The sequence below is a fragment of the Salmonella sp. 741265116_PST genome (assembly GCF_046567715.1).
Lineage (GTDB): Bacteria > Pseudomonadota > Gammaproteobacteria > Enterobacterales > Enterobacteriaceae > Salmonella > Salmonella enterica.
The window spans coordinates 1-95027 of the sequence record NZ_JBKFPH010000019.1 but is presented as its reverse complement, the minus strand read 5'-3'; the positions used below and the strand labels follow the sequence as shown (position 1 = coordinate 95027).

The 95027-nt window shown below is 53.4% G+C and carries 89 protein-coding genes, 5 tRNA genes and 1 pseudogene; 20 read left to right on the top strand and 75 right to left on the bottom strand.

Annotated elements, in window-relative coordinates; all coding sequences use genetic code 11:
- Positions 1-92 precede the first annotated feature (92 nt).
- From hemG to pepQ, 4 genes are read right to left on the bottom strand one after another with little or no spacing between them, the layout of a single operon-like run.
- Positions 93-638 (bottom strand): menaquinone-dependent protoporphyrinogen IX dehydrogenase, encoded by a 546-nt coding sequence (gene hemG / locus ACLD11_RS14730; RefSeq protein ID WP_000853982.1) that lies wholly within the window; start codon positions 636-638, stop codon positions 93-95.
- Between the two features lie 11 nt (positions 639-649).
- The gene (gene trkH, locus ACLD11_RS14725; protein ID WP_000545688.1) at positions 650-2101 is read right to left on the bottom strand and encodes a Trk system potassium transporter TrkH; all 1452 of its coding nucleotides are present in this window, start codon (positions 2099-2101) and stop codon (positions 650-652) included.
- A 38-nt stretch (positions 2102-2139) separates the two neighbouring features.
- On the bottom strand, positions 2140-2754 hold the full coding sequence (locus tag ACLD11_RS14720; protein ID WP_411015054.1) for an IMPACT family protein: 615 nt from the start codon (positions 2752-2754) through the stop codon (positions 2140-2142).
- Positions 2754-4085 carry a Xaa-Pro dipeptidase gene (gene pepQ, locus ACLD11_RS14715; RefSeq protein ID WP_411015053.1) on the bottom strand — a complete coding sequence of 444 codons (1332 nt, stop codon included), beginning with the start codon at positions 4083-4085 and terminating at the stop codon, positions 2754-2756. The genes ACLD11_RS14720 and pepQ overlap by 1 nt, the downstream gene beginning before the upstream one ends.
- Before the next feature lie 189 nt (positions 4086-4274).
- Here pepQ and fadB point away from each other — a divergent pair, with 189 nt between their 5' ends.
- The gene (fadB, locus tag ACLD11_RS14710; RefSeq protein WP_411015052.1) at positions 4275-6464 is read left to right on the top strand and encodes a fatty acid oxidation complex subunit alpha FadB; all 2190 of its coding nucleotides are present in this window, start codon (positions 4275-4277) and stop codon (positions 6462-6464) included.
- 9 nt (positions 6465-6473) lie between these two features.
- Positions 6474-7637 (top strand): acetyl-CoA C-acyltransferase FadA, encoded by a 1164-nt coding sequence (gene fadA / locus ACLD11_RS14705; RefSeq protein ID WP_411012034.1) that lies wholly within the window; start codon positions 6474-6476, stop codon positions 7635-7637.
- A gap of 196 nt (positions 7638-7833) precedes the next feature.
- Here fadA and ACLD11_RS14700 read toward each other — a convergent pair whose 3' ends face one another.
- The 3 genes from ACLD11_RS14700 to ubiD form a co-directional block, all read right to left on the bottom strand.
- A complete protein-coding gene (locus ACLD11_RS14700; RefSeq protein WP_411015051.1) occupies positions 7834-9657 on the bottom strand; it encodes an aryl-sulfate sulfotransferase in 1824 nt (607 codons plus the stop codon).
- A 253-nt stretch (positions 9658-9910) separates the two neighbouring features.
- On the bottom strand, positions 9911-10612 hold the full coding sequence (gene fre / locus ACLD11_RS14695; RefSeq protein ID WP_183058909.1) for an NAD(P)H-flavin reductase: 702 nt from the start codon (positions 10610-10612) through the stop codon (positions 9911-9913).
- Between the two features lie 85 nt (positions 10613-10697).
- Positions 10698-12176, bottom strand: a complete 1479-nt coding sequence (ubiD, locus tag ACLD11_RS14690; protein ID WP_000339760.1) for a 4-hydroxy-3-polyprenylbenzoate decarboxylase — start codon at positions 12174-12176, stop codon at positions 10698-10700.
- A gap of 185 nt (positions 12177-12361) precedes the next feature.
- Between ubiD and rfaH the strand changes: the two genes are divergently transcribed.
- Positions 12362-12850: a transcription/translation regulatory transformer protein RfaH gene (gene rfaH, locus ACLD11_RS14685; protein WP_001192410.1), complete on the top strand. Its 489-nt coding sequence runs from the start codon at positions 12362-12364 to the stop codon at positions 12848-12850.
- 7 nt (positions 12851-12857) lie between these two features.
- Here the strand turns inward: rfaH and tatD are convergent, their stop codons facing one another.
- From tatD to udp, 9 genes are all read right to left on the bottom strand, one after another.
- Positions 12858-13640: a 3'-5' ssDNA/RNA exonuclease TatD gene (tatD, locus tag ACLD11_RS14680; protein ID WP_411015050.1), complete on the bottom strand. Its 783-nt coding sequence runs from the start codon at positions 13638-13640 to the stop codon at positions 12858-12860.
- A gap of 41 nt (positions 13641-13681) precedes the next feature.
- The gene (gene tatC / locus ACLD11_RS14675; RefSeq protein WP_000257554.1) at positions 13682-14461 is read right to left on the bottom strand and encodes a Sec-independent protein translocase subunit TatC; all 780 of its coding nucleotides are present in this window, start codon (positions 14459-14461) and stop codon (positions 13682-13684) included.
- A 2-nt stretch (positions 14462-14463) separates the two neighbouring features.
- Positions 14464-15012: a Sec-independent protein translocase protein TatB gene (tatB, locus tag ACLD11_RS14670; RefSeq protein WP_000459612.1), complete on the bottom strand. Its 549-nt coding sequence runs from the start codon at positions 15010-15012 to the stop codon at positions 14464-14466.
- A gap of 3 nt (positions 15013-15015) precedes the next feature.
- Positions 15016-15270 (bottom strand): Sec-independent protein translocase subunit TatA, encoded by a 255-nt coding sequence (gene tatA, locus ACLD11_RS14665; RefSeq protein WP_000508972.1) that lies wholly within the window; start codon positions 15268-15270, stop codon positions 15016-15018.
- Between the two features lie 206 nt (positions 15271-15476).
- Positions 15477-17117: a ubiquinone biosynthesis regulatory protein kinase UbiB gene (gene ubiB, locus ACLD11_RS14660; RefSeq protein WP_000187559.1), complete on the bottom strand. Its 1641-nt coding sequence runs from the start codon at positions 17115-17117 to the stop codon at positions 15477-15479.
- Positions 17114-17719: a ubiquinone biosynthesis protein UbiJ gene (ubiJ, locus tag ACLD11_RS14655; RefSeq protein ID WP_108638984.1), complete on the bottom strand. Its 606-nt coding sequence runs from the start codon at positions 17717-17719 to the stop codon at positions 17114-17116. The genes ubiB and ubiJ overlap by 4 nt, the downstream gene beginning before the upstream one ends.
- 9 nt (positions 17720-17728) lie before the next feature.
- Complete coding sequence (gene ubiE, locus ACLD11_RS14650; protein ID WP_000229009.1) at positions 17729-18484, bottom strand: bifunctional demethylmenaquinone methyltransferase/2-methoxy-6-polyprenyl-1,4-benzoquinol methylase UbiE; 756 nt, start codon at positions 18482-18484, stop codon at positions 17729-17731.
- 95 nt (positions 18485-18579) lie between these two features.
- Positions 18580-20010, bottom strand: a complete 1431-nt coding sequence (rmuC, locus tag ACLD11_RS14645; protein WP_000355562.1) for a DNA recombination protein RmuC — start codon at positions 20008-20010, stop codon at positions 18580-18582.
- A 139-nt stretch (positions 20011-20149) separates the two neighbouring features.
- Entirely contained in the window at positions 20150-20911 is a 762-nt protein-coding gene (udp, locus tag ACLD11_RS14640) for a uridine phosphorylase (protein ID WP_000045169.1), read from the bottom strand.
- 258 nt (positions 20912-21169) lie between these two features.
- On the opposite strand from udp, the gene ACLD11_RS14635 reads away from it, so the two are divergent.
- Positions 21170-21982: a dienelactone hydrolase family protein gene (locus tag ACLD11_RS14635; protein WP_156010354.1), complete on the top strand. Its 813-nt coding sequence runs from the start codon at positions 21170-21172 to the stop codon at positions 21980-21982.
- A gap of 79 nt (positions 21983-22061) precedes the next feature.
- Here the strand turns inward: ACLD11_RS14635 and ACLD11_RS14630 are convergent, their stop codons facing one another.
- The 7 genes from ACLD11_RS14630 to metE all read right to left on the bottom strand — a co-directional run bounded on the left by ACLD11_RS14630 (position 22062) and on the right by metE (position 30404).
- Positions 22062-23357 (bottom strand): anaerobic sulfatase maturase, encoded by a 1296-nt coding sequence (locus ACLD11_RS14630; protein ID WP_411015049.1) that lies wholly within the window; start codon positions 23355-23357, stop codon positions 22062-22064.
- Position 23358: 1 nt separating this feature from the next.
- A complete protein-coding gene (locus ACLD11_RS14625) occupies positions 23359-23706 on the bottom strand; it encodes a DUF202 domain-containing protein (protein WP_411015048.1) in 348 nt (115 codons plus the stop codon).
- On the bottom strand, positions 23703-24047 hold the full coding sequence (locus ACLD11_RS14620) for a YidH family protein (protein WP_079981873.1): 345 nt from the start codon (positions 24045-24047) through the stop codon (positions 23703-23705). Before ACLD11_RS14620 ends, ACLD11_RS14625 begins: the two co-directional genes overlap by 4 nt.
- Positions 24044-24769 (bottom strand): GntR family transcriptional regulator, encoded by a 726-nt coding sequence (locus ACLD11_RS14615; RefSeq protein ID WP_079790794.1) that lies wholly within the window; start codon positions 24767-24769, stop codon positions 24044-24046. Before ACLD11_RS14615 ends, ACLD11_RS14620 begins: the two co-directional genes overlap by 4 nt.
- Before the next feature lie 43 nt (positions 24770-24812).
- Positions 24813-26558, bottom strand: coding sequence for a sulfatase (locus ACLD11_RS14610; protein WP_183058913.1), 1746 nt, complete (start codon positions 26556-26558; stop codon positions 24813-24815).
- 16 nt (positions 26559-26574) lie between these two features.
- Positions 26575-27990, bottom strand: a complete 1416-nt coding sequence (locus ACLD11_RS14605) for a PTS transporter subunit EIIC (protein WP_080108865.1) — start codon at positions 27988-27990, stop codon at positions 26575-26577.
- 152 nt (positions 27991-28142) lie between these two features.
- The gene (gene metE, locus ACLD11_RS14600) at positions 28143-30404 is read right to left on the bottom strand and encodes a 5-methyltetrahydropteroyltriglutamate--homocysteine S-methyltransferase (protein WP_411015047.1); all 2262 of its coding nucleotides are present in this window, start codon (positions 30402-30404) and stop codon (positions 28143-28145) included.
- A 235-nt stretch (positions 30405-30639) separates the two neighbouring features.
- On the opposite strand from metE, the gene metR reads away from it, so the two are divergent.
- Entirely contained in the window at positions 30640-31593 is a 954-nt protein-coding gene (gene metR / locus ACLD11_RS14595) for an HTH-type transcriptional regulator MetR (protein WP_060554328.1), read from the top strand.
- Here the strand turns inward: metR and ACLD11_RS14590 are convergent.
- The 3 genes from ACLD11_RS14590 to pldB all read right to left on the bottom strand — a co-directional run bounded on the left by ACLD11_RS14590 (position 31481) and on the right by pldB (position 34293).
- Entirely contained in the window at positions 31481-32380 is a 900-nt protein-coding gene (locus ACLD11_RS14590) for a carboxylate/amino acid/amine transporter (protein WP_001196257.1), read from the bottom strand. The two genes, metR and ACLD11_RS14590, sit on opposite strands and share 113 nt — an antisense overlap.
- An 80-nt stretch (positions 32381-32460) precedes the next feature.
- On the bottom strand, positions 32461-33261 hold the full coding sequence (yigL, locus tag ACLD11_RS14585; RefSeq protein WP_000285336.1) for a sugar/pyridoxal phosphate phosphatase YigL: 801 nt from the start codon (positions 33259-33261) through the stop codon (positions 32461-32463).
- 15 nt (positions 33262-33276) lie between these two features.
- A complete protein-coding gene (gene pldB, locus ACLD11_RS14580; protein WP_000487685.1) occupies positions 33277-34293 on the bottom strand; it encodes a lysophospholipase L2 in 1017 nt (338 codons plus the stop codon).
- A 110-nt stretch (positions 34294-34403) separates the two neighbouring features.
- On the opposite strand from pldB, the gene rhtB reads away from it, so the two are divergent.
- Positions 34404-35024, top strand: a complete 621-nt coding sequence (rhtB, locus tag ACLD11_RS14575; RefSeq protein WP_000142527.1) for a homoserine/homoserine lactone efflux protein — start codon at positions 34404-34406, stop codon at positions 35022-35024.
- 39 nt (positions 35025-35063) lie between these two features.
- Here the strand turns inward: rhtB and rhtC are convergent, their stop codons facing one another.
- The 3 genes from rhtC to pldA all read right to left on the bottom strand — a co-directional run bounded on the left by rhtC (position 35064) and on the right by pldA (position 38530).
- Positions 35064-35684: a threonine export protein RhtC gene (rhtC, locus tag ACLD11_RS14570; RefSeq protein WP_000928814.1), complete on the bottom strand. Its 621-nt coding sequence runs from the start codon at positions 35682-35684 to the stop codon at positions 35064-35066.
- Between the two features lie 63 nt (positions 35685-35747).
- Positions 35748-37577, bottom strand: coding sequence for an ATP-dependent DNA helicase RecQ (gene recQ, locus ACLD11_RS14565; RefSeq protein ID WP_001664819.1), 1830 nt, complete (start codon positions 37575-37577; stop codon positions 35748-35750).
- Between the two features lie 83 nt (positions 37578-37660).
- Complete coding sequence (pldA, locus tag ACLD11_RS14560) at positions 37661-38530, bottom strand: phospholipase A (RefSeq protein ID WP_001201692.1); 870 nt, start codon at positions 38528-38530, stop codon at positions 37661-37663.
- Between the two features lie 164 nt (positions 38531-38694).
- Here pldA and yigI point away from each other — a divergent pair, with 164 nt between their 5' ends.
- The gene (gene yigI / locus ACLD11_RS14555; protein WP_001277136.1) at positions 38695-39162 is read left to right on the top strand and encodes an acyl-CoA thioesterase YigI; all 468 of its coding nucleotides are present in this window, start codon (positions 38695-38697) and stop codon (positions 39160-39162) included.
- A gap of 43 nt (positions 39163-39205) precedes the next feature.
- Positions 39206-40093, top strand: a complete 888-nt coding sequence (gene rarD, locus ACLD11_RS14550) for an EamA family transporter RarD (RefSeq protein WP_001631499.1) — start codon at positions 39206-39208, stop codon at positions 40091-40093.
- A 39-nt stretch (positions 40094-40132) separates the two neighbouring features.
- Here the strand turns inward: rarD and ACLD11_RS14545 are convergent, their stop codons facing one another.
- On the bottom strand, positions 40133-40429 hold the full coding sequence (locus tag ACLD11_RS14545) for a hypothetical protein (protein WP_001156607.1): 297 nt from the start codon (positions 40427-40429) through the stop codon (positions 40133-40135).
- 174 nt (positions 40430-40603) lie between these two features.
- On the opposite strand from ACLD11_RS14545, the gene ACLD11_RS14540 reads away from it, so the two are divergent.
- Entirely contained in the window at positions 40604-40984 is a 381-nt protein-coding gene (locus ACLD11_RS14540; protein WP_023139942.1) for a hypothetical protein, read from the top strand.
- Positions 40985-41031: 47 nt separating this feature from the next.
- On the opposite strand, the gene corA is transcribed toward ACLD11_RS14540, so the two are convergent.
- From corA to lptM, 8 genes are all read right to left on the bottom strand, one after another.
- On the bottom strand, positions 41032-41982 hold the full coding sequence (gene corA, locus ACLD11_RS14535; protein WP_000947139.1) for a magnesium/cobalt transporter CorA: 951 nt from the start codon (positions 41980-41982) through the stop codon (positions 41032-41034).
- Positions 41983-42137: 155 nt separating this feature from the next.
- Positions 42138-42194 (bottom strand): YsgD/CorL family protein, encoded by a 57-nt coding sequence (gene ysgD / locus ACLD11_RS14530; RefSeq protein WP_213083418.1) that lies wholly within the window; start codon positions 42192-42194, stop codon positions 42138-42140.
- 259 nt (positions 42195-42453) lie between these two features.
- Entirely contained in the window at positions 42454-44616 is a 2163-nt protein-coding gene (uvrD, locus tag ACLD11_RS14525; protein ID WP_411015046.1) for a DNA helicase II, read from the bottom strand.
- A gap of 135 nt (positions 44617-44751) precedes the next feature.
- Positions 44752-45468, bottom strand: coding sequence for a 5-amino-6-(5-phospho-D-ribitylamino)uracil phosphatase YigB (yigB, locus tag ACLD11_RS14520; protein WP_001213560.1), 717 nt, complete (start codon positions 45466-45468; stop codon positions 44752-44754).
- Complete coding sequence (xerC, locus tag ACLD11_RS14515; RefSeq protein ID WP_411015045.1) at positions 45468-46370, bottom strand: tyrosine recombinase XerC; 903 nt, start codon at positions 46368-46370, stop codon at positions 45468-45470. The genes yigB and xerC overlap by 1 nt, the downstream gene beginning before the upstream one ends.
- The gene (locus ACLD11_RS14510; RefSeq protein ID WP_000812763.1) at positions 46367-47074 is read right to left on the bottom strand and encodes a DUF484 domain-containing protein; all 708 of its coding nucleotides are present in this window, start codon (positions 47072-47074) and stop codon (positions 46367-46369) included. The genes xerC and ACLD11_RS14510 overlap by 4 nt, the downstream gene beginning before the upstream one ends.
- Positions 47071-47895, bottom strand: coding sequence for a diaminopimelate epimerase (dapF, locus tag ACLD11_RS14505; RefSeq protein WP_001160671.1), 825 nt, complete (start codon positions 47893-47895; stop codon positions 47071-47073). Before dapF ends, ACLD11_RS14510 begins: the two co-directional genes overlap by 4 nt.
- A gap of 36 nt (positions 47896-47931) precedes the next feature.
- Complete coding sequence (gene lptM / locus ACLD11_RS14500) at positions 47932-48135, bottom strand: LPS translocon maturation chaperone LptM (protein ID WP_000799903.1); 204 nt, start codon at positions 48133-48135, stop codon at positions 47932-47934.
- Positions 48136-48273: 138 nt separating this feature from the next.
- Here lptM and cyaY point away from each other — a divergent pair, with 138 nt between their 5' ends.
- A complete protein-coding gene (gene cyaY / locus ACLD11_RS14495; protein ID WP_076727615.1) occupies positions 48274-48594 on the top strand; it encodes an iron donor protein CyaY in 321 nt (106 codons plus the stop codon).
- A 77-nt stretch (positions 48595-48671) separates the two neighbouring features.
- On the opposite strand, the gene cyaA is transcribed toward cyaY, so the two are convergent.
- Positions 48672-51218: a class I adenylate cyclase gene (cyaA, locus tag ACLD11_RS14490; RefSeq protein ID WP_000281718.1), complete on the bottom strand. Its 2547-nt coding sequence runs from the start codon at positions 51216-51218 to the stop codon at positions 48672-48674.
- Positions 51219-51594: 376 nt separating this feature from the next.
- On the opposite strand from cyaA, the gene hemC reads away from it, so the two are divergent.
- The 4 genes from hemC to hemY are packed head-to-tail and all read left to right on the top strand — an operon-like array spanning position 51595 to position 55663.
- The gene (hemC, locus tag ACLD11_RS14485) at positions 51595-52536 is read left to right on the top strand and encodes a hydroxymethylbilane synthase (RefSeq protein WP_411012040.1); all 942 of its coding nucleotides are present in this window, start codon (positions 51595-51597) and stop codon (positions 52534-52536) included.
- On the top strand, positions 52533-53273 hold the full coding sequence (gene hemD, locus ACLD11_RS14480) for a uroporphyrinogen-III synthase (RefSeq protein WP_411015044.1): 741 nt from the start codon (positions 52533-52535) through the stop codon (positions 53271-53273). The genes hemC and hemD overlap by 4 nt, the downstream gene beginning before the upstream one ends.
- 21 nt (positions 53274-53294) lie before the next feature.
- Complete coding sequence (gene hemX / locus ACLD11_RS14475; protein ID WP_411015043.1) at positions 53295-54464, top strand: uroporphyrinogen-III C-methyltransferase; 1170 nt, start codon at positions 53295-53297, stop codon at positions 54462-54464.
- Positions 54465-54466: 2 nt separating this feature from the next.
- On the top strand, positions 54467-55663 hold the full coding sequence (gene hemY, locus ACLD11_RS14470; protein ID WP_001546072.1) for a protoheme IX biogenesis protein HemY: 1197 nt from the start codon (positions 54467-54469) through the stop codon (positions 55661-55663).
- A gap of 581 nt (positions 55664-56244) precedes the next feature.
- Here the strand turns inward: hemY and ACLD11_RS14465 are convergent.
- From ACLD11_RS14465 to trxA, 20 genes are all read right to left on the bottom strand, one after another.
- Positions 56245-56321, bottom strand: a tRNA-Pro gene (locus ACLD11_RS14465).
- A gap of 42 nt (positions 56322-56363) precedes the next feature.
- Positions 56364-56450 (bottom strand) — tRNA-Leu (locus ACLD11_RS14460).
- A gap of 20 nt (positions 56451-56470) precedes the next feature.
- Positions 56471-56546 (bottom strand) — tRNA-His (locus tag ACLD11_RS14455).
- Between the two features lie 54 nt (positions 56547-56600).
- A tRNA-Arg gene (locus ACLD11_RS14450) sits at positions 56601-56677 on the bottom strand.
- Between the two features lie 102 nt (positions 56678-56779).
- Complete coding sequence (gene thrP / locus ACLD11_RS14445; protein ID WP_411015042.1) at positions 56780-58165, bottom strand: bifunctional threonine/serine APC transporter ThrP; 1386 nt, start codon at positions 58163-58165, stop codon at positions 56780-56782.
- Between the two features lie 206 nt (positions 58166-58371).
- On the bottom strand, positions 58372-59112 hold the full coding sequence (wecG, locus tag ACLD11_RS14440; RefSeq protein WP_000183617.1) for a lipopolysaccharide N-acetylmannosaminouronosyltransferase: 741 nt from the start codon (positions 59110-59112) through the stop codon (positions 58372-58374).
- A complete protein-coding gene (wzyE, locus tag ACLD11_RS14435; RefSeq protein ID WP_000055605.1) occupies positions 59109-60467 on the bottom strand; it encodes an ECA oligosaccharide polymerase in 1359 nt (452 codons plus the stop codon). Before wzyE ends, wecG begins: the two co-directional genes overlap by 4 nt.
- Entirely contained in the window at positions 60464-61543 is a 1080-nt protein-coding gene (locus ACLD11_RS14430) for a TDP-N-acetylfucosamine:lipid II N-acetylfucosaminyltransferase (protein WP_183058921.1), read from the bottom strand. The genes wzyE and ACLD11_RS14430 overlap by 4 nt, the downstream gene beginning before the upstream one ends.
- Positions 61540-62790 (bottom strand): lipid III flippase WzxE, encoded by a 1251-nt coding sequence (wzxE, locus tag ACLD11_RS14425; RefSeq protein ID WP_183058922.1) that lies wholly within the window; start codon positions 62788-62790, stop codon positions 61540-61542. The genes ACLD11_RS14430 and wzxE overlap by 4 nt, the downstream gene beginning before the upstream one ends.
- A 1-nt stretch (position 62791) precedes the next feature.
- Positions 62792-63922, bottom strand: a complete 1131-nt coding sequence (gene rffA, locus ACLD11_RS14420; RefSeq protein ID WP_023219572.1) for a dTDP-4-amino-4,6-dideoxygalactose transaminase — start codon at positions 63920-63922, stop codon at positions 62792-62794.
- A 4-nt stretch (positions 63923-63926) separates the two neighbouring features.
- A complete protein-coding gene (gene rffC / locus ACLD11_RS14415; RefSeq protein WP_411015041.1) occupies positions 63927-64604 on the bottom strand; it encodes a dTDP-4-amino-4,6-dideoxy-D-galactose acyltransferase in 678 nt (225 codons plus the stop codon).
- Positions 64582-65463 carry a glucose-1-phosphate thymidylyltransferase RfbA gene (gene rfbA / locus ACLD11_RS14410; RefSeq protein ID WP_183058923.1) on the bottom strand — a complete coding sequence of 294 codons (882 nt, stop codon included), beginning with the start codon at positions 65461-65463 and terminating at the stop codon, positions 64582-64584. Before rfbA ends, rffC begins: the two co-directional genes overlap by 23 nt.
- Positions 65464-65495: 32 nt before the next feature.
- Positions 65496-66563, bottom strand: a complete 1068-nt coding sequence (gene rffG / locus ACLD11_RS14405) for a dTDP-glucose 4,6-dehydratase (protein ID WP_411015040.1) — start codon at positions 66561-66563, stop codon at positions 65496-65498.
- A complete protein-coding gene (wecC, locus tag ACLD11_RS14400) occupies positions 66563-67825 on the bottom strand; it encodes a UDP-N-acetyl-D-mannosamine dehydrogenase (RefSeq protein ID WP_411012050.1) in 1263 nt (420 codons plus the stop codon). Before wecC ends, rffG begins: the two co-directional genes overlap by 1 nt.
- Positions 67822-68952, bottom strand: coding sequence for a UDP-N-acetyl glucosamine 2-epimerase (gene wecB, locus ACLD11_RS14395; protein WP_411012051.1), 1131 nt, complete (start codon positions 68950-68952; stop codon positions 67822-67824). Before wecB ends, wecC begins: the two co-directional genes overlap by 4 nt.
- 55 nt (positions 68953-69007) lie before the next feature.
- A complete protein-coding gene (gene wzzE, locus ACLD11_RS14390) occupies positions 69008-70054 on the bottom strand; it encodes an ECA polysaccharide chain length modulation protein (RefSeq protein ID WP_000193413.1) in 1047 nt (348 codons plus the stop codon).
- Between the two features lie 11 nt (positions 70055-70065).
- Positions 70066-71169: a UDP-N-acetylglucosamine--undecaprenyl-phosphate N-acetylglucosaminephosphotransferase gene (gene wecA / locus ACLD11_RS14385; protein ID WP_411012052.1), complete on the bottom strand. Its 1104-nt coding sequence runs from the start codon at positions 71167-71169 to the stop codon at positions 70066-70068.
- A 239-nt stretch (positions 71170-71408) separates the two neighbouring features.
- A complete protein-coding gene (gene rho / locus ACLD11_RS14380) occupies positions 71409-72668 on the bottom strand; it encodes a transcription termination factor Rho (protein ID WP_001054532.1) in 1260 nt (419 codons plus the stop codon).
- Positions 72669-72755: 87 nt separating this feature from the next.
- Complete coding sequence (locus ACLD11_RS14375) at positions 72756-72839, bottom strand: rho operon leader peptide (protein WP_134820045.1); 84 nt, start codon at positions 72837-72839, stop codon at positions 72756-72758.
- 372 nt (positions 72840-73211) lie between these two features.
- Complete coding sequence (gene trxA / locus ACLD11_RS14370) at positions 73212-73541, bottom strand: thioredoxin TrxA (protein WP_001280776.1); 330 nt, start codon at positions 73539-73541, stop codon at positions 73212-73214.
- A gap of 143 nt (positions 73542-73684) precedes the next feature.
- Here trxA and rhlB point away from each other — a divergent pair, with 143 nt between their 5' ends.
- Together rhlB and gppA are read left to right on the top strand one after the other, a co-directional pair.
- A complete protein-coding gene (rhlB, locus tag ACLD11_RS14365; RefSeq protein WP_183058926.1) occupies positions 73685-74950 on the top strand; it encodes an ATP-dependent RNA helicase RhlB in 1266 nt (421 codons plus the stop codon).
- Between the two features lie 118 nt (positions 74951-75068).
- Positions 75069-76550: a guanosine-5'-triphosphate,3'-diphosphate diphosphatase gene (gene gppA / locus ACLD11_RS14360; RefSeq protein WP_001089447.1), complete on the top strand. Its 1482-nt coding sequence runs from the start codon at positions 75069-75071 to the stop codon at positions 76548-76550.
- Between the two features lie 39 nt (positions 76551-76589).
- Here the strand turns inward: gppA and rep are convergent, their stop codons facing one another.
- The 4 genes and pseudogenes from rep to ACLD11_RS14340 form a co-directional block, all read right to left on the bottom strand.
- The gene (gene rep / locus ACLD11_RS14355; RefSeq protein WP_001238842.1) at positions 76590-78614 is read right to left on the bottom strand and encodes a DNA helicase Rep; all 2025 of its coding nucleotides are present in this window, start codon (positions 78612-78614) and stop codon (positions 76590-76592) included.
- A gap of 99 nt (positions 78615-78713) precedes the next feature.
- Positions 78714-79442, bottom strand: a complete 729-nt coding sequence (gene pnuC / locus ACLD11_RS14350) for a nicotinamide riboside transporter PnuC (protein ID WP_411012417.1) — start codon at positions 79440-79442, stop codon at positions 78714-78716.
- Positions 79442-80185 (bottom strand): annotated as a pseudogene (locus tag ACLD11_RS14345) (nucleoside phosphorylase). The gene pnuC and the pseudogene ACLD11_RS14345 overlap by 1 nt, the downstream one beginning before the upstream one ends.
- Before the next feature lie 28 nt (positions 80186-80213).
- Positions 80214-80915, bottom strand: coding sequence for a Crp/Fnr family transcriptional regulator (locus ACLD11_RS14340; protein ID WP_183058928.1), 702 nt, complete (start codon positions 80913-80915; stop codon positions 80214-80216).
- A 193-nt stretch (positions 80916-81108) separates the two neighbouring features.
- Between ACLD11_RS14340 and ppiC the strand changes: the two genes are divergently transcribed.
- Positions 81109-81390: a peptidylprolyl isomerase PpiC gene (gene ppiC / locus ACLD11_RS14335; RefSeq protein WP_001631442.1), complete on the top strand. Its 282-nt coding sequence runs from the start codon at positions 81109-81111 to the stop codon at positions 81388-81390.
- A 91-nt stretch (positions 81391-81481) separates the two neighbouring features.
- Here the strand turns inward: ppiC and ilvC are convergent, their stop codons facing one another.
- On the bottom strand, positions 81482-82957 hold the full coding sequence (gene ilvC, locus ACLD11_RS14330; RefSeq protein ID WP_411015039.1) for a ketol-acid reductoisomerase: 1476 nt from the start codon (positions 82955-82957) through the stop codon (positions 81482-81484).
- 163 nt (positions 82958-83120) lie between these two features.
- Between ilvC and ilvY the strand changes: the two genes are divergently transcribed.
- Positions 83121-84008: an HTH-type transcriptional activator IlvY gene (ilvY, locus tag ACLD11_RS14325; RefSeq protein ID WP_411015038.1), complete on the top strand. Its 888-nt coding sequence runs from the start codon at positions 83121-83123 to the stop codon at positions 84006-84008.
- A 2-nt stretch (positions 84009-84010) separates the two neighbouring features.
- Here ilvY and ACLD11_RS14320 read toward each other — a convergent pair whose 3' ends face one another.
- From ACLD11_RS14320 to ilvL, 9 genes are all read right to left on the bottom strand, one after another.
- The gene (locus ACLD11_RS14320; RefSeq protein ID WP_000560822.1) at positions 84011-84352 is read right to left on the bottom strand and encodes a helix-turn-helix domain-containing protein; all 342 of its coding nucleotides are present in this window, start codon (positions 84350-84352) and stop codon (positions 84011-84013) included.
- Positions 84349-84666: a type II toxin-antitoxin system RelE/ParE family toxin gene (locus tag ACLD11_RS14315; RefSeq protein ID WP_000535852.1), complete on the bottom strand. Its 318-nt coding sequence runs from the start codon at positions 84664-84666 to the stop codon at positions 84349-84351. The genes ACLD11_RS14320 and ACLD11_RS14315 overlap by 4 nt, the downstream gene beginning before the upstream one ends.
- A gap of 282 nt (positions 84667-84948) precedes the next feature.
- Positions 84949-86493 (bottom strand): threonine ammonia-lyase, biosynthetic, encoded by a 1545-nt coding sequence (gene ilvA / locus ACLD11_RS14310; RefSeq protein ID WP_411015055.1) that lies wholly within the window; start codon positions 86491-86493, stop codon positions 84949-84951.
- Positions 86494-86495: 2 nt separating this feature from the next.
- On the bottom strand, positions 86496-88346 hold the full coding sequence (ilvD, locus tag ACLD11_RS14305; protein ID WP_411015037.1) for a dihydroxy-acid dehydratase: 1851 nt from the start codon (positions 88344-88346) through the stop codon (positions 86496-86498).
- Positions 88347-88498: 152 nt separating this feature from the next.
- Entirely contained in the window at positions 88499-89428 is a 930-nt protein-coding gene (ilvE, locus tag ACLD11_RS14300; RefSeq protein WP_000208528.1) for a branched-chain-amino-acid transaminase, read from the bottom strand.
- A 17-nt stretch (positions 89429-89445) separates the two neighbouring features.
- The gene (gene ilvM / locus ACLD11_RS14295) at positions 89446-89709 is read right to left on the bottom strand and encodes an acetolactate synthase 2 small subunit (RefSeq protein ID WP_000983260.1); all 264 of its coding nucleotides are present in this window, start codon (positions 89707-89709) and stop codon (positions 89446-89448) included.
- The gene (gene ilvG / locus ACLD11_RS14290; protein ID WP_001012554.1) at positions 89706-91352 is read right to left on the bottom strand and encodes an acetolactate synthase 2 catalytic subunit; all 1647 of its coding nucleotides are present in this window, start codon (positions 91350-91352) and stop codon (positions 89706-89708) included. The genes ilvM and ilvG overlap by 4 nt, the downstream gene beginning before the upstream one ends.
- Before the next feature lie 2 nt (positions 91353-91354).
- A complete protein-coding gene (ilvX, locus tag ACLD11_RS14285; RefSeq protein ID WP_192930503.1) occupies positions 91355-91405 on the bottom strand; it encodes a peptide IlvX in 51 nt (16 codons plus the stop codon).
- An 86-nt stretch (positions 91406-91491) separates the two neighbouring features.
- Entirely contained in the window at positions 91492-91590 is a 99-nt protein-coding gene (ilvL, locus tag ACLD11_RS14280) for an ilv operon leader peptide (RefSeq protein WP_001311244.1), read from the bottom strand.
- Between the two features lie 351 nt (positions 91591-91941).
- On the opposite strand from ilvL, the gene ACLD11_RS14275 reads away from it, so the two are divergent.
- The gene (locus ACLD11_RS14275; RefSeq protein ID WP_411015036.1) at positions 91942-93462 is read left to right on the top strand and encodes a YifB family Mg chelatase-like AAA ATPase; all 1521 of its coding nucleotides are present in this window, start codon (positions 91942-91944) and stop codon (positions 93460-93462) included.
- Between the two features lie 24 nt (positions 93463-93486).
- Here the strand turns inward: ACLD11_RS14275 and maoP are convergent, their stop codons facing one another.
- Complete coding sequence (gene maoP / locus ACLD11_RS14270; RefSeq protein WP_000840996.1) at positions 93487-93825, bottom strand: macrodomain Ori organization protein MaoP; 339 nt, start codon at positions 93823-93825, stop codon at positions 93487-93489.
- A gap of 106 nt (positions 93826-93931) precedes the next feature.
- Between maoP and hdfR the strand changes: the two genes are divergently transcribed.
- Positions 93932-94780, top strand: a complete 849-nt coding sequence (gene hdfR / locus ACLD11_RS14265; protein ID WP_183059607.1) for an HTH-type transcriptional regulator HdfR — start codon at positions 93932-93934, stop codon at positions 94778-94780.
- A 101-nt stretch (positions 94781-94881) separates the two neighbouring features.
- On the opposite strand, the gene ACLD11_RS14260 is transcribed toward hdfR, so the two are convergent.
- Positions 94882-94957, bottom strand: a tRNA-Trp gene (locus ACLD11_RS14260).
- Positions 94958-95027: the final 70 nt, after the last annotated feature.

Sequence of the window (95027 nt, the reverse complement as noted above, 5' to 3'; positions counted from 1 at the left end):
TGTCAGTGGTGGCGCATTATAGGGAGTTATTTCTGCCTGACAAGAGGAAATTTAAAATAATTTTCTGAGTGCGCACTTTTTATTCTTTGCGTTTATTTTGCCGACGATTTGTTGGTTAAATGGGCTATTTCACGGGCAAAGTGCGCAACTTGCTCCCAGTCGGTGTACACCACTTCTTTACTGGTATCCGTTTCGCCGCCCGACATCTTCATAATAAGCTTGATCATCAGACGGTCATACCAGCGATAGCGGGGATAGCGAAGCGCGCCTGCAATGACGGCACAGTAGTCAGGTCGCCACGGAGAACTCATTAAAAACTTACGCGCGTAGCTGTTAGTCTGCGGCGTCCGTTTTTCAGCTTTACGCGCCACCAGGTTAACGGAATAAAAGGCGCTCGGCATTCCGTTCAACCGCGTGGCATATTTCTTAACAAACTCCTGAAAGGCGCTGTGGTAATGACCATAACGAATAGACGCGCCAATCACTACGCGATCATAGCTATCCCAGTCAGGCTCTTCTGCGCGATGCAGATTAACGACATCGGCCCAGATCCCCATCTCTTTGAGTTCAGAAGCCAGATAAGAGGCAATTTCGCGCGTTTGTCCGTCCCGGGTAGAGAAAAGAATCAATGTTTTCACGTGTTACTCCATTATTCACGCCAGAAAGTCGGGGTAAAAAGTACCAGCAAAGTGAATACTTCCAGACGACCAAATAGCATGTTGGCGATGAGTATCCATTTCGCAACCGGATTCATACTGGCGAAGTTATCAGCAACCACCCCCAGCCCCGGTCCCAGGTTATTAAGCGTAGCCACTACCGAGGCGAAAGCCGAGAAATCATCTACGCCTGTAGCGATAATGGCCAGCATACTGACGATAAATACCAGCGCGTAGGCAGAAAAGAATCCCCAGACGGCTTCCAGAATACGTTCTGGCAGCGCCCGGTTCCCCAGCTTAATACTGTAAACGGCATTCGGATGCACCAGACGTTTGAGTTCGCGGTTCCCCTGTTTAAATAACAACAGAATACGGATGACCTTTAACCCCCCGCCCGTTGACCCGGCGCAACCGCCAATAAACGCGGAACATAGCAGCAAGACAGGCAAAAACAGCGGCCAGCGCGCAATGCTGTCCGTGGTAAACCCTGCCGTTGTCGCCATCGACACAACCTGGAAGAATGCCTGATTTAGCGTTGTCAGCGCCGAGTCGTAGATATTATGGAACCACAGTACCAACGTGCAGATCACCACCAGCGTCAACTGTACGCCGATGAACATGCGGAATTCCGGATCGCGCCAGTATACTTTCAGGCTACGCCCGCTTAGTAAAGAGAAATGCAGGCCATAGTTACAACCGGAGATCAGCAGGAAAATAGCGATGATGGTATTAATAGTGGGACTATCAAAATAGCCTACGCTGGCGTCATGCGTTGAGAAGCCGCCGATAGCGATAGTGGAGAAGCTGTGTCCGATAGCGTCAAACGCGGGCATCCCTGCAAACCATAGCGCCAGCGCGCAGGCTACCGTTAGCAAGACATAGATAAGCCACAGCGTTTTCGCCGTCTCGGCAATACGCGGGCGCATTTTGTTATCTTTGAGCGGCCCCGGCATTTCTGCCCGATAGAGCTGCATCCCCCCGACGCCGAGGATAGGGAGAATCGCCACCGCCAGCACAATGATCCCCATACCGCCAAACCATTGCAGCATCTGACGATAAAAGAGAATGGCGTGCGGTAATGAATCCAGCCCCACCAGCGTAGTGGCGCCCGTGGTGGTTAACCCGGAGAACGATTCAAAAAAAGCATCTGTAATGGTGAGGTTTGGGCTTTCCGAGAAAATAAACGGTAGCGCACCCACGCTGCCCAGCACGGTCCAGAACAGCACCACGATAAGAAATCCTTCGCGGGATTTCAGCTCGCCCTTTTCCCTACGATTTGGCCACCACAGTATGGAACCGATCGCCAGCGCGACAAAAAAGGTCTGCGTGAACGCTCTTCCTGCGCCATCACGATATATTAGCGCTACCAGTCCCGGGAGAATCATTGTCCCCGAAAATAAGATAACCAGTAGTCCAACGATTCGGGTAATGGCGCGAAAATGCATCTCTGCCGCTTCCTTTATTCTTAAAAATGAGGTGGGGATTATTCTTCAATCGCTAACAATTGCAATGAACCACGGCTAAAATCCGCCAGTTTTGTGGAAAATGCATTCACATGAGCAAAAGGAAGCGCCACCCTGAGCCGAACAGACGCTTGATAATCGCTGGAAACGATCTTCCCGGCAAACTGTCCTAATAATGCTTCGATTCCGGCCAACTGACCGTACTCACACTGCAAAGTATATTCGGTTAATGGCGTCTTGCGTTGTGTGGCAAGCTGACGTAATGCCTGATTCACACCGCCGCCATAGGCTTTTACCAGCCCGCCCATACCCAGCAGAATACCACCATAGTAGCGCACGACGACGGCAGTAATCTCACCGACGCCGCTGCCCATCAATTGCGCAAGCATCGGCTTGCCTGCCGTTCCCGCCGGTTCGCCGTCGTCTGAAAAGCCCAGTTGCTGTGAGTCGTCCGGCGCACCCGCCACCCACGCCACACAATGGTGGCGCGCATCAGGGTGCTCAGCTCTGACTGACTCAACAAACGCTTTCGCCGCGTCTACGCCATCGGTATGCGCCAATAGCGTAATAAAGCGGCTTTTTTTGATCTCTTCAACAACGGTGACCGGCGCTGCAGGGATTAACCAACTGTCCATTACGCCAGTTTTAAATCCCGCGTCATGTTTTCCACGCCGTTTTCGTGGATGACCACGTTATCTTCAATGCGAATACCGCCGAAAGGCTTGAGCGCTTCAATTTTCTGCCAGTTGAAGTGCTTGCTGAACGGCCCTTCGCGCCACGGCGCTAACAGCGATTCGATGAAGTAAATCCCCGGTTCGATGGTCAACACCATTCGCGGCTGTAACACACGCGTGCAGCGCAGATACGGGTATTTGGACGGCGCGGCGAGATGCGTACCGGAATCATCCTGCATAAACCCGGCCACATCGTGTACCTGCAGACCCAACGGATGACCAATACCGTGCGGCATAAACGGCCCGGTGAGATCATTTTCCACCATCGTCTCTTCACTCATGTCGGTAATGATTTGATGTTTACGCAGCAGCTTCGCGATGCGCTGATGGAACTGAATATGATAATCCACATAGCTGACGCCCGCCTTCATGGTAACGATCAGCGCCAACTGTTCGTCGTTAACATCTTTCACCAGGTGGGCGTAGTCGTTATCACTTTTCGCCGACCAGGTTCGCGTCAGATCCGCCGCGTAGCCGTTGTATTCCGCGCCCGCATCCAGCAGGAAACTGCGCATTTCAGACGGTGCCTGATGATCCAGTTTCGTGTAATGCAGCACGGCGGCATGTTCGTTCAGCGCCACAATGTTGCTGTATGGAACATCGGTATCGCGATGTCCCGTGGCGGTCAGGTACGCCAGGTTGATGTCGAACTCGCTCATGCCGGAACGGAAGGCCTCTTCCGCCGCACGATGACCGCTCACCGCCATTTTCTGCGCTTCGCGCATACAGGCCAGTTCATAATCCGTTTTATAGGCGCGGTAGTAATGCAGATAGTCGATAACACCTTTCGGGTTGATGTTGCTGGCGGCGATATCCAATTGTAGCGCGCGCTCAGGAACCGGGCCGATATAGCCGATATTGCCACGCGCGGCAGGCAGTTGGCTGCCGATGCCATCCGCTTTCGGTAAGGCGACGACCTCGACTTCTTCTGTCCAGAAGGACGTTGGCAGCGGTTCAACGTTATGCCAGTAATCGACCGGCAGATAAAACCACAATTTGGGTTTGTTGACGCCATCGACCAACAGCCAGCAATTTGGAACCTGAGTTACCGGCACCCAGGCTTTAAACTGCGGATTGACCTTAAACGGATAAGGGTGATCGTCGAGAAAGACGTTGAAAAGCTCGCCGGAATGAATAAGTAACGCATCCAGCTTAAAGCGCGCCAGAACATCGCGCGTCCGTTCTTGTAAGGTAACAATATGATTTTTATAGAGCGCGGCCAGTGATTCCATTTTTTACCCTTCTGTTTTTTTGACCTCAAGTTTCCGCATCTTAGCACATCGCCCCACGAGAGCGTGATCTCTGCCGAGCGTGATCACATCGGCATTTCTTTAATCATTTATTTGCATTTTTTTAACACAAAATACACACTTCGCTTCATCTGGTACGACCAGATCACCTTGTGGATTCAGGAGACTGACATGCTTTATAAAGGCGACACCCTGTACCTCGACTGGCTGGAAGATGGCATCGCCGAACTGGTGTTCGATGCTCCAGGCTCGGTCAATAAACTCGACACCGCAACCGTCGCCAGCCTTGGCCAGGCGCTTGAGGTGTTGGAAAAGCAACACGATTTAAAAGGGCTGCTGCTGCGCTCTAATAAAGCGGCCTTTATTGTCGGCGCGGACATCACCGAATTTCTTTCACTGTTCCTCGTCCCCGAAGAGCAGTTAAGCCAATGGCTGCATTTCGCTAACAGCGTCTTTAACCGTCTGGAAGATTTACCCGTACCGACCCTTGCCGCCGTAAACGGCTATGCGCTGGGCGGCGGGTGCGAATGCGTGCTGGCCACCGATTACCGTCTGGCGACGCCAGACCTCCGTATCGGCCTGCCGGAAACTAAACTGGGCATCATGCCGGGTTTCGGCGGCTCCGTTCGTCTGCCGCGTATGCTGGGCGCAGACAGCGCGCTGGAGATTATCGCGGCAGGTAAGGATGTCGGTGCTGAACACGCGCTGAAAATCGGCCTTGTGGACGGCGTGGTCAAACAAGAGAAGCTAATTGAAGGCGCGATAGCGGTATTACGTCAGGCGATTAACGGCGACCTCGACTGGAAGGCCAAACGTCAGCCGAAGCTGGAGCCGTTGAAACTCAGCAAAATTGAAGCAGCGATGAGCTTTACCATCGCTAAAGGCATGGTCGCACAAACGGCCGGTAAACATTATCCGGCGCCGATGACCGCAGTGAAAACCATTGAAGCCGCCGCGCGTTTTGGTCGTGAAGAAGCGCTGAATCTGGAAAATAAAAGCTTTGTTCCGCTGGCGCATACCAATGAGGCTCGTGCGCTGGTCGGTATCTTCCTCAACGATCAATATGTAAAAGGTAAAGCCAAAAAGCTGACCAAAGATATTGAGACGCCGAAACAGGCAGCCGTACTGGGCGCGGGCATTATGGGCGGCGGTATCGCTTACCAGTCGGCCTGGAAAGGCGTACCGGTCATCATGAAAGATATCAACGATAAATCGTTGAACCTCGGCATGACCGAAGCGGCCAAGCTACTGAACAAACAGCTGGAGCGCGGCAAGATCGACGGTCTGAAGCTGGCGAGCGTCATTTCGACCATCCACCCGACTCTCGATTATGCCGGTTTCGATCGCGTAGATGTTGTTGTCGAAGCGGTAGTCGAAAATCCGAAAGTCAAAAAAGCGGTACTGGCGGAAACCGAGCAGAAAGTGCGCCCGGAAACCGTGCTGGCCTCAAATACCTCCACCATCCCGATTGGCGAACTGGCAAGCGCCCTGGAACGTCCGGAAAACTTTTGCGGTATGCACTTCTTTAACCCGGTACACCGGATGCCGCTGGTTGAAATCATTCGCGGCGAGAAGAGTTCAGACGAAACTATTGCCAAAGTCGTCGCCTGGGCAAGCAAAATGGGCAAGACGCCGATTGTAGTCAACGACTGCCCCGGCTTCTTTGTTAACCGCGTGCTGTTCCCCTATTTCGCCGGTTTCAGTCAACTGCTGCGCGACGGCGCGGATTTCCGCAAAGTCGATAAAGTGATGGAAAAACAGTTCGGCTGGCCGATGGGCCCGGCCTATTTGCTGGATGTTGTCGGCATTGATACCGCGCATCACGCGCAGGCGGTAATGGCGGCAGGCTTCCCGCAACGGATGCAGAAAGAGTATCGCGACGCGATCGACGCATTGTTTGACGCCAGCCGTTTTGGGCAAAAAAACGGTCTGGGCTTCTGGCGCTATAAAGAAGACAGCAAGGGTAAGCCGAAGAAAGAAGAAGATGCCGCGGTGGATGACCTGCTGGCAAGCGTCAGCCAGCCGAAACGAGACTTTAGCGACGACGAGATAATCGCCCGTATGATGATCCCGATGATTAACGAAGTGGTTCGCTGTCTGGAAGAAGGCATTATCGCCAGCCCGGCGGAAGCCGATATGGCGCTGGTCTACGGCCTGGGCTTCCCTCCGTTCCACGGCGGCGCATTCCGCTGGCTGGATACACAGGGCAGCGCGAAGTATCTCGATATGGCCCAGCAGTATCAGCACCTCGGCCCGCTGTATGAGGTGCCGGAAGGGCTGCGTAATAAAGCGCGCCATAACGAACCGTATTATCCCCCGGTTGAACCAGCCCGTCCGGTTGGTTCTCTGAAAACGGCTTAAGGAGTCACAATGGAACAGGTTGTCATTGTCGATGCTATTCGCACCCCGATGGGCCGTTCGAAGGGCGGCGCGTTTCGCAACGTGCGGGCAGAAGATCTCTCCGCCCACTTAATGCGTAGCCTGCTGGCGCGTAATCCGTCGCTTACAGCGGCGGCCCTCGATGATATTTACTGGGGCTGCGTACAACAAACGCTGGAGCAAGGCTTCAATATTGCCCGTAACGCCGCGCTGCTGGCAGAAATTCCCCATTCGGTACCGGCGGTCACCGTCAACCGTCTGTGTGGTTCCTCGATGCAGGCGTTACACGATGCAGCGCGAATGATCATGACCGGCGATGCGCAGGTTTGTCTGGTGGGCGGCGTGGAGCATATGGGGCACGTGCCGATGAGCCACGGCGTCGATTTTCACCCGGGCCTGAGCCGCAACGTCGCCAAAGCGGCAGGGATGATGGGGCTAACGGCGGAAATGCTCTCCCGCCTGCACGGTATTAGCCGGGAAATGCAGGACCAGTTCGCCGCGCGTTCTCACGCCCGCGCCTGGGCCGCCACGCAGTCTGGCGCATTCAAAACGGAGATTATCCCGACCGGTGGTCATGATGCAGACGGCGTGTTGAAGCAGTTTAACTACGATGAAGTGATCCGCCCGGAAACCACGGTCGAAGCGCTATCAACGCTGCGCCCGGCATTTGATCCGGTTAGTGGCACGGTCACGGCGGGCACCTCATCCGCGCTTTCCGATGGCGCAGCCGCCATGCTGGTAATGAGCGAAAGTCGTGCCCGTGAGCTGGGCCTGAAACCTCGCGCCCGTATTCGCTCAATGGCAGTGGTGGGTTGTGATCCGTCAATTATGGGTTACGGGCCGGTTCCGGCGTCAAAACTGGCGTTGAAAAAAGCGGGACTGTCGGCCAGCGATATTGATGTGTTTGAGATGAACGAAGCGTTTGCCGCACAGATCCTGCCATGCATTAAGGATCTGGGATTGATGGAGCAGATAGACGAGAAGATCAACCTCAACGGCGGCGCGATCGCGCTTGGTCATCCGCTCGGCTGCTCCGGAGCACGTATCAGCACCACGCTTATCAACCTGATGGAGCGCAAAGACGCGCAGTTTGGTCTGGCGACGATGTGTATTGGTCTGGGTCAGGGCATCGCCACGGTGTTTGAGCGGGTTTAATCAAAGATAATATCCCCTAAATAATTCGCGTTGCAGCGCGGCAGCAACTGAGCGAATCCCCGGGAGCATAGATAACTATGTGCCCGGGGTGAGCAAAGGCAACCAGCAAAGAGGCTGCGCGAATTATGACGGAAAACAGTTTAGTTGCCGTTTTTCCCGCCCGTCAGGGGCGGGTTTTTTCACCGTATGGCCCGCTCTACTCAGTAAGCGCTTTGGTCAGGCTAAATGGCATAGCCTGATATCCACGCGCACCATGTATTTGCATTTCGACCGCAGGCTCTTTTTCTCCCCATCTGAACTCTTCCAGATACGGGTTAGGCAAGCTGGTAAATGCGCCTACCGACAAATCAAACTCACCACCTGCTGTTGCGGAATACACGAACACAGAATTCTTGTCAGTCTGGTACTCGGTGATAGAGGTTACCGGGCTAAACCACTCGTTCCCGCGCTCTTTACCGTATTGCCAGATCTGTTGGACTGTCTTGTTTTTCTGGTCGATTTTGTAAATCACGGAGCGGCTGTATTTCATACTCTGCATAGCAGGCTGTTCTAAGCCGCGGCCATCGCCATTGTCGAAAGCGGAAAGGTATAAGATATCGCCTTTACTCTTACTATCAATTTTAAAGGCCGTATGTTGCGTCCATGTCCAGTCGAAGTCACCCTCGCAGCCACTGTCCTGGCAAGCAATTTTTTGGCCTTTGCTATCCACTGGCGTCAGAATTGCGGCATTAAATGGCGCTTTCCAGCCAGCAGGCGTACCCAGTATCCACTTCACTTTCTTATCGCGGCCGATTTTGATAATCGCACTCTGGTGGCGGGAGCTGATGATAATGGAATCATCTTCACTGTCATAGTCGACGCTGTTGACATGCGCCCAGTTGCGGCCAGCCCCACTACCCACGATATCCCCGAATTTGTCGGAGGAGTCCAGCGCCGCCAGATCTTCTTCGCTCAACGTATGGCCGGACTGGCTGGCGTCGATATTCAGGCACACAGCGCCCTGATCGAGGGTTTTCATTATCACATCACGATAAGGATCGAGGATATCAAACAGACGCCATTCATCCACTACCACGCCGTTCTGATCCACTTCGGCAATCACATCACGCACGGTACGAACATTTTTCCCATCAGGACGTTTATAGTTAGAGCTGGCTACACGCAGGAAGTAGTGACCGTTGGCCGCGTTATCCATTGAGTGTGAGAAATCGTTATAATTATCCGGCAGGCGGCGGTTAAAGATTTCACGCCCCATGATATCGTATTTCACATAACGCTGACCGTAGCCCCACGATAGTGCGCCATCCTGGTTTTGTTTAAAGCCCATCATAACGCCAGCACGATAAATTGACTTTAAATCATAAATTGAACTTGGATTCATAAACCAACGAATATCACCAGAGGTGTCGATAATAGCGTTAGCTGTAGTGAAGTTCCATTCTAATGCACCCCCAGTAGGGTTGTTCCAGACAGTACGCGTTCCATTCCCAGACTTATCTTTCGTATTATTCAAAAGATACAAGCGATCTTTAAATTCTGGGGAAACCTTTTTAACATCGATAGTAAAGAGTGCTGATTGTTCTTCTTTTGTACCCGCTGATTCAATATAGGCAGGCGGTGCATACATTTTATAGCTTTCTTTTATATTTTCGGTTTTACTACCCTGGATTCTTGTATATTCAACTTCAACGGTATTGACATAATCCGGGTAAAGACCAAAGACGGGAATACCGCCATACGTTAAAAGGTATTTATTATTAACTTTATACGCGATCTCCTGGCCATTTTCTTTGGGTACAATCCGTACATGCACGTCACGTAACTGGTAACCGCCATTACGAATAACGGCGGTTAGCGGCGCGATATCATAGGGGTTCATAACAACTTCGCCAATTTTTCCCTGGACCTGATAGTCCACTTTAGCGCCGCTGGCGCCGCCGATGGCGAAAGCTGTAGAAGGTACTGATGACAAAATTGCAACAGATAATGCGAGAGAAGTTAAAGCATATTTAAATTTCATAACACTCTCCATCTTATAAATAAATAACTAACTTTCCATTTTATGTTTCTTTTATAAGAATAAACGAAGCATATATAATTAACTGTTTTTATTGATAGCCTCAGGACATAATATTACTTAATTTATTACACGCAATAAAAAGCCTGTAGATATTCAATATCATAACGTTTTATAGTTGACGATTAATTAATATTTAAGAAGGCTTTTAGGTAGGCTAACGTAAAAAGGGACGCTACTGCGCCCCATAAAATAGTTAAATAAATGCGAATGCATCGCCAAACAGACGATCTTCCCGCGCGTTACGCTCATGACAGAACAGATCGCGGGCGATTTTCGCCATCTCAAATCGTCCGGCAATATAAATATCGTGCCCCGCCAGCGTACCATAATCCTGCAATACCGCCGTAAGTACCGTTCCTGTACGTCCACGCCAGCCTTCTTCCGGCTGCTCGACAACAGGTTCAATACGCAAATTCGGATGGTTAACAGAGAGTGCTTCCAGCTCAGAAAGATCATAGAGGTGCTTTTCTTCGCGACCGCCCCAGTAAATGGTAACATCGCGGTTCGGGTTGCGCGCTAACGCCGTCAACAGGATGGAGTGCACATAAGAAAAGCCCGTACCGCCCGCGATCAGAATCAACGGACGCTCTTCATCATCACGTAGCCAGGCGTCGCCATGCGGAATATCGACGACGATTTCCCGGTCTTTCAGAATCCGATCCATGACCGCCATCGCATACAGATTGAGCTCGGAAGCGCCAATGTGTAATTCAATAAACCCTTTCTCGTCCGGCGTTGAGGCCATCGAAAACGGGCGTTTGTCACGCTCGTCCATGACGACCATCAAATACTGACCAGCGCGGAATGTAAACGCCGCGTCCGGCACTAAACGAACCCGATATACGGTATCGGTGATAGCTTCTACCGAGGTCACTTTACAGCTTAAGGTTGTCATGCGCTCCCTCTGTCGGGTGTCGGGTCAATACCGACATTTTTCAAGCCGAGTCGCCGCAGCCTGAAATGTCGATGTCCGCTTTCAGTTATTTAAAGATAGCCAGCTCATCCCAAATCGCATCAATGCGCGCGGTAACTTCAGGATCTTTAACAATAGGACGACCCCACTCGCGTTGGGTTTCGCCCGGCCATTTGTTTGTGGCATCCAGCCCCATTTTTGAACCCAGCCCGGAGACCGGCGAGGCAAAATCCAGGTAATCAATCGGCGTATTTTCAACCAGCACCGTATCCCGCGCAGGGTCCATACGGGTGGTAATCGCCCAGATCACATCATTCCAGTCGCGTGCGTTAACGTCATCATCGCAAACGATAACAAATTTCGTATACATAAACTGGCGCAAAAACGACCAAACGCCCATCATGACGCGTTTCGCATGACCAGCGTACTGCTTTTTCATCGTCACTACCGCCAGGCGATAAGAACACCCTTCCGGCGGCAGATAAAAGTCGACAATTTCCGGAAACTGTTTTTGCAGAATAGGCACGAAGACTTCATTGAGCGCCACCCCTAATACCGCAGGCTCATCGGGCGGACGCCCGGTATAGGTGGAGTGATAGATGGCATCCTCACGCTGCGTAATATGCGTGACGGTAAAGACCGGAAAGTTATCCACTTCATTATAATAGCCCGTATGATCGCCATACGGCCCTTCCGGTGCCATCTCTCCCGGCTCAATGTAACCTTCAAGGATAATCTCAGCGCTGGCAGGCACTTCCAGATCGTTAGAAAGGCATTTAACCACTTCAGTTTTCGTGCCGCGCAGCAAGCCCGCAAAGGCATACTCCGACAGAGTATCGGGAACAGGAGTCACGGCGCCAAGTATCGTCGCCGGATCGGCACCCAATGCGACGGAGACCGGGAAACGTTCACCCGGACGCGCGGCTAACCACTCCTGAAAATCCAGCGCGCCGCCGCGGTGAGACAGCCAGCGCATAATCAGCTTATTTTTACCTATCAACTGCTGACGATAAATGCCCAGGTTTTGCCGTTCTTTGTGCGGGCCACGCGTTACCGTCAGTCCCCAGGTAATCAGCGGCGCGGCGTCATCCGGCCAACAGGTCATGACAGGAAGACGCGTTAAATCGACATCATCGCCAGACGCGATTTTCTGCTGGCAAGGCGCGCCGCGTAACCGTTTCGTCGGCATATTCAGCACTTGCTTAAACTGCGGCAGCTTGTCAAACAGATCGCGAAAGCCTTTCGGCGGCTCAGGTTCTTTCAGAAACGCTAATAATTTACCCACTTCCCGTAATGCGGAAACATCATCCTGCCCCATGCCCATCGCCACGCGTTTTGGCGTGCCAAAAAGGTTGCACAGCACCGGCATGGCGTAACCTTTAGGATTTTCAAACAGCAACGCCGGTCCACCGGCACGCAGCGTGCGGTCAGCGATTTCCGTGATTTCCAGATGAGGATCCACAGGTAGCGTGATGCGTTTTAGTTCCCCCTGCTGCTCAAGTAGCGTCAGGAAGTCGCGTAAATCGTGATATTTCATGGCGTCCATTGTAGCCTCTTGGTAAGCGCATCATTATACGGCGTTCATCATCGGGATGCTGTATTTTTGTTAAATTAGCGTGAACTCTGGCAACCAACGCTAATCCAGATACGGCTTAAAGGATGAAGTGTATAATTAACTTCGCGCATGGCTTTTGCTATGCTTGCGCCCCGAACAAGCGGATAAGAGTCATTATGCAATCCTGGTATTTACTGTACTGCAAACGCGGGCAACTTCAGCGTGCTCAAGAACACCTCGAAAGACAAGCGGTAAGTTGCCTGACACCGATGATCACCCTGGAAAAAATGGTACGCGGAAAACGTACCTCCGTCAGCGAACCGCTCTTTCCTAATTATCTGTTCGTTGAATTTGATCCGGAAGTGATACATACCACTACAATCAACGCCACGCGCGGCGTCAGCCATTTTGTGCGCTTTGGCGCGCATCCTGCGATCGTGCCTTCCAGCGTTATTCATCAGCTTTCTATCTACAAGCCCGAAGGCGTTGTCGATCCTGAAACCCCCTATCCCGGCGATAGCGTCATCATCACGGAAGGCGCATTTGAAGGGCTGAAAGCGATTTTTACCGAACCGGATGGCGAAACGCGTTCGATGTTACTGCTTAATTTACTCAATAAAGAAGTGAAGCAGAGCGTAAAAAACACCGGTTTTCGCAAGATTTAGCGATCATTCAGAATACGACCTCAAATAAGGTTCTGGCGTTGGCATCTGTCATCGCCGCTAACCATTGCGGATCTTCACCACGCCATAGCGCAATGCGCTCCAGGATGTGAGGCAGATACGCGGGCTCGTTGCGTCGTGACGTTGATTTCGGCGTAAGATCGCGAGGCAACAGATACGGCGCGTCGGTTTCTATCAGTAGCTTTTCCGCTGGAATAAATGGTAAGAGTTCACGTAGCTCAAGTCCGCGTCGTTCGTCGCAAACCCACCCGGTAATACCGATATAGAGCCCTCTGTCCACACAGGCCTGCATTTGCTGGCGTGAACCGGTAAAGCAGTGCAGTATTGCACCAGGAAGACTATCCAGCCAGGGATCAAGCAATGCCAGAAATCGCTCATGCGCGTCCCGGCAGTGCATAAAGATTGGCATCTGCAATTCGGCGGCAATTTGTAGCTGCGCCTGAAAGGCACGCTCCTGCTCCTGCGGCGTGGAAAAATTGCGATTGAAATCCAGCCCGCACTCACCGATAGCGACGACTTCCGGCTGGTTCGCCAGCGCAATAATGGCGTCTTCAGACGCGGATGACCACTGACTGCTGTCATGGGGATGGACGCCAGCCGTCGACCAACAATGGGGGTAGCGCCGCGCCAGTTTTAACGCCTGCTGACTTTCATGGATGTTCGTTCCGGTCAGTAGCATACCTTTTACTCCCGCCGCAAACGCACGGGCGACCACATCATCACGATCTTTTGCAAACTGGCTACTGGTTAAATTAACGCCAATATCAAACATGCTTGCCCCCATATGACAACCGCCCTGACGGGCGGTTGTGTTTAGTCTTCAGTGTGCTCGGCCTTTTCGGTTTCGGCCTCGTTATCTTCGTCGCGCGTCCGTCGCTTACCGACATAAAAGCGTGAGCAGAAAACGCCAATTTCAAACAGGCAGTACATCGGTATCGCCAGCAACGTTTGCGAGAAAACATCTGGCGGCGTAAGCAGCATTCCCACAATGAATGCCCCGACCAGGATATAAGGCCGTTTTTTACGCAAATCTTCTGGCGTGGTGATGCCCATCCAGCACAGCAACACAATCGCCACCGGCACTTCAAAGGCTACGCCAAAGGCCATAAAAAGCGCCATGACAAAGCTAAGATAGCTGGCGATATCTGTCGAAACCTGTACCCCTTCCGGTGCCGTATGCGTCAGGAAACCAAAGGCCAAAGGGAATACGACAAAATAGGCGAAGGCCATACCAATGTAGAAAAGCAGCGAGCTGGATACCAGCAGCGGTACGACCAGACGACGCTCATGCTTATACAGCGCCGGGGCGATAAAGGCCCAAACCTGGTACAAAATGACAGGCGCGGATAAGATCAAAGACACCATGAAGGTGAGTTTGATAGGCGTAAAAAACGGCGACGCCACATCCGTCGCAATCATTGTCGCCCCTTGCGGCATCTGTTTAATCAGCGGTGCGGCGACTAAATGATAAATATCATTGGCGAAATAAATTAACGCCAAAAAAATCAGAAGTACTGCGACGATGCAGTTTAGCAGGCGCTTACGCAACTCGATCAGATGCGTGATAAGCGGTTGAGTATCTTCTACAGCCATGTTTACGGTTTATCACTCGACGAGGGGGAAGATTCGACAACAGGCGCAGCGGATTTCTTCTCGGCGTCTATCGTGGCTACGGAAGCGGTTTCCGTCGACTCAGGCACGTTAGCTTTAACGGGCTCCGGCTTTTGTTCCGGCGCGCTCGCCTGTGTTTCAGCGGCGGCAGGGGTGACGCCCTCATGCTGCGTTTCGTTCCCTTTTACCACCGGATTATGGATGGTATGCGCTTCATCGCTCGCTTGTTCGGGATCGTTAGCGCTGTAGGTGCGTTTCATCGACTCCGCGGCCTGACGCAGTTCATCCATAGATGCTTTCAGTTCGGGAGTCAGATTTTCCAGGCTCGCCTTTTCGACTTTTTTCAGACTGTCCTGGAACTCCTGAAGTTTCAGTTCCTGAGTCAGTTCATTCTGAACCGTTGTCGCAAGGGACCGCAACGCGCGAATCCAGCCCGCTACCGTTTTTACCGCTACTGGCAATCGTTGCGGCCCCAACACAATGAGGCCGATAACGAACACTAACAGCAGTTCGCTAAAACCGATATCAAACACGGATTATACCTGCTCTTTATCTTGGCTTTTAGCGTCTTCCTTTTTCGCTTCGCCTTGCTTATCCGCGATAGATTTAGCGGTAAAATCAGCGTCCTGACTGGTTTTATCCTGTTTGGCATCATCATCGCTCATGGCCTTTTTAAAGCCTTTGATAGACGCGCCAAGATCGGAACCGATGGAACCGAGTTTTTTGGTGCCGAACAGCAGTACGACGATGACGGCAACAATCAACAACTGCCAAATACTGATACCACCCATACATGTTCCTCTGTGATAGATGATGAATTATTAGGGCCGCATTATACACATTATCCTTCGCGCTGCCTCTTTGTTAGCCGCTTTCGCCCGCCCTATTCACATACTTTTACATACGACCGGGACGACATTGACTTGCGGCCTGAGTACTGCCTCGAGTGATAATATGTACCTGCGTGACACAACCGATGTTGAGCGATAAAAAAATCTCAACGAGTTTTACGCCAGCCAACCAGCCAAACAACTACGCCGCCGACCATGAGCCAGCCAGGCATCAATCCCCATTCAGGGCGGTTGACGAGTAAGAATGACCCGCTCAGTAACAGCGTTGCGCCAATTCCCAATAAATAACGAGACTGACTTTGGCGCACATGGTTTACCTGTAACTCGCGCGCAATCTTATCAACACTGTGCTGTAAATATTTGCCCTGGCGCAAACTGTCGTACACCAGTTCAGGTATTTCTGGCATTTTTTCGACCCAGAACGGCGCTTTTTCTTTAAGAGCCCGCGTGAGAGCCGGAATACCCACCTGATCTTTGATCCAGGACTCAAGAAACGGCTTCGCCGTTTTCCACAAATCAAGCTGAGGATAAAGTTGCCGCCCAACACCTTCAACATACAATAATGTTTTCTGCAACAACACCAGTTGCGGCTGGACTTCCATGTTAAATCGACGCGCTGTATTGAAAAGGTTTAACAACACATGACCAAACGAGATTTCCGCGAGCGGCTTTTCAAAGATAGGTTCACAGACGGTGCGGATGGCAAACTCAAAATCTTCAACGTTGGTATCTGGCGGAACCCAGCCTGAATCGACATGCAGCTCCGCCACCTTTCGGTAATCGCGGTTAAAAAACGCGATAAAGTTTTCTGCCAGATAGCGCTTATCTTCTTTGTTTAGCGACCCGACGATACCGCAGTCAATGCCGATATATTGCGGGTTTTCAGGGTGTTCATGGCTGACAAAAATATTTCCCGGATGCATGTCCGCATGGAAAAAGCTGTCGCGGAAAACCTGGGTGAAGAAAACTTTAACCCCGCGTTCCGCCAGCAGTTTCATGTTGGTGCCGTTCTTTTCCAGCGCCGCCACATCCGAAACCGGAATGCCGTATATCCGCTCCATCACCATCATGTTCTGGCTACAGTAATCGGAGTACACCTCCGGGATATACAGCATGGGACTATTTTCAAAATTGCGGCGTAACTGAATCGCGTTGGCTGATTCCCGCAGCAGATTCAGCTCATCGATCAGCGTTTTCTCATACTCACGCACCACTTCCGTCGGGCGCAGACGACGCCCATCCGGCAACAGGCGTGGTACCCAGCGAGCAAGGCGATAAATCAGTTTCAGGTCTGCCTGAATTACCGGCAAAATATCCGGGCGAATGACCTTAATAACCACTTCTTTACCGTTTGATTTCAATCGCGCGGTATGTACCTGGGCGATTGACGCCGACGCTAAAGGCTGGATATCAAAGTCGTCAAACCAGGCTTCGACAGGTAGCCCCCCCATCGCCTCTTCAATCTGGGCTTTCGCCAGCCGACCATCGAATGGCGCGACTTTATCCTGGAGCAAAGCGAGCTGATCGGCGATTTGCGGCGGGAACAGGTCACGGCGCGTGGAGAGCATCTGACCAAATTTGATCCAGACCGGTCCCAGCTCTTGCAACGCCAGTCTTAATCGTTCACCCAGCAATTTATCTTTATGCCGGTTTGGCATCCAGAACAGCGAATAGCGCCATAATCGGAGTGGCAGTGTAAGACGCATTCGGGGGATGAGTTCATCAAGGCCGTAGCTTAAAAACGTGCGGATGATGAAATATAGGCGCCGTACTTCACCTGGCGTCATTTGGCCTCCAGTTTTTCCAGCCGTGTGGTCAGAGAATCTACGGCGCGCTCAACAGCCGCGGTTTCTTCGGCAAACCATGCGACTTCCAGCGGGCCAGGCGCCATACGCCACTCTTCAGTGATCGCTTCAGCGGCATAACGCTGCTGGCGTTGAAACCCGTGGCGCAGGAATTTAGCCCCGCCACGCACGACCTTACCGATACTTTCCGCCGCAATATCACCCGTGTATGGAGCCAACAGCTCCGCAGGATCGAATTCGGCGAGATCGGCGAGCGCCACAAAATTTTGCACGACCTGAATATCGCCCTGCACTTCCAGTTCGCCGCTGCGAATAAGCGCGGCCAACTGCTGACGATCGCGTAGTTTTGGCAAAACGCTAGCTTGAGTGATTACCGTACAGTCCGCTTCGCCTTCCCATGCCCCCAGCACATCAATCTGGCGTTCACTGAATACCAGGACTAATGGCGTCGAAAATCCCTTTAGTTTCACACACAGTACTTTTCCCTGTAAGCGCGTTCTGGCTGATTTCAGCGCTGGCGAACGATACAGAAACGTATTGAGGAGACCTTCAATTCCTGCGGTCACTAAGGGTTTAAAAGGCATTCCACCCTCCTAAAATTTATAACCACGGTGCAATGCCACAACGCCCGCCGTCAGATTGTAATAATCCACGCTCTCAAATCCGGCGTCCTGCATCATGGCTTTTAAGGTATCCTGATCGGGATGCATACGGATGGATTCCGCGAGATACCGATAGCTATCCGCATCGTTCGCGACCATCGAGCCAATACGCGGTAAAATATGGAAAGAATAGGCGTCATACGCTTTACTCAGCGGCTCAATAATAGGCTTGGAAAATTCAAGCACCAGTAAACGTCCGCCGGGTTTCAACACACGGAACATTGACCGCAGCGCTTTTTCTTTCTCCGTTACATTGCGCAAACCAAACGAAATGGTAATGCAATCAAACGTGTTATCAGGGAAAGGCAGAGCTTCGGCATTCGCCTGCACATACTCTACGTTGCCGATCACGCCGATATTACGCAGCTTCTCACGCCCCATTTTGAGCATAGAATCATTAATATCCGCCAGGATAACTTTGCCAGTTTCCCCGACCATACGTGAAAATTTCGCGGTAAGATCGCCCGTACCGCCCGCTAAATCGAGAACGGTTTGTCCACGACGCACGCCACTGCAATCAATGGTGAAGCGCTTCCACAAACGATGAATGCCAAATGACATTAAGTCATTCATCACATCGTACTTTGACGCCACAGAATGAAAAACGTGGGCCACCATGTCAGCTTTCTGCTCTTTAGCGACGGTCTGAAAGCCAAAGTGCGTCGTTTCTTGTGAATCTTCCACCATCTCAGTGCCTGCTTATCGATAAAAATGTTCAAGAAGTGTAACAGATTGGGCCAATTTGCCCTACTCTGCGCCAGGACTAAACTACTCCGTATGGGTTAACTTAACTGCTGCTTCACCCGTTCATCATTGGGATAATGTTCATCCTGCCGCCCTTCAGGGATCGATCGTAAACGATATTCTTCATCTTGCGTAACGGCCTGTTCCGCTAAATCCGGATTAATCTCGCGTTTGATTTCCACGCCTAGCCCCCGGAAGGCCTCCGCCTGCGCCAAAACGTTGCCACGCCCCGACGCAAGTTTTTTCATCGCCTGGCGGTAGTTATCCTGCGCTTTATCCAGACTCTGACCGATCGCTGACATATCATCAACGAACAGCCGCATTTTATCGTAGAGCTTACTGGCTCTGTCCGCGATGTGCTGCGCATTGCGGCTCTGGTGTTCATAGCGCCACAGGTTGGCGATCGTCCGTAATGCCACCAGCAGCGTCGTGGGGCTTACCAGCATAATGTTATTTTTCAGCGCCTCGGTTATCAGTTCGGGCTGTTTATCTAACGCCAGCAGGAAAGCGGGTTCTACGGGGATAAACATCAGAACATAGTCCAGCGAGCGGAGGCCGGGAAGCTGCTGGTAGTCTTTACGCCCCAGTAAGCGAATATGATTGCGCACCGAGGCGATGTGCTCTTGTAAAGCGGCCTCGCGCGTGTAGTCATCTTCAGCGTTAAAGTAACGCTCGTAGGCGACCAACGTCATTTTAGCGTCGATGACCACATCTTTGCCCTGCGGCAAGCGGACGATGACATCCGGCTGCATCCGCGAGCGCGCATCGTTCTCAATACTAACCTGGGTTTCGTATTCGTAGCCTTCACGCAGTCCGGATGCCTCCAGCACCCGCGCCAGCACAACTTCGCCCCAGTTTCCTTGCGCCTTATTGTCCCCTTTCAGGGCGCGCGTCAGGTTGATCGCTTCCTGCGCCATTTGCGCGTTAAGCTGCTGCAAATTACGAATTTCGTGCGCCAGCGTATGCCGCTCCTGCGCTTCTTTGCCAAAACTCTCCTGAACCTGGCGGCGAAAACCGTCCAGTTGCTCACGCAGCGGCGTCAGCAGGCTATTCAGGCTTTGTCGGTTTTGTTCGTCTACGCGACGATTACTGTGTTCAAAGATACGGTTCGCCAGATTTTCAAACTGCTCGCTTAAACGCTGTTCGCTGTTGATCATCTGACGGATTTTGTCTTCCGCGTGTTGTTGAGTCGCTTCCAGACGGGTCGTGACTTCACGCAGATCGGCTTCCAGAGAGGTATTGATACTGTGTAGGCTACGCAGTTCGTTATTAAGTAACTCGCATTCACTGCGCCAGTGCGCTTCTTGCGCTAATTGCTGCCGGGCCGCGCTAAGTTCGATATCCAGCTCACGCCGTTCTTCGATAAGATCGGCGCGGATTTGATCGGCATGCGCTTTCGTCGCCAGCCAGCCAATCACCGCCCCAGCCGCCAGCGCCACGACGGCGCTTATCATAAGAGTAATATCCACAACACCTCTCCTGGAACCACACTGTCCTGCACAAAATAGAATTGTGCTGTATAAACGTCCAGTTTAAAAGGGATTTCCTGCGAGGCGCCACGCAAAAAGAAAAGGCCGAACGCGTCGGCCTTTGCAAAAGAGAGGAGAATTACAGCAGACGACGGGCCGCTTCCACGACGATTTTCACCGCGTGGCTTTCAGTTTGTTTCATCGTTTCCGCATTCGGAATCTCTTGTTGGGTACGGTTGACGATAACGCCCGCCACCATACCTGCGCGTAACCCCTGGCTTGCGCACATGGTTAACAGCGTAGCGGATTCCATTTCGTAGTTCATCACGCCCATCGCCTGCCACTCTTCCATAGAACCTTTGAAGCGACGAACAACGCGGCCAGAATAGGTGTCGTAACGTTCCTGACCCGGATAGAAAGTGTCGGAAGAGGCGGTTACGCCAACGTGAGTCGTGGCGCCAATCGATTTCGCGGCTTCAACCAGCGCAGTGGTGCAGGCAAAGTCGGCAACCGCCGGGAATTCCATCGGCGCAAAATGCAGGCTCGCCCCATCCAGACGTACGGATGCGGTCGTGACCAGAACGTCGCCGACGTTGATGTGCGGCTGAATAGCCCCCGTGGTGCCGATACGCAAGAAGGTACGAATACCCAGTTGCGCCAGTTCTTCCACGGCAATAGAGGTAGACGGGCCGCCGATACCGGTAGAGCAAACGATAACTGCTTTGCCATCCAGCTCAGCGCGCCAGGAGGTGAATTCGCGGTGAGATGCCAGCTTAACCGGCTTATCCATCAGCGCGGCGATCTTTTCCACACGCTCAGGATCGCCAGGGACGATGGCGAGCTGGGCCCCTTGTAAATCGTTTTTGGTGAGGCCGAGATGAAAAACATCAGACTTGGACATATAAAACTCCTCTGTGAATCGGGTTTGTCAGAAGAAGCAAAAAGACACTTTACCTAAGGCATAAAGATATTTTCGTGACAGCCATCACTATGGTGTAAAACAATTGCACTCGTTTACCATTAAAAAGTGATGTGCGTCACAATAAATAATCAATATCGCCAGGCATTGCACAAAAGATAGCCGCTTTAAGGCAATGTGGTTTGTTACACACTGTCTATAGTTAAGATTGCGCTATTTTTTAAGGGTACGGAGAATACCATGACAACGACACATCCATCCGGCTTTGCACCTGCAGCCTCCCCGCTTGCCCCTACGATGATTCATACGCCTGATGGGGCCATTAGCGCGGGGATAACGTCGATTCCCTCTCAGGGCGACGATATGCCAGCCTATTACGCCAGACCAAAAGCGAGCGACGGCGCGCTGCCTGTGGTCATTGTGGTACAGGAAATTTTTGGCGTACATGAACACATTCGCGATATTTGCCGACGACTGGCGCTGGAAGGCTATCTCGCTATCGCGCCGGAGCTCTATTTCCGCGAAGGCGACCCCAATAATTTCGCCGATATACCCACATTATTGAGCGGGCTGGTGGCTAAAGTACCGGATTCGCAAGTCCTTGCCGACCTGGATCACGTCGCCAGTTGGGCTTCGCGCAACGGCGGGGATGCGCATCGGCTGATGATCACCGGTTTTTGTTGGGGAGGCCGGATTACCTGGCTATACGCCGCGCACAACCCACAGTTAAAAGCGGCGGTAGCCTGGTACGGCAAGCTGGTGGGCGACACGTCACTCAATTCGCCGAAGCATCCCGTTGACATCACCACCGATCTTAACGCGCCGGTACTGGGTTTATACGGCGGGCAGGATACCAGTATTCCACAGGAGAGCGTGGAAACCATGCGTCAGGCGCTACGCGCCGCTAATGCGAAGGCGGAAATCGTGGTCTATCCCGATGCCGGGCACGCGTTTAATGCCGATTATCGTCCGGGCTACCACGAAGCCTCGGCGAAAGACGGCTGGCAAAGAATGCTGGAATGGTTCGCGCAGTACGGTGGCAAAAAAGGTTAACCACAGCGCATTACGATATTTGTTGGGCCTACGAGACCGGAGTCGGTGTAGGCTCAACAAATCGTCATCGCCACGTTAGCTATGCTTTACCACAGCATTTTTTATATTTTTTGCCGCTGCCGCAGGGACAGGGATGGTTACGACTGACGGCTCCTGTGTCTTTACGCGCGTCCTGCGCCAGCCAGCGCATGATCGATGCCATCGGATAGCCTTGCGCCAGCAGCTCCCGCCAGACATTCATATATGGCGTAACGTGCTGGAAAAAATGTTTATAGCCCGCACACAAGTAATTATGCGCAGGATGACCGGACGGCGAGACGGCAAAGCGATGCTTCGGACAGCCGCCATGACACGCAAAGCGGTAGTCACAGCGACGACAATCGGCGGTCAGGGTCTCCCGCTTGGCCTCGCCAAAGGCAATAGCCCGCTCGCTATTATTTAAGGCTTTGATGCTGTGCTGGTGGATATTTCCCAGCAGATGCTCCGGGTAGACAAAGTGGTCGCAGTTGTAGAGATCGCCGTTCGACTCCAGCGCGAAGGCATGTCCACAAGTCTCGGAATGTACACACAGTACCGGCTGCTGCGCCGTCCAGGCGGCTAACGCCACGTCAAACATCTGCACATAGACGCGGTCTACGTCGCGACGAACCCAGATATCAAAGATCTGGTTGAGAAATTCGCCATATTGCCACGACGGTACCGTCCATGGCGCCAGCTTTGCCGCGCTTTCGCCGGGCATCACCAGATTAAGTACCGATGAGTTATCGGTGCTCATTCGCTCTACCAGCGGGATAAACTGCATGTATCGCGAGCCTGCCGCCAGCAGAAAATCATACACTTCGCGGGCATGCCCAACGTTGTGCTTGCCCACCACGGTAAGCGTGTTGAACTCGACGTGGTAGGCCTTCAGCAGTGCAATCGCCGCCATCACTTTCTCGTGCGTACCTTTACCAGCGCGATTAACGCGATACTGGTTATGCAGATGGGCCGGGCCGTCAATCGAGACGCCAATCAGAAAGCGGTGCTCGGCAAAAAAGCGCGCCCATTCTTCATCGATCAGGATGCCATTGGTTTGCAGAGCATGTTTTATCTTTTTCCCATGGCCGTATTGTGCGCACAGTTCCACCACTCGGCGGAAAAAGGCAACCCCCATCATCGTGGGTTCACCGCCTTGCCAGGCAAAGGTGACGGCATCCCCGGACTGTGCTTCAATGTGCTGGCGAATATAGCTTTCGAGCGTCTCATCCGACATGCGCCAGTTTTTATTACGCTCCGGGTACAGCGCCTCTTTTTCCAGGTAGAAACAGTAGGAACAATCAATATTGCACACCGAACCCGTGGGTTTCGCCATGACGTGACAGCTGGCTAATGCCATCTCAACATACTCCTTCGGGTAAAAGACTTAGCGCGGCTGGCAGTACCAGCGAGACGGCCTCCAGCCCGAGAATAATGCTCAGCAACCGCTTAGTCAGGACGGAGGCCGGGGTGGTTAATTCACCGTCAGCAATGACCTGCTGCTGACGATAATGGGTAACAATCATCAGCACGATCGCCAGCCCAACAGCAAGGCTACCCACCCAGCCGGAGGCTAAAGAGCCACGGGCAAAACCAACGCGCGCAGTGACCAGCGCCAGGACGAATACGGAGAACGTCGTGCGGAGCCAGGCCAGCGCGGTACGCTGAGGCTGCAGGCCGGGATCACAAGGGCGGAGATCAACGATCATCGCAGTAGTAAAACGGCTAACGTTGTGATGATGACGACCATCAGACCTGCGCTGAGCCAGATCAGAAGCTGGGGATAAGTCAACGCAGCATCGTGGCGCATCGCGCGTTCATTACCGGACCAGCGTCGATAAGCGTACCAAGCGAGAGCGGCCGCGGTGATCCCCAGCACGCATACCAGCAACGCGCGCACGCCGGAGGACGCCAGATTTTCCGCCAGTTGATCAATTCCGATTGCGGCGGCCATAAAGGCCAGCGCCGTACGAATCCAAGCCAGGTAAGTTCGTTCATTGGCCAGCGAAAAACGGTAGTCGGGAGCCTTTCCCTGAGTCAGCCAGCTCATCGACTATTCTCAACAATATACTGATAACAGCTGGCGATGTGTTTGGCAATGCTGAATTCCACCAGCTCCCCGCGGTCATTATAGCCTTTACGCGTTTTCACCAGCAGCGGTTCCAACGAGGGAATTTGCAAAATGTGGCAGTCTTCTTCTGTCGGCAACTCGGCGGTAATCACGTCCTGGAAGCTATCGATATTTTCGTCATTCTCCTCCAGCATTCTGTACAGGCCGCCGCTCAGCGTATCAAGAGTGAGCTGATGTAGACGCGGCGTCAGCCAGATATAGTTCACCTGGGCGGGCTGCTCGTTTTGCCGGTAAATGGTGCGGGTTAATAGCGACAGCGCCGTTTTGCCATCAACCTCAAACGCCTGGGCCACGGCTTCAGGGGGTTGCAGTTGCTCAAGCTTCAGATTATTACGTTCAATCGGATGTTGCTGCTGCCCATCCACCAGCCGCACGCGGGCTTTGACTTCCTGTTTCTCGGAAGTGCTGATCACCATCGTGCCAATCCCCGCCTGGCGTTTTACCAGCCCTTTCGCGGCCAGTTCCGCCAGCGCGCGGCGGGCCGTAATGCGGCTGACGCCGAAGATCTCTTCAAACTCCGCTTCGGTAGGCAGTACGTCATTCTTTTTGTATTCGCCGGTTTTCAACTTCTCCAGCAGAATGTCGTGTAGCTGGGCATATAATGGTTTAGCGCCGCGTGAATAGTCCAGTTCTTCTTTCATTAACTCCGTACTCCTTTTCCCCGGCCAAAGCCGGGGAGACTACTTAATCAAGTCGCATTTCTAACGCCATCTTATAATACACGCTCTGATGCTGCTCCTCGGGAACCTCATTCTGTACGAATGCCCACAAATTTTCTTTCGTCCAGTCTGCCCGGCAGGCGGACTGAAGCCGAGTAGCCAACTCAACCTGCCCGCTTCCTTCGAGGTGCTGCAGCAGTGCAAAGAGGCCATAGCGAACCTGTGGCGTGAAGGCCGCCAGCTCCGGCAGAAGGTGCGGGTCCAGCCCCAGTAACGGCGCGTGGGCATCGTTTAGCGCATAGCGCGGATAGAGCTCGGCAGGCGCGTCGCTTTGCACCATCATCGCCTTCATGCGCTCGCACAGCTTCCGCGCGACGTTTTCATCGTGACACTGCGTTTGCTGCGTCGGGTCGTCGGTCAGATCGTATAAGCGGTGACCAAAACGGTCGGCATCACGTGTCATCACCGACTCGGCGGGCACCTGCAACACCTGGCAGCCTTTGGTAAAACTGAACGGCGGATGCAGCATCATGCCCTGAAGCTCCTGCGGCGTGAAGCGGCGGTTAATGCGCGTCGGCATTAGCGTATATTCATACAGGCCGTCAACGCCCTGCTCAACCGGCGCGCGCATATAAACATAGCGGCCATCGGTAATGTTGATATGGCAGCCATGATAGCCAAACAGCACATGGTCGCGTACTGGCGTATCGTCACGCAGCACCGGCAGCAGCGAAACGCCCTGCATATCTTGCGGCTTGTCCAGACCAAAGCTGTCGAGCAGCGTTGCCGGGATATCGATCGTCTGCGCCAGCGCCTGGCGCGATTCGCCCGCACAGCCATACTGCGGATGCCAGATAAAGCAGGGGGTATTCGCCACTTCGTTATACAGCGGCATGATATTTTTGCCCCACCATTCGTGCTCGCCAAGCAGAAAACCGTGATCCGTATTGACAATAAGCATCGTGTCGCGCCACAGATCGTAGCGATCCATGTAATCAAGCACCTTGCCCACGTAGGCATCCACCATGGTCAGCAGCGCCATGTAGTACTTCTGGATCACGCTCTTGCGCTCCGCGCTTTCAGTCACGAAGTAGTACGGCGGCCAGCCATCAAACTGCGACGGGTCGTCGATACCGTACATTTTCAGGTACTTTTCCGGCACAAAAAACGGTTCATGCGGATCAAAGCACTCCAGTTGTAGGAACCAGTTATCGCTGGCGTAGTTAATATCAATAAATTCCAGACCTTTGTTGATCGTCCGCGCCAGATGGTGATCGTCCTCATTTTGCATAAACTGCACGTTGATCTGGTGCTGCACCCGACTGGCGATCCGCCGCTGTTTGATCTCCTCCGGTTCGCCGGATTCATAGCGATATTCCGGCTTATCGACCACGCCTTTCCACGCGTCACCTTCCTGCCCACGAATAAACTCATAAGTGCTATAACGCGAGTGGTAGGTCGCGCCACCGTCACGCCAATAGTGTTTATGGTCAGTCACCAGATGCGTATGAATTCCGTTTTTCTTGAGGATTTCCGGCACGGAGTCATCGAACGGCTCCAGCGGCGACCAGCCGCGATGGAGAAAGTTATAGCGTCCGGTATGCAACTCACGGCGGGCGGGCATGCAGGGCATACTGCCGACATAAAAATTATCGAACCGTACGGTGCGCTCCTTTAAGCGCTGGAAATTCGGCGTAATGGCGCGATCGCTCCCGTAAGCTGACAACAGACGTTTGTTGAGAGAATCAAACATCAACATAATTGCTTTCATGTGCTATTCCTTTTATTCACGCCATTTCTTTATCGTAACCACGGACCTTGCCGACCACATACGTCAGCGCAAAGGCCGCCGCACAGCCCACCAGCCATGCCAGGATGTATTGCAGATATTTGCCGTCGGCAATCAGCGGTAGCGCCGAAAGCCCCGCCGCGCCGACGCCGTTGGTGGAGACTCCCAGCAGTACCACCATCACGCCGCCAAACCCCGCGCCGATCGACCCCGTGATGAAGGCAAACCCCGCCGGAATATTGACGCCGAAAATCGTCGGTTCCCCCACCGCCAGAATCGACGTTGGGATCGCACCCTTGGCGATTTTTTTCATCACCGGGTCGCGGGTCAGCAGCAGTACCGCCGTCGCCGCTCCTACCATGCCAGCGTTAGACATAATCTGGATAGCAAATAGCGGCGCGTGACCGGTGGCGTTGATCATCTCAAGGTGAATCGGGAACAGACCGTGATGCAGGCCCAGCGAAATCAGGAACGGGAATAGCGCCGAAAGCACAAAACCTGCCGCAATGCCGCCGTGTTCCAGTAAGCCGTTAAGTGCGTGCAGAATACCGTTGGAGACCACACCCGCCGCGGGCATGATGATAAACAGCTGCGCAGCAGCCATCACCAGCAGCACGACCGTTGGCGTCACCACCACGTCGACGATATCCGGCACGAATCGGCGCACCTGTTTTTCCAGCAGACACATCAACCAGACGGCAAAAATCACGCCGATCAGCCCGCCCTGCCCGGGGATCAGCCCCAGCGTCGTCACCTGCGGCATAATGGTAATCGCGCCGAGCAGACCGCCCAGAATCAGATTACCTTCAAATTCACGCGCCGAGGTGATGCCCGCATAAATAGCCAGAAAGCCAAACAGCGCTTTCGAGACGATGTCCAGGAACTGGCTGACGCCGAGCAGATGCCGCTGGTCGAGCACCACCTGGGTGGGCGAAAGGTCGCCGACGGCGGCAATATGATGGCTCATTGCCCATGAAGCCGCCGAGTTGACCACCACGTTGTTCAGCCCCATCAGAATCCCGGCCGCAATGAGCGCTGGCAGAATGGGGACAAAGATGTTCGCAATATGTTTGAGAATAGCTTTGGTACGCGTCTGCTTCTTCGCTTTTTCGCGCGCCAGTTTCGCCTTTTGCTCGACACCGCTCAATGTGGTATCCACAGCAGGCGCGCCTTTTAGCCGTTCGTTGATCACCGTCGCCACCTTCGATGATTTTCCCGGCCCGACTATCACCTGCAGCGTGTCATCTTCCACCACGCCCAGTACGCCTTCGATACCTTTGAGCGCGGGCATGTCGACCAACGACGGATCGGCAATGGTCATCCGCACGCGGGTCATACAGTTGGTCACATGAATAAAATTCTCCAGCCCGCCACAATGCTTAACGATGGCGTCACCCACCATGTTGTAGTTCATACAGAGGTCCTTTTTTTGTTTTCATCCCCATTTGTTATAACAATATAATGTTATTATGTTTGTGATGGTCATCATAAAGATCGCTTTTCAACCACCAGGCGCGAGCGCAAAAAAAAGAGGAGGCCGAAGCCTCCTCTGGTGCCTATGTTTTCTTACGCCTGACGCAGATTGTGCGCCGCTTTGACCATGTTCGCTAACGCCGCGCGGGTTTCCGGCCAACCGCGAGTTTTCAGGCCGCAGTCCGGATTCACCCACAGGCGTTGTGCCGGAATACGCTGTGCCGCCTTCTTCAGCAGGGCTTCAATCCACTCGACGCTCGGCACGTTCGGCGAGTGAATATCGTACACGCCCGGCCCGATTTCGTTCGGGTAGTCGAACGCTTCGAACGACTCCAGCAACTCCATATCCGAGCGGGAGGTCTCAATGGTGATCACATCCGCATCCAGCGCGGCGATCGAATCCATAATGTCGTTGAACTCGCAGTAACACATGTGGGTGTGGATCTGGGTTTCATCCTTCGCCACCGCCGCGTTGATGCGGAAGGCTTCCACACCCCATTCCAGATAGGCGTCCCAGTCGCTGCGACGCAGCGGTAGACCTTCGCGCAGCGCCGGTTCATCAATCTGAATAATCCCGATCCCCGCCGCCTCCAGATCCGCGACTTCATCACGCAGCGCCAGCGCAATCTGTTTCGCAATCGTTTCGCGGGTCACGTCTTCGCGGGGGAATGACCAGCAAAGAATAGTCACCGGGCCGGTCAACATCCCTTTTACCGGTTTGTCGGTCAGCGACTGGGCATATTTCGCCCACTCCACGGTAATCGGTGCCGGACGGCTGATATCGCCAATCACTACCGGCGGTTTCACACAGCGGGAGCCATAGCTTTGCACCCAACCATTCTGGGTAAAGACGAAGCCGTCCAGATGCTCGCCGAAGTATTCCACCATGTCGTTTCGCTCGGCTTCGCCGTGTACCAGCACATCCAGCCCTAAACGCTCCTGCTCGATGATAGCCTGCCTGATGTGTTCGGCGATGCCGGTGCGGTAGTTATTCGCGTCGAGATTGCCCTTTTTGAAGTCCAGACGCAGGCCGCGAATTTCCGTGGTTTGCGGAAACGAACCGATAGTCGTCGTCGGCCAGGCGGGAAGTTTAAAGCGGGCGCGTTGCGCTTCAGCACGCACCTCATACGGGTTCTCACGCTGGCTGTCCTGCGCGGTGATCGCCGCCAGGCGTTTTTCTACCGCGGCATTATGTACGCGGCGGGAGTGACGACGAGCCTGAATCGGTGCGCTCCATTCCTCAAGCGCCGCCGTTTCGCCGCTGTTCAGCGCATCGCGCAGCAACGCCAGTTCACCGCATTTTTGCAGCGCAAAGGCAAACCAGCTTTTTACTTCCGTATCCAGACGCGTTTCGACGCTGAGATCGATCGGGCTGTGCAGCAAAGAGCAGGAGGATGCTACCCACAGCGCGCGTTTGCCCACAATGGCATTAATCTGCGCATATTTTTCGGTCAAATCGGCGCGCCAGACATTACGCCCGTTAATCAAGCCTGCAGAAAGCAGCCAGTCGACCGGCAGACGTTGATGCAGTTCCGCTACATCATCTTTGCCATGAATGAGGTCAACATGTAGCCCCTGTACCGGTAGCGCGATAATAGTGTCCAGGTTTGGCGTCACGCCTTCAAAATAGGTCGTCAGCAACAGCTTCACCTGGCCGGCGAGCGCGTCGTAAGCCGGTTTGAAGGCATCCAGCCACGCCTGCGGCAGTTCCAGCACCAGCGCTGGCTCATCAATTTGGACCCACTCAATACCACGTTTTGCCAGTTCAGCCAGCACGTGCTGATACACCGGCAAAATGTCTTTCAGCAACGTCAGGCGGTCAAACGGCTCGCCTTTCACTTTACCCAGCCACAGATACGTGACAGGCCCCAGCAGTACGGGTTTGATCTTATGCCCCAGAGCCAACGCTTCGTCCACTTCCTCCAGCAACTGTGTCCAGGTGAGTCTGAACTGCTGGCCTTTGCTGAACTCCGGTACTATGTAGTGATAGTTGGTATTAAACCATTTGGTCATTTCCGCTGCCGCCGCCGGTTCGCCGGTTGGCGCGCGGCCGCGGCCAATGCGGAACAGAGTGTCGATGTCCACGGAACCGTCGTTGTTCTGATGACGAGCCGGCACATTGCCTAACAGCAGGCTGGTGGTCAGAACATGGTCGTACCAGGCAAAGTCGCCTACCGGTAACAGGTCAATACCCGCTTGTTTCTGCTGCTCCCAGTGACGCGCGCGCAGTTCGCGCCCCACCGCCAGTAACGCTTCACGCGTTGAGTTCCCCGCCCAGTAGCTCTCTTGCGCTTTTTTCAACTCGCGACGCAGGCCAACGCGAGGAAAACCGAGGGTATGAGTCAATATTGTCATTTTACTTCCTCTAATTATATGTAAATCCTAAGTATTTTAAATTCAGGGAAGGCGGCAAATTTGCTCATCCCCGGGAGCTTACATCAGTAAGTGACCGGGGTGAGGAAACGCAGCCAACGCACCATCAATTTAAAAGACGACGGATTTTAGACGTCTGGATGTTTACACATCCATAATGTAAAGGTACTGTATATTCCTCAAGCGCAATTTGTTCATGGCGAAGTGAAGGACTTTCATGATCGAAATTAAACATCTGAAAACACTCCAGGCATTGCGGAATAGTGGATCGCTGGCTGCTGCTGCTGCGGTGCTGCACCAGACCCAATCCGCTCTGTCTCATCAGTTCAGCGATCTGGAACAACGCCTTGGTTTCCGCCTGTTCGTGCGTAAAAGCCAGCCGCTGCGCTTTACGCCGCAGGGGGAAGTTCTACTGCAACTGGCAAACCAGGTGCTGCCGCAAATCAGCCGTGCGCTGCAGGCGTGCAACGAACCGCAGCAAACTCGTCTGCGCATCGCTATTGAATGTCATAGCTGTATTCAGTGGCTGACCCCGGCGCTGGAAAACTTCCGTGCAAACTGGCCGCAGGTAGAAATGGATTTCACATCCGGCGTCACTTTTGATCCGCAACCGGCCTTGCAACAAGGCGAGCTGGATTTGGTGATGACGTCGGATATTTTGCCGCGCAGCGGGCTGCATTATTCGCCGATGTTTGATTTTGAAGTCCGACTGGTGCTGGCGCCCGACCATCCGCTAGCCAGCAAAACGCAGATTACGCCGGAAGATTTAGCCAGCGAAACGCTGTTGATTTACCCGGTGCAGCGCAGCCGACTGGATGTCTGGCGACATTTCCTGCAACCGGCGGGTATCAGTCCGCTGCTGAAAAGCGTGGATAATACGCTACTGCTGATTCAGATGGTGGCGGCCAGAATGGGTATTGCCGCCCTGCCGCACTGGGTGGTGGAAAGTGTTGAGCGCCAGGGTCTGGTGGTGACCAAAACCCTGGGCGATGGTCTGTGGAGCCGCCTGTATGCCGCCGTGCGCGACGGCGACCAGCGTCAGGCGGTGACCGAGGCGTTTATTCGCTCGACGCGGGATCACGCCTGCGATCATCTGCCGTTTGTGCGGAGCGCGGAGCGACCCATTTTCGATGCACCCACAGCGAAGCCAGGATCACAGCCGCGCCTGTAATAAAGCTTGGCCAGTGGGGCTGCTGATGCCAGATGGCAAGATTAACCAGCAGTCCTGCGGGAACATGCATATTATTCATGATACCCAGCGTCCCGGCGTCTACCTGGGTAGCGCCATAGTTCCACATAAAGTAGCCAATGCCGGACGCCACCACGCCGAGAAACACCAGAATGCTCCATTGCAGCGTGGTTTCCGGCAGCTTTTGCGCGTTCCCCAACAGCGACCACGCCACCGCCGCCACCAAAAACGCCCCCAGATAGAACCACGCAAAGGCGTTGTGCTGCGGCATGGGACGGGTCTCCATCAGACGTTTATACCCCACCATTCCGATAGCGAAACTGATATTAGAAAGCTGCACCAGGAGCAAACCTACCCAAAAATGGTCGGTCACGCGATCGTAGCGAATAATCCCGGCGCCAATCACCGCCAGCAACGCGCTAAATGCATAGCCCCAGCGCAAACGACGCTGACTCATCACATCGTAAATCAGCGTAATATAGAGCGGCGTCAGAACGGTAAACAGCAGCAGTTCGGATACGGTCAGGTAGAGGTAAGCATGGAAGCTCAACATATACATGATGCCAAGCTGCATCGCCCCCACCAGCATATACAGGCTGATGGTTTTTAGGTTGTGCCCGCGAGTACGCAAAAACGGCAGAAAAACGAGCGCCGCCAGCCCAACGCGTATCAGCACCGCGAAATAGCTATCGACATGCCCGGCAAGATACTCGCCAAATAGACTAAAGGAGAAAGCCCACAGGATAGTGGTAATGATGAGTAGCGCCACAATGGATGTCTCTTAAAACAGGGAGCACCCATTGTAGCGGAGAGTGAAGTTGACAACTGGTCAACTAACAAACAATCACATCAGCGTAAGAAAAGATCGCGCAGGTAATGCGGCACGGCGTTATCCGCGTTGATGCCGATCACCTCAAGTTCGGGATACAGGTCTTTCAGACGCTGGTGCGCATTGCCCATGATGCAGCCTTTGCCCGCCATCGTGAGCATTTCAGCGTCGTTCATTCCGTCGCCAAAGGCGATACACTCTTTCAGGCTGTACCCCATCGCATGAGCGACCGCTTCCAGCGCATGACCTTTCGACACTCCGCCCGCCATCACTTCCAGACAGGTTAGCGTAGAGAAGCTCACGTTTACCCGATCGCCCCAGCGCGCGTTAATCGCCTGCTCCAGCGGCAACAACTTTTCATGAGTGTCGCTGGTGAAAAACACTTTGCTGACGCCCTCCGGCTCCAGCAGCGCAGGCTCAAACAACGAGTAGTTAAATACCGCCTCTTTGAAAAAACGCATTTCATCGGGGCGATGACGATTCATAAACCATTCGTCGTCGCGATAAACGTTAGTCACGATGTCCGGATTCGCATTCACCACCCCGAACAGGTCGCTGGCAATGTCGCTGTCCAGATTATGCGTAAAAACCAAATTCCCGTCGGTATCGTGCACTCGCGCGCCGTTGGAGGTGATCATGTAAGACTTGATTTCAAGATTATCGCGGATTTGCCCTACATCGACATGATGACGACCAGTGGCAAAGACAAAATGGATGCCGCGTGCGGTCAACAGCTTCAGAGTCTCTTTGGCATAAGGGGACAACGTATGGTCGGGGGAGAGCAGCGTGCCATCTAAATCAGACGCAACAACCTGATACATAATAAAATTTAACCTCTAAGCAAAGCGATTTCCGCTGGATAAATTAGGCTTGTTGAAAAATTCAACAATGGCGTTAAGCGCGACTGAGCGCATGGCGTCCTTTTCAAAAAGGATCTCATGGTACGCGCCTTTGATAACCAGCGGTTTTCCCCCTTCACAAGGGTATCCCGCCGCGGCGCGAATTTCACAAAAACGATCGTGGGTGCGGTTATCCACTACCCGCTCTTCTTCCGCCTGAATCAGTAGCGTAGGCGTCGTGTCATCGCTCGCCCCAGCCAGAACCTGCTCACCCGCCAGAATACCTTCGCGTACCCAATGCCAGGTGGGGCCGCCAACGCGCAGCTGCGGCTCGTCGGCATAAAATCGTAAGTTGCGCTGATAACGCTGGCGGCTGTGGGTCAGCGCATTCATCCCAAACGGCAACGCCCGCCACTGACCGGTACCAATAGCGTAATCTTCACGGATACGCTGGTGCCCTTCGGCCCAGTCGAGAATATGGCGCACCATAAAGGAAGGCAAGCGTATCACAATACCAAACATCGGCGCGGTGAGCGCAATAGCGTCGCACCGCACACGATGGCGTTGCAGGAACAGGGTGGCTATCGCGCCCCCCATTGAGTGCGCCAGGATATAACGCTTACGCCACGGCCCCGGCTCAATTTCCTGCTGCCAGAACGCCGCTAAGTCCTCAACATAATCGTTAAAATGATCAACGTGGCCCCGATGCGGGTCCGATAACATCCGCCCGGAGCGCCCTTGACCACGGTGGTCGATGATGAAGATATCAAAACCGAGATGAAAAAGGTCATACGCCAGTTCAGCGTATTTTACATAACTCTCAATGCGGCCAGGACAAATGACGATCGTCCGATCGTTGGAATCATTTCGAAAACGGACAAAGCGCACCGGAATGTTACCCACGCCGATAAACTCTGCCTCTTCCCGCTGACGCCAGAAATCGGTCAGCGGCCCCATAGCAAAAGCGGCAAACGCATTTTCTCTTGTTTCCCAGTCATTTTGCTGCTGAAACATCGGGTTTTCGGCCTCGTTTACCAGGTAAAATCGTTTTTTGCGTCGTGCCTGACACAACACGGCGGCAGTAGCGTATTGTGGCACAAAAACAGACAACCAGGGAGTTTCGCATGACCTTTGAATGGTGGTTCGCCTATCTACTGACCTCAACTCTGCTGAGTCTTTCTCCGGGCTCAGGCGCCATCAATACCATGACGACGTCTATCAACCATGGATATCGTGGCGCAGTGGCTTCTATCGCCGGACTCCAGACCGGGCTGGGGATACATATCGTACTGGTGGGCGTCGGACTGGGTACGCTCTTTTCGCGCTCGCTCCTCGCTTTTGAAATCCTGAAATGGGCTGGCGCGGCTTATCTTATCTGGCTGGGTATCCAGCAGTGGCGCGCCGCAGGCGCTATCGATCTGCATACTCTCGCCCAGACGCAATCACGGGGTCGGCTGTTCAAACGGGCGATATTTGTCAATCTAACCAATCCCAAAAGCATTGTCTTTCTTGCCGCCCTGTTTCCGCAATTCATCATGCCGCAGCAACCGCAACTGGCGCAGTACCTCATTCTCGGCGTCACCACGATTGTGGTGGATATGATTGTGATGACCGGTTACGCCACGCTGGCGCAGCGCATTGCCGCCTGGATTAAAGGACCAAAGCAGATGAAGGCGCTGAATAAAGCGTTTGGTTCGTTGTTTATGCTGGTAGGCGCGCTCCTGGCGTCGGCAAGACACGCGTGATAGTCGTGCCGGATGATGTTTATCCGGCCCGGAGGTAAATTAACGCGAAATAATCAGGTGAATACCAAAGCCCGCAAACAGAGCGCCGGCAAAGCCATCAATCCATTTCGCCAGACGCTGATAGCCGCGGCGCATTTTCGGCAGCGCGAACAGGCTGGCGACTACGGTAAACCAGGCCAGCGTTTCCAGGGTGATTAACGCGAAAATACCCCAGCGCGCCGCAGCGCCGACGTTATCGCCGACAAACAGTGAAAAAACGGAACCAAAATAGATAATCGCTTTCGGATTCGACAGATTGGTCAGCAGCCCTTTGAGAAAACTGCGCCCGCTCTGCGCCAGTTCAATGTGCGGAGAAGACGCCGCCGCATCCTGTTTTTTCAGCGCGCCGCGCAGCATCTGATAGCCCATCCAGCACAGGTACAGGCCGCCGCCTACCATAATGATCGTATGCAGCCAGGCCATTTTTTCGATGATGAGATGCAGGCCAAGCAGCGCCACGCCCGCCCATACCATCACGCCGCAGGTAATGCCCAGTACGCCCATCATCGCTTCTTTACGCGAACGGCTGACAGCAGTTTGAGACACGAAGAAAAAGTCGGGGCCGGGGCTCATTAGCGCAACGATGTGCACCATTGCCACGGTGAAAAATAGCATCAACATAAAAATGGCTCGCGGGGAAATAGTTCGGTGAGTCACCATCCTGGCACTTTTTTGCCGGGCTGACTACTCTTCGTCATCACCATCGACATGCGCGCGGATGAGCGCCATGAATTCTTTCCCGAAGCGCTCCAGTTTGCGCATCCCAACCCCGTTAACGCTTAACATCTCGCTGGCGGAAACTGGCATCTGTTCCGCCATCTCTATCAGCGTGGCGTCGTTAAAGACCACATACGGCGGGATATTCTCTTCATCAGCGATAGCTTTACGCAGCTTGCGCAACTTAGCGAACAATTTGCGATCGTAATTACCGCCGAACGATTTCTGCATCACGCGGGGTTTGAGGGCGACGATGCGCGGCACCGCAAGCTTTAGCGGAACGTCTCCACGGAGTACCGGACGCGCGGCATCCGTCAACTGTAATGCGGAGTGCTGCGCAATATTTTGCATTACCAGCCCCAGATGAATGAGCTGGCGAATCACGCTCACCCAGTGCTCATGGCTCTTTTCGCGTCCCATGCCATAAACCTTGAGTTTGTCATGACCGAAATCGCGGATGCGTTGGTTATTCGCGCCGCGGATCACCTCGACAACGTAGCCCATGCCAAAACGCTGGTTAACCCGACCAATGGTAGAAAGCGCAATCTGGGCATCGTTTAAGCCATCATATTGTTTGGGCGGATCGAGACAGATATCGCAGTTGCCGCACGGTTCTTGTCGGCCTTCGCCAAAGTAATTAAGCAATACCAGGCGGCGGCAGGTTTGCGCTTCGGCAAAAGCGCCCATCGCATTCAGTTTATGCCGTTCAATATCCTGAAGCTGTCCGGCTGGTTTCTCTTCCAGACAACGACGTAGCCAGGCCATATCAGCCGGATCGTAAAATAGCATGGCTTCCGCAGGCAGTCCGTCGCGCCCGGCGCGGCCCGTTTCCTGATAGTAGGATTCAATATTGCGCGGGATATCGAAATGCACGACGAAACGTACGTTAGGTTTGTTTATGCCCATTCCAAAAGCGACGGTCGCCACCACGATTTGCAGATCGTCGCGCTGAAATTTTTCCTGCACATCGGCGCGAATAGCGTTTTCCAGCCCCGCATGATAGGCCGCCGCGCTAATGCCGCGACTTTGCAAGCGCGCGGCGGTATCTTCCACTTTCGCCCGACTGTTGCAGTAGATGATACCCGATTTGCCGCGTTGCTCCTGAACATAGCGCATTAGCTGGTCGAGCGGCTTAAACTTCTCCATCAGCATGTAGCGGATATTCGGTCGGTCAAAGCTACTGATCTGGATTAACGGATCGTTAAGCCCAAGCAGACGAATAATATCCAGGCGCGTGGTGTCGTCGGCGGTGGCGGTCAATGCCATAAACGGCAAAGCGGGAAAACGCTGGCGAAGCTGACCGAGCGCCGCATATTCCGGACGGAAATCATGTCCCCATTGCGAGATACAGTGCGCTTCATCCACCGCCAGCAATACCGGATTCCAGTGCGCCAGATGATCAAGAAAGTTGTCCAGCATCAGGCGTTCCGGCGCAATATACAGCAGACGAATCTGTCCGGTACGGCACCCCGCCATCACCTCAAGCTGCTGCTCGCGGCTTTGAGTGGAGTTAAGACAGGCCGCCGCCACCCCGTTCGCCAGTAGCTGATCGACCTGGTCTTTCATCAACGAGATCAGGGGCGAAACGACGACGGTCAATCCGTCCAGCAACAACGCGGGGATTTGATAGCACAGAGATTTGCCGCCGCCGGTGGGCATGACGACCAGACAGTCGCGACCGGAGAGCGCAGTATCAATAATCGCTTCCTGGCCCGGGCGAAACTGTTGGTAGCCAAAGGTTTCCTGCAAAACCTGTTTGGCCCCTGATTCCAGATTCAACACTTCCGCCTGCGCCACATTAACCCCGTTCACCATAAATCAAAACAGGCGCTATTTTCAGCGCCTGCGAGAGAAACTGCAATGTTTAAAACACAATCCAATCAGAAGATATCGTTAAGCATCACGCCGACGCCGACACGTGTCTGATTAAAATTATAGTCGATCAGCGATTCGCCATAGCCGCTGTACACCTGGGTATAAAGCCGGACATGTTTAGTGACCGGATAGCTTAATCCAACTTCCGCGCCGCCGTAGCCTGTATTCCAGTTGTACTGGCCTTTGGCGCTTAATACCGCCTCGCCCAGGTGATAACCGATTTTAAGCTGGTAATAACCCATATATTTGGTGATGTCCGGATTATCGTCGGTACTGCCAATCACGTACCACGGTTTGACCTCTACCAGCCAGTTACCGTTTTCGGCCATCAGACGGGTATACAGACGGTTCCAGCTACGCGAGGTGGGGTCCGAACGTCCGTTAGAGTCATGGTTGTAGCCCATCTCTACGTCGCGCAGCGTCCAGCCGGCAAAGCGATAATCGGTAGCAAAACCAAGAAAAAGCTGCGGTTCGTAGTTGGTTTCGCGAAACGGCGAAGACTCTTTACTGTTGGAAAGCTGCCACCAGGATTTCTGCGTATAGGAAGCACCCAGTACCGAGTTCGGCCCCAGTATTCCGCGCCACAGCGGAAACGCCAGGCTCAACTGAAATTTCACTTCATCTTTACGTGCGTTTTCAGACCAGTTGTAGGTACTTATGGCCTCTTTGTTCAGATCGCTGGTGTTCGTGTAGATCAAGTAGTTGGTGTCATAAGGGTAAAGCGTAAAAGGGTTATCATGCTCCTGTAGCATGTTAGCGATGATACTTCCCCGTACTGCAGGCGCATCATGAACCTCTTTTATCGTAGCTTCTTGTGCATATGCCGCTAATGGCAGTAGCGTGGCTGGCAACAACCCTCTCAAAATTGCCCGCATTCTTGACGTTCTCCTGACGAAGTATTTTCAGCTTGAATCATTCTCTGCCAACCATTTTTACATATTTACACACATAGCCGTTAGTTATCCCTTCTTAAAGTAGAAAACAACAATTAAGAAGCATAATATCAACATTTAATTAACCAATAGGGTATCAGGAATCTATGTCCGCTGTACTTACCGCTGAACAAGCTCTGAAATTAGTGGGTGAAATGTTTGTCTACCACATGCCGTTTAATCGGGCGTTAGGGCTGGAGCTGGAACGCTATGAAAAAGCGTTCGCCCAACTGGCCTTTAACAACCAGCCGATGATGGTCGGCAACTGGGCGCAAAGCATTTTACACGGCGGCGTGATCGCCTCTGCGCTGGATGTCGCCGCCGGACTGGTATGCGTCGGCAGCACGCTAACTCGCCACGAAACCATCAGCGAAGATGAACTACGCCAGCGCCTGTCGCGGATGGGAACGATTGACCTGCGCGTCGATTACCTGCGTCCGGGCAGAGGCAACCGCTTTACGGCCACCAGTAGCCTGCTGCGCGCTGGGAATAAAGTGGCCGTCGCCCGCGTGGAATTACACAATGAAGATCAGCTGTACATCGCCAGCGCCACCGCTACTTATATGGTGGGATAAAAGCAGGTAAACTGTTGTTACACTTCAGATACGAGTTTTCCGGATGGACGCAAAACAAACACGGCAGGGCGTATTACTCGCTCTTGCCGCCTATTTTATTTGGGGGATCGCCCCCGCGTATTTCAAGCTGATCTATTACGTTCCCGCAGATGAGATCCTGACGCACCGCGTGATTTGGTCATTTTTCTTTATGGTGGCGCTGCTTAGCGTCAGCCGGCAGTGGCGACAGGTTAAGCGCTTACTGAAAACGCCAAAGAAGATTTTTCTGCTGGCCCTGTCCGCCGTACTGGTCGGCGGTAACTGGCTATTGTTCATTTGGGCGGTAAATAATCACCATATGCTGGAGGCCAGCCTGGGTTATTTCATTAATCCGCTGGTTAACATCTTGCTGGGGATGATTTTTCTTGGCGAACGCTTCCGTCGAATGCAGTGGCTGGCGGTGATTCTGGCGGTGTGCGGCGTGCTGGTGCAACTCTGGACCTTTGGCTCGCTGCCGATTATCGCGCTGGGGCTGGCGTTTAGTTTTGCGTTTTACGGCCTGGTGCGTAAGAAGATCGCCGTTGAAGCGCAGACGGGTATGCTGGTCGAAACGCTATGGCTGTTGCCGGTCGCGGCAATTTATCTGTTTGGCATTGCGGATAGCGCCACCAGCCATATGGGGCAAAACGCACTATCGTTGAACTTGCTGTTAATGGCGGCGGGTGTGGTCACTACGATTCCGCTGCTGTGCTTCACCGGAGCGGCTACGCGTCTGCGTCTTTCTACACTGGGCTTTTTCCAGTATATCGGCCCAACGCTGATGTTTTTACTGGCGGTGACGTTTTATGGCGAAGTGCCGGGCGCGGATAAGATGGTGACATTTGCGTTTATCTGGGTCGCGCTGGCGATTTTCGTGATGGATGCGATTTATACGCAACGGCGTAAGCATTAAATAATAAAATGGCAGCTATTATCTGGCTGCCATTTTATGTTATTTCTTTTTAGTAAATAGCAATACAATAAATAATATAATATTTGTTACTGGAAACACGCCCAACACACCAATAAACTTATTCCAACCAACAAACGTTAAATAACGGGCATGGATCTGGCAAAAGCCGAATCCCAACGCTATTCCAATCCCCCTCAAATTTAATGAAGTACAAATCGACAGTACAACGAGCAGGACAATAGCAATCACCCACCATCCAATCCAGGCTTTAATGAATTCGGCTTTAGAAAAAGGGTCTTTACCAAAATAAACTTGCCAGAAATTTTTCTCTTGCATTTTATGAAATCCATTCATTGAAATTGTTAATTACCAGATAATATATTTAATTATTATCTATTGCTGTGCAACGTAATTATCATGCCATTATTTACCATTACTGTCATTAGAAAATTCAGTGTGATATATTTACATGTGAGACCTGAAGTTGGTTATCAATATGGAAAAAATAATATGATTAGGATTATTAAAGATATTTTTCACCCTTCCCCCAAGGATACATTGAAGCGAGCAAAGTTTGTTATTTATACATTATCATCATGGATAATATTATTTACTATAATGCCTAAAAACCAATATCTTGATTTAATATTTATTATTGTCAATACCTATATCCATATTAATATTGGCGCGAAGAGAATCAGAGATTCAGGTTGCAGGGCACTTTATTTCATCGCATTGTCTATAGGTGTAAATGTCTTCTGTACAGTCAGTGTCGCACTCAATGGGGCTGATTGCGATAATATTGGTATACAACTCAATATTGCCTGGGTAATACTCACAACACTACTGCTATCTTTCATCGCTTCTTCAAAACAAGAACTCTCCTCATGATGAAGAACTTCCAACGGACTGGCGGTTAAATCGCCAGTCCGTTGATTTTACAACCAGTTCTTGCGCTTAAAGTACAGATACGGCGCAAGCCCCGCCAGAATCATAAAGATAATCGCGCCTGGATAACCAAAGCTCCACTTCAGTTCCGGCATAAACTCGAAGTTCATCCCATAGCTGGAAGCGACCAGCGTCGGCGGCAGGAACACCACGGAAACCACCGAGAAGATTTTGATAATGCGGTTCTGCTCAATGTTGATGAAACCCATCGCCGCCTGCATCAGGAAGTTCACCTTCTGGAACAGCGATTCATTGTGCGGCAGCAGAGATTCGATATCGCGCAGGATCTCACGCGCCTGCTCCAACTGTCCGCCCGGTAAGCGCGCCTTGCGCACCAGGAAGTTCAGCGCGCGTTGGGTATCCATCAGACACAGGCGTACCTTCCAGCCGATATCTTCCAGTTCCGCCAGCGTGGAGAGCGCTTCGTCGTATTCATCGCCCTGATGCCCTTCCATAATGACGCGGCTCAGTTTTTCCAGATCGCTGTAGATGTTTTCGATTTCATCCGCTAACTGTTCAATTTTGGTTTCGAACAGATCGAGCAGTAATTCATAAGCATTACCGTCGACCATCGCCTGGCTGCGGGCGCGCATACGATACAAACGGAAGGCGGGCAGTTCGCGTTCACGCAGCGTAAACAGACGGCCATCGCGAATAGTGAATGCCACCGTAGAGTTACCGGCATGATCTTCCGCATCTTCGAAGAAGAAGAAGGAGTGGATATGCAGTCCGTCTTCGTCTTCAAAGAAGCGCGCGGATGCTTCGATATCTTCCAGTTCAGGACGCGTCGCCAGACTCTGGCCCAGCTCAGATTGTACGCGCAATCGCTCGTCGTCGTCCGGTTCGACCAAATCGACCCATACGGCATCAATCAGGCTTTGTGACTCCTCGACTTCCAGCCGGGTCAGTCGGTTTTTTTCCAGTTGAAATGCGCTCAGCATGACCGGGACTCCCAATGCGTAAAAATATCGGACAGTTCAGATGGGCACACAGAAACAAATTGGGTTTCAGACCATTAAACAGCCTGACTCAACGCGACGGGAAAAAATGAAAGGTCGCTGACAACCGCTAAGGCTATCAGCAAAAAGGGATAGCCTTAGGAGTTGATCCTGGATAACAGGATAATGAGCCAGTATCTACTGGGTGTGTCCAAGGCGAATGTCCTCTTAGCGTAATCGTGGGCGCATGTTACGCCAGCAAAAATTTGCCGTCAACACGCAACGAAACGCGAAAAAGCAATAATTTCCCCTTATGCAGAAAGGTTAGCAGAGTGAGAGTATTTATCTATGATTTCAGAATATTAACATCACTATATAGCCGGATGGCGGCTTCGCCTTATCCGGCCTACAAATCAAAATGTTAGCCAGCGCGTAGGCCGGATAAGAGGTGCCATCCGGCAATATGAGAGCCGGTCAAACCGTTTCCAGCTTCGCATACGCGGCAACCAGCCATTTGATCCCTTGCCCCTGAAAAGCCACCTGCAACCGGCTATGCTCGCCGCTGCCCTCCAGGTTGACAATAGTTCCCTCGCCGAACTTCGCATGGCGCACGCGTTGGCCGAGTTTGTAGCCTGTGTCGTTTTCCGCCAGCGGCGTTCCCATTCGTTGATGGCTCACCGGACGACTGACGGTGGCGCGCAGACGGACCTCTTCCACGCACTCCTCCGGCAGTTCGCCGATGAAACGCGACGGGCGATGGTAGACCTCTTTACCGTACAGACGACGCGTTTCCGCATAGGTTAACGTTAGTTTCTGCATGGCACGGGTAACGCCGACGTAGGCCAGACGACGCTCCTCTTCCAAACGCCCGCCCTCATCCAGCGACATCTGGCTGGGGAACATGCCCTCTTCCATGCCGACAATAAACACCTGTGGAAACTCCAGCCCTTTGGCCGAGTGCAGCGTCATCAGCTGCACCGCATCCTGCCAGGTATCTGCCTGCCCCTCGCCCGCTTCCAGCGCCGCGTGAGAGAGGAAGGCCTGCAACGGCATCAAATCTTCATCTTCGTCGTTGTAGCTGAACTGCCGCGTCGCCGTCACCAGTTCCTCTAAGTTTTCGATGCGCGTCTGGCCTTTCTCGCCTTTTTCTTGCTCATACATGGTGCGCAGGCCGGAATCTTTGATCACCCGGTCAGTCTGCACATGCAGCGGCATGTCGGCAGTTTCCTGCGCCAGAGCGTCGATCAGTTCCATAAAGCGTTGTAGCGCGCTGGCCGCACGCCCGGCCAGGGCTTTTTCCTGTAACAATTCACGGCACGCCTGCCACAATGTTAGCTGGCGATCGCGCGAGGTCTGGCGCACCACGTCCAGCGTACGGTCGCCGATGCCGCGCGTTGGGGTATTCACCACGCGTTCAAAGGCGGCATCATCGTTGCGATTGGCAATCAAACGCAGATAAGAGAGCGCATCTTTGATCTCCTGGCGTTCGAAGAAGCGCATACCGCCGTAAATGCGGTACGGCATACTGGCCTGTAATAACGCTTCTTCCAGCACGCGCGACTGGGCGTTGCTGCGATAAAGGATGGCGCATTGCGCAAGCGCGCCGCCGTTGTCCTGCCAGGTTTTGATACGGTTAACCACAAAGCGCGCTTCATCCAGTTCGTTGAAAGCGCAGTACAGCGATATCGGTTCGCCGTCAACGCCGTCAGTCCACAGCTTTTTACCCAAACGCCCGTTGTTGTTTTCAATCAGAGCGTTCGCCGCGCTAAGGATGTTGCTGGTCGAGCGGTAATTCTGCTCCAGACGAATGGTCTGCGCGCCGGGGAAATCATTGAGGAAGCGCTGGATGTTCTCTACCTGGGCCCCGCGCCAGCCGTAGATCGACTGATCATCGTCGCCAACAATCATCACTTTACCGGTATCGTCCGCCAGCAGACGAACCCAGGCGTACTGAATGTTGTTGGTATCCTGGAATTCGTCCACCAGAATGTTAGTAAACCGCTCGCGATAGTGTTGCAGGATGTGCGGCTTGTTCAGCCATAGTTCATGAGCGCGCAGCAGTAGCTCGGCAAAATCCACCAGACCAGCGCGATCGCACGCTTCCTGATAGGCCTGATACACCTTCTGCCAGGTCTGCTCCACCGGGTTGCCATAGCTTTGGATATGGTGCGGGCGTAGCCCTTCGTCTTTCTGGCTATTGATGTACCACATCGCCTGACGCGGCGGCCACTGCTTCTCATCAAGATTCATCGCCTTAATCAGGCGTTTAAGCAAACGCATCTGATCTTCGCTGTCGAGAATCTGGAAATCCTGCGGCAAATTAGCGTCCATATGATGCGCGCGCAGCAGGCGGTGCGCCAGACCGTGGAACGTCCCTACCCACATTCCGCCCTGGCTGGTCCCCATCAACTGGCCAATACGATGGCGCATTTCCGCCGCCGCTTTGTTGGTAAAGGTCACCGCCATGATGGAGTATGGCGAGTTGTTTTCTACGCTCAGTAACCAGGCGATACGGTGCACCAGCACGCGGGTTTTCCCGCTTCCCGCGCCCGCCAACACCAGCATGTTGCTACGTGGCGCGGCCACCGCTTCGCGCTGTTTATCATTAAGGCTGTCGAGCAGGTAAGAAACGTCCATTGGCACCGCCGCGTAAAAACATGAAAACTAAAAACGCCCGGTGGCGCTTCGCTTACCGGGGCTACTTATCGTAGGGCGGATAAGCATAGCGCCATCCGCCAGAATAACTGGGAATTTATACAGAACTACTGGTGATTATATCAGCGAGGTGAGAGATGCCAACCGCGAAATTTCGATATGCGGCAGTAAACGGCTGTCCTGCGTCCGCATCAGGTCGGCATTTTCAGGTTTAATCCAGCAGGCCTGCATCCCACAGCGAATAGCGCCAGCCACATCGGTAGTCAGATCGTCGCCGACATGCAGGATCTCGCCGATCGGCACATGCAGTTTTTCCGCCGCCAGGAAATACATGTCGCTAAACGGCTTGGAACGTCCATCCGGGCCGGCGCGCAGTACAAACTTAAAGTAATCGCCGAGGCCAAACAGTTCCGGCTGGGCGTTGCCGTTAGTGATCGCCACCAGCGGCCATTTTTTCGCAAGCTGCTGTAACGTCTCATGGGTAGCCTGCGGAACCTCAATCTGGCTGCGCCATTTGGCAAAATGCATCATCGCCGCATTCGCGCCGGCAATGGCCTCCTGCGCCGATAATCCCGCATCCCGCATGGCCTGCTCTATCGCGCGATGGCGCCAGCGGGTAACGTCATGATAGATTTCCGGCTCCGCTTCACGCACCGCCTGCCGTATCCGCTGTAAATCGACGTTTTGAAACGAACGTAGCGACGGGTGATAATTTTGCATAAAAGCGAGCGCTTCCTGCTCAGTACGCAAAATCACCGGACGGTTATCATAAAGGGTATCATCCAGGTCAAAGGTGAGCGCGGCAATACGCCCCAAAGGCCGGTAAAAACGCATTATTTCCCCCGTTTAGCGCGCGGATGCGCCGCGTCGTACACTGAAGCAAGGTGTTGAAAATCAAGATGAGTATAAATTTGGGTGGTGGAAAGGTTGGCATGACCCAGCAGCTCTTGCACGCCGCGCAGATCGCCGCTCGATTCCAGCATATGGGTCGCGAACGAATGGCGCAGCTTATGTGGATGCACGTGGCTGTTTAGCCCCTGCTTTATGCCCCATTCGGCGAACCGTTTTTGGACATTGCGCGCGGAGATACGCTTGCCGAGCTTCGACAGGAATAACGCCTCTTCATCGCTGGAGAACAGGCCGCGCAGATCCAGCCAGTGCTCAATCCACGTCACCGCGTTACGGCCAATCGGCAGGCGTCGCTCTTTGCTGCCTTTACCCATTACCCACACTTCGCCGGTATCAAGATCGAGGTGCTTTATATCCAGGCCAACCAGTTCGGATAAACGCAGCCCCGCGCCGTACATGACCTCCAGCATCGCCCGGTCACGTACGGCGAGCGGATCGTTAAGATCGATGTCCAGCAGGCGGTTAACGTCGTCGACATCAATATTTTTCGGCAGATGACGCGGCGCTTTCGGTGCGGAGACGCCCTTCGCCGGGTTAGCTTTCAATTCGCCCTGACTGACTAACCAGTCAAAAAAGCTTCGCAATGCCGAGAGACGTAGCGCCAGACTGGCAGGGCCAAGCCCTTTGCGCCGACTGCGCACCGCAAAACTGCGCACAATCGCAGCGTCACATTGTTGCCAGCTTTTCAGCCCGGTTTCTCCGGCTAAAGCGATAATGGCATCAAGCTGACGCTGGTAATTCAGCAGGGTAATGGGGCTAAGCTGGCGCTCCACGCCTAAATAGCGCAGGAACCGCGAGACATCCTGAGAAAGCGCGACATCCGTCATACGCGTTTAATCCAGCGTTCCAGCAGTTCCGGCAGCATCAGCGCGATCTCCTGTAAAAGCTGCGTCCCCTGTCCCGGCTGATAGTGGTGCGGGTCACGGCTGCTGAAGAGAATCACCCCGAGGTCGCCATCGCTGCCCATCATCGACATGGCTACCGAGCCTACAGCCTTCGCCTCCGGCAAGACCACCAGCAGTTCCGGACCGTTTAGCGGGCCAAGATAATGCTGCGACTGTCCCAGCCGTTGAATACGCAGCGGCTCGAAGGCCTGACGGTTTAAAGCCAGATGCGTATAGCGCGATGGCGCGCCAAGACGCCACCGATCCGGGAACAAACGCAGCGTCGCGCCGGCAAGCCCCAAATCGCGCGCCCAGCGGTGAAACCGCACCAGCATCTCATCCAGACTATCCGCGGCGACCAGACGGCTTTGCAGATGCAGCAAGCGATAAAACAGGCTTTCATTGGCATGAGCCTGTTCCATCAGCAGCGTCATATTTTCTTCAAGCACATTGATGTGATTACGCGCGCGGGCCATATGCCACTCAACGAGCGAAACCGTTCCCCGCACGGGATGTGGAACACGCATCGCTTCCACGGCATGGGCGTTACGGATAAAAAACTCAGGGTGGTGGCGCAGGTAATCGACGACCGCTCGATCGTCCAGTTCCGTGAGCGTTTCCTGTAGTTCTTCCTCTGGTTGCTTCATAAATGGATAAATCCGTCGTAGATATGTGCCGCCGGACCAGTCATGTATAACGGATGACCCGGACCTTTCCAGGCGATATCCAGCCGACCGCCCGGTAATTCCACGCGTACTTCTTCAGCCAGCAGCCCCTGCTGAATCCCCACGGCAACGGCAGCGCACGCGCCGCTGCCGCACGCGCGGGTCTCCCCTGCGCCGCGTTCATAGACTCGCAGCCGGATATGCTCGCGTCTTACAACCTGCATAAAACCGATGTTGGCGCGTTCCGGAAAACGCTCATGGCTTTCCAGAACCGGCCCCAGTGTTTCAACGGCCGCCGTGTCGACGTTATCAACCTGAATGACACAGTGCGGATTGCCCATTGAAACCACGCCGCACAGTATGGTCTGTTCCGCCGCTCGCATAATATACGTCTTTTCCGCTTTGTTGGCGCGAAAAGGCACCTGCGCGGGTTCAAAGTTTGGCTCCCCCATATTCACCCGCACCAGTTCATCTTCCGTGACGCTCAGTACCATCCGGCCATTCGCGGTACTGACCCGAATATCGCGTTTATTGGTTAGCCCTTTCAGGCGAACAAATCGCGCGAAACAGCGCGCGCCATTGCCGCACTGCGAGACTTCACTGCCGTCGGCGTTGAAGATGCGGTAATGAAAGTCCAACTCAGGATCATAGGGCGGCTCAACTACCAGCAGCTGATCGAACCCTACGCCCAGGTGTCTGTCGGATAGCCGACGAATCAGTTCCGGCGAAAAAAAGACATTCTGCGTTACCGCGTCAACGACCATAAAATCGTTGCCAAGGCCATGCATTTTAGAGAATTGCATCATTCACTCCGTTCACGCGGGGACAGAAAACTATCCTCAGTAATTGACCTGGGACGGGCCATCTCCCGTTGCGCGATCGTTCTTATCGGGCATCGTGGACTGCGTTTGCGAATCGACTTTTTTCGTCGGCGGCGGCGCATTTTTATCGGCTGGCGGGAAATAAAGCGGCCCTTTCAAACCGCAGCCCGTCAGGCTGAACAGAGTCAGAAGTACAGCGAGTGTCTTAAACACGTTTTTCATTATGGATTGCCTGTAAGTTCATGCTTTCTATTTTCTATCATCGCAGGAGAAGGCGTAAAAGCAAGCGTTTGGCGGTAAACTGCAACGCCTTTTGTTCCAGGTTATACTGCCGCCATCACGAAAAAACGGGAAACGACAATGAACGACAGTGAATTTCATCGCCTGGCTGACGCCCTGTGGCTCACCATTGAAGAACACCTCGATAACTGGGACGGCGATAGCGATATCGACTGCGAAATCAACGGTGGCGTGCTGACCCTCAGCTTTGAGAACGGCAGTAAGATCATTATTAACCGTCAGGAGCCGCTGCACCAGGTGTGGCTGGCGACCAAACAGGGCGGCTATCACTTTGACCTGAAAGGCGACGAGTGGGTTTGCGATCGCAGCGGCGAAACCTTCTGGGATCTGCTGGAGCAGGCGGCGACGCAGCAGGCGGGTGAAAAGGTGAGTTTTCGTTGATTTATTTGCCGGATGCGCTTTGCTTATCCGGCTTACTGTAGGCCCGGTAAGGCGTAGCCGCCACCGGGCGAAAATCCTCAGGAGAAATACTGCTGCAATAGCGGCGCGTCATGATCCTGGTTTGCTGGCGGCACGGTGTTGATAGGCTGCGTACGGAATGGGATCACCTGCGCGCGGCCATCGGTTTTCACTATCTGGTAGAACTGCGGCAGGTTAAAGTTGATAAAGCTGGAGCCATACGTGAAGCGATCGTGCGATGACGAATAGAAGCGACTGACGTCGCGCACCAGTTCTTCCTTGCTACCTTCGCAGTGGTGATACACTTCCGCCCGGTTACTTTCATCCAGAATATAAATATTAAAGCCTTTCTCATCACCCGTTTCTTCAAAGAAGAACTGGATAATCCCTTCGCTGGCGAAGCCATCCACCACTGACGGCAATTTCACCTGGTTGGTTTCCACCTGTACCGACAGCCCGTGCAGCTTGTTATGCGAAATCGCGCCGTAGAATTCGATAGCGTTCTCCAGCTTCTGCACCGAGACATTCAAGCGTTCGAAGAATAGTCCCCACGTCTGCCCGGAAACCCGCAGCGCCTTGAATCGACCGGTCTCCTGACGGGTGCTGGAAAGACGTAGCTCGATACATTCGGAGACCAGTTGCTGCACGCGGGTGCGAATCAGACCGCGAAGATGCTGACTGTAGCAGAACACCTCCACGCTATCCGGCGGCGCAGCATCCTGGTGCATTTTCCCCAGAATCGTTTTCAGCGCTTCGATCATCGCCTGCTCGCCGTTAAAGTGCAGAGTACGCACTTCGTTCCACGAGTTGCGATATAACAAGTCGATACTGCCTATCAGACAGTTTTGCTCTTCGCCAAAGCTGAAAACGTCCAGCTTACGGAAGTCAAAATGGACCACTTTATTGCGAAACGCCGCCGTCGGGTCATATTCGAGGTTAACGATAATCGCCAGATGGCGAATTTCACAGGGGCTGTAGAGCGCTTTCGGCGTCGGAGCAGGCAAGCGCAGCGGGAAATGGTGCGAAACATCGGCGACCATCTCCTGTAACTTAGGCAGGTCGACAATACCGTTGCCCTTAATAAACAGATGCGTTCGCGACGTCAGCAGGCCGTTGAACCACGCCCACGCGACCAGCTTATTAAGATAACGGTTATATTCCAGCGGCTGATGGCTGATGATGGAATCCATGTTCGGCGCGCGGTTGTAGAGATACCAGCCTGAACGGTTGGCGCGTCCCGGCGGCACATGGATAAAGGTTAAATTCGGCTCGGACAGATCCGGCGATATCTGCGGGTTCACCAGCGTGACTTTACCCGGCAACGCTTCAAACGCCGCGTACAGCTTACGCGTCAGTACGCCGATATCCTGCGGGCTGGCACTCACGCTGAGGTTGTTGCGCCGCGCAAAGCGAATCAGATTACGATAGCTTTGCATCATGGCGTCGAGCAATTCGTTGTGGGCTTCGCGCACCTGATCGATTTTCCAGTTTGCGCGATTATCGAGCATGGTCAGACGCGCGTCGTCCCATCCCCACTCGCTGACTAACTGGCTTAACACTTCCCGACGCCAGCCTACGCAGGCACGCTCGCGACTTAATTTCTCGCACACTTTCAGGTAAAAGCAGCGGCGGACTAAATCCAGCCGCGTCGGATCTTCAATCGCCGTCAGGTATTCAGTGACCCGTTCCAGCATCATGCAGTAGGGATCGAGTCCAAACGATACGATTTCACCGTCATGCAGACGTTGTTTAATATCTTTCGCCAGCAGACGTGGGTTGGGATATTCCCATGAGTAGGCTTCCAGCAGCAGCGTTTTCAGCACCGCTTTGTACGGCGAGTCAATGCTCTTGTATAGCTGCCACAGGCTGGCGCCAAAGTACTCTTCGGCGGAGAGCGAGCTTAAGCCCCCCAGATCCAGCCATTCGTTTGGCGTTAATACGCCCTGCGCGTAGAGCGTCATGACATAGTCGTCGTAATGCTCTTCTTCGTCGCACGGCACCATACTCCACAGGATACGCTTCCCGGCCAGGCGCACAGCGGTACGATAAAACTCATCAAGCAACAGGATATGCTGCGTAGAACCACAGTCTTCCCCGCCCAGACTGCCGCTTTCGTTATGGCGGAAACGGTTCTCGTCGATCAGGAAGAAGCTCACCTCAACGCCAAGCGAGGCGGCCCAGCTTTCCAGCAGGCTACACTTACGTTGCAGCAACTGACGCTCTTCACCGTCGAGCCAGGACTGATGGCACACCCAGATATCCAGGTCGGACGAGCAGCTCTGCCCGACCGAGGAGGTGCTGCCCATGGTGTAAACGCCGGTAATCGGCAGCTCGCCCTTCGGCGGGTCCTGCGGCGTCATACCGCGGTACAGCTCAAGTTCGTTCAGATAGTGGCGTTGGGTTTCATCAGGCGTGTAGAAGCAAATACCGCTGGGAACGTTACCATCAAGGTAACCCGGCATCAGTGGATGGTGATAGTGCAATAATGTCGGCAGAAGACTGTAAACCTGCTGAAAAGCGGGTCCCATGGCAGCAAGCGCGCGATCCACACGCAGTTGATTTATGGCATCCAGTCTCTGTTTCAGAGTCTCAATATAGAGGTACAAGACGTATCGCCTGATGTTGCTACCCGTCATGGTGCAGGTCAGTACTTGACCGTCGCCATTCGGGATAAACCGTATGTCAAAAATAACCGTTACCCTTTCTCGCCTGCATATTTTTATCTAATACCGACGAAAAAATGGTCTAAAACGTGATCAATTTAACACCTTGCTCATTGACCGTAAAGAAAGATGCGCTACATACAAGTGTAGCACCGTTCGCTGCGTGTAAATTCTTAAATACGGGCTGGCGGTTTCTCGTCATTATTCACTGTCATTGACGACACTGCGCCTTATCCTCTCACTCACGGTGACCGGAAAACTAACATACTCTCTATAAGGATGTTAGGATGGTCAATGATTGATAATGACGGTAACAAGCATGTTAGACAATGTTTTAAGAATTGCCACACGCCAAAGTCCCCTTGCGCTTTGGCAGGCACATTATGTCAAAGACGCATTGATGGCAACCCATCCGGGACTGACGGTAGAACTGGTGCCGATGGTCACACGCGGCGACGTGATTCTCGATACTCCCCTGGCGAAAGTGGGCGGTAAGGGACTGTTTGTTAAAGAGCTTGAAATCGCGCTGCTGGAAAAACGCGCTGATATCGCCGTGCACTCTATGAAAGACGTTCCGGTGGCCTTCCCGGACGGTCTCGGTCTGGTGACCATTTGCGAGCGCGAAGATCCGCGCGACGCGTTTGTCTCGAATAAATATCACAGTCTGGACGATCTGCCCGCGGGTAGTATCGTCGGGACGTCCAGTTTGCGTCGCCAGTGTCAACTGGCGGAACGCCGTCCGGACCTCATTATCCGTTCGTTGCGCGGCAACGTCGGCACACGTCTCGGCAAGCTGGACAACGGCGACTATGACGCCATTATCCTGGCCGTGGCCGGTCTGAAACGCTTAGGTCTGGAGTCGCGCATTCGCACAGCCTTGCCGCCCGACGTTTCGCTTCCTGCCGTAGGCCAGGGTGCCGTCGGGATTGAGTGTCGTCTTGACGACGCGCGAACACAGGCGCTGCTCGCACCGTTGAATCACCCGCAAACCGCGCTGCGCGTAACGGCGGAACGCGCTATGAACACCCGCCTGGAAGGCGGTTGTCAGGTGCCGATTGGCAGCTATGCAGAAATCATCAACGGTGAAATTTGGTTACGCGCGCTGGTTGGCGCGCCGGACGGTTCGGTGATGGTGCGCGGCGAACGTCGTGGTTCTCCCGAGCAGGCGGAGCAAATGGGCATCTCGCTTGCAGAGGAACTGCTGGAAAACGGCGCGCGCGCGATTCTGACGGAAGTTTATAACGGCGAGACGCCCGCATGAGTATTCTGATCACCCGCCCCTCTCCCGCAGGGGAAGCGTTAGTGAGCCGTCTGCGCGCACTGGGGCAGGTGGCCTGGAGTTTTCCACTGATTGAATTTGTCGCCGGTCGGGAGCTACCCACCCTGGCCGACCGCCTGGCGACGCTCGCGGAAAACGATCTGGTTTTTGCCCTTTCACAGCACGCCGTCGCCTTTGCTCACGCCCAGCTCCTGCGGGATGGCCGAAACTGGCCTGCGTCGCCGCGCTATTTCGCGATTGGCCGCACCACGGCACTCGCCCTTCATACCGTTAGCGGGTTCGATATTCGTTATCCATTGGATCGGGAAATCAGCGAAGCCTTGCTACAATTACCTGAATTACAAAATATTGCGGGCAAACGCGCGCTGATTTTGCGTGGCAATGGCGGCCGCGAACTGCTGGGCGAAACCCTGACAGCTCGCGGAGCCGAAGTCAGTTTTTGTGAATGTTATCAACGATGTGCGAAACATTACGATGGCGCGGAAGAAGCGATGCGCTGGCATACTCGCGGCGTAACAACGCTTGTTGTTACCAGCGGCGAGATGTTGCAACGGCTCTGGTCGCTGACTCCCCAGTGGTATCGTGAGCACTGGTTACTACGCTGTCGGCTATTGGTCGTCAGTGAGCGTCTGGCGCACCTCGCCCGGGAACTGGGCTGGCAAGATATTAAGGTCGCTGATAACGCCGACAACGATGCGCTGTTGCGCGCATTACAATAACTCTCATAATGGGATGCCATAATGACGGAACAAGAAAAATCCTCCGCCGTGGTTGATGAGACCAGGGAGAGCGTGGAAACCACGCCACAGCCAGTTAATACCGAGAAAAAAAGTAAGAACGGCGCCGCGCTGGTATTAAGCGCGGTGGCGATCGCGATTGCCCTGGCGGCAGGTATTGGGCTTTATGGCTGGGGGAAACAGCAAGCAACCGCGCAAACGGAAACCAGCGATGCGCTGGCGACGCAACTGACCGCCTTGCAAAAGGCGCAGGAGAGCCAAAAAGCGGAGCTGGAAGGGATTATCAAAAAACAAGCGGCGCAGTTAGATGACGCGAATCGACAACAGGCGGCGCTGGCGAAACAGCTTGATGAAGTACAACAAAAAGTCGCCACTATTTCCGGCAGCGATGCTAAAACCTGGCTGCTGGCGCAGGCTGATTTCCTGGTGAAACTCGCCGGACGCAAGCTGTGGAGCGATCAGGACGTCACTACCGCCGCTGCGCTGCTCAAAAGCGCTGACGCCAGTCTGGCGGACATGAATGACCCCAGCCTGATTACCGCACGACGCGCGATTACTGACGATATCGCCAGCCTGTCATCCGTTGCGCAGATCGACTACGACGGCATTATTCTCAAGCTCAATCAGCTCTCTAACCAAATCGATAACCTGCGTCTGGCGGATAACGATACCGATGGTTCGCCGATGGATTCAGACAGCAGCGAGCTGTCCAGCTCGCTAAGCGAATGGCGCGTTAACCTGCAAAAAAGCTGGCAGAACTTTATGGACAGCTTTATTACCATTCGCCGCCGCGATGATACTGCCGTACCGCTGTTGGCGCCCAACCAGGACGTCTATTTACGCGAAAATATTCGCTCCCGCCTGTTAGTCGCCGCGCAGGCCGTGCCACGCCATCAGGAAGAAACATACCGTCAGGCACTGGATAACGTTTCGACCTGGGTTCGCGCTTATTACGATACTGACGACGCCGCGACAAAATCCTTCCTGGAGGAGGTCGATAAATTAAGCCAGCAAAATATCACGATGGATCTGCCGGAAACCCTGGAAAGCCAGGCGATTCTTGAAAAACTGATGCAAACCCGCGTGCGTAATCTGCTGGCGCAACCGACAGTCTCTACGGCAGCGCCTGCCACGCAGACAGACGCTCCGGCAGCCGCGCCGCAAGGAGAATAATGATGCTAAAAGTATTATTGCTCTTTGTGTTGTTGCTCGCGGGTATCGTGGTCGGCCCGATGATAGCCGGTCACCAGGGCTATGTGTTAATCCAGACCGATAACTACAACATTGAAACCAGCGTCACCGGACTGGCGATCATTCTCATCGTCGCTATGGTGGTGCTATTCGCCATTGAGTGGTTGCTACGCCGTCTGTTTCGTACCGGCGCGCACACCCGCGGTTGGTTTGCCGGCCGTAAACGCCGTCGCGCCCGCAAGCAGACCGAACAGGCACTGCTGAAGCTGGCGGAGGGCGACTATCAGCAGGTTGAAAAGCTGATGTCAAAAAATGCCGACCATGCTGAACAACCGGTGGTAAATTATCTGCTGGCGGCAGAAGCGGCGCAGCAGCGCGGTGATGAAGCGCGCGCTAATCAGCACCTTGAACGTGCGGCTGAGCTGGCGGGGAACGACACCATCCCGGTCGAGATCACGCGCGTGCGCTTACAGCTGGCGCGCAATGAAAATCACGCGGCGCGTCACGGCGTGGACAAACTGCTGGAGGTCACGCCGCGTCACCCGGAAGTTCTGCGTCTGGCGGAGCAGGCCTATATTCGCACCAGCGCATGGAGTTCTTTACTGGATATCATCCCATCCATGGCGAAAGCGCACGTCGGCGATGAAGCGCATCGCGCTATGCTCGAACAACAGGCGTGGATAGGACTCATGGATCAGGCGCGCGCCGAGCAGGGCAGCGAAGGATTACGCACCTGGTGGAAAAACCAAAGCCGTAAAACCCGCCATCAGGTGGCGCTGCAGGTCGCAATGGCCGAGCATCTGATCGAATGTGACGATCATGATATGGCGCAGCAGATTATCATTGACGGTCTGAAACGCCAGTATGACGATCGGCTGGTGCTGCCCATTCCTCGCCTCAGAACCAATAATCCGGAACAACTGGAGAAAGTGCTGCGCCAGCAAATCAAGACGGTAGGCGATCGCCCGCTGTTATGGAGCACACTCGGCCAGTCGCTAATGAAACACGGTGAATGGCAGGAGGCGACCCTGGCTTTCCGCGCCGCGCTGAAACAACGCCCGGACGCGTATGATTATGCCTGGCTTGCCGATGCGCTTGATCGACTGCATCAACCGGAAGAGGCCGCCGCCATGCGGCGCGACGGCCTGATGCTGACATTACAGAACAATCCCCCGCAGTAATTCCCTCTTGCCCGGTGGCGCTTCGCTTACCGGGCCTACCGCCTACACAAAATCATTCGGGATGCATAAAAAAACGCCTGCCCGGTTAAGGGGCAGGCGTCAAAACAGGTCTGTATGACAACATAAAGGGGTGCTTCACTCAACGTTGTGTCCAGGGTGTTTGATGAGGCGTAAGCGACATCTGTCAGTGGACGATAAGCACCGTAAACGGCTCTGCATCATTCCTGAGTTTATGAGGCCAGAAGGCGAACATAAGAGATGGAATGAGCATCTACCCGTACATTATTGCACATAACGTGCCATCTTTGCACCGCTAAAAAACAGGCGCAGGCGTTAAAAAAACGTAGAGAATTCACGCGATTGACATCCCCCCGCCGCTGGCGAGGTTTTAGCGTGTCGCCCGGCGGAGACAGAACAGGATGCTTTTTATAAAGTGATTATAAATCAATAGATTATTCGTCACCGAATAGCGACAAATGAAGCCTGGGATATCGCCAATAAACCATAATGGCAACACGTGCGGGATAAGTAGTTGAAAATGGACAGAAAACAAAAAACCCCGCCGAAGCGGGGTTCAAAATTGGTCGGCGAGAGAGGATTCGAACCTCCGACCCACTGGTCCCAAACCAGTTGCGCTACCAAGCTGCGCTACTCGCCGAAATACTGCTTTTTTGAATTTTTAGTTCAATTCATTGAGTCGTGGTGCGAGGGGGGGGACTTGAACCCCCACGTCCGTAAGGACACTAACACCTGAAGCTAGCGCGTCTACCAATTCCGCCACCTTCGCGTTTCACAACTCTATATTAATGGGGTGGCTAATGGGATTCGAACCCACGACAACTGGAATCACAATCCAGGGCTCTACCAACTGAGCTATAGCCACCACTGAAACTTTTTACGCGGTATTAAACCACCGCAGCTCAAGCACCTAAATAAATGGTACGCCCGACAGGATTCGAACCTGAGACCTCTGCCTCCGGAGGGCAGCGCTCTATCCAGCTGAGCTACGGGCGCTTAGCGCCGTTGCGGGGGTGGATAATACGGACTTCACACCCCGCTGTCCAGTGCCTTTTTAAATAAAATGCGCGTTTGGTTATGCTTTGCGCATTTTGGCGCTTATTCCCCCACCTTGTGGGCGGTTCCGTGACGATTCAGACCGAAAACTTTGTAGACCAGCGTGACGGCCAGCAGGAAGATGACGCCGACAAACAGCGACATGCGCGTATCTTCATTAAAGTACATGCCGATTAAAACGCAAATCAGAAACGCCATCGTCAAATAGTTCGCCCACGGAAACATAATGGAACGAAAAGGATGATCCGCAATCGCTTCTTTATGCGCCCGACGAAAGCGCAGTTGGCTAATCAGAATGACAAACCACGGCACCATCCCCGGCAGTACGCTGGCGCTATAAACGTAAACAAAGACGCGCTGCGGATTGGGGATGATGTAGTTCAGGCAAGAACCTACCAGCAAAATCAAAATAGAGAGCGCCACACCCGCGACCGGCACACCGTGGCGAGAGACTTTCGCGACTGCCGCCGGCAGTTGACGGTTTTTCGCCAGCGCGTAAAGCATACGCCCACAGCTATACATTCCGCTGTTACAGCCGGAGAGCGCCGCCGTCAGCACGACAAAGTTGATAATGCCCGCCGCGGCGGTGATGCCGATTTTCGCGAAGGTGAGCACAAAGGGACTGCCGTTGCTGCCAATCTCATTCCACGGGAAAATGGTGACGATCACGAAAATCGCGCCAACATAAAAAATCAGGATACGCCACAGCACTTTACCCACCGCGCTACGCAACGTCACCTGCGGATTCTTCGCTTCACCGGCGGTAATACCGATCAACTCAACCCCCTGATAAGAGGCCACCACGATACATAATGCGGTCAGAAAGCCTTTCCAGCCGCCGGCAAAAAAGCCGCCATGCTCGGTCAGATTACCAAAGCCAATCGCCTGGCTGCCGTTACCAAAGCCGAAGAAAATCACCCCCAGACCGATGATGATCATCACAATAATCGTGGTGACTTTGATCATCGCAAACCAGAATTCGATTTCACCATACAGGCGCACCGCAGCCAGATTCGCCAACGCGACCAGTCCGACGGCAATCAGCGCCGGTATCCACTGCGCCATCTCCGGAAACCAGAACTGGACGTAGACCCCAATGGCGGTAATTTCCGAGATCCCGACCGCCATCCACATAAACCAGTATGACCAGGCGGTAAGATAGCCAAAAAAAGGACTCATATACCGGTGGGCGTACACGGTAAAGGAGCCGGTAACAGGTTCCAGAAAGAGCATCTCCCCCATCGAACGCATAATGAAAAAGACGAACAATCCGGCGATGATATACGCCAGCAGCACTGACGGGCCCGCCCATTTCAGCGTACTGGCGGCGCCCATAAAGAGTCCGACGCCGATGGTGCCCCCGAGGGCAATCAATTCAATATGACGAGCTTCCAGCCCACGCTGTAGCTCCGGTTTTTTCTCTGCCATAAATCCTCATGTCGTGTTTGCAACGGTTCCGGTAGTACCGGTTATTGTTATGGGTACATCGATTGTTGCGAATATTTTCTTAAATTTGGACAAATGGCAAATGGAGCATTAAAAAAATGCACTTATTGTGTAAGAAATCATCGATTATGTTGTAAATGAGCAGCGCCATAAGCACAATCCGCTGCTCAAGTCATCAGAAGGGAGAATTAGAGATCGCCAGTATAGTGCCAGCGAAGGTAGCGCAGCAGACGCATCTGGCGGGTAATACGCTTCGGTTGCGAAAGCAGACGATACAACCACTCCAGCCCCAGGTTCTGCCATATTTTTGGGGCGCGTTTGACGTGACCAGTAAACACATCATAGGTCCCGCCCACCCCCATATATAGCGCATGGGGATGCACTTCCCGACAATCGCGCATTAGCAATTCCTGTTTTGGCGATCCCATCGCGACGGTGACAATTTTCGCGCCGCTGGCATGGATACGCGCAAATAGCGCCTGACGCTGCTCCGGCGTAAAGTAACCATCCTGGCTACCCACAATATTGACGTTCCACTGCGTCCGCAGTTTTGCTTCCGTCTGCGCCAGCACCTCAGGCTTGCCGCCGACAAGAAATACCGGCGTGCCTTCTTTACCCGCGCGCGCCATTAACGCTTCCCAAAGGTCGGCGCCAGCCACACGAGAAACCTGCGCCTGCGGAAATTTTTTACGTATTGAACGCACCACGCTGATGCCATCGGCATATTTAAATTCCGCCGCCGCTATCAACGCGCGGACTTCCGGATTATCTTCCGCCGTCAGCAGCTTTTCGGCGTTGATCGCCACCAACGTGCCTTGCTTCAGTTGTCCATCGGCAAACAGATAATTCAGCGCATGTGACATGTCGCGCCAGCCAATCAGAGGTAATCCACGCAGCGAGTAAAGGGGCGCAGCGGCATTGTTGGTCATAGTTTTCCTTCCACCTGTGCCTGAGGGAGCGAAGTTGTACGTTTATGAATCAGTCCGGCGCTATCAAATAACCAGAACAGAAGCTTAGCGACCAGCAGGCTGGCGCCAAAAACCACCAGGAAGAAAACCACGCGCGAAACAAACGAATCCAGCCCTTCTCGCGCCAGCACAATCATATTAAAGATGGCGCCAAAGCAGAAACTGTGCAGAATCGCCGCCTTATAGCGATTGGGCTCCCGGTTACCCAGTTCATACAGCCAGTCGAACCATTTGATAATCAACCCGACGACGATCGCGCCGAGCGGAATAAACAGCGCCCCGCCCATGACCACCAGCGATCCGATAAGCGTTGGCGATATCGCCAGGCCAGAATGGTTGTTCAGGACTTCCCAGGTGAAGTAATTCGCAGAATTCAGCACGATACTGGGTCGTCCCGGCCATAACCAGGTGGGAATAAAGACGTAGAAATCACGCACGATAGGGGCCAGCCCCTGAAAATCGATATTGTGGTAATTTTGCAACAGCAGCGCCAGATTCTCCCACGGCGAAAAGGTATCGCGCGTCAGATAAAGAAACGTATAGAACGCCTCATCGCCGCTCACATTTAATCCGTAGCGTTTGAGCGCCAGCCAGAACATACCGACAATCCCCAGCACGCCCGCCGCCGCCAGCATCCACAGGCTGATCCAGCCCCGAATAATGCCGATAAACAGGAAGATAGCAAACGCAATAATGATGTTAGCGCGCGTGCCGCCGACAATCATGTAGGTCAACAGGCCAAACGCGACGGTGCTCACCAGAAAAAACAGCCACGCTTTGCTGTCCTGGCGCAGGAAATAGACCACCAGCATCGCCGGAATGAAGAAATAGAAGAACCGTTTTAACGCCACGCCGGAGACTTCGCTGGAAAAGATCTGGCTGTAGGAGTGCAGCCGGAACAGCAAAAAGCCGTTATGCATAAAGAAAATCGCCACGCTTACCAGCGCGATGCCCATCAGGATCACCCAGGTAAGGTGGGTTTCCACCCGGTTCATGGTAAATAGAGGCTTGCGTGGTACATCCACAACGCGTTTGCGTAAACGCGTTTTATAGGTCACGTAATACACGCCGTAGAAACAGGCGGCGGATAATAGAGCCTGCAATAAGATTTCCGGCGGCGCGACGCCAACGTCGAAACGAAATACCAGCACGCTGGTTAGCGGAAAACCAAAAAAGAAGGTCAACAAAAACAGCAACGAAAAGAAAACGTTGAAGTTAAAACGCACGCGGCGGAATTCAAACCAGGTCAGCGTGGCGATAAACAGCGTAGAGAGCAGCCAGACCACCAGCAGCCCGCTGAATTGCATTAAACTCATTCGGCTTCTCCTGCGGCGATTCTCAACGCATTATGCCACGGTTGCAGGTAGTTGGGGCTAAAGAAGGTGATGCCGCTTTTATCTACCGATGCGAGCTGACGCTGCGCCTCGCGCACGACCTGCTCATTAAGATCGTCCGTGGTAAACAGGACGGGCAGATGCTGTTCCGCCATATCCTGCCAGAAAGGATTGTCGCGGTTCAACACGCACGGGATATCGGCCTGAATTAGCAGACACAACGTCCCAATCCCCTGTTGGCGGGCAAAAATAAAATAACCGAGGTCGCACTGGCGCAACAGTGCAAGATAGGCATCAAATTCCATTTTTTCGCTAAGAATTTGTAGATTTTCGGCGCTAAACAGCGCCAGACCGGCCTGACGAACCTCATCAATATAGGCCTGGTTATTGGCCGGATAGCCCATCGGCACCACCACGTTTACCGTGTCGCCAAACTGCTGATACACCGCCCGTAACGCCGCAATATGTTGGTTACTGCGATCGCCGGAGTTCCCTACTAAAATGGTCAATTTCCCCGCACGTTGGCGCTCTTTTGCCATAGAGTTCAGGGAAGGATCCATGCGCGTCGGGAAATAGAGCAACTCGCCGCGTACGCCCGGGTGCTGGCGCGCAAAATAGCTGAGATCGCCGCGCGTCGCGAATACGCCCCCTACTCGTCCCTGCGCGATACGACGAAGCGGGTAGAAAAGGCGGAATTTCAGCCCGTGGGACACTTCGTAGAGATCCGCGCCCCAGATATGCCAGTAAAACTGAGCTGGCTTAATACCGCCGCTTAACAGCGCCAGCCACAGGCTGGTGTTGAACTGACCGTGAAAGAAGAATCTCTGTCGACGATTTGCTTTCGCTTTGGCGATGACCGCCTGAGCCAGCGCTTTCTTACTGCCATAAAAGCGAAGCGAGAGCGCCGGACAGCTTTCCGTGAAGCCGTTATCCTCGCCGGCAACCATAAATTCGCGCGCGTGCTCGCTTGTGGCGGCCAGCGTATCATTGAAAAACCGCAGCACGGTGTGGTTATGGTGAGGGATATCCGATCCCAGGACGTGAATCAGTACAGTCATGCTCGCCTACGCCAGAGTAAAAATACGCCGCAACAAAGTGAAAAATAGACAATATAGGTGGCCATATAAGCCTGTGCCGCGCCCAGCGCGCCGTGAGCGGGAATCAGCCAGTGAGCGAACGCCGTTAACAGAATGAACTGGCTAATTTCGGCCAGAATGTAAAATCGCAACGACGCTTTAGCAATCACCACATAACCGAAAACATAGGCGCCAACTTTCAGCACGTCGCCCACTAACTGCCAGGCGAACAGATCGCGCATCGCGGTGAATTTGGCGGAAAAAAGCAGCCAGATAGCAAAATCGCGCAGTAGCCAGACGGTAAAACTCGCCGCCGCAACCGCCGGTAAAACAAATTTCAGCGCTTTTACCACTTCACGCGTAATGTCCTGTTTTTCCGTCAGGCGTGAGAGCGTGGGTAACAGGTAAACGCTGAAGGAGGCGGTGATAAATTGCAGATAGGCGTCAGAAATACTGCTCACGCCCTGCCAGATCCCGACATCGCTCCAGCTATAGTGCGCGGCCAGTTGGTTTCGCATCATCACATAGGCGACCGGCATCGTAACGGAGGTAATCAGCGCCATCAGGGTAAATTTACTGAGCTGCCCTGCCAGACCGTTGTCCCAGGAGGGCTTGAGATAGCGTAGCGGGACGGTGCCGCGTTTAATCAGTATCATACCGGCTGGCACTACCACCAGCGCCGGCACCAGCGCCAGGCCAAGCAGAGCGCCTTCATAGCCGCCGACACGGTAGCAGAGATACCAGGCGGCGACGCCCAAAAAGCTGCCGACAATTAACGATAAGGCATTACCCGACGCGTCACGAAAGCCCTTCATTAGCGCCAGCAGCAGGTTCGCCCAGGCGATCCCCATTTGTACCAGCGCAACCAGACGCACCAGCCCTTGATAGTCCGTATGACCGAACAGTCCCTGGCTAATCGGCGCCGCCGCCAGCAGGAAGACCAGCGCCAGCAGCGTAGAGAACCCCAATACCATCGCGGAGGAGGTTCCCACCACGGTACGTAACTGCGCCGGGTCATCATGATGTTGTGCGACGAGTTTGGTAACGCCGTTAAATATCCCCGCGCCAGCCAATACGCCTAGCACGGTGATCATCTGGCGGAAGTTACCCGCTTGTCCGACGCCCGCCGGACCAAAAGAGACGGCCAGTAGTTTCACCACCAGCAGTCCGGCGCCAATTTTTACCAGCGTACTGACCGCCGTCCACAGGGAGGCTTTAGCAAGCGACATATCAGGAGAAATAATTTAGCAAGGTAGTAATCACCGTTCGTTGATCGACGGGCGCAAGGTTATAAAACAGCGGCAGACGCAACAAACGTTCGCTCTCTTTTGTGGTGTAGACATCGTCCCCGATAAACTCGCCGAATTTATCGCCCGCCGGACAATCATGCAGCGGAATGTAATGGAATACCGCCATGATTTCCGCCTCTTTCAGGAAATTAATCAGCGCGCTGCGATCGGTGATATCCCGCAGTTTGATGTAAAACATGTGGGCATTATGCCCGCAGTTTTCCGGAATAGAAGGCAGCTCGATACGCCCGGCGCGCGCCAGCGGCGTTAACGCATCGTAGTAAGTCTGCCACAGCGACAGACGCTGTTGATTGATACGATCGGCGGCCTCCAGTTGCGCCCACAGGTAGGCAGCCTGCAGATCGGACATCAAATAACTGGAGCCGATATCCCGCCAGGTGTATTTGTCCACCTGACCACGGAAGAACTGGCTACGGTTGGTGCCTTTTTCGCGGATGATCTCCGCGCGTTCAATCAGCGTACGATCGTTGATCAGCGTCGCGCCGCCTTCGCCGCCAGCGGTGTAATTTTTGGTTTCATGGAAGCTAAAACAGCCGATGTGACCGATCGTTCCTAACGCGCGCCCTTTGTACGTGGACATCACGCCCTGGGCGGCATCCTCGACAACGAACAGATTATACTTATCCGCCAGCGCCATGATGACGTCCATTTCACAAGCGACGCCAGCGTAGTGTACCGGCACGATAGCGCGGGTTTTATCAGTAATCGCCGCCTCAATCAGCGTTTCGTCAATATTCATCGTATCCGGACGAATATCGACAAACACAATTTTCGCGCCGCGCAGGACAAAAGCGTTAGCGGTGGAGACAAACGTAAAGCTCGGCATGATCACTTCATCGCCGGGCTGAATATCCAACAACAGAGCCGCCATCTCGAGTGATGCGGTACAGGAAGGCGTCAGCAACACCTTCGCGCTGCCGAAATGTTGCTCCAGCCACTGCTGGCAACGACGCGTAAAGCCGCCGTCGCCGCACAGTTTGCCGCTGCTCATTGCAGACTGCATGTATTCGAGTTCGGTTCCCACCACCGGCGGCGCATTAAAAGGAATCATGTTGTCACCTGTATAACCAGTACGCAGTGCTTTCGATGTTGGCACCGCTTTGTATGTAACGTTTAAGCGCGGCGGTGTTGCCCAACTGGGTCGCCACCCGCAATGTTGCTTTGCCGCGACTCTGCGCCCAACAGATCGCCGCCTGCATAAGTTCCGCTCCCGCGCCGCGTCCGGCCAACAGACCGATGCGCGCGTCGGTATCATTCAATTCCCGCAGCGAGACGTAACCACGGATAGCGCCTGTCTCTGTGCGAAGCACCAGGCATTGGTGATCAAACGTGCCGCGTACCGCATTCTCAATCCACTGGGCGTAAAAACGGGCGCTGGCGTCGGGCGCATACCACGGCGCGCGAAAACGACTCTGCGTAAACGCCTCTCCGGCCAACTGACGCAAAGCAGAAATGTCTTTAAGATGTGCAATTTCCGCGCCATGCTGGTCGCGATGCCCTTTTACCGGCAACGCAAAATCCACCTCGCCTTCAACCAAAGAGAATCCCAGCGATTGCAACGCCGACAGCCAGGCGATGTTTTCAGCCGGCACTTTTACCTGCACGCGTTGCCACGCCTGCAGCGCTTCTGGCGTTAATTCGGGCGCTGAGGCATCGATACGCACAATGCCGCTATTCACGCCAAAGAACGTATTTTCCCAGAGTAACGGTTCAATACTGGCGCGGACGGGCACGGAGCAACTCCAGTAAATATTGGCCATAGCCGGTTTTTTCAAGCTGACTGGCGGCGCGTTTCAAACCATCATCATCCAGCCAGCCGTTGCGCCAGGCAATCTCCTCCAGACAGGCAATTTTGAAGCCCTGGCGCTTTTCCACCGTCTGCACAAAAGTGCTCGCCTCAATCAGACTGTCGTGGGTGCCCGTATCCAGCCAGGCGAAGCCGCGGCCCAGCAGTTCAACGGTCAGCTTACCTTCCTCCAGATACATCTGGTTGATAGAAGTGATCTCCAGCTCGCCACGCCCGGACGGTTTCACGCGCTTCGCATACTCGACGACCTTGCTGTCATAGAAATAGAGGCCGGTGACCGCCCAGTTAGATTTAGGCTGTTTCGGCTTTTCTTCCAGCGAGAGCGCGTGAAAATCATCGTCAAACTCCACGACGCCAAAGCGTTCCGGGTCCATGACCTGATAGCCAAATACTGTGGCGCCTTCGGTACGCGCCGCGACCTGACGGAGTTTGGGGCTAAACCCCTGACCAAAAAAGATATTGTCGCCCAATACCAAGCATGAGGGTTCACCGTTGAGGAACGCTTCGCCAATGATAAAGGCCTGCGCCAGCCCGTCCGGACTGGGCTGCTCGGCATAATGTAAATCGATACCGAATGCTGCGCCGTCGCCCAACAAACGCTGAAAGTCGCGTTTATCCTCCGGCGTGGTGATGATCAGGATCTCACGAATGCCCGCCAGCATTAACACCGATAACGGATAATAAATCATCGGTTTGTCGTAGACGGGCAGAAGCTGCTTTGATACGCCGCGCGTAATGGGATGCAACCGGGTACCGGAACCTCCCGCCAGAATGATGCCTTTCATTCGTTTCTCCTCCAGGAGTAAGAACCTACCGTTTAGCGTTGCAGCCCTAAGCGTTCGCCCTGATAACTGCCATCCTGCACGGGTTTCCACCAGGCCTCATTGGCGAGATACCACTGAACGGTTTTTCGCATCCCGCTTTCGAAGGTTTCCTGCGGCGTCCAGCCCAGCTCGCGGGCGATTTTCGACGCGTCGATGGCATAGCGTAAGTCATGGCCGGGTCGATCGTCGACGAAGGTAATCAGATCGTGATAATTCGCTACACCCTGCGGTTTTTGCGGGGCCAACTCCTCCAGCAGAGCGCAGATCGTCCTGACCACATCCAGATTTTTACGCTCGTTATGACCGCCAATATTATACGTTTCGCCCACCGCGCCGTTCGTCACCACGTGATACAACGCACGGGCATGATCCTCCACATACAGCCAGTCGCGAATTTGCTGACCGTTGCCATAGACCGGCAATGGTTTACCCGCCAGCGCGTTCAGAATCATCAGCGGGATCAGTTTTTCCGGGAAATGGTAGGGCCCGTAGTTATTAGAACAGTTGGTGACAAGCGTAGGCAGACCGTAGGTACGTAACCAGGCGCGTACCAGATGGTCGCTGCTGGCTTTGGAGGCGGAATAAGGGCTGCTTGGCGCATATGGCGTGGTTTCGGTGAAGAAATCGTCTGCAGTATGCAGGTCGCCATACACTTCATCGGTAGAGATATGGTGGAAGCGGAACGCCGCTTTAGCGTCCGCGTCAAGCGCGGACCAGTAAGCGCGAGCGGCTTCCAGCAAGGTGTAAGTACCAACGATATTCGTTTCAATAAACGCCGCCGGGCCGTCGATAGAACGGTCTACATGGCTTTCCGCCGCCAGGTGCATCACGCTATCGGGCTGATACTGCTGGAAAACTCGCTCCAGTGATGCCCGATCGCAGATATCCACCTTCTCAAAGGCGAAACGGTCGCTTTGCGCCACCGATGCCAGAGACATCAGGTTGCCCGCATAGGTGAGTTTATCCACCACCACCACCGCGTCTGCCGTTTCATGGATGATATGCCGCACCACCGCAGATCCGATAAAGCCTGCGCCGCCGGTCACCAGAATCCGTTTCATCAGCGCCAGACTCCTTTGGTATCCACCACATAACGTTGAAGAACCGCATCGCCGGGAATCGCTTTAAATTCGTCGTGATCGACCAGCATCACCAGCACATCGGCGGCGGCCAGCGCCGCGTCCAGTTTCGCCAGCGTGCAAAGTCCGTCCAATTTTTTCGGCAACTGACGGATATTCGGTTCGACGACCAGGGTTTCGCCGCTGTGCCAGCGGGCGATACTTTGCGCGATCCCCATCGCCGGGCTTTCGCGCAGATCGTCGATATTCGGCTTAAAGGCCAGCCCAAAACAGGCGATTTTCACTTCGCTGGCGCGTTTATCGGTGGCCGCCAGGCAATCTGCGACCGCGGTTTTTACCTGATCGACCACCCAGTGCGGTTTGCCGTCGTTCACTTCACGCGCGGTGCGAATTAGTCTCGCCTGCTGCGGATTTTGCGCCACAATAAACCACGGATCGACCGCAATGCAGTGCCCGCCAACGCCTGGGCCCGGCTGCAAAATATTGACGCGCGGATGGCGGTTCGCCAGACGGATCAATTCCCAGACGTTAATCCCCTGATCGGCGCAAATCAGCGACAATTCATTCGCAAAGGCAATATTCACATCACGGAAGCTATTTTCCGTCAGCTTGCACATCTCTGCGGTGCGCGAGTTGGTGACAATGCATTCGCCCTCAAGGAAAATTTTGTACAGCGCGCTGGCGCGAGCCGAACATACTGGCGTCATACCGCCAATCACGCGGTCATTTTTAATGAGTTCCACCATCACCTGCCCCGGCAGCACACGCTCCGGACAATAGGCGATATTCACGTCGGCCTGCTCGCCCACCTGCTGGGGAAAGGTCAGATCCGGGCGCATCCCGGCCAGCCAGCCAGCCATTTGCTCCGTTGCGCCGACCGGCGATGTTGATTCCAGAATCACCAGTGCCCCTTTTTTTAATACCGGCGCAATGGATTTCGCCGCGGCTTCCACATAGGCCATATCAGGGTCGTGATCGCCTTTGAATGGCGTCGGCACGGCAATCAGGTACGCATCGGCTTCGACAGGTGTCGTCGTCGCACGCAGAAAGCCGCCTTCCACCGCCATCTTCACCACATTGCCCAACGCCGGCTCCACGATGTGAATTTCACCGCGATTTATGGTGTCTACTGCATGTTGGTTGATATCCACGCCGATAACCTGCTTCTGGCGGGAAGCAAAAGCGGCCGCAGTCGGTAATCCGATATACCCCAGCCCAATAACAGAAATGGTCGTAAAACTCATAACGATACCCGATAACTTTTTAACGCCTGTAAAATGCGCGCGCATGATTGCCCGTCACCATAAGGATTATGGGCGCGGCTCATGGTTTGATATTCATTTTCGTCGTGCAGCAGACGCATAACTTCCGCCACAATGCGCCGGGAGTCCGTGCCGATCAGTCTTACCGTACCAGCGGTAATGGCTTCCGGACGCTCTGTGGTTTCACGCATGACCAATACCGGCTTACCTAATGACGGCGCTTCTTCCTGAATACCGCCGGAATCGGTCAGAATGAGCCAGGCGTGATTCATCAGCCAGACAAAAGGTAAGTAGTCCTGCGGCTCAATCAGTACCACGTTTTCAACATGGCCGAGGATACGGTTGACAGGTTCGCTGACGTTGGGATTGAGATGCACCGGATAGACAATTTGCACATTCTGGTTCGCGGCGGCGATTTCCGCCAGCGCCTGGCAGATATGCTCAAAGCCCTGACCAAAGCTTTCACGCCGATGACCGGTCACCAAAATCATCTTCTTATTCACATTGAGGAAAGGATACTGCTCGGCCAGTTCAGCCTGTAATGTATCGCTCGCCAGAACGCGATCGCGTACCCAGATCAGCGCGTCAATAACGGTATTGCCAGTGACAAAAATGCGCTCATCCGGAATGTTCTCCCGCAACAGATTCTGCCGCGAGTTTTCCGTCGGCGCAAAGTGGTACATCGCCAGATGTCCGGTCAGCGTGCGGTTTGCCTCTTCCGGCCAGGGGGAATAGAGATCGCCGGTTCGCAACCCGGCTTCTACGTGCCCTACCGGAATTCGTTGATAGAAAGCCGCCAGGCTGGTAGCAATCGTAGTGGTGGTATCGCCATGAACCAGCACCACATCAGGTTTAAAATCTGCCAGGATCGGCTTTAATCCCTCCAGAATTCGGCAGGTAATTTCCGTCAACCCCTGTCCCGGCTGCATAATGTTGAGATCGAAATCAGGCACAATAGAAAAAAGAGTTAATACCTGATCAAGCATCTCCCGATGCTGCGCAGTAACGCATACTTTGGCCTCGAAATGAGGATCTTTTTCCAGCGCATGGACCAGAGGCGCCATCTTAATGGCCTCCGGTCGTGTACCAAATACAGTCAGTACTTTCACATCGATTCTCTTCGAATAGACAGTAGGGGCCCAGCCCCCTACTGCAGAGGTGTTGCTAAATCGTGCGGCGACGGGTTAAGGCAACGCCCGCACCGATTAGCGCCCCAACGATACCCCACATAATCATCAGGAAGGCTCGGCGTGGGCTATCACGTTTTACCGGTTCTTCCGGCGTACGCAAATAACGATAGGTCTGAAAACGAGGGTCCAGGGTCGGCCCCACATTAAGCGTATTCAACATTGCCCGATTTTGAAAGTAGTCCAAATCGAACGCAGGGCCAACCGCTTGCAGATTTTCAAGACGCGCCTGCAACATAGGGCGACCGAGTAAAAAAAGCTCTGAGTCCGGTAATTCATCTGCCGGGACATCCGTCGCGCTACGAGAAATATTATGTTGTTCCGCAATTTTGAGCGCCTGCTCAATACTGTTTACACGACGTGAATAGATCGCTTTCGCAACCTCCTCCTGCCGTTTGACCTGGGCTTTCATCTGCACGGTACGCGCAGCCCAGGCACCTTTTAATTCATCATTCAGATGGCTCGCCGCCCGCTGGCTGGCGAATGCGACATACTGACGCAGCAGATTATTGGCGTCCGGCGCAGTTTCAGCAATCAGCTTCACGTTGTCGTTGATGGCGCGTGTAAAATCGCCGGGCGTAAACTGTATGTTATTGATCAGTTCATCAAGCATCGCCGCATCAGCTTTGCTATTCCCGACCATTCGCTGCTTGTAATAGTCCGTCTGTAACCAGAAATCGCGGCGCGTATCCCAGGAGGCAAGTTGCATGATGAACTCTTTATACGCTTCATCCATCACCGAGGGCTTATCGGAAGAAGCGGGGTCGGTCTTAATATCCAGATTGCGCAGAAACTGCTGCTGGGAGTAATAACCGCCCAACATATTTACGGTTGGGCGATCGGTGATCGCCGTCGCACTCCACTCCTGACGAGCAAAAAAGGTATAGGCTAACGCGATAAGGGCAAATAGCAGGCCAATGCCGATAATCCAGAATTTGCCGGCCCATAAAGTACGAAACAACCCGCGAATATCCAGTTCATTTTCAGCGCTCACCGCGCGTGCCCCCGGTAATGGTTGTGTCATCGCATCCTCATTTACTTGGTTAAGTTTGGCCGGTTCTCACGGTGCCTGCGCAGGCGACGCTTCACACGCTTAATAAATCTCGCCACCTTCCAGGCCCGCTTAATGCAGTAGCCATAGAGGAAGAATGCTAGCAAAAAGAGCACCAACATAACCCATTCAGGAACAAAATGAGAATATTCTGCCGCTACGCCTACTCCCGCCAGAATGGCGGCGGCAAGCGTAATCAGTACAAACGCCTGACGAGAGGTAAATCCGGCGCGCATGATAAGATGGTGAATGTGCTGACGATCAGGTGAGAAGGGACTCATTCCTTTACGCAGACGGCGATACATAATCGCCACCATATCCATCAGAGGGATAGCGATAATCCATAGCGCGGTAACCGGACTGATAGGGTGAGTTTTCCCCTGCGTCGTTTCCAGTAAGATCCAGATAACGGTAAAACCAATCAGAGTACTACCGGCATCGCCCATAAAGACTTTATAACGCCGCCCCAAAATACCGAGATTAAGCATAATGTAAGGCAGAATCGCGGCGATCATTGCGAAGCACCATATTGCCAGGCTGGTTTGACCGTCAAACCATAAAATCAGCCCCATCGCCGCGAATGAGACGCTGGATAGCCCGCCCAACAGGCCGTCAATACCGTCCACCATATTGAAAGCGTTGATCGCCGCCCATACCGCAAACAGAGTAAGAAAATAACCGAAGGGACCGAGTACCATCTCCCAGGAGCCAAAGATATAGCCGAGGCTGCTAAGATAGAGCTTACCGAATACCATCATAATGATACCGATCGCGGCCTGTATGGTCGCACGGATCTTCACGCTGATATCAAAACGGTCGTCCAGCGCACCGATAAAAACCAGTACGCCCGCACAAGAAAGATAAAGCGACGCATGAGGAATATAGTGATCAACGATTCCGAATGTGAAGCAAATCCCTGCGTAAACCGAAATCCCTCCAACCAACGGTATCAGCCCCTGGTGGCGTTTACGAAAGTTGGGTTTATCCACTAAACCGATTTTTTTTGCGACCTTACGCGCAAAAAACAGGAACAGTGTCGTGAATAAAAAAATACTGATGAGATCAGTACTCACGGTCAGTAAATTCACAATGCGTGCTCTCAGATAAAATTAGTACCAGAAGTATAACCATGAAGACCTTTATTCAGAAGGGAAACCCTGCTCTGAATCAGGCAGAATTGTTTAAATATCAACCACACGATACCGATAACGAATGGATGGCGAAGCCCCGACCCGGTTTATCATCGTTTTGTAAATGTGTCGTTAAGATTACAGATATAAAACAAAAACGCCACGTAAAAACGTGGCGTTTTCAGGTAAAGACCAGGTTATGAGCGCTTCATCATCTCGAAAAAGTCGTCATTAGTTTTGGTCATCGCCAGTTTGTTAATGAGGAATTCCATCGCGTCAATCTCACCCATCGGATGGATGATTTTACGCAGTATCCACATTTTCTGTAGCTCTTCCTGAGTGGTGAGTAGCTCTTCTTTACGCGTACCGGAACGGTTGTAGTCAATAGCCGGAAAGACGCGTTTTTCAGCGATCTTACGCGAAAGATGCAGCTCCATGTTACCGGTGCCTTTAAACTCTTCGTAGATAACTTCGTCCATCTTGGAACCGGTATCGATCAGCGCCGTCGCGATGATAGTCAGGCTACCGCCTTCTTCCACGTTACGCGCCGCGCCGAAGAAACGCTTCGGACGATGCAATGCGTTAGCGTCCACACCACCGGTCAGTACTTTACCGGAAGCCGGCACCACGGTGTTGTAGGCACGCGCCAGACGGGTGATGGAGTCGAGCAGGATGATAACGTCTTTCTTGTGTTCAACCAGACGTTTCGCCTTCTCGATAACCATTTCGGCAACCTGAACGTGGCGGGATGCCGGTTCGTCAAAGGTAGACGCAACCACTTCGCCTTTCACCAGACGCTGCATCTCGGTCACTTCTTCCGGACGTTCGTCAATCAGCAGCACCATCAGCACGCAGTCCGGGTGGTTATACGCGATGCTCTGCGCGATGTTCTGCAGCAGCATGGTTTTACCCGCCTTCGGCGGCGCGACAATCAGACCGCGCTGGCCGCGACCGATCGGCGAAGCCAGATCCAGAACGCGTGCCGTTAAGTCTTCGGTAGAACCGTTACCACGCTCCATACGCAGACGAGAGTTTGCGTGCAGCGGGGTTAAGTTCTCAAAGAGGATTTTGTTACGGGCGTTTTCCGGTTTGTCGTAGTTAACTTCATTAACTTTCAACAGCGCAAAATAGCGTTCACCTTCTTTCGGCGGGCGAATCTTACCAGAAATGGTATCACCAGTGCGGAGGTTGAAACGGCGGATTTGGCTGGGGGAAACGTAGATATCATCAGGACCGGCGAGGTAGGAGCTGTCTGCAGAACGGAGGAAACCAAATCCATCCTGCAATATCTCCAGCACACCGTCGCCAAAGATATCTTCGCCACTCTTTGCGTGCTGCTTCAGGATGGCAAAAATAATGTCCTGCTTGCGCATACGGGCCAGGTTTTCCAGCCCCATACTTTCGCCGAGAGTGATCAGCTCAGAAACCGGCGTATTCTTTAATTCGGTAAGATTCATAATGGTGTGAGTTCTTAAACTTGGGGTAAATCTCGAACTTAATGTTGTGAATGGTATGGCAGGGTCATCCATGCCTGTTTACGGCTATCAACTCATGTCTGTTCGCTGTCTGGTCACAGGAAAGTACGCAGAACTGAAACGACAAGACGGAATGAGCGAAGAGCCAGGAATCTTTCCACTTCTCGTGCGAGAAAAAACGGGAAGTGACGGATAAAACCAGATTCAAACTTAATAAGGTATGTTTAATTCGAAGTCAACACTAACTTAGCACGACTCAGACCGGGCGTCCAGAGATCCTGACAATTTAAGAATAACGTAAGGACAACAGACGCCACGAAACGGCCTGATACCTTAATCATTCGTCAAATGACAGACGCCTGACCATACAGCGCCTTTGTCATTCGACGTATATACCCTTCATACTTCAAGTCGCTTATGTGTTGGCTACGCTCACTCACCCCAGTCACATAGTTATCTATGCTCCTGGGGACTCACTCCCTTGCCGCCTTTAAGCAACTCGAATTATTTTGGGTATAAAAGGTATTACGCCAGATTGGCGTCAAGAAACTCTTTCAACTGACCTTTAGACAGTGCGCCTACTTTGGTTGCCGCCACTTCGCCGTTTTTAAACAGCAGTAGAGTCGGAATACCGCGGATGCCATATTTAGGCGCAGTACCTGGGTTCTGGTCAATGTTTAGTTTGGCAACGGTCAATTTGCCCTGATATTCGTCAGCGATTTCATCCAGAATCGGAGCGATCATTTTACACGGCCCGCACCACTCTGCCCAGAAATCAACGAGGATAGCCCCGTCCGCTTTGAGTACATCCGTGTCAAAACTGTCGTCAGTCAGGTGAATAATTTTATCGCTCATATATAACTCCACAGGAATAAGCCTGGCGTGTTGGTGTAGCATTAACCAACGAGGTGCTGATGTTAACTTCGCCAACAAAGGTTGACTTTATTTCACCGGATACGCTTTCGTAAAGCAATAGTAAGCTGATATTCTACCACACTATGAGCAAAACACATTTAACAGAACAGAAGTTTTCCGACTTCGCCCTGCACCCACAGGTGGTTGAAGCCCTTGAAAAAAAAGGGTTTTATAATTGTACGCCCATTCAGGCACTGGCCCTTCCGCTAACGCTGGCGGGTCGTGACGTTGCAGGGCAGGCGCAAACCGGTACCGGGAAAACGATGGCGTTTCTGACGTCAACGTTTCATTATTTACTTTCTCATCCCGCGATCGACGATCGCAAGGTGAACCAGCCGCGCGCGCTGATCATGGCGCCGACGCGTGAATTAGCCGTACAAATTCACGCAGACGCGGAGCCGTTGGCGCAAGCGACAGGCTTAAAATTAGGCCTGGCTTACGGCGGCGATGGTTACGACAAGCAGCTTAAAGTGCTGGAAAGCGGCGTTGATATTCTTATTGGTACGACGGGCCGACTGATCGACTACGCCAAACAAAATCACATTAACCTCGGCGCCATTCAGGTCGTCGTACTCGATGAAGCCGATCGCATGTACGATTTGGGCTTTATTAAAGATATCCGCTGGCTGTTCCGTCGTATGCCGCCGGCTGCGCAGCGTCTGAACATGTTGTTCTCCGCCACCCTGTCTTATCGGGTTCGCGAGCTGGCGTTTGAACAGATGAACAACGCCGAATATGTTGAAGTGGAACCGGAGCAAAAGACCGGCCACCGCATTAAAGAAGAGCTTTTCTACCCCTCTAATGAAGAGAAAATGCGTTTACTGCAAACGCTGATCGAAGAAGAGTGGCCGGATCGCGCCATTATTTTCGCCAACACCAAGCATCGTTGCGAAGATATCTGGGGACATCTGGCGGCAGATGGCCATCGTGTTGGTCTGCTGACCGGCGACGTCGCGCAGAAAAAGCGCCTGCGGATTCTGGATGAGTTCACCCGCGGCGATCTGGATATTCTTGTGGCGACCGATGTCGCGGCGCGCGGGTTGCATATCCCCGCCGTAACGCACGTCTTTAACTACGATCTGCCAGACGATTGTGAAGACTATGTTCACCGTATCGGTCGTACCGGTCGCGCTGGCGCCAGCGGTCATTCCATCAGCCTGGCTTGCGAAGAGTATGCGCTGAATCTGCCCGCCATTGAGAGCTATATCGGCCACTCGATTCCGGTCAGCAAATACAATCCGGAAGCGCTCATGAACGATCTGCCCAAGCCGTTGCGCTTAACGCGCCCGCGTACAGGCAATGGCCCACGCCGCGCTGGCGCTCCGCGTAATCGTCGTCGTTCAGGTTAAGAAAAGTTATGCCATACACAAAATCATTTAGCCTGTATCAAGGCGGCAAGAAAACAAATCCCGATGAGCTTAGGAAGAGTACGCAGCCAACACGGATACCGGTTGAAGGATGAAGTGTATGAATTCCACCTCGTTGTATGCCGCCATTGATCTCGGTTCCAATAGTTTTCATATGCTGGTCGTGCGCGAGGCGGCGGGAAGCATCCAGACGTTGACCCGAATAAAACGTAAGGTGCGTCTGGCCGCGGGTCTGAACAATGACAACCACCTTTCAGCCGAAGCGATGGAACGCGGCTGGCAATGCCTGCGTCTGTTTGCTGAACGTTTGCAGGATATTCCGCAGCCGCAAATCCGCGTGGTTGCCACCGCAACATTGCGTCTCGCCGTCAATGCGGGGGAATTTATCGCGAAAGCGCAGACTATCCTTGGTTGTCCGGTGCAGGTTATCAGCGGCGAAGAAGAGGCGCGGCTGATTTATCAGGGGGTCGCTCATACCACCGGCGGCGCAGATCAGCGGCTGGTGGTGGATATCGGCGGCGCCAGCACTGAACTGGTTACCGGCACTGGCGCGCAAACCACGTCGCTGTTTAGCCTGTCGATGGGCTGCGTAACGTGGCTTGAACGCTATTTTAGCGATCGTAATCTGGCGCAAGAAAACTTTGATGACGCGGAGAAAGCCGCGCGCGATGTGCTGCGTCCGGTCGCCGATGAACTGCGTTTTCATGGCTGGAAGGTCTGCGTGGGTGCCTCCGGCACCGTACAGGCGTTGCAGGAAATCATGATGGCGCAGGGGATGGACGAGCGCATTACGCTCGCCAAACTGCAGCAGCTAAAACAACGCGCGATACAGTGCGGGCGTCTGGAAGAGCTGGAAATCGAAGGCCTGACGCTGGAGCGCGCGCTGGTTTTCCCAAGCGGGCTGGCTATTCTGATCGCAATATTTACCGAGCTGAACATCCAGAGCATGACGCTGGCAGGCGGCGCGTTACGCGAAGGGCTGGTGTATGGGATGTTGCATCTGGCGGTAGATCAGGATATCCGCAGCCGCACGCTGCGAAACATTCAGCGTCGGTTTATCGTCGATACCGATCAGGCAAATCGTGTGGCGAAGCTGGCAGATAACTTCCTCAAACAGGTAGAAAATGCCTGGCATATTGAGCCTATCAGTCGTGAACTGTTGCTTAGCGCTTGCCAGTTGCATGAGATCGGTCTGAGCGTTGATTTTAAACAAGCGCCCTATCATGCCGCCTATTTAGTACGCCATTTAGATCTGCCTGGTTATACGCCCGCGCAGAAAAAGTTGCTTGCCACCCTCTTACTGAATCAGACCAATCCGGTCGATCTCTCTTCGCTTCATCAGCAAAACGCGGTACCGCCCCGTGTTGCGGAACAGCTATGCCGTTTGCTACGACTGGCGATTCTCTTTGCCGGTCGCCGTCGTGACGATCTGGTACCAGAAATTACGCTACAGGCGCTAAATGAAAATCTGACGTTAACCTTGCCTGGCGACTGGCTGGCGCATCACCCGCTGGGTAAAGAGTTGATTGATCAGGAAAGCCAGTGGCAAAGCTATGTACACTGGCCGCTGGACGTTCGCTAACCGTGGTCTGATTGCCGGATGACGCTTCGCTTATCTGGCCTACGATTTCGCTCGCTTTGCCGCCATCATGGCTTTCAGATTAGCCAGGTGACTTTGCCCTTTTTGCATTCGCTCCTCAGCGCTTACCACTTTGCGCTCCTGCTCCCAGATTAAATCATCCTGCGGTAGTTCTAACAGGAAGCGGCTGGGTTCCGGGCGCACCAGTTCCCCATACTGACGGCGCTCTTTACATAATGTAAAGGTGAGCTCTTTCTGCGCGCGAGTGATCCCGACATAGGCCAGCCGACGCTCTTCCTCAATATTGTCTTCGTCAATGCTGCTTTGATGCGGCAAAAATCCTTCTTCCATTCCCACCATATAGACATACGGGAATTCCAGTCCTTTCGATGCATGAAGCGTCATCAACTGTACCTGATCCAGCTCTTCTTCGCTCTCGCCGCGCTCCATCATATCGCGCAGCGTAAAGCGTGTAACCACCTGGGTTAGTGTCATCGGCTCATCGAGTTCGTTGCCTTCCAGCATCTCAGTCATCCAGCTAAAGAGCTGGTTAACGTTTTTCATACGCATTTCCGCCGCTTTGGGGCTCGGCGAGGTTTCATACAACCAGGATTCATAGTCAATACCGTGGATGAGATCGCGCACGGCGGCGACAGGCTCGCGTTCGGCCAGACGCTGGATTTCCCCCAGCCAGTGGGTAAAACGCGTCAATGAATCGTAACCACGTCCGGTCAGCTTTTGGCTAAGTCCCATATCAAAGCTGGCGGTAAACAGGCTTTTATTACGCGTCATTGCCCATTCACCCAGTTTTTGCAGAGTGGCCGGACCGATTTCGCGTTTTGGCGTATTCACGATGCGCAGGAAAGCGCTGTCATCATCCGGGTTGGTCAACACCCGCAGGTAGGCCAGCAGGTCTTTAATCTCCGGACGGGAGAAGAATGAGGTGCCGCCGGAAATTTTGTACGGAATGCGGTTCTGCATGAGGAATTTTTCAAATACCCGCGACTGATGATTCCCGCGATACAGAATGGCGTAATCCTTATACTGGGTCTTGTTCACAAAGTGATGGGCAATCAGTTCGCCGGTAACGCGCTCAGCTTCATGCTCTTCATTGTTTGCGCTTAACACTTTGAGTTCCGCGCCGTAACCGAGCTCGGAAAAGAGGCGCTTTTCAAAGACGTGCGGATTGTTGGCGATGAGAATATTCGCCGCTTTCAGGATGCGGCCCGAAGAACGATAGTTTTGCTCCAGCTTAATCACCTGCAGCGCCGGAAAATCCTGGCTCAGTAACACCAGGTTTTGCGGACGCGCGCCGCGCCAGGAGTAGATAGACTGATCGTCATCGCCTACGACCGTAAAGCGCGCGCGTTGCCCAACCAGCAGCTTAACCAACTCATACTGGCTGGTGTTAGTATCCTGATATTCATCCACCAGCAGATAACGAATTTTATTCTGCCAGCGCTCGCGCACCTCGTCATTGCGTTGCAGCAGCAGCGTCGGCAGCAAAATCAAATCATCAAAATCGAGAACGTTACATGCCTTCATATGGGCGTCGTAAAGCCCGTAGCAGTGGGCAAAAATACGATCGCGTTCGCCTTTCGCCCCGGCCGCTGCCTGCGCAGGCGTTTTGAGATCGTTTTTCCAGTTGGAGATCGTGGAGATCAGCTGTTGCAACAGAACCTTGTCATCTTCGATCAGGCCTTCGGTCAGCTCTTTGAGCAAGGCGACCTGGTCGGTATCGTCAAACAATGAAAAGTTCGATTTCATCCCCAGCGCAGCGTACTCGCGCTTAATAATATCCAGCCCTAGCGTATGAAAGGTGGAGATCATCAAACCGCGCGCTTCCTTACGACCGAGCGTCTGCCCGACGCGTTCTTTCATTTCGCGCGCCGCTTTATTGGTAAACGTCACCGCCGCAATATGCCGGGCCTGATAGCCGCATCCGCGGATCAGGTGGGCGATTTTATTGGTAATTACGCGAGTTTTACCAGAACCCGCTCCTGCCAGCACCAGGCAGGGTCCGGTGACGAATTCGACAGCGTGTTGTTGGCCGGGATTTAAACGCATGGGAATAGTGCTCAATCTTCGAACGGGGGAGGGATTGTAGCAGAAAGCGAGGCCCAGAGAAGACCAGGCTGCTTTTTCAGGCAGCCTGGAAAAGGTCAATCAGCAGGCTCTGGCGGCAAGCGGCGTATAGCCATTACGCTGTGCGCCCTTGATCCAACTGTAAGAACCCATTAGCGCGATCGCCGTCAGCAGAACATACTCAAGCGACATCGCATAAACGCCCTGTACCGCATAGATCACGACGCTAATTACATCAATAATCACCCACAGCAGCCAGTTTTCCACGTACTTGCGGGTCATCAGCACCATCGCCGCAATCGACAACACCAGCATGGTGGAATCCCAGAACGGGAACGCGTCCGGCTGGAGTTCAGGCATCGCCACCTGCATACCTACCGTTTGCAGCAGGGCGAGCATAACGCGGGTCAACATAGCGAAGACCGGATCGATAAACCACGTCATCAGCAGAATGGCGATAATACATATGCCCCCCAACCCCCATGTTTGTTGACGAGAAAGCCAGCGTACTTTCAGAGCGGCTTCCTGGGCGTCATTCTGCCGGCTCCATGCGTACCAGCCGTAAATATTCGCCGCAAAGAAAAACACCTGAAGCAGCAAGCTGGCATACAGTTGAATCTGAAAAAAGATGGCGGCAAACAGAGTGACGTTAATCAAGCCAAACAGGTAATTAATGATTTTTTCCCGACTGGCGCACCAAATGCACAATAAGCCGAAGACGGTGCCGATAGCCTCAATCCACGACAGCGCATACCCACCCTCGCCGAGAGGAATGTTGACCATTACATTGTTAATGCTGAAAAAGTCCATCATTGCTCTCCTTGCAAACTATCGAAATAAATGGCCTGAAGCGCCAGAGAAATCTGGCGTTCTTCACCTTGCTGGCACAAGATATCCTGCTGAACATAATGGTTAATGCTGCTCTCCAGACAACCATTATGCGCGACGACCACATTTAGCAACGACGCTGTACGCAGCCCACGTAACGCCCCCACGACCATCAACGCGGCGGTTTCCATATCCGCGCCGAGAACCCCACGGGCCGACCATTCGGCATCCAGTTCAGCTTCGCGATCGGTATAAAAGCTGTCATGGCTGCGCACCAGCCCGTAAACGGCAGAGATATTCATCTGTTTCGCCTGCTGTATCAGCGTGGCGGTAAGATACGGGTCCGCACAGGCCGGATAACTGGCGGGTGCATAGGTTTTGCTGGCGCCGTCGTCAGCCACCGCGCCGTGGGCGATGATCACATCGCCCTACGCCAGCGAGTCCTGCAACGCGCCGCAACTACCGATACGGATTAATGTGTTGACGCCAACCTGGCGTAACTCCTCGATGGCGATAGCGGTTGACGGTCCGCCGATTCCGGTGGAGAGCACGACTATTTCAACGCCCTGATACCAGCCGCGCGCCGCGCGAAACTCCCGGTTTTGACCCAGAATCTCAGCCTTATCAAGAAAACGGGCGATTCTATCCACCCGCCCGGGATCGCCGGGCAAAAGCGCATATTTCGCGCGGGTCATGCTTGTGTTAAGCCGAATATGGGGTTGCATCTCCCGTCTCCTTATTGTTCTGAGAGGTTCAGATGTCCGCCTCCTGTTTGAGTTTTTCAGGAGCCAGTAAAATGATCCGCTCACCGTCGGTATCGATAATGTTCAACGATTTCAGATCGTGCAGTATCCGGTTGATACTGCGCGTTGTCGCCGCAAATTCCTGACCAAGATTCTGCTTATCAAGCAAAATAGTGGTTGATTCATATTGTTGATAACGCAGCCATAATGCCTGGCATACGCGCTGATGCAGCGAGTACAAATTGTCGCTACTGGCCTTTTTCGACAACTGGTAATACTGTTGGCTGAAAAAACGCAGCATTCGCTGGTTAAAGTGGTTATCCAGTGTCAGCCAGCGGCAAAAATGCGCTTGCGCCAGGCTGAGTAGCTGTACATTGCCGACGGCTACGACAGAACAGATGTAATGCCGCGACTCAAATATCTCCAGCTCACCCAGCATGTCGCCTTTGCCATAACGCGCCTGCCGGTAACGGCGTCCATCTTCAGCTTCGTAAAAAACATCCACTTCACCGGCCACGATGAGCGAAAATTGCTGGCATATTTCCCCCTGGCGGCAGATAAGCGCGCCGCGGGAAATGTCGTCAAATCGCCAGCACTGCATGATTTCCAACGGACAATATTTGAGTAATTCATAAAGCACTGGGTCGCGTACGACCTGGCGTAGCCCTAAAAGCCAGTCGTCTGGAAATTCTGCGTTTTTCATTATGTTCATGGTATCTCGCCCCTTGCCAGAAAGGACAGGACCGCCGTCCCGCAAATCCGAAATACGCCCGCTAAAAATGCCGCTTATCTCCCGGTTCATTAAATCAGGCGGGACATCTGTCCTGTAATGGCGAAGAGTATATGTCTGACGGCCTAAGGAGTGATAAAGTGACGGCCAATCTTTGCGACGTGAGAACACAATAATGGCAAAAACGGCAGCAGCACTGCATATTCTTGTAAAAGAAGAAAAGCTGGCTTTAGATCTTCTGGAGCAAATTAAAAACGGCGGCGATTTTGAGAAGCTGGCGAAGAAGCATTCTATCTGCCCATCCGGTAAAAAAGGCGGTCATTTAGGCGAATTTCGTCAGGGCCAGATGGTTCCGGCATTCGATAAAGTGGTCTTTTCCTGCCCGGTACTGGAGCCAACCGGCCCATTGCATACCCAGTTCGGTTACCACATCATTAAGGTATTGTATCGCAAATAAAAAGCCGGGTGGCGGCTACGCCTTACCCGGCCTACATCGTCTGATTGATTTTGTAGGTCGGGTAAGCGCTAGCGCCACCCGACAAGGTATATCAACCCGCTACCGCAATACGCTTCATATCCGTCATATAGCCGCGCAGTTTCTGGCCCACTTTCTCGATAGCATGACTACGAATCGCGTCGTTCACGTCGCGAAGCTGTGCGTTGTCTACTGCGCCTTCCGGGATAGCGTGACCCAGATCGCCCGGTTGCAATTCCGCCATAAACGGTTTCAGCAGCGGTACGCAAGCGTAAGAGAACAGATAGTTACCGTATTCTGCGGTATCGGAGATAACCACGTTCATTTCGTACAGACGCTTACGGGCGATAGTGTTCGCGATCAGCGGCAGCTCGTGCAGTGATTCGTAGTAAGCGGATTCTTCGATGATGCCGGAATCGACCATGGTTTCGAACGCCAGCTCAACGCCCGCTTTCACCATCGCAATCATCAGCACGCCTTTATCGAAGTACTCCTGCTCGCCGATTTTACCTTCAAACTGCGGCGCGGTTTCGAACGCGGTTTTACCGGTCTCTTCACGCCAGGTCAGCAGTTTCTTATCGTCGTTAGCCCAGTCAGCCATCATGCCGGACGAGAATTCGCCGGAAATGATGTCATCCATATGCTTCTGGAACAGCGGCGCCATGATCTCTTTCAATTGTTCGGACAGCGCGTAAGCACGCAGTTTCGCCGGGTTAGACAGACGGTCCATCATCAGAGTGATACCCCCCTGCTTCAGCGCTTCGGTGATGGTTTCCCAGCCGAACTGAATCAGTTTTTCGGCGTATGCCGGGTCGGTGCCTTCTGCCACCAGCTTGTCGAAGCACAGCAGGGAGCCGGCCTGCAGCATACCGCACAGAATAGTCTGCTCGCCCATCAGGTCAGATTTCACTTCCGCCACGAAAGAAGATTCCAGTACGCCCGCACGGTGACCGCCGGTGGCCGCAGCCCAGGCTTTCGCAATCGCCATGCCTTCGCCTTTCGGGTCGTTTTCCGGGTGAACGGCGATCAGCGTCGGCACGCCGAAACCACGTTTGTACTCTTCGCGCACTTCGGTGCCCGGACACTTCGGCGCCACCATCACCACGGTGATGTCTTTACGGATCTGCTCGCCCACTTCGACGATGTTGAAGCCGTGGGAGTAGCCCAGCGCCGCGCCGTCTTTCATCAGCGGCTGTACAGAACGCACCACGTCGGAGTGCTGTTTGTCCGGCGTCAGGTTAACCACCAGATCCGCCTGCGGGATCAGCTCTTCGTAGGTACCCACTTTGAAGCCGTTTTCGGTCGCTTTACGCCAGGAAGCACGCTTCTCAGCAATCGCTTCTTTACGCAGGGCGTAGGCGATATCCAGACCGGAGTCACGCATGTTCAGGCCCTGGTTCAGACCCTGAGCGCCGCAGCCGACGATGACCACTTTTTTACCCTGAAGGTAGCTCGCGCCGTCGGCGAATTCGTCGCGGCCCATAAAGCGGCATTTACCCAACTGCGCCAGCTGCTGGCGCAGATTCAGTGTATTAAAGTAGTTAGCCATGATGGTGTACTCCGTGATGTTGTGTGTCGCGCTTATTGTTCGGTTTACAGATTGCTATCTGTGCGAATGAACCCACATTACAACAGGAAATTTATTGCGGAAATTGATATATTCACAACGTTATGTTGCGGTTTATGCAACGTCAAAAACCGGAGGTCTGTCTGTGGATTTACGCGATCTAAAAACCTTCCTGCATCTGGCGGAAAGCCGCCACTTTGGCCGCAGCGCGCGGGCGATGCACGTCAGCCCCTCCACGCTCTCCCGGCAGATCCAGCGGCTGGAAGAAGATCTCGGCCAGCCGCTGTTTGTGCGCGATAACCGCACGGTCACGCTGACCGAAGCGGGTGAAGAGCTGCGCGTGTTTGCCCAACAGACGCTTTTGCAATATCAGCAGTTGCGCCATACCCTCGATCAGCAGGGGCCGTCCCTTTCCGGCGAACTCCATATCTTCTGTTCAGTAACCGCGGCATACAGTCATCTGCCGCCGATCCTTGACCGTTTTCGCGCCGAACACCCTTCTGTTGAAATCAAATTGACGACCGGAGATGCTGCCGATGCGATGGAAAAGGTGGTAACGGGAGAAGCGGACCTGGCAATCGCCGGCAAACCAGAAATGCTGCCCGGCGCGGTGGCGTTTTCGATGCTGGAAAATCTGGCGGTGGTGCTGATCGCCCCGGCGCTGCCCTGCCCGGTGCGTAATCAGGTTTCGGTTGATAAGCCCGACTGGTCGACGGTGCCGTTTATCATGGCCGATCAGGGGCCGGTACGCCGCCGCATTGAGCTGTGGTTTCGCCGCCATAAAATCAGCAATCCGCAGATTTACGCCACCGTCGGCGGTCATGAAGCGATGGTTTCAATGGTGGCGCTGGGCTGCGGCGTGGCGCTACTGCCGGAAGTGGTGCTGGAAAACAGCCCGGAACCGGTGCGCAACCGGGTGATGATTTTAGAACGCAGCGATGAAAAAACGCCGTTTGAGCTTGGCGTCTGCGCGCAAAAAAAGCGGCTGCATGAGCCGCTAATTGATGCGTTCTGGAAGATTTTACCGAATTAGTTTTACGGCCCTACCATTACCCGAACAGGCTTCCCAATACGGCTAAGCATATTCACCAGAGCATCAATGGTGAATTTGCTGCATTTCTTGTTGACGACATCCGAAACGCGCGGTCGGGATATATGCAAAACTGTAGCAACCTCGGCTTGCTTCATCTGGTTTCGCGTAATCCAGAGGGTAATTTCTTCCATGAGCTGTTCTTTAATGGCTAACGTGTTTTCGATTTCACTCAGGGAATCAGCGTAAAACTTTTCTGCGTCCTGCTTATCAAACCCCAAATCAGCAAAAACATTACCGCCAGATGGCGTCACATGGCGAATATCACTATCAGTTTTGGCAATCACAAGCTGTTTCTCCGTTGTTGCACCACCCGGTTATAACGCGTTCTGGCGATGTTTTTATCGTGCTGACTGGTTTGTTGCGTCTGTTTTTGGAAACTATGCAAAACGTAGAGTGCTTCTTCAAACTTAGCGACATACATAACGCGATAGATACCATTGTTGTCACGAATCCGAATTTCATTTACCCCAGCCCCAATTTCTGAAAACGGTTTCCAGTCATCGGGTTCAATTCCATACTGAATTTTGTGAAGCTGATAACCGACTGCTTTGCGTACCGTTATGGGAAAAGCCAGGAGATCCTCCAGAGAAGATCCCACCCATCGAATTTCTTTTTCATTGGAGAAAGCTCGGGTGAGTAACATAACATCCTTGTGTATAAAATTTTATACATTGCTTTTAGCAGATGCAAGTGATAGCGGTGCTAACGATATGGTGAGCCGAGTTTCACCACAAGCAGATTGGGCGCCTTCTGGAAAACGTCTCGCAAAATTAAATGAGTGGATGCTCCGGGCTGGCAGAAAAGCCCAATAACTGAGGGAAGATCATATCTGGATATCAGGCCCACTTTACTTTGTGGGCCTGAAAAACTAAACGCTGAATTAACCCGCCAGAAAGAACCGGAACGCCGGGTTATTGCTCTCATCATGGCATTCATAGCCCAGCTCATGCAGCCGGGTTTCGAAATCCGGCTCATGATCGCCTAACTCGAACGCCGCCAGCACGCGGCCATAATCGGTACCGTGGCTACGGTAATGGAATAGCGAAATATTCCAGTGCGTGCCAAGCGTATGCAGGAATTTGAGCAACGCGCCGGGTGACTCCGGAAATTCAAAGCTGTAGAGGCGTTCCTGTAGCGGATGGGATGGACGCCCACCGACCATATAGCGCACATGCAGCTTCGCCATTTCATCGTCGGAGAGATCCACTACGCTATAACCGCCGTCGCACAGTTGGGTGATAATCTCTTTTCGCTCCTCCAGCCCCTGACTGACGCGTACGCCGACAAAAATACAGGCATTTTTCGCATCGGCAAAACGGTAGTTAAATTCGGTGACCATACGCCCGCCAAGCAACTGGCAGAATTTGAGAAAGCTCCCCTTTTCTTCCGGAATGGTCACCGCCAGTAACGCTTCGCGCTGTTCCCCCAGCTCGCAGCGTTCAGACACATAGCGCAAGCCGTGGAAGTTGACGTTGGCGCCGGAAAGGACGTGCGCCAGGCGTTCGCCGCGAATATTGTGCTGGCCGATATATTTCTTCATCCCCGCCAGCGCCAGCGCGCCGGACGGCTCCGCCACCGCACGCACATCTTCAAACAAATCTTTCATCGCCGCGCAGATAGCGTCGCTATCCACGGTGACAATATCATCAAGGTATTCCTGACACAGCCGGAACGTTTCGTCGCCGATGCGTTTTACCGCCACGCCTTCAGCAAATAACCCAACGCGCGGGAGATCCACTGGATGACCGGCTTCCAACGCCGCTTTCAGGCAGGCGGAATCCTCCGCTTCGACGGCAATCACTTTGATTTGCGGCATCAATTGTTTGATCAGTACCGCTACGCCCGCCGCCAGGCCGCCGCCGCCAACCGGCACAAAGACACGATCGAGATGCGAATCCTGCTGAAGCAGTTCCAGCGCCAGCGTGCCCTGCCCGGCGATCACCATTGGGTGATCAAACGGCGGCACCCAGGTAAAACCCTGCTGCTGCGCCAGTTCAATAGCTTTCGCCTTCGCTTCATCAAAATTAGCGCCGTGCAACAGCACTTCGCCGCCAAAACCGCGTACCGCATCGACTTTAATATCCGCCGTTGCTTTTGGCATGACGATCAGAGACTTCACGCCAAGCCGCGCGGAGGAGAACGCCACGCCCTGTGCATGGTTCCCCGCTGAAGCGGTAATCACGCCGTGGGCTTTTTGTTCTTCGGTCAATCCGGCCATCATCGCGTAAGCGCCGCGCAGCTTAAAGCTATGTACCGGTTGCCGGTCTTCGCGTTTGACGAGAATAACGTTGTCCAGACGTGACGAGAGCTTTTCCATTTTTTGCAGCGGCGTCACCTGTGCCGCTTCGTATACTGGCGCGCGTAGCACCGCGCGCAGATACTCCGCCCCTTCCGGCGCGACTGACAGAGGTTGAGATTCCGCCATCATCAGCCTCCCAGTTTCGATTTATCGCGCACCGCACCTTTATCGGCGCTGGTCGCCAGGCTGGCGTAGGCACGCAGGGCAAACGAAACCTGGCGCTGACGATTTTTCGGCGTCCAGGCTTTATCGCCGCGAGCTTCCTGCGCCTCGCGGCGTGCGGCGATTTCAGCCTCGCTCAACTGCAACTGAATGCTGCGGTTCGGGATATCAATCGCAATAGTGTCGCCATCTTCAATCAACGCAATAGTGCCGCCGCTGGCCGCTTCCGGCGAGACGTGGCCGATGGAAAGACCCGAAGTACCGCCGGAGAAACGCCCATCGGTGATGAGCGCGCAGGCTTTGCCCAGCCCCATCGACTTCAGGAAACTGGTCGGATAGAGCATTTCCTGCATTCCCGGCCCGCCTTTCGGCCCTTCGTAGCGGATCACGACTACATCGCCTTCCACTACTTTGCCGCCGAGAATCGCTTCTACCGCGTCGTCCTGGCTTTCGTAAACTTTGGCAGGGCCGGTGAATTTAAGGATGCTGTCATCCACGCCCGCGGTTTTAACGATGCAGCCGTTTTCGGCGAAGTTGCCATACAGCACCGCCAGACCGCCGTCTTTGCTATAGGCATATTCCAGCGAGCGGATGCAACCTGCTGCGCGGTCGTCATCCAGCGAATCCCAGCGACAATCCTGAGAGAACGCCTGGGTAGTACGGATACCGGCAGGGCCAGCGCGGAACATATTTTTTACTGCGTCATCCTGGGTCAGCATAACGTCGTATTGTTCCAGCGTTTGCGGCAGCGTCAGGCCTAATACGTTTTTCACGTTGCGGTTCAGCAGCCCGGCGCGATCCAGCTCGCCTAAAATACCCAGCACACCGCCGGCACGGTGAACGTCTTCCATATGGTATTTCTGGGTACTTGGCGCCACTTTACACAACTGCGGCACCTTGCGGGACAGCTTGTCTATATCACTCATGGTGAAGTCGATTTCCGCTTCCTGCGCCGCCGCCAGTAGATGCAGAACGGTATTGGTCGAACCGCCCATCGCAATATCCAGCGTCATCGCATTCTCAAACGCCGCCTTGTTGGCAATGTTTCGTGGCAGTGCGCTTTCGTCATCCTGCTCGTAATAGCGTTTAGTCAGTTCAACAATCCGCTTACCGGCATTGAGGAACAACTGCTTCCGGTCAGCATGGGTCGCCAGCAGCGAACCGTTGCCCGGCTGCGACAGGCCCAGCGCTTCGGTCAGGCAATTCATGGAGTTAGCGGTAAACATGCCGGAGCAGGAGCCGCAGGTTGGACAGGCGGAGCGCTCCACCTGGTTACTTTGATCGTCAGAGACTTTCGGGTCCGCTCCCTGAATCATGGCATCAACCAGATCGAGCTTGATGATCTGATCGGACAGTTTGGTTTTCCCGGCTTCCATCGGTCCGCCGGAGACAAAGATCACCGGAATATTCAGGCGCAGCGAGGCCATCAGCATCCCTGGGGTGATTTTGTCGCAGTTGGAGATACACACCATCGCGTCAGCGCAGTGAGCGTTCACCATGTACTCCACGGAGTCGGCGATCAGCTCGCGCGACGGCAGTGAATAGAGCATACCCCCGTGCCCCATGGCGATCCCGTCATCCACGGCAATAGTGTTGAACTCTTTCGCCACCCCGCCGGAAGCTTCAATCTGTTCGGCGACCAGCTTACCGAGATCGCGCAGATGAACGTGACCCGGCACAAACTGAGTGAATGAGTTCACCACGGCGATAATCGGTTTGCCAAAATCACTGTCGGTCATTCCGGTGGCGCGCCACAGCGCGCGGGCACCCGCCATATTACGACCATGGGTGGTGGTGGCGGAACGGTACTTAGGCATGCTTTATTTACTCCCCATCTTTTCCCTTCATACTTCACGCCACAGGTGCGTTGGCTGCCTCACTCACCCCAGTCACTTACTACACTGGGGATTCGCTGCGTTGCCGCCTTCCTGTGACGCAAATTATTTTGGGAAAATATTAATTTTATTTATTATGAATTTACCGGATCCAACCAGCCCCATTTATCCTCGGTTTCTCCAGTGAAGAGACCAAAGAAGGCTTGTTGAATACGCTTGGTAACAGGGCCGCAGCGGCCTTCGCCTACCTGGATACCATCAACGCTGCGTACCGGAGTAATTTCTGCCGCGGTTCCGGACATAAACACTTCGTCGGCCAGATACAGCGATTCACGGGACAGCACCTGCTCGCGCACTTCAATACCCAGCTCTTTCGCCAGTTTGATGATCGCGTCGCGAGTAATGCCTGGCAGCGCGGAAGAGGTAAACGGCGGAGTAAACAGCACGCCATCTTTCACCTCAAACAGGTTTTCGCCTGCGCCTTCGGAGATATAGCCGTTTACATCCAGGGCGATGCCTTCCTGATAGCCGTGGCGGCGCGCTTCGCTACCCACCAGCAGTGAGGAAAGATAGTTCCCGCCCGCTTTGGCGGCGGTCGGAATGGTGTTCGGCGCAGCGCGATTCCAGGAAGAAACCATCGCATCGATCCCCTGATCCAGCGCTTCGGCACCCAGATATGCCCCCCACGGGAACGCGGCGATGATGACGTCAGTGGTGTATCCCGGGGGCGGGTTAACGCCCATACCGACATCGCCGACAAATACCAACGGACGGATATAGGCGCTGGTCAGATTATTTTTACGAATTACGTCGCGGCAGGCTTCCATCAGCTCATCAATGCTCTGGGAAACCGGAAAACGATAAATTTTTGCTGAGTCGCGCAGGCGCTGCATATGTTCACGATGACGAAACACTACCGGGCCTTTGTGAGAGTCGTAGCACCGAATCCCTTCAAATACCGACGTACCGTAGTGCAGCGCGTGAGACATTACGTGAACCTTCGCGTCTTCCCAGCGCACCATCTCGCCATTGAACCAAATGTAATCAGCTTTTTTCGTCGTCATTTTTCTTCCTTTTGCGCTCAGGCGCGGATTTGTTGTGATGTGGCAGCGCTCTGGCAGATCGCAACATGCGCAACATCTACCAGTTTACTTAACTGACTAAACAGTAAGTCGACCGACCGGGGACTGGCAACGGTCAATTCAATATTTATATTCTGCGCATCGGTCGCAGCTTCCATATTCATGGAGCACACCTGAAAACCACGATGGCGCACCACGCGTAAAACACGTTCTAAGGTTTCTGGATTAAAGCGTGCCGATACATTGACCTGATGTTGCATCATGATAATTTCTCCAGCATTTCAGAGTTACTGGCGCCAGGCGGCACCAACGGCCAGACATTTTCAAGTTCGTCGATTGAGACGTGAAGCAGGTACGGCCCTTCGCTTGCCAACATCGTGTCGAGTGCCGCTTCAACCTGGTCTTTACGAGTAATGTGCTGGCCTGGAATGCCGAAGGCGCTGGCCAGCATGAGGAAATCGGGGTTATCGGTCAGGGTGGTTTCGCTATATCGCTCCTGGAAAAACAGTTGCTGCCATTGTCGAACCATCCCTAACCGCTGGTTGTCGAGTAAGACTATCTTCAACGGTAACTGCTTGCGTTTTACGGTGCCCAACTCCTGAACATTCATCATGAAGGAGCCGTCACCGGAGATACAGATAACGGTATCATTCGGTCGCGCTACCTGCGCGCCAACGGCCGCCGGTAAGCCGAATCCCATCGTCCCCAGACCGCTGGAAGTGATGAAGTTCTCCGGGCGGGTGTAAGTCATATGCTGGGCTGACCACATCTGATGCTGCCCCACATCCGTCGTCACCACGCTGTCTGCGGGTTTGCGTTCCGACAATTGCTTCAACAACAACGGCGCATAGATAGTCTCGCCAGGATGGTCATAGCGCCAGGCGTGTTCTGCGCGCAGCTCTGCACAGGACTGACGCCATGCGTCGATCTTCAGCGGTTGCTGTAATGCCGGCAACAGCGAATTTAAATCGCCCTGCAACGCGACGTGTGCCTGACGCAGTTTGTTCATTTCCGCCGGGTCGATATCCATATGGATTACGCTGGCGTTCGGCGCAAACGTATTCAGCTTACCGGTCACCCGGTCATCAAAACGTGCACCCACTGCGATCAGTAAATCACACTCTTGCACCGCGAAATTAGCCGCTTTAGTACCGTGCATTCCCAGCATGCCCAGATAGTACGGATAATCAGCTTCAACAGCCCCCAGCCCTTTCAGCGTGCAGGTAACTGGCATTTGCGTTACCGCGATAAATTTACGCAGCGCCGGAACCGCCTGCGCCATACCAACACCACCGCCGACGTACAACATGGGTTTTTTCGCCTGTTCCAGCATCTGGCGCGCCTGTTCAACATCAGCCTGCGGGAATGTCGCTTCGTTAGCAACGGTAGTGAACCAGGGTTCCAGCTCACCGCTGGCCAACTGGATATCTTTCGGGATATCCACCAGAACCGGGCCAGGACGGCCAGCGTTAGCGACTTCAAAAGCCTCCGCCATGATGCGCGGCAACTCTGCCAGCGACTGCACCAGAAAGCTGTGTTTGGTGCAGGCCAGCGACAGCCCTAACACATCCACCTCCTGGAACGCATCAGTGCCGATGAACGGGGCGGAAACCTGACCCGTGATCGCGACGACGGGGACCGAATCTAACAACGCATCCGCCAGGCCAGTGATCAGGTTAGTGGCGCCAGGGCCGGAGGTGGCGATACAAACACCGGTTTTGCCGGTAGAACGGGCATAACCGATTGCCGCCATTGCCGCACCCTGCTCGTGTCGGCACAACAAATGCTCCACACCACCGTCATACAACGCGTCGTAAACCGGCATAATTGCGCCGCCAGGATAACCAAATACGGTTTTCACCCCCTGCGCTCGCAAAGCATGTACCACCCACTGTGCCCCGTTCATAGTTACATCCCCGTCGTAAATCTTGAGAAACAGAATTTTATGCTGTTATTCACGCTCTGCTCCTCGCTTAAGTTTTTCAGGCAAAAAAAAACCCCCGGACCTTTCGGTGCGGGGGTCTTAGTTCGTTAAGGCTTGATTTCTAAGCCTTTCCTCGTCCAAGTGCAGCCCCGCACGGTGGGATAATAATCACCACCACGCTAATCACGACCAGGCTAATCACTCGTAGAAGGGCTGTCATTTTTGTCTATTCTTGCATCTTGTTCGAAGGAATACCTAAAGAGTTACCATAGATTTTACCAATAGCACAAGATATTTTTTTAACCACGTTTCAGATAATGCAGGTGAATGCCTAAAAGTGCTTTGTTTTTTATAAGAAAAATTAGCAACTGAAAAATTTTCACGTTTTCCTCCCCCTTTTGGTGCGCTTTACACCCTGTTTTCCTTCTTTTCGCTTCTGCGAGCGTTCTTCCAGTTTAATGTTTCTTACCTGAAAATGACGCCAAAATTCAGGAATCAGCCGCTAAAAAACAAAAAGTCAGTAATTCGATTTTCTCTTCTATTCCGCATAATCCACGTAACAGGAGGGATTATGTCACTGGCGATTGTTCATACCCGCGCCGCACTTGGCGTCAATGCGCCGCCTATCACTATAGAGGTGCATATCAGTAATGGATTACCGGGATTAACCATGGTTGGCCTACCGGAAACCACGGTAAAAGAGGCGCGTGACCGGGTACGTAGTGCGATTATTAATAGCGGATATGAATTTCCGGCTAAAAAAATAACCATTAACCTTGCTCCAGCCGATCTACCGAAAGAGGGCGGAAGGTATGACCTGCCTATTGCTGTTGCGCTTCTGGCCGCGTCTGAGCAGCTTACAGCGTCGAATCTTGAGGCATATGAGCTGGTGGGTGAGTTAGCGCTTACAGGCGCATTACGTGGCGTTCCTGGCGCAATATCAAGTGCAACGGAAGCCATCAGGGCCGGCAGAAATATTATCGTCGCAACAGAGAACGCGGCAGAGGTTGGGCTTATCAGCAAAGAAGGATGTTTTATCGCTGATCATCTACAAACCGTCTGCGCCTTTCTGGAAGGGAAACACGCCCTGGAAAGACCTTTAGCTCAGGATATGGCATCACCTACCGCAACTGCCGATCTTCGCGATGTGATCGGTCAGGAGCAGGGTAAACGCGGCCTGGAGATTACAGCGGCAGGGGGACATAATCTGCTATTGATCGGCCCGCCGGGTACGGGTAAAACCATGCTGGCCAGTCGACTGAGCGGGATTCTTCCACTATTAAGCAATGAAGAGGCGTTGGAAAGCGCCGCGATCCTCAGTCTGGTTAATGCCGATACGGTACAAAAACGATGGCAGCAACGCCCCTTTCGCTCACCTCATCATAGCGCCTCACTTACTGCTATGGTCGGCGGCGGCGCAATACCCGCACCGGGAGAGATATCGCTGGCGCACAACGGAATTTTGTTCCTTGATGAATTGCCTGAATTTGAGCGACGCACACTGGATGCGCTACGTGAACCTATAGAATCCGGTCAAATTCATTTATCCCGTACCAGAGCGAAAATAACGTACCCTGCCAGGTTCCAGTTAATCGCCGCAATGAATCCCAGCCCAACCGGACATTATCAGGGAAACCATAATCGCTGCACGCCAGAACAGACACTACGTTACCTTAATAGGTTGTCAGGCCCGTTTCTTGATCGTTTTGACCTTTCGCTTGAGATACCGCTTCCTCCGCCCGGAATTCTTAGCCAACACGCCTCAAAGGGTGAGAGCAGCGCTACGGTAAAAAAGCGGGTCATCGCCGCCCATGAACGGCAGTACCGACGCCAGAAGAAGTTAAACGCGCGTCTGGAGGGTCGTGAAATCCAAAAATATTGTGTTTTGCATCACGATGACGCCCGCTGGCTTGAAGAGACACTGGTGCATCTTGGATTATCCATTCGCGCCTGGCAGCGTTTACTAAAAGTGGCCAGAACCATTGCCGACATAGAACTGGCTGACCAGATCTCGCGTCAGCATTTGCAGGAGGCGGTAAGCTATCGGGCGATAGACAGGTTGTTAATTCATTTGCAAAAGCTGTTGGCGTAAAAAAAGGGCATTACGCCCTTTTTATTAATCATCAGCTTCGGTGTAGTCTTCTGCGCCTTCAACTTGCGGCTTGCCGCCAGACAAGGTGTGGAAGCGTTTTGGACGCTTGATACGCGTCATATACTTGGACCAGACGCGTTCTGCATCCGTTACCGGCTCGCGTTCGCCGCGACATACCGCTACAAACAGCTTCTCTTCTTCAGTCACAGGCTCACGCTTGCCAAGATCCAGATCATTAAAGGCATGACCATGACGCTCAAGCAGTTGTGCCTCTTTAATCGTGAAATCACCGTGACGAGAGAATCCACGTGGATAATGTTTATTGTCAAAATATCGATTAGTCGTCGTAAAGCTTTCCGCCATCCTGCACGCTCCTAATTCTTTGTCTGAGCTATTTATGGCGCGGAGTATTAGTTACGCTTGACAGAGTGTAAAACAAAACATTTAAATCATAACGACAAATAATTTTGTGGAGAGCACAGTGGATACGGAATTGTTAAAAACTTTCCTGGAAGTTAGCCGGACACGCCATTTCGGGCGGGCCGCAGAAGCACTTTACCTGACGCAATCCGCGGTGAGCTTCCGTATCAGGCAACTGGAGAATCAACTGGGCGTAAACCTTTTTACGCGGCACAGAAACAATATCCGTTTAACCACGGCTGGCGAAAAACTTTTACCGTATGCGGAAACGCTGATGAATACGTGGCAGACGGCACGTAAAGAGGTGGCGCATACCTCACGCCATAATGAGTTTTCCATCGGCGCCAGCGCGTCTTTATGGGAATGTATGCTTAACGCCTGGCTAGGTCGACTGTACCAACTACAGGAGCCGCAAAGCGGCCTGCAATTCGAAGCCAGAATCGCTCAACGGCAATCGCTTGTGAAGCAACTTCATGAACGCCAGCTTGATCTCCTCATTACTACCGAAGCGCCCAAAATGGATGAGTTCAGCAGTCAGCTATTAGGGCACTTCACTTTGGCGTTGTATTGCAGCAGCCCTGCCCGTAAGAAATCAGAACTCAATTATCTGCGGTTGGAGTGGGGACCAGACTTCCAACAGCATGAAACCGGGCTGATCGCAGCAGATGAAGTGCCGGTATTAACAACCAGCTCAGCCGAACTCGCCCGACAGCAGCTTAGCGCATTAAATGGCTGTAGCTGGCTTCCTGTAAACTGGGCAAATGAAAAGGGCGGATTACATACCGTTGCCGACAGCGCAACGCTTTCACGGCCGCTATACGCCATTTGGCTGCAAAATAGCGATAAATACTCGCTGATCTGCGATCTGTTAAAAACGGATGTGCTGGATGAACAATGAAAATGATGAAAAGAAAAAGAAGGGAACTTACGATTACCTGATCAGATAATCAGGTAATTTCAGGCAAAAAAAAATCCTTAGCAGATGCTAAGGATTATTTCTGGCAGGGGCGGAGAGACTCGAACTCCCAACACCCGGTTTTGGAGACCGGTGCTCTACCAATTGAACTACGCCCCTAATTAGGGTGGCGGAACGGACGGGACTCGAACCCGCGACCCCCTGCGTGACAGGCAGGTATTCTAACCAA

What these genes read in the sequence shown, in the direction of transcription:
- trkH (WP_000545688.1), bottom strand. Translation starts at nt 2,101, where the DNA reads ATGCATTTTCGCGCCATTACCCGAATCGTTGGACTACTGGTTATCTTA.
- ACLD11_RS14720 (WP_411015054.1), bottom strand. Translation starts at nt 2,754, where the DNA reads ATGGACAGTTGGTTAATCCCTGCAGCGCCGGTCACCGTTGTTGAAGAG.
- pepQ (WP_411015053.1), bottom strand. Translation starts at nt 4,085, where the DNA reads ATGGAATCACTGGCCGCGCTCTATAAAAATCATATTGTTACCTTACAA.
- fadB (WP_411015052.1), top strand. Translation starts at nt 4,275, where the DNA reads ATGCTTTATAAAGGCGACACCCTGTACCTCGACTGGCTGGAAGATGGC.
- fadA (WP_411012034.1), top strand. Translation starts at nt 6,474, where the DNA reads ATGGAACAGGTTGTCATTGTCGATGCTATTCGCACCCCGATGGGCCGT.
- ACLD11_RS14700 (WP_411015051.1), bottom strand. Translation starts at nt 9,657, where the DNA reads ATGAAATTTAAATATGCTTTAACTTCTCTCGCATTATCTGTTGCAATT.
- fre (WP_183058909.1), bottom strand. Translation starts at nt 10,612, where the DNA reads ATGACAACCTTAAGCTGTAAAGTGACCTCGGTAGAAGCTATCACCGAT.
- ubiD (WP_000339760.1), bottom strand. Translation starts at nt 12,176, where the DNA reads ATGGACGCCATGAAATATCACGATTTACGCGACTTCCTGACGCTACTT.
- rfaH (WP_001192410.1), top strand. Translation starts at nt 12,362, where the DNA reads ATGCAATCCTGGTATTTACTGTACTGCAAACGCGGGCAACTTCAGCGT.
- tatD (WP_411015050.1), bottom strand. Translation starts at nt 13,640, where the DNA reads ATGTTTGATATTGGCGTTAATTTAACCAGTAGCCAGTTTGCAAAAGAT.
- tatC (WP_000257554.1), bottom strand. Translation starts at nt 14,461, where the DNA reads ATGGCTGTAGAAGATACTCAACCGCTTATCACGCATCTGATCGAGTTG.
- tatA (WP_000508972.1), bottom strand. Translation starts at nt 15,270, where the DNA reads ATGGGTGGTATCAGTATTTGGCAGTTGTTGATTGTTGCCGTCATCGTC.
- ubiB (WP_000187559.1), bottom strand. Translation starts at nt 17,117, where the DNA reads ATGACGCCAGGTGAAGTACGGCGCCTATATTTCATCATCCGCACGTTT.
- ubiJ (WP_108638984.1), bottom strand. Translation starts at nt 17,719, where the DNA reads ATGCCTTTTAAACCCTTAGTGACCGCAGGAATTGAAGGTCTCCTCAAT.
- ubiE (WP_000229009.1), bottom strand. Translation starts at nt 18,484, where the DNA reads ATGGTGGAAGATTCACAAGAAACGACGCACTTTGGCTTTCAGACCGTC.
- udp (WP_000045169.1), bottom strand. Translation starts at nt 20,911, where the DNA reads ATGTCCAAGTCTGATGTTTTTCATCTCGGCCTCACCAAAAACGATTTA.
- ACLD11_RS14635 (WP_156010354.1), top strand. Translation starts at nt 21,170, where the DNA reads ATGACAACGACACATCCATCCGGCTTTGCACCTGCAGCCTCCCCGCTT.
- ACLD11_RS14630 (WP_411015049.1), bottom strand. Translation starts at nt 23,357, where the DNA reads ATGGCATTAGCCAGCTGTCACGTCATGGCGAAACCCACGGGTTCGGTG.
- ACLD11_RS14625 (WP_411015048.1), bottom strand. Translation starts at nt 23,706, where the DNA reads ATGATCGTTGATCTCCGCCCTTGTGATCCCGGCCTGCAGCCTCAGCGT.
- ACLD11_RS14620 (WP_079981873.1), bottom strand. Translation starts at nt 24,047, where the DNA reads ATGAGCTGGCTGACTCAGGGAAAGGCTCCCGACTACCGTTTTTCGCTG.
- ACLD11_RS14615 (WP_079790794.1), bottom strand. Translation starts at nt 24,769, where the DNA reads ATGAAAGAAGAACTGGACTATTCACGCGGCGCTAAACCATTATATGCC.
- ACLD11_RS14610 (WP_183058913.1), bottom strand. Translation starts at nt 26,558, where the DNA reads ATGAAAGCAATTATGTTGATGTTTGATTCTCTCAACAAACGTCTGTTG.
- ACLD11_RS14605 (WP_080108865.1), bottom strand. Translation starts at nt 27,990, where the DNA reads ATGAACTACAACATGGTGGGTGACGCCATCGTTAAGCATTGTGGCGGG.
- metE (WP_411015047.1), bottom strand. Translation starts at nt 30,404, where the DNA reads ATGACAATATTGACTCATACCCTCGGTTTTCCTCGCGTTGGCCTGCGT.
- metR (WP_060554328.1), top strand. Translation starts at nt 30,640, where the DNA reads ATGATCGAAATTAAACATCTGAAAACACTCCAGGCATTGCGGAATAGT.
- yigL (WP_000285336.1), bottom strand. Translation starts at nt 33,261, where the DNA reads ATGTATCAGGTTGTTGCGTCTGATTTAGATGGCACGCTGCTCTCCCCC.
- pldB (WP_000487685.1), bottom strand. Translation starts at nt 34,293, where the DNA reads ATGTTTCAGCAGCAAAATGACTGGGAAACAAGAGAAAATGCGTTTGCC.
- rhtB (WP_000142527.1), top strand. Translation starts at nt 34,404, where the DNA reads ATGACCTTTGAATGGTGGTTCGCCTATCTACTGACCTCAACTCTGCTG.
- rhtC (WP_000928814.1), bottom strand. Translation starts at nt 35,684, where the DNA reads ATGTTGATGCTATTTTTCACCGTGGCAATGGTGCACATCGTTGCGCTA.
- pldA (WP_001201692.1), bottom strand. Translation starts at nt 38,530, where the DNA reads ATGCGGGCAATTTTGAGAGGGTTGTTGCCAGCCACGCTACTGCCATTA.
- yigI (WP_001277136.1), top strand. Translation starts at nt 38,695, where the DNA reads ATGTCCGCTGTACTTACCGCTGAACAAGCTCTGAAATTAGTGGGTGAA.
- rarD (WP_001631499.1), top strand. Translation starts at nt 39,206, where the DNA reads ATGGACGCAAAACAAACACGGCAGGGCGTATTACTCGCTCTTGCCGCC.
- ACLD11_RS14545 (WP_001156607.1), bottom strand. Translation starts at nt 40,429, where the DNA reads ATGCAAGAGAAAAATTTCTGGCAAGTTTATTTTGGTAAAGACCCTTTT.
- ACLD11_RS14540 (WP_023139942.1), top strand. Translation starts at nt 40,604, where the DNA reads ATGATTAGGATTATTAAAGATATTTTTCACCCTTCCCCCAAGGATACA.
- corA (WP_000947139.1), bottom strand. Translation starts at nt 41,982, where the DNA reads ATGCTGAGCGCATTTCAACTGGAAAAAAACCGACTGACCCGGCTGGAA.
- uvrD (WP_411015046.1), bottom strand. Translation starts at nt 44,616, where the DNA reads ATGGACGTTTCTTACCTGCTCGACAGCCTTAATGATAAACAGCGCGAA.
- yigB (WP_001213560.1), bottom strand. Translation starts at nt 45,468, where the DNA reads ATGCGTTTTTACCGGCCTTTGGGGCGTATTGCCGCGCTCACCTTTGAC.
- xerC (WP_411015045.1), bottom strand. Translation starts at nt 46,370, where the DNA reads ATGACGGATGTCGCGCTTTCTCAGGATGTCTCGCGGTTCCTGCGCTAT.
- ACLD11_RS14510 (WP_000812763.1), bottom strand. Translation starts at nt 47,074, where the DNA reads ATGAAGCAACCAGAGGAAGAACTACAGGAAACGCTCACGGAACTGGAC.
- dapF (WP_001160671.1), bottom strand. Translation starts at nt 47,895, where the DNA reads ATGCAATTCTCTAAAATGCATGGCCTTGGCAACGATTTTATGGTCGTT.
- lptM (WP_000799903.1), bottom strand. Translation starts at nt 48,135, where the DNA reads ATGAAAAACGTGTTTAAGACACTCGCTGTACTTCTGACTCTGTTCAGC.
- cyaY (WP_076727615.1), top strand. Translation starts at nt 48,274, where the DNA reads ATGAACGACAGTGAATTTCATCGCCTGGCTGACGCCCTGTGGCTCACC.
- hemC (WP_411012040.1), top strand. Translation starts at nt 51,595, where the DNA reads ATGTTAGACAATGTTTTAAGAATTGCCACACGCCAAAGTCCCCTTGCG.
- hemD (WP_411015044.1), top strand. Translation starts at nt 52,533, where the DNA reads ATGAGTATTCTGATCACCCGCCCCTCTCCCGCAGGGGAAGCGTTAGTG.
- hemX (WP_411015043.1), top strand. Translation starts at nt 53,295, where the DNA reads ATGACGGAACAAGAAAAATCCTCCGCCGTGGTTGATGAGACCAGGGAG.
- hemY (WP_001546072.1), top strand. Translation starts at nt 54,467, where the DNA reads ATGCTAAAAGTATTATTGCTCTTTGTGTTGTTGCTCGCGGGTATCGTG.
- thrP (WP_411015042.1), bottom strand. Translation starts at nt 58,165, where the DNA reads ATGGCAGAGAAAAAACCGGAGCTACAGCGTGGGCTGGAAGCTCGTCAT.
- wecG (WP_000183617.1), bottom strand. Translation starts at nt 59,112, where the DNA reads ATGACCAACAATGCCGCTGCGCCCCTTTACTCGCTGCGTGGATTACCT.
- wzyE (WP_000055605.1), bottom strand. Translation starts at nt 60,467, where the DNA reads ATGAGTTTAATGCAATTCAGCGGGCTGCTGGTGGTCTGGCTGCTCTCT.
- ACLD11_RS14430 (WP_183058921.1), bottom strand. Translation starts at nt 61,543, where the DNA reads ATGACTGTACTGATTCACGTCCTGGGATCGGATATCCCTCACCATAAC.
- wzxE (WP_183058922.1), bottom strand. Translation starts at nt 62,790, where the DNA reads ATGTCGCTTGCTAAAGCCTCCCTGTGGACGGCGGTCAGTACGCTGGTA.
- rffA (WP_023219572.1), bottom strand. Translation starts at nt 63,922, where the DNA reads ATGATTCCTTTTAATGCGCCGCCGGTGGTGGGAACCGAACTCGAATAC.
- rfbA (WP_183058923.1), bottom strand. Translation starts at nt 65,463, where the DNA reads ATGAAAGGCATCATTCTGGCGGGAGGTTCCGGTACCCGGTTGCATCCC.
- rffG (WP_411015040.1), bottom strand. Translation starts at nt 66,563, where the DNA reads ATGAAACGGATTCTGGTGACCGGCGGCGCAGGCTTTATCGGATCTGCG.
- wecC (WP_411012050.1), bottom strand. Translation starts at nt 67,825, where the DNA reads ATGAGTTTTACGACCATTTCTGTTATTGGGCTGGGGTATATCGGATTA.
- wzzE (WP_000193413.1), bottom strand. Translation starts at nt 70,054, where the DNA reads ATGACACAACCATTACCGGGGGCACGCGCGGTGAGCGCTGAAAATGAA.
- rho (WP_001054532.1), bottom strand. Translation starts at nt 72,668, where the DNA reads ATGAATCTTACCGAATTAAAGAATACGCCGGTTTCTGAGCTGATCACT.
- trxA (WP_001280776.1), bottom strand. Translation starts at nt 73,541, where the DNA reads ATGAGCGATAAAATTATTCACCTGACTGACGACAGTTTTGACACGGAT.
- rhlB (WP_183058926.1), top strand. Translation starts at nt 73,685, where the DNA reads ATGAGCAAAACACATTTAACAGAACAGAAGTTTTCCGACTTCGCCCTG.
- gppA (WP_001089447.1), top strand. Translation starts at nt 75,069, where the DNA reads ATGAATTCCACCTCGTTGTATGCCGCCATTGATCTCGGTTCCAATAGT.
- rep (WP_001238842.1), bottom strand. Translation starts at nt 78,614, where the DNA reads ATGCGTTTAAATCCCGGCCAACAACACGCTGTCGAATTCGTCACCGGA.
- pnuC (WP_411012417.1), bottom strand. Translation starts at nt 79,442, where the DNA reads ATGGACTTTTTCAGCATTAACAATGTAATGGTCAACATTCCTCTCGGC.
- ACLD11_RS14340 (WP_183058928.1), bottom strand. Translation starts at nt 80,915, where the DNA reads ATGAACATAATGAAAAACGCAGAATTTCCAGACGACTGGCTTTTAGGG.
- ppiC (WP_001631442.1), top strand. Translation starts at nt 81,109, where the DNA reads ATGGCAAAAACGGCAGCAGCACTGCATATTCTTGTAAAAGAAGAAAAG.
- ilvC (WP_411015039.1), bottom strand. Translation starts at nt 82,957, where the DNA reads ATGGCTAACTACTTTAATACACTGAATCTGCGCCAGCAGCTGGCGCAG.
- ilvA (WP_411015055.1), bottom strand. Translation starts at nt 86,493, where the DNA reads ATGGCGGAATCTCAACCTCTGTCAGTCGCGCCGGAAGGGGCGGAGTAT.
- ilvD (WP_411015037.1), bottom strand. Translation starts at nt 88,346, where the DNA reads ATGCCTAAGTACCGTTCCGCCACCACCACCCATGGTCGTAATATGGCG.
- ilvE (WP_000208528.1), bottom strand. Translation starts at nt 89,428, where the DNA reads ATGACGACGAAAAAAGCTGATTACATTTGGTTCAATGGCGAGATGGTG.
- ilvM (WP_000983260.1), bottom strand. Translation starts at nt 89,709, where the DNA reads ATGATGCAACATCAGGTCAATGTATCGGCACGCTTTAATCCAGAAACC.
- ilvG (WP_001012554.1), bottom strand. Translation starts at nt 91,352, where the DNA reads ATGAACGGGGCACAGTGGGTGGTACATGCTTTGCGAGCGCAGGGGGTG.
- ilvL (WP_001311244.1), bottom strand. Translation starts at nt 91,590, where the DNA reads ATGACAGCCCTTCTACGAGTGATTAGCCTGGTCGTGATTAGCGTGGTG.
- ACLD11_RS14275 (WP_411015036.1), top strand. Translation starts at nt 91,942, where the DNA reads ATGTCACTGGCGATTGTTCATACCCGCGCCGCACTTGGCGTCAATGCG.
- maoP (WP_000840996.1), bottom strand. Translation starts at nt 93,825, where the DNA reads ATGGCGGAAAGCTTTACGACGACTAATCGATATTTTGACAATAAACAT.